At 63.6% G+C, this 114150-nt stretch carries 108 protein-coding genes and 3 tRNA genes (1 of these 111 only partly in view); 52 read left to right on the top strand and 59 right to left on the bottom strand.

Features of this window, described 5'->3' with window-relative positions; all coding sequences use genetic code 11:
• From AB0O52_RS14810 to rpsF, 6 genes are all read right to left on the bottom strand, one after another.
• Positions 1-289 carry the 5' end (the start) of an FMN reductase gene (locus AB0O52_RS14810; RefSeq protein ID WP_364538779.1) on the bottom strand. It extends 338 nt beyond the left edge of the window, so only the first 289 of its 627 coding nucleotides appear in the window; its start codon is at positions 287-289; its stop codon lies beyond the left edge, outside the window.
• A 100-nt stretch (positions 290-389) separates the two neighbouring features.
• On the bottom strand, positions 390-1226 hold the full coding sequence (locus AB0O52_RS14805; RefSeq protein ID WP_364538867.1) for a PhzF family phenazine biosynthesis protein: 837 nt from the start codon (positions 1224-1226) through the stop codon (positions 390-392).
• 107 nt (positions 1227-1333) lie between these two features.
• A complete protein-coding gene (gene rplI, locus AB0O52_RS14800) occupies positions 1334-1786 on the bottom strand; it encodes a 50S ribosomal protein L9 (protein ID WP_059388834.1) in 453 nt (150 codons plus the stop codon).
• Between the two features lie 17 nt (positions 1787-1803).
• Positions 1804-2043, bottom strand: a complete 240-nt coding sequence (rpsR, locus tag AB0O52_RS14795) for a 30S ribosomal protein S18 (protein ID WP_003800144.1) — start codon at positions 2041-2043, stop codon at positions 1804-1806.
• A gap of 125 nt (positions 2044-2168) precedes the next feature.
• Positions 2169-2741, bottom strand: a complete 573-nt coding sequence (locus tag AB0O52_RS14790; protein WP_364538777.1) for a single-stranded DNA-binding protein — start codon at positions 2739-2741, stop codon at positions 2169-2171.
• A 55-nt stretch (positions 2742-2796) separates the two neighbouring features.
• A complete protein-coding gene (gene rpsF, locus AB0O52_RS14785) occupies positions 2797-3102 on the bottom strand; it encodes a 30S ribosomal protein S6 (RefSeq protein WP_028267876.1) in 306 nt (101 codons plus the stop codon).
• A 228-nt stretch (positions 3103-3330) separates the two neighbouring features.
• On the opposite strand from rpsF, the gene AB0O52_RS14780 reads away from it, so the two are divergent.
• Positions 3331-3669 (top strand): YnfA family protein, encoded by a 339-nt coding sequence (locus AB0O52_RS14780; protein WP_364538775.1) that lies wholly within the window; start codon positions 3331-3333, stop codon positions 3667-3669.
• A 155-nt stretch (positions 3670-3824) separates the two neighbouring features.
• On the top strand, positions 3825-4496 hold the full coding sequence (locus tag AB0O52_RS14775) for a DUF1345 domain-containing protein (protein ID WP_364538773.1): 672 nt from the start codon (positions 3825-3827) through the stop codon (positions 4494-4496).
• A gap of 17 nt (positions 4497-4513) precedes the next feature.
• Here AB0O52_RS14775 and AB0O52_RS14770 read toward each other — a convergent pair whose 3' ends face one another.
• The 6 genes from AB0O52_RS14770 to AB0O52_RS14745 all read right to left on the bottom strand — a co-directional run bounded on the left by AB0O52_RS14770 (position 4514) and on the right by AB0O52_RS14745 (position 11455).
• The gene (locus AB0O52_RS14770) at positions 4514-5815 is read right to left on the bottom strand and encodes a M18 family aminopeptidase (RefSeq protein ID WP_364538771.1); all 1302 of its coding nucleotides are present in this window, start codon (positions 5813-5815) and stop codon (positions 4514-4516) included.
• Between the two features lie 51 nt (positions 5816-5866).
• The gene (locus AB0O52_RS14765; RefSeq protein WP_364538769.1) at positions 5867-6562 is read right to left on the bottom strand and encodes a response regulator transcription factor; all 696 of its coding nucleotides are present in this window, start codon (positions 6560-6562) and stop codon (positions 5867-5869) included.
• The gene (locus AB0O52_RS14760; protein WP_364538767.1) at positions 6559-7845 is read right to left on the bottom strand and encodes a sensor histidine kinase; all 1287 of its coding nucleotides are present in this window, start codon (positions 7843-7845) and stop codon (positions 6559-6561) included. The genes AB0O52_RS14765 and AB0O52_RS14760 overlap by 4 nt, the downstream gene beginning before the upstream one ends.
• A gap of 64 nt (positions 7846-7909) precedes the next feature.
• Complete coding sequence (locus tag AB0O52_RS14755) at positions 7910-8797, bottom strand: ABC transporter permease (RefSeq protein ID WP_364538765.1); 888 nt, start codon at positions 8795-8797, stop codon at positions 7910-7912.
• Positions 8794-9792 (bottom strand): ABC transporter ATP-binding protein, encoded by a 999-nt coding sequence (locus AB0O52_RS14750; RefSeq protein WP_364538763.1) that lies wholly within the window; start codon positions 9790-9792, stop codon positions 8794-8796. Before AB0O52_RS14750 ends, AB0O52_RS14755 begins: the two co-directional genes overlap by 4 nt.
• A gap of 166 nt (positions 9793-9958) precedes the next feature.
• Positions 9959-11455, bottom strand: a complete 1497-nt coding sequence (locus tag AB0O52_RS14745; RefSeq protein ID WP_364538761.1) for a phosphatase PAP2 family protein — start codon at positions 11453-11455, stop codon at positions 9959-9961.
• 156 nt (positions 11456-11611) lie between these two features.
• Between AB0O52_RS14745 and AB0O52_RS14740 the strand changes: the two genes are divergently transcribed.
• Genes AB0O52_RS14740 through AB0O52_RS14725 form a run of 4 tightly spaced genes read left to right on the top strand, consistent with a single transcriptional unit; the run spans position 11612 to position 15590 of the window.
• Positions 11612-13141 carry an HlyD family efflux transporter periplasmic adaptor subunit gene (locus tag AB0O52_RS14740; protein ID WP_364538759.1) on the top strand — a complete coding sequence of 510 codons (1530 nt, stop codon included), beginning with the start codon at positions 11612-11614 and terminating at the stop codon, positions 13139-13141.
• Positions 13142-13147: 6 nt separating this feature from the next.
• Positions 13148-13876 carry an ABC transporter ATP-binding protein gene (locus tag AB0O52_RS14735; RefSeq protein ID WP_364538757.1) on the top strand — a complete coding sequence of 243 codons (729 nt, stop codon included), beginning with the start codon at positions 13148-13150 and terminating at the stop codon, positions 13874-13876.
• A complete protein-coding gene (locus AB0O52_RS14730; RefSeq protein WP_364538755.1) occupies positions 13873-15120 on the top strand; it encodes an ABC transporter permease in 1248 nt (415 codons plus the stop codon). The genes AB0O52_RS14735 and AB0O52_RS14730 overlap by 4 nt, the downstream gene beginning before the upstream one ends.
• 56 nt (positions 15121-15176) lie before the next feature.
• The gene (locus AB0O52_RS14725; RefSeq protein ID WP_364538753.1) at positions 15177-15590 is read left to right on the top strand and encodes a hypothetical protein; all 414 of its coding nucleotides are present in this window, start codon (positions 15177-15179) and stop codon (positions 15588-15590) included.
• A gap of 145 nt (positions 15591-15735) precedes the next feature.
• Here the strand turns inward: AB0O52_RS14725 and AB0O52_RS14720 are convergent, their stop codons facing one another.
• From AB0O52_RS14720 to AB0O52_RS14690, 7 genes are all read right to left on the bottom strand, one after another.
• Positions 15736-16929, bottom strand: a complete 1194-nt coding sequence (locus AB0O52_RS14720) for an MFS transporter (protein WP_364538751.1) — start codon at positions 16927-16929, stop codon at positions 15736-15738.
• Positions 16926-17141 (bottom strand): hypothetical protein, encoded by a 216-nt coding sequence (locus AB0O52_RS14715; RefSeq protein ID WP_364538749.1) that lies wholly within the window; start codon positions 17139-17141, stop codon positions 16926-16928. The genes AB0O52_RS14720 and AB0O52_RS14715 overlap by 4 nt, the downstream gene beginning before the upstream one ends.
• 226 nt (positions 17142-17367) lie before the next feature.
• On the bottom strand, positions 17368-19050 hold the full coding sequence (locus tag AB0O52_RS14710; RefSeq protein WP_364538747.1) for an ATP-binding cassette domain-containing protein: 1683 nt from the start codon (positions 19048-19050) through the stop codon (positions 17368-17370).
• A gap of 122 nt (positions 19051-19172) precedes the next feature.
• Positions 19173-20453 (bottom strand): FAD-dependent oxidoreductase, encoded by a 1281-nt coding sequence (locus AB0O52_RS14705; protein WP_364538745.1) that lies wholly within the window; start codon positions 20451-20453, stop codon positions 19173-19175.
• A 163-nt stretch (positions 20454-20616) separates the two neighbouring features.
• Positions 20617-22605, bottom strand: coding sequence for a penicillin-binding transpeptidase domain-containing protein (locus tag AB0O52_RS14700; protein ID WP_364538743.1), 1989 nt, complete (start codon positions 22603-22605; stop codon positions 20617-20619).
• A gap of 94 nt (positions 22606-22699) precedes the next feature.
• Positions 22700-23359, bottom strand: a complete 660-nt coding sequence (locus AB0O52_RS14695) for a response regulator transcription factor (RefSeq protein ID WP_364538741.1) — start codon at positions 23357-23359, stop codon at positions 22700-22702.
• Positions 23356-24699, bottom strand: a complete 1344-nt coding sequence (locus AB0O52_RS14690; protein WP_364538739.1) for a sensor histidine kinase — start codon at positions 24697-24699, stop codon at positions 23356-23358. Before AB0O52_RS14690 ends, AB0O52_RS14695 begins: the two co-directional genes overlap by 4 nt.
• A 194-nt stretch (positions 24700-24893) precedes the next feature.
• Between AB0O52_RS14690 and AB0O52_RS14685 the strand changes: the two genes are divergently transcribed.
• The gene (locus tag AB0O52_RS14685) at positions 24894-25985 is read left to right on the top strand and encodes an FtsX-like permease family protein (protein WP_364538737.1); all 1092 of its coding nucleotides are present in this window, start codon (positions 24894-24896) and stop codon (positions 25983-25985) included.
• A 40-nt stretch (positions 25986-26025) separates the two neighbouring features.
• Positions 26026-26739 carry an ABC transporter ATP-binding protein gene (locus tag AB0O52_RS14680; RefSeq protein ID WP_364538735.1) on the top strand — a complete coding sequence of 238 codons (714 nt, stop codon included), beginning with the start codon at positions 26026-26028 and terminating at the stop codon, positions 26737-26739.
• Here the strand turns inward: AB0O52_RS14680 and AB0O52_RS14675 are convergent.
• Positions 26726-27118, bottom strand: a complete 393-nt coding sequence (locus AB0O52_RS14675; protein WP_364538733.1) for a helix-turn-helix domain-containing protein — start codon at positions 27116-27118, stop codon at positions 26726-26728. The genes AB0O52_RS14680 and AB0O52_RS14675 overlap by 14 nt on opposite strands.
• An 82-nt stretch (positions 27119-27200) precedes the next feature.
• On the opposite strand from AB0O52_RS14675, the gene AB0O52_RS14670 reads away from it, so the two are divergent.
• On the top strand, positions 27201-27806 hold the full coding sequence (locus AB0O52_RS14670; RefSeq protein ID WP_364538731.1) for an NAD(P)H-binding protein: 606 nt from the start codon (positions 27201-27203) through the stop codon (positions 27804-27806).
• A 150-nt stretch (positions 27807-27956) separates the two neighbouring features.
• Here AB0O52_RS14670 and AB0O52_RS14665 read toward each other — a convergent pair whose 3' ends face one another.
• From AB0O52_RS14665 to AB0O52_RS14645, 5 genes are all read right to left on the bottom strand, one after another.
• Entirely contained in the window at positions 27957-29402 is a 1446-nt protein-coding gene (locus tag AB0O52_RS14665; RefSeq protein WP_364538729.1) for an NAD(P)/FAD-dependent oxidoreductase, read from the bottom strand.
• Positions 29395-30966 carry a glycosyltransferase 87 family protein gene (locus AB0O52_RS14660; RefSeq protein WP_364538727.1) on the bottom strand — a complete coding sequence of 524 codons (1572 nt, stop codon included), beginning with the start codon at positions 30964-30966 and terminating at the stop codon, positions 29395-29397. Before AB0O52_RS14660 ends, AB0O52_RS14665 begins: the two co-directional genes overlap by 8 nt.
• 138 nt (positions 30967-31104) lie before the next feature.
• On the bottom strand, positions 31105-31245 hold the full coding sequence (locus AB0O52_RS14655; protein ID WP_234752948.1) for a hypothetical protein: 141 nt from the start codon (positions 31243-31245) through the stop codon (positions 31105-31107).
• A gap of 597 nt (positions 31246-31842) precedes the next feature.
• The gene (locus AB0O52_RS14650; RefSeq protein WP_364538725.1) at positions 31843-32427 is read right to left on the bottom strand and encodes a histidine phosphatase family protein; all 585 of its coding nucleotides are present in this window, start codon (positions 32425-32427) and stop codon (positions 31843-31845) included.
• The gene (locus AB0O52_RS14645) at positions 32428-33924 is read right to left on the bottom strand and encodes a CCA tRNA nucleotidyltransferase (RefSeq protein WP_364538723.1); all 1497 of its coding nucleotides are present in this window, start codon (positions 33922-33924) and stop codon (positions 32428-32430) included.
• Between the two features lie 217 nt (positions 33925-34141).
• Between AB0O52_RS14645 and AB0O52_RS14640 the strand changes: the two genes are divergently transcribed.
• The 5 genes from AB0O52_RS14640 (at position 34142) to trxA (ending at position 40097) form a co-directional block, all read left to right on the top strand.
• Positions 34142-34642, top strand: coding sequence for an NUDIX hydrolase (locus AB0O52_RS14640; RefSeq protein ID WP_284751099.1), 501 nt, complete (start codon positions 34142-34144; stop codon positions 34640-34642).
• A gap of 60 nt (positions 34643-34702) precedes the next feature.
• Positions 34703-36784, top strand: coding sequence for a murein biosynthesis integral membrane protein MurJ (gene murJ / locus AB0O52_RS14635; protein ID WP_364538865.1), 2082 nt, complete (start codon positions 34703-34705; stop codon positions 36782-36784).
• Between the two features lie 143 nt (positions 36785-36927).
• The gene (locus AB0O52_RS14630; RefSeq protein ID WP_364538721.1) at positions 36928-38592 is read left to right on the top strand and encodes an ABC transporter substrate-binding protein; all 1665 of its coding nucleotides are present in this window, start codon (positions 36928-36930) and stop codon (positions 38590-38592) included.
• Positions 38593-38777: 185 nt separating this feature from the next.
• A complete protein-coding gene (trxB, locus tag AB0O52_RS14625) occupies positions 38778-39734 on the top strand; it encodes a thioredoxin-disulfide reductase (protein WP_364538719.1) in 957 nt (318 codons plus the stop codon).
• 36 nt (positions 39735-39770) lie between these two features.
• Entirely contained in the window at positions 39771-40097 is a 327-nt protein-coding gene (gene trxA, locus AB0O52_RS14620; RefSeq protein ID WP_133203770.1) for a thioredoxin, read from the top strand.
• A gap of 5589 nt (positions 40098-45686) precedes the next feature.
• Here trxA and AB0O52_RS14615 read toward each other — a convergent pair.
• The 8 genes from AB0O52_RS14615 to rpmH all read right to left on the bottom strand — a co-directional run bounded on the left by AB0O52_RS14615 (position 45687) and on the right by rpmH (position 51281).
• On the bottom strand, positions 45687-46874 hold the full coding sequence (locus tag AB0O52_RS14615; RefSeq protein ID WP_364538717.1) for a ParB/RepB/Spo0J family partition protein: 1188 nt from the start codon (positions 46872-46874) through the stop codon (positions 45687-45689).
• Between the two features lie 67 nt (positions 46875-46941).
• A complete protein-coding gene (locus AB0O52_RS14610) occupies positions 46942-47997 on the bottom strand; it encodes a ParA family protein (RefSeq protein ID WP_364538715.1) in 1056 nt (351 codons plus the stop codon).
• Positions 47998-48083: 86 nt separating this feature from the next.
• On the bottom strand, positions 48084-48734 hold the full coding sequence (gene rsmG, locus AB0O52_RS14605) for a 16S rRNA (guanine(527)-N(7))-methyltransferase RsmG (RefSeq protein ID WP_364538713.1): 651 nt from the start codon (positions 48732-48734) through the stop codon (positions 48084-48086).
• Between the two features lie 6 nt (positions 48735-48740).
• Positions 48741-49316 (bottom strand): R3H domain-containing nucleic acid-binding protein, encoded by a 576-nt coding sequence (locus tag AB0O52_RS14600; RefSeq protein ID WP_364538711.1) that lies wholly within the window; start codon positions 49314-49316, stop codon positions 48741-48743.
• Positions 49316-50287 carry a membrane protein insertase YidC gene (gene yidC / locus AB0O52_RS14595; RefSeq protein WP_364538709.1) on the bottom strand — a complete coding sequence of 324 codons (972 nt, stop codon included), beginning with the start codon at positions 50285-50287 and terminating at the stop codon, positions 49316-49318. Before yidC ends, AB0O52_RS14600 begins: the two co-directional genes overlap by 1 nt.
• A 17-nt stretch (positions 50288-50304) precedes the next feature.
• A complete protein-coding gene (gene yidD / locus AB0O52_RS14590; RefSeq protein ID WP_364538863.1) occupies positions 50305-50694 on the bottom strand; it encodes a membrane protein insertion efficiency factor YidD in 390 nt (129 codons plus the stop codon).
• Position 50695: 1 nt separating this feature from the next.
• Positions 50696-51103: a ribonuclease P protein component gene (rnpA, locus tag AB0O52_RS14585; RefSeq protein WP_078107069.1), complete on the bottom strand. Its 408-nt coding sequence runs from the start codon at positions 51101-51103 to the stop codon at positions 50696-50698.
• A gap of 40 nt (positions 51104-51143) precedes the next feature.
• Positions 51144-51281 (bottom strand): 50S ribosomal protein L34, encoded by a 138-nt coding sequence (rpmH, locus tag AB0O52_RS14580; RefSeq protein ID WP_011776797.1) that lies wholly within the window; start codon positions 51279-51281, stop codon positions 51144-51146.
• A gap of 466 nt (positions 51282-51747) precedes the next feature.
• Between rpmH and dnaA the strand changes: the two genes are divergently transcribed.
• The 12 genes from dnaA (at position 51748) to AB0O52_RS14520 (ending at position 65013) form a co-directional block, all read left to right on the top strand.
• Positions 51748-53169, top strand: a complete 1422-nt coding sequence (dnaA, locus tag AB0O52_RS14575) for a chromosomal replication initiator protein DnaA (protein ID WP_364538706.1) — start codon at positions 51748-51750, stop codon at positions 53167-53169.
• A 533-nt stretch (positions 53170-53702) separates the two neighbouring features.
• On the top strand, positions 53703-54827 hold the full coding sequence (dnaN, locus tag AB0O52_RS14570) for a DNA polymerase III subunit beta (protein WP_364538704.1): 1125 nt from the start codon (positions 53703-53705) through the stop codon (positions 54825-54827).
• A 59-nt stretch (positions 54828-54886) separates the two neighbouring features.
• A complete protein-coding gene (gene gnd / locus AB0O52_RS14565) occupies positions 54887-55807 on the top strand; it encodes a phosphogluconate dehydrogenase (NAD(+)-dependent, decarboxylating) (protein ID WP_364538861.1) in 921 nt (306 codons plus the stop codon).
• Positions 55808-55830: 23 nt separating this feature from the next.
• Positions 55831-57024 (top strand): DNA replication/repair protein RecF, encoded by a 1194-nt coding sequence (recF, locus tag AB0O52_RS14560; protein ID WP_364538702.1) that lies wholly within the window; start codon positions 55831-55833, stop codon positions 57022-57024.
• The gene (locus tag AB0O52_RS14555; protein WP_364538700.1) at positions 57011-57565 is read left to right on the top strand and encodes a DciA family protein; all 555 of its coding nucleotides are present in this window, start codon (positions 57011-57013) and stop codon (positions 57563-57565) included. Before recF ends, AB0O52_RS14555 begins: the two co-directional genes overlap by 14 nt.
• Before the next feature lie 397 nt (positions 57566-57962).
• Positions 57963-60038: a DNA topoisomerase (ATP-hydrolyzing) subunit B gene (gyrB, locus tag AB0O52_RS14550; RefSeq protein WP_364538698.1), complete on the top strand. Its 2076-nt coding sequence runs from the start codon at positions 57963-57965 to the stop codon at positions 60036-60038.
• A 62-nt stretch (positions 60039-60100) separates the two neighbouring features.
• Positions 60101-62836, top strand: coding sequence for a DNA gyrase subunit A (gene gyrA, locus AB0O52_RS14545; RefSeq protein ID WP_364538696.1), 2736 nt, complete (start codon positions 60101-60103; stop codon positions 62834-62836).
• Positions 62833-63528: a DUF3566 domain-containing protein gene (locus AB0O52_RS14540; protein ID WP_364538694.1), complete on the top strand. Its 696-nt coding sequence runs from the start codon at positions 62833-62835 to the stop codon at positions 63526-63528. Before gyrA ends, AB0O52_RS14540 begins: the two co-directional genes overlap by 4 nt.
• A 113-nt stretch (positions 63529-63641) precedes the next feature.
• A tRNA-Ile gene (locus AB0O52_RS14535) sits at positions 63642-63715 on the top strand.
• Positions 63716-63772: 57 nt separating this feature from the next.
• Positions 63773-63889, top strand: a complete 117-nt coding sequence (locus AB0O52_RS14530; RefSeq protein WP_364538692.1) for a DLW-39 family protein — start codon at positions 63773-63775, stop codon at positions 63887-63889.
• 72 nt (positions 63890-63961) lie between these two features.
• Positions 63962-64037: transfer RNA gene (locus tag AB0O52_RS14525), tRNA-Ala, on the top strand.
• Between the two features lie 67 nt (positions 64038-64104).
• Complete coding sequence (locus AB0O52_RS14520) at positions 64105-65013, top strand: DMT family transporter (protein ID WP_364538690.1); 909 nt, start codon at positions 64105-64107, stop codon at positions 65011-65013.
• A 15-nt stretch (positions 65014-65028) separates the two neighbouring features.
• Here the strand turns inward: AB0O52_RS14520 and AB0O52_RS14515 are convergent, their stop codons facing one another.
• Complete coding sequence (locus AB0O52_RS14515) at positions 65029-65913, bottom strand: glycosyltransferase family 2 protein (RefSeq protein ID WP_364538688.1); 885 nt, start codon at positions 65911-65913, stop codon at positions 65029-65031.
• A gap of 125 nt (positions 65914-66038) precedes the next feature.
• Positions 66039-67049 (bottom strand): hypothetical protein, encoded by a 1011-nt coding sequence (locus AB0O52_RS14510; protein ID WP_364538686.1) that lies wholly within the window; start codon positions 67047-67049, stop codon positions 66039-66041.
• A gap of 153 nt (positions 67050-67202) precedes the next feature.
• Here AB0O52_RS14510 and AB0O52_RS14505 point away from each other — a divergent pair, with 153 nt between their 5' ends.
• Together AB0O52_RS14505 and AB0O52_RS14500 are read left to right on the top strand one after the other, a co-directional pair.
• Positions 67203-67745, top strand: coding sequence for a peptidylprolyl isomerase (locus AB0O52_RS14505; protein WP_364538684.1), 543 nt, complete (start codon positions 67203-67205; stop codon positions 67743-67745).
• A gap of 21 nt (positions 67746-67766) precedes the next feature.
• Positions 67767-68636, top strand: coding sequence for a rhomboid family intramembrane serine protease (locus AB0O52_RS14500; RefSeq protein WP_364538683.1), 870 nt, complete (start codon positions 67767-67769; stop codon positions 68634-68636).
• Positions 68637-68678: 42 nt separating this feature from the next.
• Here the strand turns inward: AB0O52_RS14500 and AB0O52_RS14495 are convergent, their stop codons facing one another.
• The 9 genes from AB0O52_RS14495 to AB0O52_RS14455 form a co-directional block, all read right to left on the bottom strand.
• Positions 68679-69149 (bottom strand): SRPBCC family protein, encoded by a 471-nt coding sequence (locus AB0O52_RS14495; protein WP_364538681.1) that lies wholly within the window; start codon positions 69147-69149, stop codon positions 68679-68681.
• The gene (locus tag AB0O52_RS14490) at positions 69124-69528 is read right to left on the bottom strand and encodes a metalloregulator ArsR/SmtB family transcription factor (protein ID WP_364538679.1); all 405 of its coding nucleotides are present in this window, start codon (positions 69526-69528) and stop codon (positions 69124-69126) included. The genes AB0O52_RS14495 and AB0O52_RS14490 overlap by 26 nt, the downstream gene beginning before the upstream one ends.
• A 622-nt stretch (positions 69529-70150) precedes the next feature.
• Positions 70151-71506: an FtsW/RodA/SpoVE family cell cycle protein gene (locus tag AB0O52_RS14485; protein ID WP_364538677.1), complete on the bottom strand. Its 1356-nt coding sequence runs from the start codon at positions 71504-71506 to the stop codon at positions 70151-70153.
• A gap of 152 nt (positions 71507-71658) precedes the next feature.
• Positions 71659-72720, bottom strand: coding sequence for a cation diffusion facilitator family transporter (locus tag AB0O52_RS14480; RefSeq protein WP_364538675.1), 1062 nt, complete (start codon positions 72718-72720; stop codon positions 71659-71661).
• Positions 72717-73079: a metalloregulator ArsR/SmtB family transcription factor gene (locus tag AB0O52_RS14475; protein WP_364538673.1), complete on the bottom strand. Its 363-nt coding sequence runs from the start codon at positions 73077-73079 to the stop codon at positions 72717-72719. Before AB0O52_RS14475 ends, AB0O52_RS14480 begins: the two co-directional genes overlap by 4 nt.
• 307 nt (positions 73080-73386) lie before the next feature.
• Entirely contained in the window at positions 73387-73989 is a 603-nt protein-coding gene (locus AB0O52_RS14470) for a DNA-3-methyladenine glycosylase I (RefSeq protein WP_364538671.1), read from the bottom strand.
• 56 nt (positions 73990-74045) lie between these two features.
• Positions 74046-74741, bottom strand: coding sequence for an alpha-ketoglutarate-dependent dioxygenase AlkB (locus tag AB0O52_RS14465; protein ID WP_364538669.1), 696 nt, complete (start codon positions 74739-74741; stop codon positions 74046-74048).
• Positions 74742-74752: 11 nt separating this feature from the next.
• The gene (locus AB0O52_RS14460) at positions 74753-75262 is read right to left on the bottom strand and encodes a methylated-DNA--[protein]-cysteine S-methyltransferase (RefSeq protein ID WP_364538667.1); all 510 of its coding nucleotides are present in this window, start codon (positions 75260-75262) and stop codon (positions 74753-74755) included.
• Positions 75263-75304: 42 nt separating this feature from the next.
• Complete coding sequence (locus AB0O52_RS14455) at positions 75305-75556, bottom strand: cell division protein CrgA (RefSeq protein ID WP_364538665.1); 252 nt, start codon at positions 75554-75556, stop codon at positions 75305-75307.
• 298 nt (positions 75557-75854) lie between these two features.
• On the opposite strand from AB0O52_RS14455, the gene AB0O52_RS14450 reads away from it, so the two are divergent.
• From AB0O52_RS14450 to AB0O52_RS14440, 3 genes are read left to right on the top strand one after another with little or no spacing between them, the layout of a single operon-like run.
• Positions 75855-76583: a class E sortase gene (locus AB0O52_RS14450; protein ID WP_364538859.1), complete on the top strand. Its 729-nt coding sequence runs from the start codon at positions 75855-75857 to the stop codon at positions 76581-76583.
• Positions 76584-76586: 3 nt separating this feature from the next.
• The gene (locus AB0O52_RS14445; RefSeq protein WP_284982801.1) at positions 76587-76757 is read left to right on the top strand and encodes a hypothetical protein; all 171 of its coding nucleotides are present in this window, start codon (positions 76587-76589) and stop codon (positions 76755-76757) included.
• Positions 76754-77395 carry an aminodeoxychorismate/anthranilate synthase component II gene (locus tag AB0O52_RS14440; RefSeq protein WP_364538663.1) on the top strand — a complete coding sequence of 214 codons (642 nt, stop codon included), beginning with the start codon at positions 76754-76756 and terminating at the stop codon, positions 77393-77395. Before AB0O52_RS14445 ends, AB0O52_RS14440 begins: the two co-directional genes overlap by 4 nt.
• Here AB0O52_RS14440 and pknB read toward each other — a convergent pair.
• Genes pknB through AB0O52_RS14405 form a run of 7 tightly spaced genes read right to left on the bottom strand, consistent with a single transcriptional unit; the run spans position 77392 to position 86951 of the window.
• Complete coding sequence (gene pknB, locus AB0O52_RS14435; protein WP_364538661.1) at positions 77392-79326, bottom strand: Stk1 family PASTA domain-containing Ser/Thr kinase; 1935 nt, start codon at positions 79324-79326, stop codon at positions 77392-77394. The genes AB0O52_RS14440 and pknB overlap by 4 nt on opposite strands.
• Before the next feature lie 54 nt (positions 79327-79380).
• Positions 79381-81186 carry a protein kinase gene (locus tag AB0O52_RS14430; protein WP_364538659.1) on the bottom strand — a complete coding sequence of 602 codons (1806 nt, stop codon included), beginning with the start codon at positions 81184-81186 and terminating at the stop codon, positions 79381-79383.
• Entirely contained in the window at positions 81183-82640 is a 1458-nt protein-coding gene (locus AB0O52_RS14425; protein ID WP_364538657.1) for a penicillin-binding protein 2, read from the bottom strand. Before AB0O52_RS14425 ends, AB0O52_RS14430 begins: the two co-directional genes overlap by 4 nt.
• Positions 82637-84004, bottom strand: a complete 1368-nt coding sequence (locus tag AB0O52_RS14420; protein ID WP_364538655.1) for an FtsW/RodA/SpoVE family cell cycle protein — start codon at positions 84002-84004, stop codon at positions 82637-82639. The genes AB0O52_RS14425 and AB0O52_RS14420 overlap by 4 nt, the downstream gene beginning before the upstream one ends.
• The gene (locus AB0O52_RS14415) at positions 84001-85725 is read right to left on the bottom strand and encodes a protein phosphatase 2C domain-containing protein (protein ID WP_364538653.1); all 1725 of its coding nucleotides are present in this window, start codon (positions 85723-85725) and stop codon (positions 84001-84003) included. The genes AB0O52_RS14420 and AB0O52_RS14415 overlap by 4 nt, the downstream gene beginning before the upstream one ends.
• Positions 85726-85728: 3 nt before the next feature.
• Positions 85729-86211, bottom strand: coding sequence for an FHA domain-containing protein (locus tag AB0O52_RS14410; RefSeq protein WP_364538857.1), 483 nt, complete (start codon positions 86209-86211; stop codon positions 85729-85731).
• 5 nt (positions 86212-86216) lie between these two features.
• Entirely contained in the window at positions 86217-86951 is a 735-nt protein-coding gene (locus AB0O52_RS14405) for a DUF3662 and FHA domain-containing protein (RefSeq protein WP_364538651.1), read from the bottom strand.
• Between the two features lie 363 nt (positions 86952-87314).
• Between AB0O52_RS14405 and AB0O52_RS14400 the strand changes: the two genes are divergently transcribed.
• Positions 87315-87397, top strand: a tRNA-Leu gene (locus AB0O52_RS14400).
• Positions 87398-87559: 162 nt separating this feature from the next.
• On the opposite strand, the gene AB0O52_RS14395 is transcribed toward AB0O52_RS14400, so the two are convergent.
• Positions 87560-88243 (bottom strand): TetR/AcrR family transcriptional regulator, encoded by a 684-nt coding sequence (locus AB0O52_RS14395; protein WP_364538649.1) that lies wholly within the window; start codon positions 88241-88243, stop codon positions 87560-87562.
• Between the two features lie 139 nt (positions 88244-88382).
• On the opposite strand from AB0O52_RS14395, the gene AB0O52_RS14390 reads away from it, so the two are divergent.
• The 5 genes from AB0O52_RS14390 to AB0O52_RS14370 all read left to right on the top strand — a co-directional run bounded on the left by AB0O52_RS14390 (position 88383) and on the right by AB0O52_RS14370 (position 94774).
• A complete protein-coding gene (locus tag AB0O52_RS14390) occupies positions 88383-89774 on the top strand; it encodes an NAD(P)/FAD-dependent oxidoreductase (RefSeq protein WP_364538647.1) in 1392 nt (463 codons plus the stop codon).
• 162 nt (positions 89775-89936) lie between these two features.
• On the top strand, positions 89937-90695 hold the full coding sequence (locus tag AB0O52_RS14385; protein WP_364538645.1) for a 5-oxoprolinase subunit PxpA: 759 nt from the start codon (positions 89937-89939) through the stop codon (positions 90693-90695).
• The gene (locus AB0O52_RS14380; protein WP_364538643.1) at positions 90692-92329 is read left to right on the top strand and encodes a 5-oxoprolinase/urea amidolyase family protein; all 1638 of its coding nucleotides are present in this window, start codon (positions 90692-90694) and stop codon (positions 92327-92329) included. The genes AB0O52_RS14385 and AB0O52_RS14380 overlap by 4 nt, the downstream gene beginning before the upstream one ends.
• Complete coding sequence (locus tag AB0O52_RS14375; protein ID WP_364538641.1) at positions 92326-94059, top strand: biotin carboxylase N-terminal domain-containing protein; 1734 nt, start codon at positions 92326-92328, stop codon at positions 94057-94059. The genes AB0O52_RS14380 and AB0O52_RS14375 overlap by 4 nt, the downstream gene beginning before the upstream one ends.
• Before the next feature lie 28 nt (positions 94060-94087).
• Positions 94088-94774, top strand: coding sequence for a GntR family transcriptional regulator (locus AB0O52_RS14370; protein WP_364538639.1), 687 nt, complete (start codon positions 94088-94090; stop codon positions 94772-94774).
• A 32-nt stretch (positions 94775-94806) separates the two neighbouring features.
• On the opposite strand, the gene AB0O52_RS14365 is transcribed toward AB0O52_RS14370, so the two are convergent.
• Positions 94807-95424 (bottom strand): hypothetical protein, encoded by a 618-nt coding sequence (locus tag AB0O52_RS14365; RefSeq protein WP_364538637.1) that lies wholly within the window; start codon positions 95422-95424, stop codon positions 94807-94809.
• A gap of 152 nt (positions 95425-95576) precedes the next feature.
• Complete coding sequence (locus tag AB0O52_RS14360) at positions 95577-96026, bottom strand: DUF5997 family protein (RefSeq protein ID WP_364538635.1); 450 nt, start codon at positions 96024-96026, stop codon at positions 95577-95579.
• A gap of 133 nt (positions 96027-96159) precedes the next feature.
• Here AB0O52_RS14360 and AB0O52_RS14355 point away from each other — a divergent pair, with 133 nt between their 5' ends.
• The 4 genes from AB0O52_RS14355 to AB0O52_RS14340 are packed head-to-tail and all read left to right on the top strand — an operon-like array spanning position 96160 to position 99452.
• Positions 96160-96963 (top strand): ABC transporter permease, encoded by an 804-nt coding sequence (locus AB0O52_RS14355; RefSeq protein ID WP_364538633.1) that lies wholly within the window; start codon positions 96160-96162, stop codon positions 96961-96963.
• On the top strand, positions 96960-98024 hold the full coding sequence (locus tag AB0O52_RS14350; protein ID WP_364538631.1) for an ABC transporter ATP-binding protein: 1065 nt from the start codon (positions 96960-96962) through the stop codon (positions 98022-98024). Before AB0O52_RS14355 ends, AB0O52_RS14350 begins: the two co-directional genes overlap by 4 nt.
• A 48-nt stretch (positions 98025-98072) precedes the next feature.
• Entirely contained in the window at positions 98073-98828 is a 756-nt protein-coding gene (locus AB0O52_RS14345; RefSeq protein ID WP_364538629.1) for a LysR family transcriptional regulator substrate-binding protein, read from the top strand.
• A gap of 3 nt (positions 98829-98831) precedes the next feature.
• Positions 98832-99452 carry a LacI family DNA-binding transcriptional regulator gene (locus tag AB0O52_RS14340; protein ID WP_364538627.1) on the top strand — a complete coding sequence of 207 codons (621 nt, stop codon included), beginning with the start codon at positions 98832-98834 and terminating at the stop codon, positions 99450-99452.
• Between the two features lie 139 nt (positions 99453-99591).
• On the opposite strand, the gene AB0O52_RS14335 is transcribed toward AB0O52_RS14340, so the two are convergent.
• Positions 99592-100695 carry a RelA/SpoT domain-containing protein gene (locus tag AB0O52_RS14335; RefSeq protein ID WP_364538625.1) on the bottom strand — a complete coding sequence of 368 codons (1104 nt, stop codon included), beginning with the start codon at positions 100693-100695 and terminating at the stop codon, positions 99592-99594.
• A gap of 152 nt (positions 100696-100847) precedes the next feature.
• On the opposite strand from AB0O52_RS14335, the gene AB0O52_RS14330 reads away from it, so the two are divergent.
• The 4 genes from AB0O52_RS14330 to AB0O52_RS14315 all read left to right on the top strand — a co-directional run bounded on the left by AB0O52_RS14330 (position 100848) and on the right by AB0O52_RS14315 (position 104075).
• Positions 100848-101657, top strand: coding sequence for an alpha/beta hydrolase (locus AB0O52_RS14330; protein WP_364538855.1), 810 nt, complete (start codon positions 100848-100850; stop codon positions 101655-101657).
• A 69-nt stretch (positions 101658-101726) separates the two neighbouring features.
• Positions 101727-102695: a carbohydrate kinase gene (locus tag AB0O52_RS14325; protein ID WP_364538623.1), complete on the top strand. Its 969-nt coding sequence runs from the start codon at positions 101727-101729 to the stop codon at positions 102693-102695.
• Positions 102692-103216, top strand: coding sequence for a YbhB/YbcL family Raf kinase inhibitor-like protein (locus AB0O52_RS14320; protein ID WP_364538621.1), 525 nt, complete (start codon positions 102692-102694; stop codon positions 103214-103216). Before AB0O52_RS14325 ends, AB0O52_RS14320 begins: the two co-directional genes overlap by 4 nt.
• A 46-nt stretch (positions 103217-103262) precedes the next feature.
• Positions 103263-104075 (top strand): HAD family hydrolase, encoded by an 813-nt coding sequence (locus AB0O52_RS14315; RefSeq protein ID WP_364538619.1) that lies wholly within the window; start codon positions 103263-103265, stop codon positions 104073-104075.
• 36 nt (positions 104076-104111) lie between these two features.
• On the opposite strand, the gene AB0O52_RS14310 is transcribed toward AB0O52_RS14315, so the two are convergent.
• Positions 104112-105386: a LuxR C-terminal-related transcriptional regulator gene (locus AB0O52_RS14310; RefSeq protein ID WP_364538617.1), complete on the bottom strand. Its 1275-nt coding sequence runs from the start codon at positions 105384-105386 to the stop codon at positions 104112-104114.
• A 139-nt stretch (positions 105387-105525) separates the two neighbouring features.
• Between AB0O52_RS14310 and hxlB the strand changes: the two genes are divergently transcribed.
• From hxlB to AB0O52_RS14290, 4 genes are all read left to right on the top strand, one after another.
• Positions 105526-106146 carry a 6-phospho-3-hexuloisomerase gene (gene hxlB, locus AB0O52_RS14305; protein WP_364538616.1) on the top strand — a complete coding sequence of 207 codons (621 nt, stop codon included), beginning with the start codon at positions 105526-105528 and terminating at the stop codon, positions 106144-106146.
• A 52-nt stretch (positions 106147-106198) separates the two neighbouring features.
• Positions 106199-106822, top strand: coding sequence for a 3-hexulose-6-phosphate synthase (gene hxlA / locus AB0O52_RS14300; protein ID WP_364538615.1), 624 nt, complete (start codon positions 106199-106201; stop codon positions 106820-106822).
• A 179-nt stretch (positions 106823-107001) separates the two neighbouring features.
• Positions 107002-107250 (top strand): hypothetical protein, encoded by a 249-nt coding sequence (locus tag AB0O52_RS14295; protein ID WP_364538614.1) that lies wholly within the window; start codon positions 107002-107004, stop codon positions 107248-107250.
• A gap of 38 nt (positions 107251-107288) precedes the next feature.
• Positions 107289-108074, top strand: coding sequence for a glycerophosphodiester phosphodiesterase family protein (locus AB0O52_RS14290; protein ID WP_364538613.1), 786 nt, complete (start codon positions 107289-107291; stop codon positions 108072-108074).
• Here the strand turns inward: AB0O52_RS14290 and AB0O52_RS14285 are convergent.
• Both AB0O52_RS14285 and AB0O52_RS14280 read right to left on the bottom strand, forming a co-directional pair.
• A complete protein-coding gene (locus tag AB0O52_RS14285; RefSeq protein ID WP_364538612.1) occupies positions 108016-109305 on the bottom strand; it encodes an RNA polymerase sigma factor in 1290 nt (429 codons plus the stop codon). The genes AB0O52_RS14290 and AB0O52_RS14285 overlap by 59 nt on opposite strands.
• Positions 109306-109312: 7 nt before the next feature.
• Entirely contained in the window at positions 109313-109663 is a 351-nt protein-coding gene (locus AB0O52_RS14280) for a YciI family protein (RefSeq protein WP_364538611.1), read from the bottom strand.
• Positions 109664-109795: 132 nt separating this feature from the next.
• On the opposite strand from AB0O52_RS14280, the gene AB0O52_RS14275 reads away from it, so the two are divergent.
• Positions 109796-110938, top strand: a complete 1143-nt coding sequence (locus AB0O52_RS14275; RefSeq protein ID WP_364538610.1) for a glycerate kinase — start codon at positions 109796-109798, stop codon at positions 110936-110938.
• A gap of 263 nt (positions 110939-111201) precedes the next feature.
• Positions 111202-111666, top strand: coding sequence for a GatB/YqeY domain-containing protein (locus AB0O52_RS14270; RefSeq protein WP_364538608.1), 465 nt, complete (start codon positions 111202-111204; stop codon positions 111664-111666).
• Positions 111667-111745: 79 nt separating this feature from the next.
• Here AB0O52_RS14270 and AB0O52_RS14265 read toward each other — a convergent pair whose 3' ends face one another.
• Positions 111746-113098, bottom strand: a complete 1353-nt coding sequence (locus AB0O52_RS14265) for a solute carrier family 23 protein (RefSeq protein ID WP_364538606.1) — start codon at positions 113096-113098, stop codon at positions 111746-111748.
• A 188-nt stretch (positions 113099-113286) separates the two neighbouring features.
• Here AB0O52_RS14265 and AB0O52_RS14260 point away from each other — a divergent pair, with 188 nt between their 5' ends.
• Entirely contained in the window at positions 113287-113892 is a 606-nt protein-coding gene (locus AB0O52_RS14260; protein WP_364538604.1) for a malonic semialdehyde reductase, read from the top strand.
• The last annotated feature ends 258 nt before the right edge of the window (positions 113893-114150 follow it).

Raw genomic sequence — 114150 nt, 5'->3', positions numbered from 1 at the left:
TGAAAAGCCCGCTGTAGGAGGCGCTGAAAACGGGCGTGACGGCGATGATGCCATCGGAATCCTCGACGCCGGCGATCACCTCCGCAAGGCGCGGCGCTGCATAGCCGGTGACGAAATTGTTGGCGATATCCACGGCCAGGTCCCGGAGTTCGACAACGTCCACCCGTACCTCGTACCCGGCATCGCCCAGCTGGCGCCTGGCCGATGCGGCGAGCTGGTCTGCAAGAAGCCTGCTCGACGACGGTACGCCAAGTCCGGCGGAAAGGACGGTTATGCGGCGGGTCTCCATGGCGATCTCCTGTTGCTGGTCGGTTTGATGGCTTCAAACCAGAGTACATGCGTTTGCATCTATACTCCCAAACTGTGCCCCCTCCCCTTTTATTCCCCCGCTACAGCCGCACTGTTCCCTGGATGCACATCACCGAGTTCCCGCCCACCCAGATGTCGCCGTCTTCCGCTTTGACGTGGATGCGTCCTGCCCGGCCCAGCACCGTACCCTGCGCGGCGACGTATTGCTCAGGCGCCCGGCCGCTGCCGATCAGCCACTGGGCCGCTCCCGCGTTAAAGCTTCCGGTCACTGGGTCCTCCACCATGGCATCTCCGGGAATGAACGTCCGGACCTCGAAATCGACGCCGGCACCCGGTTCATGGGCACCGATCACTCCAACCTTCAGATCCCCCAACGCCGCAAGGTCGGGTTCAAGGCCGAGGACCTGTTCGGCCGATTCGAGCAGGACACCGATCCATTGCGGGCCGTTGACAAGCCACGAGGCATCCAAGAGCGCAGTTCGGGGCAGTCGGAGTCCGGCAACCAACTGTTCCGTGGCTGCCTCGCCGACCGGCCCGAAACGGGTCAGCGGCGGTGCAGCGAAGGCAAGGCGGCCGTCGTCGTGCTTTACCTTGACCAAGCCTGCGCCGCATTCCTGGACCAGCGTCCCTTCCTGCTTCGGGACACCGCCGGCCGCCAGCCACGCGTGCGCCGAGCCGAGAGTCGGATGGCCCGCGAACGGAAATTCCTCGCTGCCAGTGAAGATCCGCACGCGGTAATCGGCCGCAGGATCACTCGGTGGCAGCAGGAAGGTGGTCTCAGACAAGTTGGTCCAGTTGGCAAAGTGCTGCATCTGCTCCGTGCCGAGCCCCTCGGCGTCGACGACCACGGCAAGCGGATTACCGAAATACGGCACGTCGGTGAAGACATCCACTTGCGAGAAGGGCCTGGTGCGCATCGTTTCAAGGTTCACCGCTGCAGGCTATCACCGGCGGTGCGAGCGCAAAGCAAAGGACCCCCGCTTCCGGGAACCGGAGACGGGGGTCCTTCTTGCTACGTCAAGGATTACTTCCCTGCAACGACCTCAAGGTCGATGACAGCGGAAACGTCCTCGTGCAGGCGGACGTTGGCCTGGTACGAACCAAGGGACTTGATGTGGTTCGGCAGTTCAACGTTGCGCTTGTCGATGGAGCCGAGGCCAGCGGCCTCAACTGCAGCAGCGACATCAGCCGGCTTGACGGTGCCGAAGAGACGACCGGACTCGCCGGCCTTCACTACGAGCTTGACCTTCTTGGAAGAAAGCGCAGAAGCCTGGGCCTGTGCAGCTTCAACCGAAGCGTGGGCACGAGCAGCGCGGGCAGCCTTGATGGACTCAACCTGCTTCTCGCCACCCTTGGTCCAGGTCAGGGCGAAGCCGCGGGGCAGCAGGAAGTTACGTGCGTAACCGTCCTTGACCTCGACAACATCGCCAGCAGCACCGAGACCGGTTACTTCGTGGGTCAGAATGAGCTTTGCCATGTTAGTTAATCCCTTCCTTAGCCGCGGCCAGCGCCGGAGTAAGGCAGCAGAGCAACTTCGCGGGCGTTCTTGATTGCCTGGGCGATTTTGCGCTGTTCCTGCACCGTGACGCCAGTGACGCGACGGGCGCGGATCTTTCCGCGGTCGGAGATGAACTTGCGCAGCAATGCTACGTCCTTGTAGTCGATGACAGTGATGTCAGCGGCCTTCAAGGGGTTGGACTTTGGTTTGGGCTTACGGAGTTCAGCCTTAGCCATCGTGGAGCTCCTTTTCTATGGAGCCCGTGGAATGGATCCACGGGATGGTGGTGCTCGACGGCGGTCGCCACCCGGGTGCCTCGCGGCACGTCCGGCGGGTTCCGGCGTCGAACTTTAATGAGTGTTTAGAAGGGAGGTTCGGAATCCGGGCCGTTGCCCCATCCACCCGCATTGCTGACACCCGGGGTAGCCCAGGGGTCTTCCTGCGGTGCGGATTGGCCGCCGCCCCACGTTCCGCCGGAGTTGCCGCCCTGGTTTGCACCAGCGCCGCCTCCGAAGCCACCGCTGTTGTTGCCGCCGCCGAAGCCGCCCTGGCCACCCTGACCGCCGGAGCGCTGGGTGCGGTTGACCTTGGCGTTGGCGTAACGCAGGCTCGGGCCGATTTCATCGACTTCGAGCTCGATAACGGTGCGCTTCTCGCCTTCCTTGGTTTCGTAGGAACGGCTCTTCAGGCGGCCGGAAACGATCACGCGCATACCCTTGGTGAGGGATTCGGCGACGTTTTCGGCTGCTTCGCGCCATACCGATGCGCGGAGGAACAGGGTTTCCCCGTCCTTCCATTCATTGGACTGGCGGTCGAAGGTCCGGGGAGTAGAAGCGATGGTGAAGTTCGCTACCGCCGAGCCTGACGGTGTGAACCGCAGTTCGGGGTCATTGGTGAGATTACCGATGACCGTAATAGTGGTTTCGCCTGCCATCTACTGCCTCCTTGTTCGTTCCTGCGGGGTAAAGAATGAAAGCCTGGAGCTGAAATTACTCAGCAACGACCTTCTGCTCTTCGGGGCGGGTGATCTTGGTGCGCATGATGGTCTCGTTGAGACTCAGCTGGCGATCAAGTTCCTTGGCGGTTTCCGGCTTGGCGGTGAAGTTCACCACAGCGTAGATACCTTCGGACTTCTTCTTGATGTCGTAAGCGAGGCGACGGCGGCCCCAGATGTCAACCTTTTCGATGGTTCCACCATCGGTGGTGATGACATTGAGGAACTTCTGAAGCGACGGCTCTACGGTACGCTCTTCGACCTCGGGGTCGATGATTACCATCAATTCGTAAGGACGCATATGTGAACCCACCTCCTTTGGGCTAAGCGGTTACGGCATTTCCGTAACAGGAGGTTCATTTGCGATGAACAGTGCTGCTGACCGCTTCCAGAAGCGGAAGCAGGGCGCAGCACAGACTTCAATATCTTAGTCCATTTCCCGCCCCTAAGCCTATTCGGCGTGTCGGCTGCGCGGAACGGCTTGCCTCGCCTATGTGGATAACTTTGGCGGCTCAGGCAGACTGAACCCATGACCGTCCTCAAATCCGTCGCACTCTTCATCCTCGCGGCAGTCGCCGAGATCGGCGGGGCCTGGCTCGTGTGGCAATCAGTCAGGGAGGCCAAACCGTGGTGGTGGGCGGGCCTCGGTATCGCAGCCTTGGGTATCTACGGTTTCGTCGCAGCGTTCCAGCCTGACGCACACTTCGGCCGTGTCCTCGCAGCATACGGAGGAGTGTTCATCGCCGGATCATTGGCTTGGGGAATGCTCATGGACGGATTCCGCCCGGACCGTTGGGACGTCATCGGCGCCATGATCTGCATCCTGGGCGTCGCCGTCATCATGTTCGCGCCCCGGTCTGGCAGTTGAGCCGTCGAAGGCAGCTAAGCCGTCACGCTGCGCAGCTTTCTGGACGGTCCGACGTCGGGATCCCCCGGATTTCCGGGTCGCAGCTCGACGCCGGACGCTAAAAGTCTGCGTGGCGTGACGCCGGGGCGTGCCGGCCCCCGTGCCATGATCTGACTATGAACGCCCCAGCAAAGAACCACCGCCCGAAGTCTGCCCGAGCCAAACGTTCGCAATTGCGGTTTTGGCTCATGATCGTCACAGGCGTCATTGCGGCCGTAGCGACCGGAATATGGGGTCAGTGGACCTACGCGCCTGCCGCGGGCTGGGCGGTGGCCGCTGCGGTGTATAACGTTTTCGTCTGGGCCGTCATCACCCCCATGAAAGCCGAACAAACGAGAAGCCATGCCACGCAAGAAGATCCACGGCGCTCCACCGCCGACCTCCTCATCCTGTGTGCCGCCGTCGGTTCGCTCGCCGCCGTCGTGCTGGTGATGATCGGCGCCAAGGACGCGCACGGATTCGACAAATTCATGCTCGCCCTGCTTGCCCTCGTTGGTGCAGCGGCGTCTTGGCTCCTGGTGCACACCCTCTTCACGTTGCGCTATGCCGAGGTGTACTACACGTCCGATCCACCCCAAGGCATCGAATTCAACCAGAAAGAACCGCCGCAATACACGGATTTCGCGTATATGGCATTCAGCCTGGGGATGACCTACCAAGTCTCGGACACGTCGATCACCACCAGGGCAATGCGGTCCGCCGCTTTGCGGCACAGCCTGCTCGCCTACGTTTTCGGCGTCGGGATCCTGGCAACCACCATCAACCTCGTAGTGAGCCTCGCTTCCTGAGCAGGGCCGACGCCAGGCTAAATCGCCGTCCGGAAGAACAACTCCGCCACCGTGGCCAGGTGGCGGGGGTCCTCAACGCCGCACAGCTCGCGTGCCGAGTGCATCGACAGAAGGGGCACCCCGACGTCGACCGTCCGGATTCCCAGGCGGGTAGCCGTGAGGGGACCGATGGTAGAGCCGCACGGGACGTCATTGTTGGAGACGAACTCTTGGTAAGGGACTCCCGCCTCGCCGCAGAGCCGGGCCCAGAATGCCGCGCCGGTGGCATCCGTGGCATAGCGCTGGTTGGCGTTGATCTTGAGAAGCGGTCCGCCGTTGAGGATGGGCCGGTTGGCGGGATCGTGCCGCTCGGGGTAGTTGGGGTGGACGGCGTGGCCGGCATCCGCGGAAACACAGAACGACGCCGACAACGCCTGGCGCCGTTCGCTCACCGTCGCGCCGAATCCGTCGGAGATCCGGGTGAGGATGTCTTCAAGGATGGGTCCGCAGGCACCGGAGCGCGAGGCGGAGCCGACTTCTTCGTGGTCGAAGGCGGCCAGGACCGCGATGGGCCCCCCGGCTGGCGCACCCGCGGCTGCGTGCGCGATGAGTGCCGCAAGCCCGGCGTGGGTCGAGGAGAGGTTGTCGAGACGTCCTGACGCGAAGAACTCGCCCTTGGCGCCGAACTGCTCAGGCGCCTGGGTGTCCGCGACGACGATGTCATAGCCGCCGATCTGCGCGGGATCCACGGAAGCCCCGGCCACGGAGTCCGCCAGGATTGCCAGGACGTCCGCGGAATCGGGATCGCCGAGGCCGAACACCGGGTTCATGTGCTGTTGCTTGTCGAGCGTGAGGCCGTCATTGACGGCCCGGTCCAGGTGGATGGCCAACTGCGGAAAGCGCAGGAGCGGTCCGGTAGCTGTGAGGTGCTGGGTGCCGTCCAGCATCACGAGCCGCCCCGCGAGCCGAAGCTCACGGTCCAGCCAGGAGTTCAACAAAGGGCCGCCGTAGACCTCGACGCCGGCCTGGAGCCAGCCGAACTTTCCCGTCGTCGGCTTGGGCTTGAGCTTGAAGGATGGAGAATCCGTGTGGGCGCCAAGGATGTTGAATGCAGTGGTCGGAGTTGCGCCTTCGGGCGTCACCCAAGCGATGAGGGCTCCGTCCCGGATCACGTAGAAACTGCCGGCTCCGCCTTCCCATGGCTGAAGTTCATCAAGGGCCGCGAAACCGGCCGCATCGAGCCGGCGCGCGGCCTCGTTGACGGCGTGGAAGCTCGACGGCGATGCGCCCACATACGCGCCAAGGTCCTGGATGTGTTCTGCAGCGGAGTTCGAAGGCATGGCTCCGAGTCTAGCCTCGGCGACGGACGACGCGGCCTCGAACCGGCAGTCCTAGTAGTCCGGGTTGCTCGGGATCACGAGTCCTGTTTCGTACGCGTAGACCACCACTTGGACCCTGTCGCGCAAGTGCAGTTTGGTGAGGATCCGCCGCACGTGGGTTTTGACCGTGGCCTCGGACAGAAAGTACTTGTGGGCGATTTCCGCGTTGGACAGCCCTCCCGCGATAGCTTCCAGCATCTCGGTTTCGCGGGGCGTCAATTCGTCGAGCAGCGGATCACGGGGCTGGGCTATGGCCTGGCCGGGCATACGACCCCCGCGGACGTAGGTTTCCAGGAGCCGCTGGGTGACCCTCGGAGCCACCACGGCGTCGCCGCTGGCCACAAGCCGGACGCCCTGGACCAACTCGGCAGGTGCAACATCCTTGAGCAGGAATGCGGAAGCCCCTGCCTGCAGGCCGGAGAAGGCATATTCATCGAGGTCGAAAGTTGTCAGGATGATGATCCTGGCGTTGGATGCCGAGGCCGTGATCCGCCGTGTGGCTTCGATTCCATCCACGGCAGGCATCCGGACGTCCATGAGCACCACGTCCGGTTCCAATTCCTCGACCCTCCGCACTGCTTCGGCGCCGTCGGAGGCTTCGCCCACTACCTCAAGGTCGTCTTCGCCTTCCAGGATGAGCCGAAACCCCATGCGCAGCAGGGGCTGGTCGTCCACCAGCAGAACCCTGATCGGAGCATTGTCAGTCATGATTTCCCCTTGTCGCCATTCCAGTTCAGCTCCGCATGGACGCGCCACCCGCCGTGTATTCCAGGACCGGCATCCACGGTTCCAGCATAAATTCCCGCACGTTCACGCATCCCCGCGATGCCCTGGCCCGTTCCCAAAGCCGCCTCTTCGGTGCCCGGATCCCGGGAGCCCCGGCCGTCGTCGAGCACTTCAATGGTGACCGAGTCGCCCTCACGCACGATCCTCACATCCACGTGGCTTGAGGAACGCCCGTACCTGAGCACATTGGTCAGGGACTCCTGCACGATCCGGTAGACGGTGAGCTGGAACGCCGGGTCTTCAGGAAGGGCCGGGCCCGTGTGTGAATAGTGCAACGGCAGCCCTGCCGTCCGGAATCCATCGAGCAGCTTGCTCAGGTCGTGCCCGGAAACCAACGGCTCCAAAGGCGCCGGGCGGGCTGAGTCGTCGCGCAGCACGCCGAGCACGCGGCGCATGTCGGCCAGCGCGGCCCTGCCGGTGCGGGACAGTTCGCCAAGCACCTCTCCCGCGCGCTCAGGATCCTTCTTGACCACGACGGCGGCGCCGTCCGAGAGGCTGATCATGACAGTGAGGGAGTGGGCCACGACGTCGTGCATCTCCCGGGCGATCCGGTTGCGTTCGGTGACGGAACCCAAGCGGGCCGTGCGTGCTGCCCAGGCCCTGATTTCGCTCTCGTGCTCACGCCGCTGCCGCACCGAAATGCCGATGCCGGTGGCGATCAGGTTGGACAACAAAATGCTGACCGCGGCGGCGATGTTGCTGATGAGGTGGAAATTCTCCGGAACCGCCTCTCCGTTGGATGGGGTCGCCGGACTGATCCACATGAACAGGTACACGAGGGTCAGCGGCAGGCTCGCCGCGCCAAACACCGTCAACGCGTATCTCCGGGTCCTCGCCACGGCCACGGCGTACAGCGCGAACCACAATCCCGCGGAGACATTCGAACCCCAGGGATTCAACAGCGTCACGGCCACTTCGAGGACCGCAACGGCCGCCGTGACACTCAGCGGATTGCGGCGTCGAAGGAACAGGATGGCTGCAATTGCAACGAGCAAAAATGCGGCGAACCACTTGCCATCCACAATGGAGTTGATGAATGTGGGCAGTGCCAGCAGCGAATAGCAAAGCACCACCACCGCGTCCGTGACCCGCGGGTGCTCAAAGAGATAGCGGCGGATCCTGCCACGGCGGCGCAGCGTGATTTCAGCAAAGGACGCGTCGGCCACGTGGGCCGACGCGTCCTGTGCTGGCAACTCTTCACTCATGGCTTGAGCCTAGTGGCCTTGCCTGGAGTGGGCGTCCCCGGCTTGCCAATCAGACGATCGCGAATCAGACGTCGCGCTTCTTGAGCACAATGAGGGCCGGAACCATGAACAAGATGACGTAGCCAAGGAACACGAGGCCGCCCGCCCATGGGTCAAGGATGCCGTCCGCGTGGCCGATCGACAAGAAGCGGCCCCCGGCGTCACTGGGCAGGTACTGCGGGACGTACTTCCAAAAGTCTCCCGGTGCCAAGCTGAGGAACTGCCCGGCGAACGGGAGGACGAACATGATGCCCACCAGGACGGTAATGCCGCCCGCAGAGTTCTTCAGCAGTGTTCCGAGCGAGAGGCCGATCAGCGCAACGCCGGCGACGTACAAGCCACCGGTGAAGACGCTGTAGAGGACACCATCCGTGCTCCAGCCAAGGTCAAGGCCGAAGTTGGCGAACATGGGCGACGCCAGGAGGAAGGTCACGATGCCGGCCACAACCGAAAGGACATAGGACACCACAACCAGGACCACGGCTTTGGCACCGAAGGTGGAGAGCCGGCCCGGCGCGGCGTTCATGGTTGAGCGGATCATGCCGGTGGCGTACTCGGAAGCAACGAAGAGTACGGCCAGGGAACCTAGGACGAGGATGCCGATGTTGAGTCCGGCGTTCGGCAGGTTGTAAAGATCGAACCCCGATCCGGGCGGGAAGGAGGCAACGGCTTGCTGCACCGTTTCCTTGTGACCCTGCCGGCCGACTTCGACCATCTGGTTGATGAAGTTCCAGCGGACCAGGGCGGACAACAGGCCGATGCCGACGATGGCCACGAAGGTCAGGACCAACAGGAGCTTGGTGCTCAGGAGGGTCCTGAACTTGATGGATTCGGAGTTCAGTATCCGGAGGAAGGTGACGCCACCGGTCCCGGCTGACGGGTCCGCAGGTTTCTTGTTGATGGTGGTGCTCATGACTGGATCCCTTCCATGGTGGCAGCGGATGTGGCGCCGACGCCGGCGGGGCTTCCGTCCAGGGGCCCGACTGGTGCTGCCGGTCCGCCGGTGATGTGCGAGTGGTATTCCACCTCGTCCTTGGTCAGCTGGAAGTAGGCCTCTTCCAGCGACGACGTGAGCGGAGTGAGCTCGTAAACCAGTACCCGGTTGTCGAGGGCCAGTTCGGCGATGCGGAGCGGCTCGACTCCGTACACTTCCAGGGTTTCACGTTCGTTCTGCTCCACCCGGACGCCGTCGCGGGCCAGCAGCTCGGACAATCGCGTTGTCTCCGAGGTCCGGACCAAAGTGCGCTTGCGGGACTGGCTCTCAATCAGCGCATCCACCGTGGTGTCTGCGATGATCCTGCCGCGACCGATCACAATGAGGTGATCCGCGGTCTGGGCCATCTCGGACATGAGGTGGCTGGAAATGAAGATGGTCTTGCCCTGGCTTGCCAGGTAGCGTGCAAGGTTCCTGACCCATTGGACGCCCTCGGGGTCCAGTCCGTTGACCGGTTCGTCGAGGATGAGCGTCTGGGGATCACCGAGCAGCGCGTTGGCGATGCCAAGCCGCTGGCCCATGCCGAGGGAGAACCCTCCGGCCTTCTTCTTGGCAACCGCGGTGAGGCCTGTCATCTCAATGACTTCCTCAACGCGCGAGTTCGGAATCCCATGGGTGGCGGCCATGGCGCGCAGGTGGTTGTACGCGCTGCGGCTGGTGTGCACCGCCTTGGCATCGAGCAGAGCGCCCACCTCGTGGAGCGGGGCTTTGTGCTGGGAGTAATGCTTGCCGTTGACAACGACGTCTCCCGACGTCGGGCGGTCGAGACCCATGATCATGCGCATGGTGGTGGACTTGCCGGCGCCGTTCGGGCCAAGGAAGCCCGTGACTTTCCCGGGCTGTACGGTGAAGCTGATTCCGTCCACGGCTGTCTTTGCGCCGTAGACCTTCCTCAACCCTGTTGCCTCAATCATGGAAGCGTTCCCTCCGCTTGCTGCAGCTGTGTGGTGACTGTAGGTACAACGCTAGCCACCGGCACGGCGGAATTCGCCGGTCTCAGGGATGATTCAGGGGCCGGTCAGGGTAGTCCCTATGGATGATGCCCGCTGCGGCCAGGCCTTCCCGGGGACTGGGAAAGCACTAGGAAAGCGGCGAATACACCCGTAGGGCCCGCCGCTTCACGGTGAACTCCGCGGTCCACACACCGGGCAACGGCTCGCCGTCGACCGCAATCACGAGTGGCTCACCGATCGCTTCAATACTGCACTCCGCGGCTTCGCTGAGGTGGGTCACTTTGGATGTACTCACGGTTCCGGTGAGGACCGCCCACAGGAGGCGCAGCCGTGCAAAAGGCTCATCGGCCGTGACCATGCGGATGTCCAGGACGCCATCGTCAAGGACGGGACGCGTCAATGGCGCGAGGTCCCGCGGGTAGTAGCGGCCGCGGCCCAAGTAGAGGATCCATAACTTGTGGGGGACACCGTTGATCCGGAGGGTGGTCGGCGTTGCTGCACCGAAGGTGCGCAGGCCTGCGACAAGTCCCGCGAGGGGCTTCCCCAAGGCGGGCTGCAGCCGTTCGCGTCGCCGCACCAAGTTGGGGTAAACGCCGACGCTTGCCGTATTGAGCATGATGAGCTCAGTGGTCTCGTCCTTGCCATCGACGCCGCGGCCCGCGCTCACATGGCCCAGGTCCGTCCATGCTGCTGCTCCCGTTTTGGCGGCTTTGAGGGCCCCTTCGAGGGACCGGGCGTCAACGTCACGTGCGAAATGGTTGAGTGTTCCGCCGGGCAGCACCAGCAAGGGCAGCGAGTGCTCGACGGCGGCCGCCGCTGCGGTACCGACGGTTCCGTCGCCGCCCCACACGCCCAAAGCCTTCGTCCCGGGCCGGCCTGCCGCGGCCTGGATTTCGGCAGCCACGTCATCGCCATCGGAAATGATGCTTATATACGCCTTGGGGAATATCTCCCGAAGCTCGGTTTCGGTCTCAGGCGAGTAGGAACCGCCAAGGGCGTTGACCGCAATGCTCAGCCCCTCGCCGTCGCCGACAGCGGGCGCGTCGGCCGGTGAACGCTCCGTGGCAGGAACGGGAGGCCGGGACGGCCACCATTTTCGGGTCAGGAGGGCCGCTCCGGCGCCGATCGCCGAGCCGAGAACCACATCGGAGGGCCAGTGGGCGCCTGTATGAACCCGGGAATATGCCACACCCGCCGCAACAGGGGCCAGAACTGCACCAAGGCGGGGATTCACCAGCGCGACGCCAAGCGTGAATGCCACGGCAGAGGCCGAATGGCCGGAAGGCATCGAGGAGCTTGTGGGCTGCGGGTTGACAAAACGGAAGACCGGAAGATGCTCGGGCAGCGGCCGCGCCCGCGGAAGCAGCGTCTTGAAACCGAGGTTGGTGACGGCCGACGCAACACCAAGGGCCAGTAGGCCGTGAATCGCTGCGTTGCGGGGCTTGCCCGGAAATGCCGCGCAGACGCCAGCGACGGCAAACCAGAGCTTGCCCTTGGTAGCGGCCTCCGAGAGGTTCTTCAAAACGGTGTCGTGCTGGCCCTCAGGCCACCGCGAGACCGCCCGGACCGCTGCCCGATCGAGTCGCGCTATCCGTCCTGGTCCCCATCGCAGCATGCTTCGCATCCCACCAGCCTATCGGCGGGCTCGTTAGGATGTGGGATGGCAAGGGTCGCTCTTCCCCGCAAGCGTCGCAAGCGGCACGGAAAGCAGAATGTCACATAGGGTAAACCATCAGGTAGCACTCGGCATGCTCCAAGACAGCGACCATAGTCTTCGGGCATGCTCTCAAAGCCTCAACTCATCAACAGCGGCATCGGGGTGGCCGTCATCGGCATTGCCGCCGGCGCCTTCTTCGTACTGAACGGTGTGCCGCAAACGGCAGCCGACACCACCGCCCGCACCGTCGCGGTCAGCGCTGTGGACCTTTCCGCCGTCTCCACGGCGAGCGGAAACGTCTCGCCCGCAAGCACCACGGTCATCAACGCCCAGAACTGCACCGGGCCGATCGCCACGGTCTCCGCCGTGACCGGTCAGCAGGTCACGGCCGGGCAGGTGCTGGTCACCATTGATCCGACGAACGCCCAGAACGCCCTGGCGGTTGCCCAGGCCCAGCTGGATTCTGCCGCGGCGCAGGCAAACCAACAGCAGGCTTCAGCCAACAACCAGGTAGCTTCGGCGAGCCAGAGCCTGGCCAACGCCCAGCAAACGGCCAACCTGGACGCGAGCCAGCAAGCCAGCGCCGTGGCCGCCGCCCAGACAGCCGTGAACAATGACAATGCGACTGTCGCTGCGGCCCAGACCGCTGCCAGTGCCCAGCCCAACAGCCAGCCCGCGCAGAACGCGCTCAGCGCGGCACAGGCCCAGCTGGCGAAGGACAACCAAGCACTGACCCAGGCAGCCAACCAACAAGCCAGCTCGGCCCTCAAGGACAAAGAGCAGATCGCCTCGGCCGCGACGGCCCTCAATTCCGCCCAGAGCGGCGGAGGCGCCACGTCCAACACCACGTCTGCCCAGATAGCAGTCGACACCGCAACCAAGAACCTCGCGTCCTGCTCACTCGCGGCTCCGGTTTCAGGAACTGTCACCGCCGTGAACGCTGTGGTCGGAGGCAACGCCGGAAGCAGTTCCGGGTCTTCCGGGTCCGGCTCTTCCGGAGCTTCCGGTTCCTCGAGCAGCACTTCCGCAAGCGCCGCGAGCACATCGTCCTCAGGGCTGATCACCATCAGCGACACCGCGCACCTGCAGGTCATCGCCAACTTCGCCGAATCCGATATTGCCGCCATGAAGACCGGCGACTCGGCCACCTTCACCTTCCCGGCACTCAAGACCGACCCCTCCGCGGCACCGGTCACCGGTACCATCACGGCAATCGCCCAGAACGCCACAACCACCAACAACGTGGTCAGCTACCCCGTGACGATCTCCATCAAGAACCCCCCGGCTAACCTCCGGCTCGGCCAGAGCGCAAACATCTCCGTGACCACGGCGACTGCCAAGAACGCCTTGGCGGTGCCATCGCTGGCCATCACCACCACCGGAACCAAGCAGACAGTCAACGTGATGAAGAACGGGACCACGACGGCGGTGACCGTCACCACCGGGATCACGGACAACGGCCGCACCCAGGTGCTCACCGGACTCAGCGCCGGGGATCAGGTTGAACTCCCGGCCATCTCCTCCACCCTGGACACCACCGGCACTACCGGTCGAACCGGGGCGGGCGGATTAGGCGGAACGGGTGGATTCGGTGGCACAGGCGGCGCCGGAGTTACCGGCGGCAACGGTGGCACACGTGGAAACGGCGGGTAAGCAGCCGTGAACGACGCTGTCATCCAACTGGACTCCGTGAGCAAAATCTATGGCAAAGGGGAGGCCGAAGTACGGGCACTTGATTCCGTCAGCATCTCCATTGACCGAGGCGACTTCGTAGCCATCATCGGCGCGTCGGGCTCCGGAAAGTCCACCATGATGAACATCATCGGTTGCCTCGACGGCGCCACCCAGGGGACCTATCACCTGGACGGCATCGATACCGGGACCCTGGACGAATTCCAGCTCGCGCAGATCCGCAACCGGAAAATCGGCTTCGTCTTCCAGAACTTCAACCTCATACCGCGCACGCGGGCCGTGGACAACGTCTCCATGCCGCTCGCCTACGCGAAAGTGCACCGCAAGGAACGGCGCGAGCGGGCCTTGGAAGTGCTCGGTTCGGTGGGGTTGGCGGAACGGGCCGACCACAAGCCTTCACAGCTCTCCGGTGGACAGCAACAGCGTGTTGCCATCGCCCGGGCGCTCGTGACCAACCCGGTGCTGCTGTTGGCCGACGAGCCTACGGGAGCCTTGGACACCAAGTCTTCGCACGAAATCCTGGATCTCTTTGAGTCCTTGCACGCCAACGGCCGGACCATCGTGATGATCACCCACGAGGCGGACGTCGCGGCGCGGGCCAACCGTGTTGTGCGGTTCCAGGACGGGCACATCATCGAGGACCACAGGATCCGCGCCGTTAATGCGCATCCTGTAGCGACGGCGGTGCCGGCATGATGATCGCCGAATCCGTCCGCTTCGCCCTGACCGGGGTGATGGCCAACAAGATGCGCTCCATCCTCACCACCCTGGGCATCTTGATCGGCATCGCCTCCGTCATCGTCCTGCTGGCCGTGGGCGCCGGAACCTCGAACGCCATCAAAGCCCAGATCGGCAAGCTGGGAACCAACGTGCTGACCGTGAGCCGCCAGACGACGGCGGGCGGCCGCGCAGCAGGCGGCGGACAAGCCGTCACCGGTCCGCGGTCCCGTGGCACCAACCTCTCGCTCCAGGACATGGCCGCGCTGACGGATCCCGTCATGGCACCCGACGTCGCCGCGACGGCGCCGGTGGTCACGGCACAGAACGTCACGGGTACCTACCAGGACGCAACCCACGCGATCGCAACGTTCGTGGGGACCACGCCGTCGTACTTTTCCATTTCGAACGACACGCTCGCGGCAGGGTCCTACTTCAGCGACGGTGACGCCAGCAACGGCACCGCAGTGGCCGTGATCGGCAATACCGTTGCGCAGGACCTGGTGGGCAGCTCGGTGGCCTCGGCCGTGGGGCAGACGATCGCCCTCAACGGCCAGAACTTCGTGGTCTCCGGTGTCCTCGCCCAAAAGGGGTCCTCGGGCCTCAACGATCCTGACGACATTGTGGTGATCCCCTACAGTGCGGCCCAGGACAAGTTCACCGGATACTCGCCCTCGCTCGCCTCCATCACTGTCCAGGCGAAGTCAGCGGACGTGATGAACCAGGCCCAGAACGAGGTTCAGATGATCCTCGATGCCAGGCACAACGTCACCTCCGCCAACCGCGATTATCAAGTGCGCAACCAGGCGCAGATCCTCACGACAGCCACCACCACCACGGCCACGCTGACCATCCTCTTGGGTGCCGTGGCCGGCATTTCGCTTCTGGTGGGCGGAATCGGCGTCATGAACATCATGCTCGTCACCGTCACCGAACGTACCCGCGAAATCGGCATCCGCAAGGCAATCGGAGCCTCGCGGGGCAGCATCGTGAGCCAGTTCCTGATCGAATCGCTCATCATTTCGCTGATCGGCGGGGTGCTGGGAATTGCCGCGGGCTACATCGGCAGCGCCTTCCCCCTGCTGGGAACGCAACCCGAAGTCCAGTGGTGGACCGTGTGGCTGTCGTTCATGGTGTCCGCGGCGATCGGCCTGGTTTTCGGAATCTATCCGGCCAACAAGGCGGCGAAGCTACGGCCGATCGACGCCCTGCGGTACGAATAACCGCCCACAGTTCCACCTCCAGCAACTAAAAGAAACAGCCAACAGGAGATCCAAAAATGTCCTATTCAGCACCGGAGCCCGGTCCCGTAAACCCGCCGGAGCCCCAGCAGCCATACACCCAACAGCCCCACGCCGGACAGCCGACCGCGGTCCTGCAGGCCACCGGACAGGAACCCACTGGACAGGGTTGGGGCCAACCCCAGACGCCGGAGCCGTTCGTGCCCAAGAAGCGCTTCAAGATGGGTCGCCTGACGCAGATCCTCCTTGCCGTGCTGCTGGTTGCCGTCGGGTTCTTTGCCGGCGTCGGCGTCACCAAGGCAATGGATGCGGGCCAGGCACGTCCCGGCCGCGGCCAGTTCCAGAACTTCAACGGCCAGGGCGGCCAAGGCCGCAACCGGCAGAGCGGCGCTCCCACCAACGGGGCATCGCCGAGCGCTGTCCCTTCAGCACCCGCCACCTCAGCGCCGTAACCACCCAAGCGCTCCGCAGCGACGTAACCGCCCAACTGACTCGCAGTTGTTGTCGTTTTGACGCCTCATAACGACAACAACTGCAGGGGCCCACGCCGCCCAGGGTTCCCTGGCCGAGCTTGCGAGGCGAGGGTGGCGGTGGGGATCAGTTGCTTTTCGCCAAAGGTTTCGCGGCACCTGCCAGCCACAGGGCAATCAGGATCGGCGCCCCGATGGCAAGCAGGGCCATGCGGATGCCGGTGTGGTCGCCCAGGTATCCCAGAAGCGGCGGCCCGGCCAGAAACGCCACATAACCGATTGTCGAGACCACCGAAACGCGTGCGGCTGCGTGTCTTGGATCGTCGGCAGCAGCGGACATGCCCATGGGGAAGGCCAAGGCTGCGCCGATACCCCAAAGGGCCGTGCCCACCCCGGCGAGGATGAGGTCGGCGGCGAAAACGAAGAGAGCCAAGCCCACTGCTGCGGCGGCCATGCTGACCCGGAGCACGCCTACACGTCCGAACCTGTCGATCGCGCGGCCGCCAAGGAAACGCATCAGGGTCATCGCGGCCACGAAGAGCGCAAACAATAGAGCACCCGTCGATTCGGATGTATTCAGGCCATCCACCGAGGCCTTGGCGATCCAGTCGTTCCCGGCGCCTTCCGTGAGGGTCGCTCCGAGCACCACCACGCCGATCAAGAGGGTGCGGGAGTCCCGCCAGGCCGACGGACCCTTGGCAGGGGGCGCGCCGCGGTCGGGCATTGTTCCCGTGGTTTCGTGGGGCATGAAGTAACGCGGCGCGGTCAGGGTCAGAACTACGACGACGGCGGCGATCACCAAAAGGTGCTCCGGAAGTCCAACCCCGATCTCGGAAAGCCACGCACCAATCAGCGCACCCGCAAAGGCGCCCCCGCTGAAAGCGGCGTGGAACTGCGGCATGATGGTTCGCCCGAGCCGGTGTTCGACGTCGGCCCCCTCAATGTTCTGGGACACGTCCCACAAGCCGATCCCGACGCCGAAGAAAAACAGGGCCACTGCGGTCGCCGCCACCGAACCGGCGATCAAGGAGAACGCGACAGCGGCTCCGGCTGAGGCGGCCAGCAGTCCGGCTGCGCGGACGGTATTGGCCGTTCCGATCCTGCCGACAACCCATCCCGCGGAGGGCAGCGCCACAAGGGACCCGACGGCGGTGCACAGCAGGAGGGTGCCCATCTGTCCGGACCTCAGGTGCAGGGTCTGGGTGACGGCGGGTATGCGGGCCGCCCAGCTGGCAAAGACCAGCCCGTTCATGCCGAAGACCAGGAAAGTGGCGATTGCTGCGGCTTTGACGTTTGGAGCGGTTCGGGTGCTGGTGGTCATACGGTCACAACTTCCACGGAGAGATTTTCAAGTAGGGTGCGTTCTTCAGTGCTTGGCTTCCGGTCCGTCACAATGACATCTACCGCGTCCATGGCTGCAACCAAAGCCACGGCCTGTGCATTCCATTTACTTCCCGTGCAGGCCACGATCACCCGGCCGGCCGATTCCAGCCCTGCCCGCTTAATCGCGGCGTCCTCGAGGTCGTGTGCCAATCATCCTTTGTGATCATATGGGAGCTTGGCGCGGGAACTTATGCGCAGAAATCGCCCTGTGTGCCGAACGGCTCAAACGCTCGCTCACTTTTGAGGCGTTTCAGGCGGACGCTCGCTCACTAGAGGTGAGCGAGCGTTCCGAAGAAGGGCACCAAAGGTGAGCGAGCGTTCCGAAAAAGGCGTCCAAAAGTGAGCGAGCGTCGGGGCTTGGAACCGGGGTCCGGGGCTAGCGCGCCCGCTCTACCCGGGATTCGTCCCAAACCGGCTCGGCGGACTCGTAGACTTTGCCGTCGGATCCGAAGACGAGGAAACGGTCGAAGGATTTCGCGAACCAGCGATCGTGCGTGACAGCCAGGACCGTACCTTCGAACGCGTCGATGGCACGCTCCAAGGCTTCGCCCGAGTGCAGGTCCAGGTTGTCCGTGGGTTCGTCCAGGAGCAGGAGCGTGGCGCCGGACAGCTGGAGGAGCAGGATCTGGAAGCGCGCCTGCTGCCCTCCGGAAAGCGACTCGTACTTCTGCTCTGCCGAGCCCACCAGCCCGTAGGAGTCGAGCGCGCCGGAGGCGGCTTCGCGGCCCAACCCGGAACGGTGTTCGTCGCCCCTGTGCAGGATGTCCAGGAGTGTCCGGCCCAGGAGGTCCGGACGGGAATGGGTCTGCGCGAAGAATCCCGGACGGATCCTCGCACCCAGCTTGACGGTGCCTTCGTGCGGAACTTCGGCGATCTCGACGTCGGAAACGGGCAAGTGCTCCCGCTCCGGGTCGGTGCCGCCGGCGGCTAGGAGCCGCAGGAAGTGGCTCTTGCCTGAGCCGTTGGAGCCGAGCACGCCCACGCGGTCGCCGAACCAGATTTCGGTGGAGAACGGCTTCATGAGGCCCGTGAGTTCAAGCTTTTCAGCCACCACGGCGCGTTTGGCCGTGCGGCCTCCCTTGAGGCGCATGTGCACGTTCTGCTCCAGCGGCAGGGCTTCGGGCGGTCCGGCTTCCAGGAACTTGGCAAGCCGCGTCTGGGCGGCCTGGTACTTGTTGGCCATGTCCGAACGGAATGCGGCCTTGGTCTTGTACATGATGACGAGTTCCTTGAGCTTCAGGTGCTCCTCGTCCCAGCGCTTGCGGAGTTCCTCGAAGCGCGCGTTGCGGTCGATACGCGCGTCCACATAGGTGCCGAAACCGCCACCGTGCACCCAGGCGCCGGCGCCGTTGATGCCGGGTTCAAGCGTCACAATGCGGCCGGCGGCGTTGTTGAGCAGCTCGCGGTCGTGGCTGATGAAGAAGACCGTCTTCTTGGATTCGTTGAGCTTGCTTTCGAGCCAACGCTTGCCCGGAACATCGAGGTAGTTGTCCGGTTCGTCGAGGAGCAGCAGCTGGTCCGGTCCCGAAAACAGCGCCTCCAGCACCAGCCGCTTCTGCTCGCCGCCTGAAAGGCTCGACGCCGGGCGGTGCTGTGCGCGGTCAAAGGGGATGCCGAGAGCGGCCATGCAGACCTCGTCCCAGACGGTCTCGACGTCGTACCCTCCGGCGTCTCCCCAGTCCACGATCGCTTGGGCGTACCGCATCTGGGTGGGCTCGTCGTCGTGCTCCATCATGGCGAGCTCGGCGTCCTCGACCGCCTTCGCGGCCGCGGCGAGGGCCGGCGGCGCAGCGGAAACGAGCAGGTCGCGCACGGTGGATTCATCGCGGACCTGCCCGACGAACTGCCGCATGATGCCCATGGTGCCCGAACGGCCCACCACTCCTTCGTCAGGCGTGAGATCGCCGGCGATGATCTTGAACAGGGTGGTCTTTCCCGTTCCGTTGGGCCCGATCAGGGCTGTTTTGCTGCCGTCCGGGACCTTGAAGGTCACGCCGTTGAGCAGTTGGGTGCCGTCGGAGAGGAAGTAGTCGATGCCTGAAACGTCAATATGGGCCACTGCCCAATCTTCCCACGGACCGCGGGGGACTCCTTAGTCGCCGCCCTTCCGGTAGGGCTGTTCGCTGGCGGCACGGAGAACCGCGTCCCGGCTGCTTACTTGTCCCGGGCGGCGACCCCTGCTCACACCGGTTTCCGGTTCATTGCGGGCTTCCGGCGCGCAAAGTCCGGGGCGTGCTCCGGCCGCGGCCCGAAGGCGATCATGAGGGCTGGAAGTTTTCCGAACCAGGGAGCGTGGCGGAGGACAAAGACCACGGGAGCCGGCGGGCCCACCAACTGCCCTTTCACTGCCGGGCCGAAGACCGCCTTCTGGATGAGGAGCTGCACATTCTGGATCACCACGGTGGGGAACCAGCGCCTCTTCTGCACCGAAGCGAGATCCGCCTCGCCAAGGGTGCCCTGAAGCAACGGACGGGCGATGCGCTGGGCCGCGGCCACGGCGTCCTGGATGGCCAGGTTGATTCCGACACCGCCTGCGGGAGACATGGCGTGGGCGGCATCTCCGATGAGGAGGAGGCCCGGTTTGTGCCATGGCTTGATCCGGTTGAGCTTCACATCGAGCAAATGGAGATCGTCCATGGATCTGATTTCATCCACGCGGTCCGCCAGATCCGGGCGGATGCGGGCCACGCGGGCACGGAAGCTCTCGACCCCCTCGGAACGCATCTGCGGGTCCTTGCCCTTCTCCGCGATGTAGCCGATCTGGTAGAAGTCCTTGCGGGTCAGGCTGAGGAGCACATCGGTGCCGGAGAAGCGGGGCATGATCGAGGCCAATTGTCCCTGTTCGTCCGCGCCCCGGGAGAGCCTGAACCACCACGTGTCAAAGGGCACGGGGAACTCGCGGGGGACCAGTCCTGCCTTCTGCCGGAGCACCGAACTACGGCCGTCGCATGCCACCGTCAACATCGCTCGAAGCTCCCCGGTCCCGGTTTCCTCTCCCGACGCCGCGTCCCGGGTGCGGTACGCCACCCCGGCGACCTTCCCGCCGTCGTCGTACAACAAGCCTGTGGCCTCCGTGTTCATCCGGAGCGTGAACTGCGGCTCTTGCTGTGCGGCGTCCACCAGGAAGTTCAAAAGGTCCCACTGCGGCACCATGGCTACGTAATCGTAGGGTGGCTTGAGGCGATCGAAGTCCACCAGGGTCACTTCCTTGCCCCGCGCGGGGAGTTTGAAATTGCCGAGCTTGCTTTGCGGCAAGGCCCGGAATCCCTCGCCCAGCCCGAGTTCATCCAGGAGTCGGATGGTGGAGGCATGGACGGTGTCGCCGCGGAAGTCGCGCAGGAAGTCGGCATGCTTTTCGAGGACGGTGACCTCGACGCCGGCCCTGGCCAGCAGCAGTCCGAGCATCACCCCGGCCGGACCCCCGCCCACGATGACGCATGTGGTGGTATCAGGCTGGTCCATGGCCGCTCCCGCGAGATGCAACTAATTCAACAAGCGATGAATTAAGTGTGCCCCCGTCGGGAAATGGTGTCCAGAGGGCGCCCATCCCCCTGCGACGCTCGCTCACATATATCGCCCTTTCCGGCGACGCTCGCTCACATATCGTGCCGAAATACTGCGGGCGTCAGCCGGCCGCGGTCAGGAACGACTTGAGCAGGGGACCGCTGGTTGTCGCGCCGAGCCCGCCGTCTTCCACGAACACTGCCACGGCCAGGTCTCCGTGCACTGCAACGATCCAGGCGTGCGTCTTGGGCGGGTTGTCGTTTCCGAATTCGGCCGTCCCGGTCTTGGCGCCAACGGGCGGCCCCGGCACCGACGCGAGGAAACCGGCGTGACCGGAGGTCACCACGGCCCTCATCATGTCGCCCAGCGCGGCTGCCTCCGCCGGGGTAACCGGCTTGTCGGACGCTGGGGCCGCGGGAGACGCTGGCGCGGCTGAGGAGGACGACGACGGCGCGCCGGACGCCGTCGGGGTGGCACCCGCGGAGGGTGGGACTACGCCGGGGTTCAGAACGAGTTGGGGCGACACGGGCGCGCCGTGGGCTACCGAGGCAGCCATGATGGCCGCGGCGAGCGGGGAAAGCAGCACCTTGCCTTGGCCGATCATCGAAGCTGCATGCTCGGTGCCGTCAGCGTTTCCCGGTACCGAGCCCAGGAAGGCGTCGGCCCCCAGCTTCGGGGCTTGGACTGCCAACCCCAATGAAGTTGCCGCAGATTCGAGCTGGGCCTGGCTGACCTTGTCCCGGGAACTGATGAAGGCAGTGTTACACGAATGCGCAAAAGCGTCCCGCAATGCAACAGAGCCGAGCGAGGACTCCGGATAACCTTCCGCGTTCTTGAAGGTGCGGCCGTCCACCGTAATGGTCGGCGTGCATTCAACCTTGGAATCCGGCGTCATTCCATTGCGGATCAAGGCGAGGGAATCAACGATCTTGAACGTGGAACCCGGCGCGTACTGGCCCAGCATTGCCGTGTTGTAGCCGTTGCTTCCAGGGCCGGAGGCCGCCGCGAGGACGGCGCCGGTGGAGGGGCGGAGCGCCACAATGGCCGAAGCCGGCCCAACGCCCGCCAAGGTGTCTTCGGCGAGCTGCTGCAGACGCGGATCCAAGGTGGTCTTCAACGGATCGCCGGGCTTCGTACCGACCGAAAAAAGGACCCGGCGGGGGTCCGGTTTGGCTGCCTTGATCTGGTCGTCGGTCATGCCTGGCGGCCGGACCTTGATGGAGACACCATCCTGGCCGCGCAGCTGGCTGTCGTATTGTTCCTCTAGGCCGCCGGTCCCGACGACGTCTCCGGCCTTAAGGGAACCCCCGGCCTTTTGGATCTGTTCGGCGCTTGCCTCGGCGACAGTACCCAACACAGCACGGGCGAAGGTGCGTGTCGGTGCCAAAGGCAGGGAATCGGGAATGCCGCGGGCGCCCGGAATCGCAGCAATCTGCTGGTCCGTGATCGTCCGCCCGTCCTGACGCAAGGTGATGGCGCTGACGAAAGCCTGTGGTCCGGACGCCTGGACCTGTTTCACATACGCGGCTTCGTCCACGCCGACCAGTTGCGCGAGCTTCGCCGCCGAAGCTGCAGGATCCGCGGATCCGATCATGGTCTTGTCGATGCCGACGTAAACCACGGGACGGTAACTGATCAATTTAGCGTCCCCAGCACCAAGGATTTCTGCCCTGGCCGGAGGAGTGACCGTTTTGTCCAGGACTTCGCCGTCCTTCAGGTCCGGCTCCAGGAGCGCCGGACTCCATTGGACGGCCCATTTGTCGCCGGATTTCTTCAGTGCGGCCTGGGAGGTGTATTTCCACTCCGCAGTTCCGATCCTCCACGTGAAGTTGAGCGGGACCGACGCTTTGTCGCCGTCGAGCTTCACCGCGCCGCTTTCAACGGAAGGCTTGGCAGGATCGAGGGCCGCAAATACCGACTTGAGTTGCTCATTTGCCGCCGCGGCATCCTTGCCGTCAACGGCGAGCGATCCGACGTCGAGTGCTGCGAGGGATGAGGCGAGCTGCTTGGCAGCGCCCTCCGCTCCCGAGCGGCCGTCATCACAAGCCGACAGCGAGCCGGCAATCAGCAGGGCGGCAAGCCCCAGGACAAGATTCTTGGTTCTCCCCATTTGCGCCATTATGCCTTCTTGGGCCGACATGGATGATACAAATCACAGCACGTTGCGCTTTTGTGATGGTTCCGGCGTTCAGTGACGCGCGAACTTATTGGCTCCGGATGATCCTGCGCTGGGTGGCCACCGCGATGGCCGCCGTCCGGTTATCGACACCTAGCTTGCCGTAAATGTGCACCAAATGGGTCTTGACCGTGGCCTCGGAAATGAAGAGTTGCTTCGCCATCGCACGGTTGCTCATCCCGGTGGCGAGGAGCTCTACGAGTTGGACTTCACGCGCACTCAGGGCGTGCACCGGATTCCGGATCCGTCCCATGAGCCGCGCGGCGACCTCGGGTGCAAGGGCCGTCTGACCCGCTGCGGCAGATACGACGGCCTGCCGGATTTGTTCCGGTGGCGCGTCTTTGAGCATGTATCCGCTGGCACCGGCTTCTACCGCGGCGAGGATGTCGGCGTCGTTGTCGTACGTCGTCAGTACCAGGACCGGCGGCGGGGGAGTTCCGGCTTCACCGGCTTTGATCTTGCCGGTGGCGGTGACGCCGTCCATCCCCGGACCCATTTGCAAGTCCATGAGGACCACGTCCACGGGTTCGCCGAGGGTGTGGAGCTTCGACAGTTCGGCCAATGCGGCGCCGCCGTCGGCCGCTTCCGCCACGACTTGGACTCCTTCGAAGTCGGCAAGCATGGCCCGGAGTCCCGCACGGACCACGGGATGGTCATCAACGAGCAAGACCCTGATGTTGTTGTTCATGGCGACGCCACCGAAGCCGGGCTGCCAGTACCCAGCGGCAGCCGGATTGCCACCACTGTCCCCTCTCCGGGAGCCGACTCGACGTCGAGCGTTCCATTCAGGGCAGCGAGCCGCTCGCGCAGGCTTTTGAGCCCGACGCCGGTTCCGTCACCGCGTGTTGCCGCAGCAGCGGCCGCTGCGGGATCGAAGCCCGCACCGTCGTCGAACACGTCCATGGTCACTTCGGCGTCCAGGAAGGACAGGGTGACGACGGCGGTGCTCGCCTGGGCGTGCGCCCACACGTTCGCCAGGGAAGACTGAGCCGCGCGCAACAACGTGGTCTGGTAAGGGCTGGGAAGCGCCACCGGCGCCCCCTGGAGCTCGAAGCGGCAACGCAACGTGGCCCCGCGTGCGGCGGCCTCGGCCTCGGTCTTGGTGCACAGGCGCCGGAGTGTGTCTGCCAGCCCGGACTCGGCCAGCTCCGGTGACCCGAGTCCGCGGACAAAATTGCGGGCCTCCGCCAGGTTGCCGGCTGCGGTCTCCCGGACTGTCCGGAGGCGGTCGCGGGCCGCGGCGTTGTCACCGGCGTCGAGGGCCTTCTCCGCCGAGCGCCCCATCAGGACGATGCTTGAGAATCCCTGCGCCAGGGTGTCGTGGATTTCGCGGGCGAGTCTTTCGCGCTCGGCCAGCACACCGGCTTCGTGCTGGCTGCGCGACAACTCGGCCCGGGTGCGGCGCAATTCCTCAGCGGCGAGTCGTTGGTTCTCCGCCTCGACGTACAGCGCCCGATACGCCAGGCCGGTGACAACCGCGAAGGCGGCGCCGAAAACAGGCCCGAGGACCATGGCAAGTTGCAAGGCATCCGCCCCGGCACCACGGTTATGGAACCACATGGCCGCGACCAGGAGTGCGGTGCTGGCCGCTATGGCGGGCAGGGCGAAACGTCGCGGGAGGATATGCAGTTGCAGGAAGAACAACGGGAAAGCTATCCAAGCGAAGTCCGGACTGATGAGCATGAGCAACAGCCACAGGATACCGACGACGGCGAGCCACCAGCGCGCGTAAGGCCGCGGATCGAAGCGCTCAGGATTGCCGGCGTGCCTTTTTTCGAGAACCGTCCCCGCGAGATAGACACCAGCCAGTAGCAGCGCAAGACCGAGGCCGGCCCCGGTGGCGAACGGGGAAAGTCCCGCGACCGCAAGCCTGATGACCGCCACCAACAGAAGCACCGCAAAACCGACGTGCAAGCTGACGCGCAAGACGCGCAAAATCACGGCGGAGCCACTGGGCTGCGCGGTCTCTTTGGGCTGCGCAGTGGCTTTGGGCTGCGCAGTGGCTTGCCGTGAATCGTCTCCTTGCATGCCCTCCAGCGTAGCCTCGCCCGCCGACACTTTTGCCCCGATTCCGCGCCATCCGGGCCCAATCAACCAAACGGTTGATCCGCGGGTCAACCAAGGCGATCGGATGAGTCCATCCAGTTCCCGATGCTTCACGCGCCGACTACCCGGACAGTTGAAACAGGACCAGAAGACCGCCTCCGAACCAAAGGAATTCCATGTTTCTCGCCCTGCGCGACATCCGCTTCGCCAAAGGCCGCTTCGCCCTCATGGGAAGCGTCGTCGCCCTCATCACACTCCTCCTCGTCATGCTCTCCGGGCTTACCGCGGGCCTCGGCAATCAGTCGACGTCGGCCATCGCGAGCCTCCCGGCGCAGCAAATCGCCTTCGGCGCGCCCGCTGGGGGCCAGGCCAAGGCGTCTTATACGGAATCGGAAGTCTCCAAGCAACAGCTCGAGGCTTGGCGGAACCGGCCGGGTGTTGCTTCTGCCGAAGCCATGGGTATCAGCCAGACGCGGTTCCAGTCCTTGGATTCCTCCAATAATGCTTCGGGCACTGCAAACGTCGCGGTCTTCGGGGCCGACGGCGGCATCTCGCCTGTGGCGGTCAAGGAAGGCGGGGTGGTGGTCGGAGAGTCCTTGGCGAAGGAACTCTCGCTGCGTACCGGGAGCCGGGTGACCGTGGGCGGTACCGTCCTGACGATTTCCGCCGTCACTCAGGATGAGTGGTACTCCCACACAGGAGTCGTCTGGACCTCCCTGGCTACATGGCAGAAACTCGCACATATTCCTGCCGGGGCATCCATCGGAACGGTTCTCACGATCACGTACGAAGCCGGCGCCTCAGTGGACCCCGACGCCGCAAATGCGGCGGCCGGCACTGTCAGCGCCACCCCGAGTGGCTCGTTCCAGGCCCTCGGCTCCTACAAGAGCGAAAACGGCTCCCTCATGATGATGCAGGCTTTCCTCTACGGCATCTCGGCCCTTGTCATCGTGGCCTTCCTGACCGTCTGGACCGTTCAGCGCACGCGCGACATTGCAGTGCTCAAGGCCATGGGTGCCTCGTCCGGTTACGTCGTGCGGGACGCGCTGGTCCAAGCGGGAATCGTCTTGCTCGCCGGGGCGGGGCTGGGTGGCGGCCTTGGCGTGCTGGGCGGCTTCTTCGCTTCCAAGGCTGCCCCGTTCCTAGTAACTCCGCTGACTACGCTCGTCCCGATTGCCGGCATCGTGATCCTCGGGATTGGCGGTGCAGCGGTTGCCGTACGCAGCATCACCCGAGTGGATCCGCTGATCGCCCTCGGCGGCAACTAGGTCATCTCCGCACACTTAATATTCCACGAAAGGAATATCAATGAATCCCGTACTCAACCTGGTCAACGTCACCCTGGAGTACCCGGACGGTGACTCCACCCTCAAGGCCCTGGACGCCGTGGATCTCCGCGTGGACGCCGGCGAATTCTTTTCGCTCGTGGGGCCGTCCGGCTCAGGGAAGTCCTCGCTCCTGGCCGTGGCGGCAACATTGGTCCGGCCGAGTTCCGGGCTCGTCATCATCGACGGCATGGATGCCGCCGGACTCAAGGACACCGAACTGACTTCCCTGCGCCGGGAAAAAGTGGGCATCATCTTCCAGCAACCCAATCTCCTGCCGTCACTGACGGCCGTCGAGCAGTTGATCATCGGCGATCACTTCCGGGGGAAGCCCGCAGCCAAGGCGCGCAAGCGCGCCACGGAACTACTCGACGTCGTTGGGCTCGGGCCTTCGCTCAACAAGCGGCCGCACCAGCTCTCCGGGGGCCAGCGGCAGCGCGTGAACATCGCGAGGGCGCTCATGGGACAGCCCCGGGTGCTGCTCGTCGACGAGCCGACGGCAGCTTTGGATCACGAGCGCAGCGAATCGATCGTGCGGTTGCTGCGACGGGTCACGGACGAATTCGCGACAGCGACAGTCATGGTCACGCACGACACCGAGTTCCTGCCGCTCACAGACTCCGTCGCCAACATGCGGGACGGCCGCCTCGGGGTGGGCGTGCAACAGCCCAACTCCGGAAGGATCAGCCCCCTATGACCGCCTCGTCCTGGGCATCGTCATAGGCATCGCGGGCCTTGAGGATGCTGGGCACGTGGTCCTCCGCCCAGAGACGCAAAAGGGTCAGCGGCTCGAGCAAGGAAGCTCCAAGCTCGGTCAGTTCATAGTCGACGCGCGGGGGCACCTGCGCGTGGACAGTCCGGGTGATGAGACCGTCGCGCTCCAGGGTGCGAAGAGTCTGCGTGAGCACCTTTGGCGTCACCACGTGGACCATCTTGCGAAGCTCCGAGAATCGGATGGGGCCGTCTGCGAGGACCTGGACCACCAACGAGGCCCACTTGTCACCGATTCGCTGAAAGATGACCCTCGACGGGCAATCCGGGTCGAGGATGTTCGCTGGCAGCTGCTTGGTATCCATGCGGTAACTAAGTTCCTTTGAAGCTATCAGTATCAATTAGATACCGTTTTGGTATTGCAAGGATAGCAACCCAAGGAGAGTCATGAAAATCGCAGTGTACGGCGCAACTGGCATGGTCGGAAGCCAGATCGTCAACGAATCCCTCGCCCGCGGCCACGAAGTCACCGCCATCTCCCGCAAGGGTTCAGAGGTTGCCGGAGCGAAGGCCCTCGCCGCCGATCAAGCGGATGGCCAGAGTTTCGCGGCGATCGCCAAAGCGCACGACGCCGTCATTCTCGCCACCGGCCCGAGCCGCACCGGCGGCGACCACGGAGAATGGCTTGCGGCAATGGACACCGCCTACACCAACGCCGAAGGCACGCGCCTCATGATCGTCGGCGGCGCAGGTACGCTGGAGATCGACGGCGTCCGCCTCCTCGATTCGCCCGACTTCCCTGAGGTCTACAGGGCCGAGGCAACCACGGCGGCCGCGGCTTTCGCCGCCGTCAAAGAAGCTCCCGAGAACCTGGACTGGACCGTACTCGCACCCGCGCCCGTCATCCAGCCCGGTGAGCGCACGGGAATCTACTCCATTGCCAACGATTCTCCAGCGGGCGACACCATCTCCACCCAGGACTACGCCGTCGCCATGCTGGACGAAATCGAAAGCCCGGCCCATCGCCGCGCCCGCTTCACGGCAGCCAACTAGGCCGACGCCCGCTCACATATGACGGCCCATTTGCCGACGCCCGAGCGATCCGTCGGTTCGGCACATACGTGAGCGAGCGTCGGCGGAAAGCGGCACATAGGTGAGCGAGCGTCGGGGAAAACCGGCACATACGTGAGCGAGCGTCGGGGGTTAGGTGTCCAGGCCGAGCCCGGGTAACCGCAGTCCGAAGATGTCCTTCAAGGCATATTTGGCAGCGTGGTACGCGGGCATTCCTGTCACTCCTGGCCCTGGGGGCGTGGACGATGAGCACAGGTATACGCCCGGAAGCGGCGTCCGCCACGGTACGGGCGATAGCACGGGACGCTGCAGCAGCCCTCGAACGTCCATGATCCCCGCGCTGAAATCGCCGCCCTGATAGTTGGCGTTATAGTCGGCCAGGCCTGCCGCCGTCGTCGTTTTCCAGCCCACCACCACGTCGCGGAATCCCGGCGCGAATTCCTCGATCCTGGAGATGACCGCTCCGGCCATGTCCACGGTCGATCCTTTGGGAACGTGGCAATAGGACCAGAGAATGTGCCGCCCCGCGGGAGCGCGCCCGGGATCCACAATGGATGGCTGGGCCACCAGGACGTAGGGCTTCTCGGGATGCCTGCCTGCAGCTACCAGGTTTTCGGCCTCGGCCATGACGGCACGCGTGCCGCCCACGTGCACGGTCCCGGCGCCGGCCAGTCCCGGAGCTGCCCAGGGCACCGGCCCGGACAGGATGAAATCCACTTTGCACGCTGCATTCCCGAAACGGAATGTTTCCAGCGACCGCCTATAGCGATCGGGAAGCGCCGTACCCGCCATACGCAGCAGTCCAGGCGGTGCAACGTCCAGCAGGATCGCCTTCGCGGGACGCAGCTCCTCCAGGGAATCGATCTGCACGCCGGTCTCAATCACCCCGCCGTGGGCTTCGATATCCCGGACCATGGCATCCGCTAAGGCCGCAGAGCCCCCAACCGGAATGGGCCACCCGCCGGCATGCGCCAACGCACCCAGGAGGAGTCCAGCCCCCGCCGCAGCGAGCGAAGGCAGGGGAGCCACAGCGTGTGCCGCGACCCCCGTCAGGAGCGCGGGAGCCGCATCCCCGGTGAACCGCCGGTTCCACCACGGCGAACCCTGCTCCAGGGTCGCCAACCCCAGTCGTAACGCCGTCACCGGATCCGCCGGCATCCGCATGAGCTGGTTCTGCGTCACGTCCAGCACTCCGCCGATCCGCTCCACCAGCGGTCCCATCAAGCGGACAAACGCAGCTCCGTCAGTCCCCAGTTCAGAAGCGGTCCGCTCCAGCGAGCGATACGCCAGGGCCGCCCTGCCGCCGTCGAGCGGAGTTCCGTATTGGACGTCCGGCAAACGCAGCTCCACGCGCCGCTCGAGCTCGAAATCCCGGAAGAAACGCGAAGCCAAGGCCATCGGATGGACCGCGGAACACACGTCGTAGGCGTGCCCGGGTTCCAGCAGTTCAGCTGTCCGAGTTCCCCCACCGACCGTCTCGGCGGCCTCGTACACCCGCACAGCCAGGCCCGCGCGGGCCATGACTACTGCGGCGGCCAAGCCGTTCGGTCCGGAGCCGACGACGGCGACCTCAGCCATCGCGTTCGGCCTCGCCGTGCCTGGAGGGCACTGAGTCCTGGGAAGGATTGGGGGTGGCGAGCCTGGATTGAGCGTCGAGGCCGGACTGTTCCTCCACGGAGTTCGAGGCAACGCGCCGCCAGGGCAGCACTGATGCCGCCGGACTCTTGAGGTCTATCCGGAACCAATCCTTGGCCCCGTTGAACACACCACCGTGAGGGTCGTCCGCACCCTGGACCCGAAGGGGATCCAGCCGGGGCTCCCAGATGTCCCACGCAACCCGCAACATCAAATATGCCGTTGCAGCCATATGTAGCATTACCGCCATGACGTAGTACGGCATATCGATGTTGTTCTGTGCGGCCCCGCCGCTGGTCGTCTGGCCCAGATACATCCACGTAGCGGTCCAATGCAATGCCTCTGCGGCCTGCCAGAGCAGGAAGTCGCGCCAGCGGGGCCTGGCCAAAGCGAGCAACGGTACTAGCCAGAGCACATATTGGGGGGAATAGACCTTATTGCTCAGGATGAAGGCCGCCACAATCAGGAACGTCAATTGTGCCAGCCGCGGGCGCCGTGGCGCCGTCAATGCCAATCCAGCAATCAAAACGCAGGCAACGAGGAACATGTCCATCGCCAAGGCATTGATGGCTTCGGGGCCCAGCTGGACAAGTTGAAGCCGTTCCGCAACGAGGTTGTAGGCGAACCACGGCGAGCTGTATCCAGCGGGGCGATCACGGGTGTAGTCGAAAAAGTAGCGCCAACCTGACGGGTTGACGGCTGCGACCGGGATATTGACCGCCAGCCAGGCTGCCGTGGCGGACAGGGTGGTCACAAAGAGGACCCGCAGCCGGCCGCTGCGTAGCGCGAGTAGAAAGACTGCGCCCAGTATGAGCAGCGGGTAGAGCTTGGTGGCCGTCCCCAAACCGATGAACAGGCCGGCCAGGGCGGGACGTTCCTTTGCGAAAAAGTACATCCCCACCGCGAGCAGGGCCACGGCCCACATGTCCCAATTGATGACTCCCGCCAGCACAATTCCAGGCGCCAGCGCAACCATGGCAGCGTCCCAAGGCCGGCGCCGATCGATGCGCGCTGTGGCCAGAACCACCACGATCCACATGGCCGCAATCAGGGTGGCATTTACATCGAAATAGCCAAGGATCCGTTCGGGGCTGGCGCCGTGCCCTGGTACGAGCCATGCAGTGACACCCACTATGAGCCCCGTGATCACGGGATATTCGAAGAGGGTTTTCTGGTCGAAGAGCGGAAACACTCCATCCGCAAGGCCGCGGCTGCTGAAAAGTTCAGGGAAGTCCGAATAGCACGTGGCGTAGAACTGCTGGGGGGTGTGCCAGCCGTTGACGCGGCAATAGCCCTTGATCATGATCGACAGGAGTGCCGCAACGATCGTGAGGATGATCAGGACCCGTTCAACCGTGAAGAACCCCGGAGAGACGACCCCGGGGGAGGACCGCCGCCCGAGGGGTCCTCCGATCAATTCGGTGAAGTTCCTGAGCAAGGAATCACTACGGCTGGGAACCACAAAGCGGGCACGCTTTTCCTCGCTGTGCGGCTTCGTCTCCTGCATGGAATCGAGCTTACCTTCAGGCGCGGCGGACAGGTTCCAGGAGAAAAGGCGGAAGCCCACGCATTGCCGCGTGGGCTTCCGGGGCGAACGGTCCGATGTGTGCCATCAGTCCCTCCTGAAGTGCAGTGGCGGGGACACTCAGCGGATGATGCCCATTTGGTGCAGGACGACGTAGACGTCTTCCCGGCGTTGGTCCAGCAGTTGTCCGTTGAAGAGGGTCTTGTCTTTGACGACCGGCTTGCTGTTGAAGACCATCAGGTCCTTGAGGCGCTTGGCCAAGGGTTCACCTCCTTTCATCATTGAAGAGAATTGCCGGAATTCGGGCATGACAATTAAGCCCCCTGAATTCGAAAAAAGCAGGGGCGGAATTAGGCGCGTGAATGCCGGGCAATGAAGGGTGGATTAAGCGGATTTTCCGAACACCGTGTGAGTACCGGAGCATCGAGTTCCAGTACGTGGTATCCAGGGGCAGGCGTCCCCAACAAGAAGCTGTTCCGAACTATGAGGAGACTGCGCACCACGTCGATCGCGTGATGCCGCTCAATGGCAGGCCCGACTCGGAGCCTGATTGCACCGTGAACCGCCCCAAATAATCAGGGGAGGAAGTACATCAGGGGGAGTTAAGCCCGAAAACGGCGTCGAGCAGCGAAGGCCGGGGTGCCAGCAACGGTCATCTTCCATCCGCTAGTCAAAGTAATCATTTTCCCAACCTCCTTTTCTGTTTGGCGACACAGCCTGCTTTGGCACTACCGCAGCTGACTGACTGGGTAGCGCACGCCTCAATCCCGGCGGATCGCTCTGGGATCAAAAATAAAGTTACACCATGAATCGCGCGATTGACCAGCCAATTACAAAGATTTTATAAACTAATTCTTCTTACAGTCCCCAGCGAAGAATCGCAGGCGTTCGCTTGTCCCATCCCAAGGTACAAACTTTGGCTGTCCCCAGGACAAAGTGGCGACCTTCCCGGGCATCCAATTCAAGCCAGCGGGCCGTGAGGATGCGGGAAAAATGCCCGTGCGCCACAATCAGGACGTTGTCCATTCCAGACTCGAGGACGCGTGCAATGATCTTGTCGGCACGGGCTGCCACGGAGTCGAGAGTCTCGCCGTTGGGAACCCCGTCGAACCAGATGAGGTAGTCCGGGTTGTCTTTGCGGATGAGGTCCGAACTGATGCCTTCGTAGTCGCCGTAGTTCCACTCCACAGCGAGCGGCTCATGAACGGCGTCGGGGAAGCCCGCCAACTCCGCGGTACGCCGGGCTCGGCGCAGCGGCGATGTCAGGACCAGGTCGAAGTCGATGCCTTCCAGGATCTTGCGAGCTTCCACGGCCTGCTGCTCGCCTTCCACCGTCAAGGGGAGGTCCGTCAAACCGGTGTATTGGCCACTCTTGGACCATTCCGTCTCGCCGTGACGCATGATCCAGAGCTGTGGCCGGGAGGGCCTGGCTGCAGGGTTCACTTAGGACTCCTCTAGTTCGGCGGTGCCTGTTATGGCATCGACGGCTGGTTCCGATGAAAGTTCGACGGCGGACTCGGGTTGCTCGGTCCACCACGCCAGGAGCTTGGACTCGGCTTCCTCCTGGGACAGCGGACCGTTTTCCATGCGTTCCTCCAGGAGGAACTTGTAGGCGCGGCCAACGACAGGTCCGGGCTTGAGTCCCAGCAAAGCCATGATCTGCGCTCCGTCCAGGTCCGGCCGTATGGAGTTGAGCGATTCCTGCTCGGCCAGGACCTCAATCCGTTGCTCAAGGTCATCGTAGGCAAAGGAGAGCCGCTCCGCCTTGCGCTGGTTACGTGTGGTGACGTCGGACCGGGTCAATCGGTGCAGGCGCTCCAGCAAGGGGCCCGCGTCTGCCACGTAGCGGCGGACGGCGGAATCGGTCCAGCCCGCGTCTCCGTAGCCGTAAAAACGCATGTGGAGCTCCACAAGCCGCGCCACGGCCTTGATGGTGTCGTTGTCGAAGCGCAGGGCCTTCATGCGTTTTGCCGTCAGCTTGGAGCCCACCATGTCGTGGTGGCGGAAGCTCACTGCGCCGCCCGGTTCGAAACGGCGCGTCGCCGGCTTCCCGACGTCGTGCATTAGCGCGGCGAAGCGCAACACAAAATCCGGGCCCGGCACAGGGCCGTCCGGGCCCGTCTCGAGCGACGCGGCCTGCTCCAGGACCTGCAGGGAGTGCTGGTAGACGTCCTTGTGCCGGTGGTGCTCGTCGGCTTCAAGGCGCAGCGCGGAGACCTCGGGCAGGACGAATTCGGCCAGTCCTGTCTCCACGAGGAGGTCGATGCCCGCGCGCGGGTGCGCACCATTAATAAGCTTGACAAGCTCCTCGCGCACGCGCTCGGCGGAAATGATCTTGATTCGCTCGGCCATCCCGGACATGGCGAGGCGCACGTCGTCGTGCACTGCAACGCCAAGCTGCGCCGCGAAGCGGGCGGCGCGCATCATGCGGAGGGGATCGTCGGAGAACGACGATTCGGGTGATCCCGGCGTGGCGAGGACCGAGGCATGGAGGTCGCGGACACCGCCGAACGGGTCCACGAGTTCCAGGGAAGGCAGCCGGAGCGCCATGGCGTTGATGGTGAAGTCGCGGCGTAGGAGGTCCTCCAGCAGCGAGGAGCCGAAGGCCACCGCGGGCTTGCGGGAATCGGCGTCGTACGCCTCGGCGCGATACGTCGTGATCTCAATCTGGAAGCCGGATTTCTTCATTCCGATCGTTCCGTAGTCGCGGCCGATCTCCCAGAAATTGTCGGCCCACCTCTTGATGATGGAAAGGGTCTGGTCCGGAGTGGCGTCAGTGGTGAAATCCAGGTCCGGCGAGACACGGCCCAGGAAGAGGTCCCGCACCGGCCCGCCCACCAGCGACAGTTCGAATCCAGCGTCCACAAACCGCTGTCCGAGGTCCAGGACCACTGGATCCATCTGGAAATTAACTGAGGAACTGTCCAATACTCGCGCCATAGTTCCTTAAGCTTGTCAGATTTCCCAGCGCCATCCCACCGGATCCTTTGTCATTGCGCTGCGATTGCGTGGCGACGGCACCGGGATCACCGCCGAACGCCATCCGCACGTCACCCTCAGTCCATGTCCCGGTCATCACCAACGGGCAAGAGTCGTTAGAGTGGACTTCATGGCCAACCCGATCCCGAGTGCTCCTGGCAGGAGGACGAACGCACCATTGCCGTCGGCAATTGGTGCCCACGTCGCGCCCGCTCCGCACCCGGCACAGGCTGCCCTTCCGACGGTGGAAGAAGTCTCCGCCGGCGGCGTCGTCGTAGACACGTCCGACGGCGAACTGAGGGTTGCGATCATTGCCCGCCTTAATAGGGGTGGCCGGCTCGAGTGGTGCCTTCCGAAGGGGCATCCGGAGGGCAAGGAAAACAACGAGGAAGCAGCCGTCCGCGAGATTGCCGAAGAGACCGGAATCGAAGGCAACGTCCTTGCTCCCCTGGGCAGCATCGACTACTGGTTCACCGTGAGCGGGCACCGCGTCCACAAAACCGTGCACCATTTCCTCCTGCGCGCCACGGGCGGGGAGTTGACCATCGAGAACGATCCCGACCAAGAGGCCATCGATGCAGCTTGGGTTCCCCTCCAGGATTTGGCCCGCAAGTTGTCCTTTCCCAATGAGCGGCGCATCGCCGATCTTGCCCGGGAAGTCCTCCCCGAACACCTCTAATGCGGCCGTTTATCCAGTCTTGACGCAACAGGCAGCCCGGCTCGTGGGACGATAATGACAATGTCTGCCGCCAAACCAACCCAGTCAGTCCAGTCCGGAGAAACACGTTCCAGCGCCGTCATGGCCGCCGGGACGCTCGTTTCACGGTTCCTCGGCTTCGCCAAAACCTGGATGCTTGGCGCCGCACTGGGGCTGGGATCGACGGTCAATGACACGTTCATCAACGCCAACAACCTGCCCAACCTGATCTTCCTCCTGGTGGCAGGCGGTGTGTTCAACGCCGTACTTGTCCCGCAAATCATCAAGGCCAGCAAGGGCCCGGACCGCGGCGCGGACTACATCAGCCGGCTCCTGACCTTGGCCGTGCTGGTTCTCTTGACGCTGACGGCGCTGGTCACGCTGGCCGCGCCCATGGTCATCGACCTCACGACCCAGGGCTATTCACCACAGCAGAAATCCCTGGCCGTAACGTTCGCGTTCTATTGCCTGCCGCAGATCTTCTTCTACGGTTTGTACGCTCTGCTGACCCAGATCCTCAACGCCAACGGCGCCTTCGGGCCCGCCATGTGGGCGCCGATCCTGAACAATGTCGTGGCCATCGCCGGACTGGGCATGTTCATCTGGATCCTTGGTGCCAACAACACCAACCCCCACACCTTGGATAATTGGGGACCGTTCCAGACCTTCCTGATCGCCGGCTTCTCCACTATCGGCGTGCTCGCGCAGACGGCCATACTCCTCGTCCCGGTGATCCGCCTGCGGCTCGGGCTCCGGCCCCGCTTCGGGTGGCGGGGCGTGGGACTGGGCCAAGCAGCAAAACTGAGCGTCTGGACGCTCCTGACCGCCGCCGTCGGGCAGCTCGCTTTCCTTTACGTCATGAGGATCGCCACGATTCCTGGCTCCGAGCGGCTTCGCCTGGAGCACGCGCAGGACCCTGCGGCCGCAACCCTCCCCGGTAACGCGGTCCTGGAAGTAGCCAGCCAGCTGTACCTGTTGCCGCACTCGATCATTGCGTTGTCGCTCGCCACGGTACTCTTCAACCGGATGGCCCACGCGTCACAGGCTGGCAACAAAGCCCAGCTGCGCGAAGCACTTTCGCACGGACTGCGGACGATGGCCGTCGCCACTGTCTTCGGCGCACTGGCCCTGTTCGCCCTCGCCGGACCGCTGGGCATGTTCTTCTCCGGCGGGAAGCCACAGGACGGCGTCATGCTCGCCCAGACGCTGACAATCCTCGCGCTCAGCACGCCGTTCATGAGCGCCAACTTCATGATGTCCCGCGTCTTCTACGCCAACGAAGACGCCCGGACCCCGTTCTACATTCAGCTCATGCTTGCCCTGCTCAACATTGTGGGCGCGTTCATCATCCAGTTCCTGCCGGTGGGCCAGATCATCTTCGCGATCGCCGTCCTGTACACGCTGGGCAACATCCTGTCCGTGGTCATCAGCGTCTGGTTCCTGCGACGCCTCCTCGGCCATGTGGACGGCCCCCGGATCGCGAACTCGTACATCCGCATGGGCTATGCCGCCTTGGGCTCGGCGATCGCCGGCGCCTTGGCTTTGTGGCTCCTGGGCAGCTACCACGCTGACGGGTTCGCCTGGAGCAGCAGGCCTGCCGCCCTGGTGACGGTGGTCGTCGTCGGGCCCGTCATGCTGCTTGCATACCTGTTCCTGCTGCGCGTCTTCCACGTCAGCGAGCTCCGCGATCTGCTCCGGCCCGTCCTCGGCCGGCTCGGCCGGGGCGTTCCGGTTGCCAAGACGGCGTCCGCGAGCGGAAAGCAGAGCCCGACGGCGGTCCGCGCCACGGTGTCCGACGACACCGGGCTCATTCCGCGCATCTCGGGCGAGTTCGACGCAGCATCCTTCCGCGCCGGTCCAGCATTGCAAACAATCCCCTCCAAGGACGGATGGGATGGCGGCCACGATCCTGACCACCTTGCCGATGGGGGCATTGCGGAAGGGAAGGAAAAAGCGGACGCGTGGTCCGACGTCGAGAAGTCATATCTGCCGGATGAGCACCTCCCCAGCACCGCGCAAGGGGCCGCAGGCCGCCCGGGCATCCCGTTGCCTGGTCGCCGCACCTATCAGGGGACGCTGGGAAACAACCCATATTTCCGTGGTCGACCCCGCCGCAAAAGGTGACGCATCCTCGCAAACCGGGAGCCGGAAGGGCCCAATCAGCTAGGATCAGAAGCTAATACAGGTAGTTGCAGACCACGGGTCACCCGGCTGGCCGGATCCCGTATTCAGGACCCGCAGCTTCCGGACAGTCATAGGAGGAACCCGTGTCCCACCCGATCGATGTCGGATCAGTGCTTGGCGGCCGCTACAAAGTCACAGCCACCGTGTTGACTTCGCACGACCAGGACCTGGTGCTCGACGGCGTGGACCAGGTCCTCAACAGGCCTGTCAGTATCCTCGTGGCTGGCCCCGGAAACGCCGAACAGGTTGCCAAAAGCGCCCGCGAGGTAGCCACTGGGGAACGGCCCGGGCATGTCCAGATCCTCGATCTCGGCGTCAGCGACAGCACCACGTACCTCATCACCAACCACAGCAGCGCTCCTGACCTGCTGGATCTCGTCGTGGCCACCAACCCGCCCTACGTCGAACCGTTCTTCACGGACACCCTCGGCAGCGAGATCTTCGGCCAGGCCAGATCCCACGAGCCCGAGACCTACGACGGACTGTACGACGACGAAGAGCACGACGCCGAGTACATCAGTTACGCCGAAATCGAGCCCACCCCCGCAGGCGAACCACAGCCGTCTGCCCCAGCACCTGCTGACCCCCGCCGCCCGGTGGTTCCTCCCATGCCCGCCGGCCGGCCGGCGTCGGCCTCTGGGGGCATCGGTTCCCGCATCGCTGCTGCGGCAGCGGGTGCAGGGGCGGCTGCAGCAGCGGCCGCGGCCGCCGTGAAGGGTACCGGAAGGGCAAACAGCGACGACGGCGAAGCCGCGCCTTCGGAGAGGACTGGATCCCCTTCGGCCAGCGAGTCCACCCGGACGGGTGAGTCGAGCCGGACCGCTCCGCAGCAAATCCAAGAGGCGCCCGCCACGCAGGCTGTTCCGGCGTCCACCCCCCAGGCGCCCACCTCCGCGAACCCCTCCCAGGAATCCAAAGTATCTCTGTGGTCCGAAGACGACTACGGCTTTGTCAATGAGGGCGCCGGCTCCCGGGGGGCGGGAGCTTCGCGGGATGCGGCAGCCGCTACCGGCGGATACAGCCGAGGAGCATCAAGCTTCCCGGCGACTGCGCGTGAGCAGGCAGAACCCCTTGACGAAGACGAATACTACGACGAGGAACCAGTCCGCGAGCCCCGTTCCTTCCGTTGGCTCGTGGGTGGAGTCCTTGCCGCCGTCTTGATCGTGGGTTTGATTCTGGCTGTCACCAACCTCGGCAACCTCATCCCCGGAGGGTCGCCCGCGGCCAAGCCCTCCTCCACAGCGTCCCAACCAGTAAGTGGACAGCCGAGCAGCAGTGCATCTGCACCTCCGGTCGCAGCGCCTCCGGCCATCGACGGAGTCACTCGCATGGGCGATTTCGAGTTCGCCGCGACCTACGACAAAGACCTGGTCAAAGCCTACGACGGCAATGCCGCGAGTTACTGGTCGGACATGGAATTCGCCACTGCGGACTGGGGTGGACTCGCTCCTGATGGAGTTTCGCTGCTCGTAAAGCTCAAGGCCCCCTCGCAAGTGACATCCGTCACATTGAGCCAGTTGGGCGCGTCCGGTGGAAACATCAACGTTTACACGAACGACCGTCCGGCCATGGACGGCGCCAAATTGGTGGGCACCAACAGCTTCACGTCACCGGAGCTCACCATGCCGCTCAGTTCCCCTGTAACGGCACAGTACGTAATCATCTCCATCAAATCCCTGCCCAAGCTGACCGCGCCCAAGACACGCTACGGGTTCGGCCTCCGCCTTGCGGAGATCAAGGTCCAGTAGCCGACGGCGGGAGGCGCCTTCGGGCGCAGGCGCTTCCATGCCCCGCGTCGCCGGAAGGTACCCTGAATGGTGGCGGATATTAGGGTCCCCGGGAACATCGGAATATTCCGCGCCGACAGAGGGTTGTGCCATGTGGCCGGCCGCAAGGATCCGGTGCATCGACTAAGGAAGAGGTTCACCCACCAGTGAGCAACGCAGAAAACACCGCGTCCAACGTACGTGATGTCATCATCGTAGGCTCAGGGCCTGCCGGTTACACGGCGGCCGTCTACACGGCCCGCGCCAACATGAACCCGCTGCTCATCGCCGGTTCCGTGACTGCCGGTGGCGAACTGATGAACACAACAGACGTCGAGAACTACCCCGGTTTCCCCGAAGGCGTCATGGGACCTGATCTCATGGAGAACTTCGAAAAGCAGGCGGCACGCTTCGGGACTGAAATTCTGTTTGAGGATGTCACCGAACTGGACCTCGACGGCGACATCAAGTCCGTGACCATCGCCACGGGGGAGACCTTCAAGGCGCGCGCGATCATTCTGTCGACCGGTTCCGCATACCGTGAGCTCGGCTTGGAGAATGAAAAGCGCCTTTCCGGCCACGGCGTGAGCTGGTGTGCAACCTGTGACGGTTTCTTCTTCAAGGACCAAGACATCGCAGTGATCGGCGGCGGCGACTCTGCCATGGAGGAAGCACTCTTCCTGACCAAGTTCGCCAAGTCCGTCACAGTGGTACACCGCCGCGACACCCTCAAGGCTTCCAAGATCATGGGTGATCGTGCCCAGGCCCACGAGAAGATCAACTTCGTGTGGAACACCGCCGTCGAAGACGTCATCGGGGAGGCCAAGGTGACCGGCCTGAAGCTGAAGAACCTCGTTGACGGCACGGAGTCCGAACTCGCCGTCACCGGCGTTTTCGTGGCCATCGGCAACGATCCCCGCACGGAACTCGTAAAGGGAAAACTGGAGCTGGCCCCTGAAGGCACCATCGCCGTCGACGGCCGCAGCTCCAAGACCAGCATCAAGGGCGTCTTCGCCGCCGGCGACGTCGTGGACCCCACCTACCGCCAGGCCATCACGGCTGCCGGTTCCGGTTGTGTCGCGGCCTTGGACGTCGAGCACTATCTTGCAGACCTGCACGCCTAATCGGCACGGCAGCCATCCATTCGAAGGGAAAGAATTATGAGCAACGCTAAAGACGTTACCGACGCCAGCTTCAGCACCGACGTCCTGGCCGCTGAAAAGCCGGTCATCGTGGACTTCTGGGCAGAATGGTGCGGCCCGTGCCGTAAGTTGGGTCCCATCCTCGACGAGATCTCGGTTGAATACGGAGACAAGGTTGACGTCGTCAAGCTGAATGTCGACGACAACCCGGCTATCGCCGCTGAATACGGCATCACGTCGATTCCTGCGGTTTACCTCTTCAGTGGGGGAGAAGTGAAGAGCACGGTTATCGGCGCCAAGCCGAAGCAGTTCTTCGAAAAGGAATTTGAATCCGTACTGTCCTAGGTCGCACGGCGCCCGCATAGCGGTCGCTTCTGATTCGGCCGGTGGTCCTCGCTGTCGAGCGAGGACCACCGGCCTTTTCGTGCCTTCGAGTACGCTGTCCCGGGGGTCTTCTGCACCCTGCTAGTGGTGATAGTGGTGATTGCCGGAGGTATTGGTAGGCAGATGGAAGGCCTACTGTAGGCTTCGCCTGGACCACTTTGTTTGTGAACCTTTTTCATATTCAAAGTGAGCGATTCTTCTTGGTAACGACTTGGACAGGCTGGAGAAATCAGGCGGACCGGAACCCGGCTGGGATCAGCCCAATTGCAGGCAGGCGTGGCCTGGAACACGGTCCAAGACGCACCCGCGCACGTGCGCTTCTTGTCAGTCGCGGTTGATTCCGAGGAGCTTCCGCTGTTGCACGTGAAACAGTGCTGGCCGATCGTAGAGCTCCGAGTGGATCGCGTTTCTGAAATCTGTTCCAGATGAGTTCCTGTGCGCGCTCAGCAAGCGCATCGTTTCACGTGAAACATGGCCACCTGCTTGATTGGTTTCGAACTACACACTCGTGTTTGCATCCATTGGACCCGAAAAGCGTCGATGCAGGCAGCGGGCTTTCACATGAAACCTCGGCAATCCTGCGCCCTTGCACGAATCGCGGGCACATGCCGAATTGCCAGTCGGCACTGAGGCGACGCTGAGCTCCGCCTGGGTTCGGATCCATTGACTCCGGCGAGCGGTGCATCTTGCCGGCTGCCTTCGAGTCGCCTCCGGTTAGCGAAGGTGGCCGGTCTTGACCAACCCTCTCTGTCTAGCAGGGGAGTGTCCGCAGACACTTCTCCGTGCCTCACGTTTCACGTGAAACCCCGTGCGGGCCTTCATACTCACGTGCTCATCGGGATTCGGGCTCTCGAGCAACATTCCTGGAGATAGCAGCTGAACGAAGCACCCGCCGATGTTCTTGCTTCCGAGAATTGGTCGTTAGAAGTCTGTCGAGGCTACGACGACCGTGAGGCATAGCTGCTTCGTCGCGTCAAACTTACACGTTGTATTCCAGAAAGGGACCGCTTTCAATTAATTTCAGTTGTTTCAGAATTTGCGATTGAGGTTCCGCGCTATGAATTCCGCACCATCATCCATGCGGGGACATCGAGGGCTTTCGGACGTAGTGATTCTTCGTATTGGAGACGGGCAGGGAAAGGCCCAAAACGACTGGATACTGATCGGGATGAGCCACCGTTGCGACACGATTCGATACGCGTGCCGAGATCTGTCCCTGGCCGCCTGGCTCTGCGGCCCGACGCTGCGTCGACACATCTGTCTCAGTAGCCCTGGAAGAACGGCGATTGACGCCCCCGGCGTCCACACGACGTAGATTGTGAGCTGGTCAGGTTGACGGCCCCAGGCGCGTTCGGGGGCCAGGTCGGAATGTGGGTCCGCCCAAGCGCCGCCCAGGGGGTAGAGTTTGGCGCCATGAAATCAACCTCCAAGCATCAGAACCGACAACCAACCGTGGCAGGGCGCGAGGGCGCCAGTACTGCATTCTGCACAGGAGTGCTCGGGAGGCTGGCCGGCCCCCATCACCACCAACTTCCCTTACGGCGTCCATCGGGCGATTGAACCGGAACTGATGGGGGATAGGGTCCGATCGTGGCGGTCAGGTTCTCAAATGCAGCGCCCGATAGCCACGTCGGGGGCGTCGACGAGCAGTGGTCCGGGTCCAATTGGACCTAGGATGCGCCTCGTTGACCCAGTCAACGGAGCCTAAAGCCACAGCTCCCATGTTGGAAGCTTGTCGGAACAGGGTTCGAAACGACACTGGCGCCCCTGCACCGATGAGCGTGGCCACGGTGTCTCGTCCTGAATCACGGCGCCACGGCCGGCGCCCAGCTCGCTCGCATTGAGCTACTGCCCCGGACTTCGGCAGACCCAGTTCCTACCTCACACCTACTGACGTGGTGTTACGAAGCCAGTCAACCATCAACGCGGGCCCCCGGAACGATCATCCAGACGCGAAAGGACTATGGGCGCCGAATCGAATCCGAACATGCAGCCCCCAAACCACCTTCGCGAGTCTGGACCCTTCCTCACTCAAACGTGCAGGCATTGGAGGATTGGAATATTGGAAAGGCTGGCGCGTGCGGTGCTGATCGCGCCTCCCGGCTTGCTCCAAAGCGAAAGCGAGTCCACACGCACCGAGGAAGAGTTCGTAACCCCAGGGAGTGAGTCCTGAAGGATACGGACTGCTGAACGTCCGGCGACGCTTCCCCTTGTCGAGTGTTTGCCCAGCCGGTGGGCCCCGACTTGCGGGGCTCCGGCTGGCCAACAGCTCTATATGCCTTGATGTAGTGACTCAAGTTCCGCGGGGCGCAGAAGGCCGCTACTTCAGAATCAATTGAAAGTCGCGAGCCAGTACACACGTGATTTGCGGATCGGCGCCGCGATCGCCGGCATACCCTCGCCATGAATGAACCATTCCCAAGGCAGGAGAGTGTGCGGTCCGCTGGATGTCAGGACTAAAGCCTCGTAGTCTAAACGGCTGCTTCTCCCTCGGGCGGCTTGGTGTGCGTCTGCCGAAAGGCAGCCTGCGCCTGCCCTCCCTTTCAGGCCCGAGAGAGCCCCGCTATTGGTAGCGCGAGACGGTCACAGTTTCACGTGAAACATGACAAGAGCTTGGGCCGAAACACGCTCACGTTAGGCTCAGGAATAGTCGTGAGCATAGAGTTTGCTGATCGGATAAGGACACTTGTGTACAACATGGCACCGACCTTCGACAGCAGCCGCATCGAGACTGCTAAGGATATCCACCGACCGCTCCAAAGTTATGCACATAGTTATCCACAGGGATATCCACCGGGGAAAAGAGTCCGTCTGTGCAGCTCCCCGAACGTGGTGCGGACCACCATTAGTTAGAACCAAGGTGCCGCTCAGCCTGACACTCGAAATCAGACTCGATCTGGGTCTGAAACTCCTCGAAAGGCCCGAAAATCGGCGAAAATCCGGCCAAATCCAGGTGAAATCGGGCAATTTGAACACGATGATCTTGTTTCACGTGAAACAGAGCCATTGAAGAGCGCAAACACCACGCCCGTCACAGCAGCAGCCGGATAATCAGCCGGGGAGCCGGGACTCACGACGGCTCAGCCCGGTCGACTTATCAACAAAGTTATCCACAACGATATCCACTGCTGCCCTCAGACTTTTCAACAGCGGTCCGTAGGTGTCGAGGGGGTGGGAGCATCGCGCAAGGGCCATGCTTGGTCTCCCGCTTACGGAGCGACTCCCGGACCGAGCCGCGCTTTTGTACGCCCGTTGACGTCCAGGACCGTCGATAGTGCCAACCGTTCTGTTGAAGTGCCGGACTGCCGCAGTCTCAATGTTCCGACGCTGACCAGCCGAGAGACCCATCCGAATGTCTCCACACCTCTACAATTCGAACGCCGATGTGAACGAGCAATGGTTCGCGCGCTCAACGTGCGCCGAGAATGCCGATCCGCCTCCGAGATTCACGGTGCACGCGACACGAGAGCATGCGAATCCAGATCCGGCGGGCCGCCGTGCGGATCTCTCCCTTTCAACGAGTGGCGCGCTATCCAGCTTGGCTCGGAGCAATCTCATCGCACGGGCACGCACGAACCAAAGATCACTCACACCCGAACCACAGCCGCGCCGGGAAGGGGAGGCCCGGTCAAAGCGCCGAAGATGAACGTGGCGCGACGACCGTGGTGGATATTCCTCTGCTCACAGCTTCATTCCAAACGAGCACCGCGGCCGATGCCACGTCTACAAGTCAACCGTCCGGTTACCGGGGCGGGCGCGGGTCAGCTCCCACCCCACGCCTTGGGACGCTCGCTCACGATCCTGGGCGAGCCCCTGCATCGAAGACGCAACAATCCCGGCGGCCGGCTGGGACTCGACCCAGGCTCATCAGTGCCGCCGGGGTCCACGATGATCACGGAGCGCTCCAATAGGTACCAACCCAACCTTCAAGCCAACAGGGGAGCAGTACCGGAGGTCGGGGCCTTGACCTCATGTCGCAGATGCCAGCATAAGAGTTCACATCGCTTGGGTCCGAGATCTGCGGTCGCAATCCCTCGCAGTCCCCGAGACGAGACGGCAACCAGGTCGAGCAATCGGCAAGCCCTCCACCTAACGCTGCACAGTCGCGGATAGCTCCCCGCCCTTGGCGGTTCCCACCGCGCCGACACCAGCTCCTCCCAATTCCGCGTTCCAGACGCCCAAAACACCACCTAACGCACGCCGCACTCAGTCGCACGGATCCGCGAGCGTAGTGATCTTGAGCAACCGCCAGCACGCGTCGGGGTAGTCGATACTTGTTTCTCCTAACGCGACTCTGCACAACTGGACTGCCGGGAGGGGTCAGGTGGAAGATGGCAAGTTCGACGCTTCGGAGCGAATGATGGCACGGCATGGCCGGAGCCAATCGCCACTGAGCCAATCCCAACTAGAGACAACTTTCCTTCAGTATCTCCAACCTTAGCCGCGTCCCGTGGTGAACCGATGGGCGTATCCGAATGCAGGAAATCCCCTTCTGAACGCTGAGTGGACAGATGCAGCCCAAGCAAGCGGCGGCTTCGGAGGCGTCACGCTGAGCCGGTTTGCCAACTTCGGTTGCGTACTGCGAGTCAACTCTCAAATACCAAAGCGCAAGCCTTGAAGCGCTCTTGGCCCAGCCTGCGGTCCTACGTTTCACGTGAAACCGACTGCGCGGGCTGCCTACTCTGCGTGCCGCCTGACGGACTGACCTGTTCAGGCGAAGGCGATATCAGGTCTCCCCGGGGCGCACGCGTCTGCGCCGGCTGTTTCACGTGAAACATCTTCACCTCAGCGAGGCGCAGAGAACCTGGCCAACTTGACTCAACATGCGCGGACCAGCACGCCCCGACTATGTGGGCATTACCGACTGCAATTCAGCCCAAGGTCTGGCGCAGTGCAGGCGCAGAGTCTAGGTTGAAGGTTCTTCAGATGCTGCCCCAGCGCGGCACCTTGTCGCCAAACACGAGGGAAGGGCAGCAACGAAGCATCGAGCGAAGCTCGAAGCTCAACAGTCGGAGACCAAGCTCAGCCATAGGAGATCCAGCCGACGGTCGGGAGAGGGAGAACGAGCCCTGTTGTCCACGTGAATCGCGAAGATATGTACTCGCAAAGGGAACCGGCAACCCCGAACCGGCGCGCAATTGGCCTCGACATTCTTGTCACGAAGGCATGTTCCAGCGAATTCAAGCGGAAGCGCTTCAACGGAGCACTTAAATGTTCGTCTGCCGAAGCGACCCAAATCGGCTCAGTGCAGCGGGCAAAGGACGAGACCGCCTCCTACCCGCTTATGCGCCAGCCCGACGCGTTTCACGTGAAACACAAGTGACAACACGGAGCGGAGCGGCTGGTCGCGACGGACACTCCAGGGGAAAGCGTGCAGTACTGCCGCGCCCACAGCGGAAATCCCTCAACCCGGCCGCATGAGTACAGCGCTCCAACTACGATCAAGATCGCCACCGAATCCACCGATGTCCGCACACCCACGAGCACCACCAAATGAAAATGGGGCCTGCCTCCTCAGAAGCAAACCCCAGTTCCGGAGAACTCGAGCGGCTAGCCTTCATCCCCGGGCGCCAAAACATCCATGATGCGGTTCAGATCCTCGACGCTTGCAAACTCAATGCTGACTCGTCCCTTTCGTGCCCCGAGGGTGATCTTGACGTTGGTATCCAGCCGATCGGAAAGAGAAGACGCGAGGTAGTCGAGGCGCTCATGGCGCGCATTCGGGCGCGGGATGCTGTTCTTAGGCGGCACAGTAGGATCCTGGTACAACGCCACTGCTTCCTCTGTTGCCCGTACGGACATTCCTTCAGACACAATCTTCTGCGCGAGACGCTCCATCGCGGCTGCGTCGGGAAGAGCGAGCAATGCGCGAGCATGGCCGGCCGAGAGTACGCTGGCGGCAACGCGTCGCTGCACGAGGGGAGGAAGTTTGAGGAGGCGAAGGGTGTTGGATACCTGCGGGCGGGACCGTCCGATCCGATCGGCCAGCTGCTCGTGAGTGGTACCGAAGTCCTCCAGCAGTTGCTGGTAGGCAGCTGCTTCTTCCAGAGGGTTCAGCTGGCTGCGGTGCAGGTTCTCCAGCAAAGCATCGCGCAGGAGGTCATCATCATTGGTGTCGCGAACGATCGCGGGAATGGTTTCGAGCCCGGCGGCCTGTACAGCCCTCCACCGCCGTTCACCCATCACTAGTTCGTACGGTTCTCCACCCTTTTCGGTTGAAGTACGCACAACAATTGGCTGGAGGACGCCTATTTCCTTGACGGAGTGAACCAGCTCCGCCATGTCGTCCTCATCGAAGACGCTACGCGGCTGCTTGCGGTTGGGATGAATGTCCCCGACCGGGATTTCGGCGAAGCGCGCCCCCGGAACCTCGACCAGTTCGACCCCGGACGATTCCGCGGGAACCGACTCGGAAAAAGCGTCATCGGCAGTAGCCTCGGCAGGCTCGGACGCGGCCTGCTCTTCACCGGCGGTGACCTTCGCAGCGGGCGACTTCGCAGCAGGAGCCTTTGCCGCCGTCGTGCTCCTGGACGAAGAGCCTCGCGAAGGCGAGCTCTTCGCTACCTCAGTCTCAAGCACTTCAGGAGCATCCACCGCCTCCGGGGTCTTGCGTGCGTCAGGGAAGAAGAGGTCCACAGGGCGGGACGTCGGAACGCCATTGCCCGATGCACCGGCCGAAGCGGAGCTGGGAATGAGAGCCCCAAGACCCCTACCCAGGCCTCGTCGCTTTTCGCTCATTAGTATGTCCCTCCGGTGGAATGGCAAGAATAGAGCCCGCCAAGGATATTGCAGTGATTAAGGAAGTCTAGCGCTCGGCGATTTCGGCGGCGGCTTCCATGTAGGACAACGCGCCGCTGGATGACGGATCGTAGGTCATCACCGTCTGTTGGTAGCTCGGAGCTTCCGAGATGCGCACGGAGCGAGGAACCACGGCGCCGAGAACTTGGTCCGGGAAATGCTGCCGGACTTCGGAAGCCACCTGTGCGGCCAGGTTCGTGCGGCCGTCGTACATGGTGAGGAGGATGGTGGAAACGACCAGATCAGCATTGAGGTGCTTCTGGATCATTTCGATGTTCTTAAGGAGCTGGCTCAGGCCTTCCAGTGCGTAGTACTCGCACTGGATCGGGATGAGTACCTCACTGGCGGCGCAGAAGGCGTTGACCGTGAGCAGGCCCAGGCTGGGCGGGCAGTCGATGAAGATGTAGTCCAGGCGACCTTCACCGTTCTTTGCGCGTTCCTTCGAATACACATCGATTGCGCGTCTAAGGCGCTGCTCGCGTGCCACGAGGGAAACCAATTCAATTTCGGCGCCCGCGAGGTGAATGGTTGCCGGGGCGCAGATGAGATTGGGAATATCAGGGCAAGGAGCCACAACGTCACGCAGCGGGAGATCGTTGATGAGCACATCATAGATACTGTCGACGTCGGCGTGATGCTCAATGCCGAGAGCGGTGGATGCATTTCCTTGGGGATCGATGTCGATCACCAGGACATTGAGTCCAGCAGAAGCCAAAGCGGCCGCAATATTGACGGTGGTGGTGGTCTTACCGACGCCGCCCTTTTGATTGGACACGGTAAATATCCGTGTCTTCTCCGGCTTGGGGAGCTCGCGCCCCAGCAGCCGTTCGCGGCGTCGGGTCTCGTTGGCGAGCTGGCGCGCAATAGGGCTGGAGTCGTCGATGGAGTCCATGACGTTGTCGTGTCCGGCAATCAGGGTTTCACGTGAAACAGCGGCGTTCGCAACCGAATTCGTGCGCATCAGTGCCGATTCAAAGGACGCCGAGGGTGCAGCCATGGCCCGAGCCGACCCCAAGGAAATAAATGGCGGGATCCGCTGGGTGGAGGTTTCGCTACTGCCCACTGTCACACTCTCACTCTCATTCGGCTCTAGCTGCCGTTCTCTAGCTTAACCGCTCAGTCGGGGACACGCGGGACACAGCGCCGAAGCTAAGCGATCTTCCCCTGTTTGTTAACGACAATCCGCACCACTGTGGTGGGTTCTTCCAGCAGCTCCTGCCCACAAACCACGACAGACGTTTCCACGCCGCCGAGCCTGCGGATCACTTTTGCTGCTTGCTCGATCTCCTCAGCAGCACTGCGGCCCTTGATCGCAACCACTTCACCCTTGCCGTTGAGCAAGGGAATGGTCAAGCCAGCGAGCTTGGACAGCGCAGAGACAGCCCGCGCCGTGACAACGTCCGCGTCGACCATTCCCACTGCGAGTTCGGCCCGGGTGCGCATAACGGTGACATTGCCCAGCCCGAGGTCGTCCACTACTTCCTGAAGCCAGATGACCCGTCTCTCCAGGGGTTCGATCAGGGTGAGTTCAAGATCGGGGCGTGCAATCGCCAGGCACAAGCCCGGAAGCCCCGCGCCGGAACCAACATCTGCAACGTGGCTTCCGTGGGCAATCACCGACTCGATGACCGCGCAATTGAGAACGTGCCGGCTCCACAGGCGGGGAACCTCGCGCGGGCCAATCAGCCCGCGCTCGGTTCCCGACGTCGCCAGATGTTCTACGTACCGCCGGGCGAGACCAAGACGGTCACCGAATATCTTCTCTGCCGCCTGGAGTTCGGCTGCCGTAATTTCAACCATGATCCGTTAGTCGGCCGAAACCACAATGTGGCGGCCGGCGCCCTCGCCTTCGGACTCGGATACAAAGCCGAGGTCCGCGACAGCGTCGTGCACAATCTTGCGTTCGTAGGCGCTCATTGGTTCAAGTGCGACAGAGGAGCCGGTCTCCTTGACCTTCGCGACGGCGTCTTCGGCAATCTGCTGCAGATCGCCGGCACGTTCCTTGCGGTAGCCGTTGATGTCGAGCACCAGGCGGGACCGGTTTTCAGTCGCCGACAGCACGGACAGGCGAGCGAGTTCCTGAAGGGCTTCGAGCACTTCGCCGTCGCGGCCTACCAGGCTCTCAAGCCCCTCGGAGTCGTCTTCAGCCGCGATGGAGATGTAGGTGCGTCCGTTGCGGATCTCAATGTCGATGTCGCCGTCGATGTCGGCAATGTCGAGGAGTTCCTCAAGGTAGTCTGCGGCGACGTCCCCCTCTTCCTCGAGGCGGCTCACGGAAGTGCCTTTGCCGGCAGGAGTGCCTTCTTCGGAAGTTTCTTCTGTGGCTTCTGCCGGTTCCTGGGCGGCAGCGGCCGTTGCCTCTTCGGTGCTTTCAACAGACATTACTTCTTCTTCCTGTTCTTACGTTGTGGCTGGATGCGCTGCTGTGCCTTGACCTCGACGGCGGCCACTTCGGCAGCGACGTCTGCGTCCTTCTTACCGCCCAGGAGGGGGTGGGAAGGCAAGCCCTTGGCTGCGCGACGTTCAGCAAGCGCCTTCGCCGCGGGGGAACCCGGAGTCGGCATGCGGCGGATGACAAAGAACTGCTGGCCCATGGTCCACAAGTTGGTGGTGGTCCAGTAGATAAGCACACCAATCGGGAAGTTGATGCCACCCACACCGAAGACGAGCGGCAGGATGTAGAGCATCATCTTCTGCTGGCGCATGAACGGGCTGGCCATTGCCTCTTCGGACATGTTCTTGGCCATGATCTGCTTCTGCGTGATGAACTGCGACGCCGTCATAGCCAGGATCATCACGATGGAGAGGACCCACACGACCGTCTGGTCGCCGCCACCGCCGCCGTGAAGCAGCGAAGCGGAGAGCGGGGCGCCGAAGATGCTGGATGCATCGAACTGCACAACCTGCTCATGGCTCAAAGCACCGATGCCCTGGCCGCTTTCCTTCGCAGCACTGATACCGGAAAGCACCTGGAACAGCGCGAAGAAGAACGGCATCTGGATCAGCATGGGCAAACAAGCCGAGAACGGGTTGGTGCCGTGCTTCTTGTACAGCGCCATCTGTTCCTGCGCCATCGCCTGGCGGGAGAGCTGGTCGGTCTTGCCCTTGTACTTCGCCTGCATCTTCTTCAGATCAGGCTGAAGCAGCTGCATGCCTCGCTGGGCCTTGATTTGCTTGACGAAGACAGGGATCAGGGCGGCACGGATCACCAGCACCAAGCCGATGATGGACAGCGTCCAGGTCCAGCCGTTCTCCGGCGGCAGGCCGATGAAACTCAGCCCGTCGTGGAACCCCAGCATGATTGCGGACACTAGCCACTTGAACGGGGCCAGAATTGTTCCAAAGATGTCCATACGTTTTCCCTATTTCCTCAGGCCGCTGTGCGGCGACCGTCTTCATCAGACCACACAGCCAGGAACTGGTCCGGGTTGTTCAGTACAACAATTGTGGGCGTCCGGCCTTCGGGCCAGTGACGATGTCCGGCGGGGACGTGGTCCACACCGCCGGCGTTCCAGGGGTGGCAACGCGCAAGGCGCCGCACTGCGAGCCAGCTTCCCTTGACGGCACCATGTACCGTCACCGCTTCGAGGGCATACGCCGAGCAGGAAGGGAAGAACCGGCACACCTGGCCGTACAAGGGAGAAATGATCCTGCGATACGTCTTCAGCAAGATGATGAGGACGTTGCGCGGCAGCTCCCACAAAAATGTTCCGAGGATCCTCGGAGCGACTCTAAAGAAGCGGACGACGGCGGAGCTCAGCTCATGCACGCGGTGTCCCTTCCGTTGTGGTGCCCTGGGTGGGCGAAACAACCCGCGGAGAGGATCCGCCGAGCCGTTTCGTGGTTGCCGCCAAGGCGGCGTTGTAATCCGTCAGCAGCTGGTCCCAGCTCGCCGTCGCAGCCGCGGGCAAAGCCCGGACCACAACAGCAAGACCCGTGCCATGCCTATTCAAAGACAATGCACCTGCTTCTCTCAGTCTCCTCTTAACGAGGTTCCTGGTCACAGCGTTCCCGACAGCTTTGGAAACGATGAAGCCGATGCGGCTCGGTTCTCCGGCACCGATAGGTGCCGTATATAACACTAAGTTCCGGCGTCCATTGCGGACGCCGGAACGTACAGTTGTTGAAAAGTCGGTAGAAGTCCGCAGACGGTTACGGGTGGCTAGCACCTATTGACTCGCTTGGAAGGCTGACCGACGAGTCAGTTATTTAGGCCGACAGTTCGACGCGGCCCTTGCCACGACGGGCGGCCAGGATGGCACGGCCGGCACGGGTGCGCATACGAAGGCGGAAGCCATGCTTCTTGGCCCGACGGCGGTTATTCGGCTGAAAAGTCCGCTTGCTCACGTTAGTTACTCCAGTGGATCAAAGGTGCGCCCACCCGATCAAAAAGGGAAGAACTGGCCGACGCTAAGTTTATTGAGTATCCGCCGCCGCCCAACGCCCGGATTTACCGGAGGTGCGGGTGGTCAAAAAGCGGACACATAGGACTTCACAACGTTAGGGCAAAAAGACCCCCCAGGTCAAACCGGAAGCCGCGGAGCCCGCTATCCCCAGCTGTGGCTAAGTACCCCCGCCAGCCTGTGGATGAAGTGGCTCACAGACCCCGTTTCAGAACCACAACAGTGTAATTATCCACAAGCTTCTTCCCAGCTATCTTCTGGAGTTTCCATCCCCTAGAGTGTCTCAGTAGCCGATTATCCACGGACTGTGCATAACCCTGTGGATTCGGTTCGGAATCCACGCCCTTTGATCGGCCACGGACCTTCGGCTGCCGCAATCCAGGCAAGCAAGCACTCGAGGGAACCAATTGATGACGGTAGACGAAGCCAACCACGCCAACACGGTCGGAAGTTCCTGGCGGCGGGTGCTGAGCCTGCTGGAACAAGACGATCGCGTCACACCCCGGCAGCGCGGTTTCGTTATCCTTGCCCAGGCGCAGGGCCTGATCGGCTCCACCCTCTTGGTCGCGGTACCCAACGAGCTGACCCGCGAGGTTCTCCAGACGCAGGTCAAGGACGCCCTCGATGACGCCCTCCGCAGCGTCTTTTCCGACGACATCCGGTGTGCAATCGATGTCGACACGGATCTGGTTCCCATCCACGAAGAGCCGGCCCCCGCCGTCGAACTCTCTTCTGAGAACGACCTGGCCGTGGAGCTGAAGCCGCAGCCCACCCCGCCGAGTACTTCGCACGAATTCGGCCGGCTCAACCCTAAGTACGTCTTTGACACCTTCGTGATCGGTTCTTCCAACCGCTTCGCGCATGCCGCCGCCGTCGCGGTCGCGGAAGCACCGGCCAAGGCCTACAACCCGCTGTTCATCTACGGTGACTCCGGGCTCGGCAAGACGCACTTGTTGCACGCGATCGGCCACTATGCCCGCCGGCTCTACAGCGGGATCCGGGTCCGCTACGTGAATTCCGAAGAGTTCACCAACGACTTCATCAACTCCATTCGCGATGACGAAGGCGCCAGCTTCAAGACCACGTACCGCAACGTCGACGTGCTCCTGATTGACGACATCCAGTTCCTGGCGGGCAAGGACCGGACGCTCGAGGAGTTCTTCCACACCTTCAACGCCCTGCACAACAACAACAAGCAGGTGGTCATCACCTCGGACCTCCCGCCGAAGCAGCTTGCCGGGTTCGAAGACCGCATGAAGTCCCGGTTCGAGTGGGGCCTGCTGACCGATATCCAGCCGCCGGAACTCGAAACCCGCATTGCGATCCTCCGCAAGAAGGCCCAGAGCGAGGGATTGTCCGCCCCCGACGACGCCTTGGAGTACATCGCTTCCAAGATCTCCAGCAACATCCGCGAGCTCGAAGGCGCCCTGATCCGTGTCACGGCGTTCGCCAGCCTCAACCGCCAGCCCGTCGACGTGGCCCTCGCCGAAATGGTGCTGAAGGACCTGATCACCGACGACGGCGCCCAGGAGATCACGGCCGACCAGATCCTGAAGCAGACGGCCGAGTACTTCAAGCTCAGCATGGAAGAGCTTTGCAGCAAGTCCCGCACGCGCACCTTGGTGACCGCGCGGCAGATCGCCATGTACTTGTGCCGCGAGCTCACGGACATGTCCCTGCCGAAGATCGGTCAGGAGCTTGGCGGCCGCGACCACACCACGGTGATCCACGCGGACCGCAAGATCCGCGAACTGATGGCCGAGCGGCGTGTGATCTACAACCAGGTGACTGAGCTGACCAACCGCATCAAGCAGCAACAACGCGATTCCTGACTCACTCCTCGAGGTACTACATACCTTATTAACAGGCACATGTGGATAAGCCTGTGGATACTTAAGGGGACAAGCACGGTTAATGGGCTTAAAACCCTTAAGCCGTCTGTGGATCGTTAAAAACGGCCCTGGGGGTTATCCACGTCCACACCCTGTTTAAAACCCCTGTCACCCACATATCGTGAACAGGGCTTAACCGCGGAACTGCGGGTCCAGAGGCGGTTATCCACAGTTTCCACAGGGGTTATTAACACTACTAATCCCAAAAAAATGAATTCCCTCAAATAACAATCTCCTTCCGCCCGCCCATCGACGCAGCCCGTGGCTGCCTCGAACCACAAGCCGGCAGGCCGGGGATGGGTTAATGCCCGAAGTTCCGGCTAAGCTGTCTGCATCGCGTCCATCCTTGGCGCTGCTTTGTAGTTCGCTCACCGCGGACCCGGCAGCTTCGGGTTCCGGGCGCCGGATTTCGGGGCTCCTGGGGGAGTTTCCGGTGGAACACTGGCAGCAGCAATGAAAGGCGGCACCCTTCCGTGAAGTTCAGAGTCGAGCGGGATGTCCTGGCAGAAGCCGTCACATGGACAGCCCGGTCCTTGTCTCCGCGGCCGCCCGTCCCGGTACTCTCAGGTCTCCTGCTCAAGGCAGAAGCCGGAACAGTGAGTCTCTCGAGCTTTGACTACGAGACCTCCGCCCGTCTCGAGATTCCAGCTGACATCACCGCCGAGGGAACCATCCTGGTTTCCGGGCGCCTTTTGGCCGACATCTGCCGCAGCCTCCCCTCGGCTCCCGTCGAAATCGAAACCGATGGCAGCAAGGTCACCCTCACGTGCCGTCGAAGCAGCTTCCATCTCGCCACGATGCCGGAATCCGAATACCCCCCGCTTCCGGCGCTTCCCGCCATCAGCGGAACCTTGCCCGGCGACGCCTTCGCCCAGGCCGTTTCACAGGTCATCATCGCGGCCAGCAGGGACGACACCTTGCCGATCCTCACCGGTGTCCGGATGGAGATCGAGGATGACATGATCACCCTCCTCGCCACGGACCGATACCGCCTCGCCATGCGCGAAGTGCCGTGGAAGCCCGTCACCCCGGGAATTTCCACGAGTGCCCTGGTGAAATCGAAGACTCTCAACGAAGTAGCCAAAACCCTCGGTGGCAGCGGCGACATCCATCTCGCCCTCGCCGATGACGACAGCCGGCTGATTGGCTTCGAAAGCGGCGGGCGTACCACCACTTCCTTGCTCGTCGACGGCGACTACCCCAAGATCCGGTCCTTGTTCCCGGATTCCACGCCGATCCACGCAACGGTCCAAACGCAGGAACTCGTGGAAGCCGTTCGCCGCGTGTCCTTGGTCGCCGAACGAAACACGCCGGTTCGCCTGGCGTTCACCCAAGGCCAGCTGAACCTCGACGCCGGTACCGGCGAAGACGCTCAGGCATCCGAGGAACTCGAAGCCCAGCTCAGCGGTGAAGACATCACGGTGGCCTTCAACCCGCACTACCTCGTGGAAGGCTTGAGCGTGATCGAGACCAAGTTCGTGCGCTTCTCCTTCACCACGGCGCCCAAGCCGGCGATGATCACCGCCCAGGTTGACGCCGACGGCGATGACAAGGGCGACTACCGCTACCTCGTGATGCCCGTCCGCCTCCCCAACTAGCTAGCAATAGTTGTCGTTCTGGGCCCCGAAACGACAACAAGTGCGAGCCAGTCGGGTCAATACCAAAAACACCAACGCAGAAAAGAGTTCACACTGTGCACATCGGACTGATCGGCCTTGGAAAAATGGGTTTCAACATGCGCGAACGCATGCGCAAGGGCGGAATCGAAGTCACTGGCTTCGACCGCAATCAGGACATCGCCGACGTCGCATCCGTTGACGAACTGATCGCTGCCCTTCCGACGCCGCGCCTCGTCTGGGTCATGGTTCCTTCCGGCGACATCACCGATGCCGTGATCGGCGAACTCGGCGAGAAGCTTTCCGCCGGGGACATGGTCATCGACGGCGGCAACTCACGCTTCACCGAAGACCAGAAACACGCGGCTTTCCTGGCGTCCAAGGACATCCGCTTCGCCGATTGCGGTGTTTCGGGCGGCGTCTGGGGCCTGCAGAACGGCTACGGACTCATGGCAGGCGGCGCGGATGAGGACATCGAACTGGCCATGCCGGTATTCGACGCGCTCCGCCCTGAAGGCGATCGTGCCGACAGTTTCGTCCACGTGGGCGGCGTCGGAGCGGGCCACTACGCCAAGATGGTCCACAACGGCATCGAATACGGTCTGATGCAGGCATACGCCGAGGGGTACGAGCTGCTTGCGGCCAAGGACATCATCAAGGACCTGCCCGGCACCTTCCGTGCCTGGCAAAAAGGCACGGTTGTCCGTTCCTGGCTCCTGGACCTCATGGTCAAAGCCTTGGACGAAGATCCGGGCCTGGCATCCATCGGGGACTACGTCGAGGACTCCGGCGAGGGCCGATGGACCGTTGAAGAAGCGATTGCCAACGCGATCCCCGCTCCGGCAATCACCGCCGCGCTCTTCGCCCGCTTCTCCTCCCGCGAAGACAACTCGCCGGCCATGAAGATGGTGTCCGCGCTGCGCAACCAGTTCGGCGGCCACGCCACCCGTCCGGCCAAATAGGCCCCGGTCGCCCAGCAGCACGCGTGTACCTCGAACATCTTTCGCTGACCGATTTCCGCAGCTACGCGCAGGTTGACCTCAAGCTCGGCCCCGGTGTCACCGTCCTGGTGGGGTCCAATGGCATCGGCAAGACGAACCTCATGGAAGCCATCGGATACCTGGCCACCCTGAGTTCGCACCGCGTGAGCACGGATGCGCCGCTCCTGCGTTTCGGCACGGACCGCGCGTTGATCCGGGCGAAACTCGTCCGCGGGGAACAATCGACGGTGGTCGAGCTCGAAATCAATGCCGGCCGTGCCAACCGAGGCCGGATCAACCGCGGAAATCCTGTACGTGCCCGCGACATCCTGGGCATTTGCCAGACCGTGCTTTTCGCACCCGAGGACCTTGCCTTGGTCAAAGGCGATCCGTCCAATCGCCGTCGATTCCTCGACGAACTGCTGGTCAGCCTCATGCCGGTGCACGCGGCGACCCGCAGCGACTACGACCGCGTGCTCAAACAGCGCAACGCCCTCTTGAAATCGGCCCGCACCGGAAAATTCACCACCGGGCACGAGGCGACGCTCGATGTTTGGGACCAGCACATGGCGCGGGCCGGTGCGGAACTCCTGCACGCCCGGCTCGAACTCGTGGAACGGCTCCGACCTCATCTCAAGAGCGCTTACGCGCAACTGACGGATGGATCCAAAGAGGCCGGCGCGGTCTACCGCTCCACCATTCAAGGCGTCTTGGACGACGACGGCGGTCCCGCCGAGCGGCCGGCTGAAGGTTCGGAAGGGGTGGAGGACCTCCGCTTGCTGTCCGTGGATCAACTCACTGAGCGCTACGTCCAGGCCTTCGCTGCCTCGCGCCGCAAGGAGTTGGAACGCGGGATTTCCCTGGTCGGACCCCACCGGGACGAACTGGAACTGGTTCTGGGCCAAGCTCCGGCCAAGGGCTATGCCTCCCATGGTGAGACTTGGTCCATGTGCCTCTCCCTGCGCTTGGCCTCGTACTACGTCATGCTCGATGACACCCGCACCGGCGGTTCCGCTCCGATCCTCATCCTCGACGATGTGTTTGCCGAACTGGATGTGCAGCGCAGGCGTAAACTGGCTGCAATAGTGGCCGGCGCCGAGCAGGTATTGGTGACGGCCGCCGTCGACGCCGACATTCCCGAGGAACTGGCGGGGCGACGCGTAAAGGTTGTGCCCGGAGGCATTGATGGAGAAGGATAGCCCCGGCGGACGCCAGCCGGGCAGGGACCCTGACGAGATTGACGCTGCCCAATCAGCTTTGAACCGGATGCGCGAAGCGGCCGCCGCGCGGGGCGAAATCCGCCGCGCCGCCCCGCGGACGGGCGCCGCTCCTAAACGCAGAGGGGTCCGCGACACCCGCGGATTCAGTCAATTCCACGGCACCGGCCGGGATCCGCTTGGCCTGGGGAAAGTCGTCGGGAGGCTCGTGGCCGAACGGGGCTGGACAACTCCAGTGGCCGTCGGCTCCGTGATGGCAGAGTGGGATGCCTTGGTGGGGCCGGAGATTTCCGCGCATTGCACTCCGGAGAGCTTCACGGACACCACGCTCCATGTCCGCTGCGATTCCACTGCATGGGCAACGCAGCTCAGGCTCCTGAGCACCAGCCTCCTGGACATGTTCCGAAGGGAACTCGGAGACGGAGTGGTGACGTCCATTCAAGTACTCGCGCCCACCGCGCCGAGCTGGCGCAAGGGCGGCCGAAGCGTCAATGGGCGGGGTCCCCGGGATACCTACGGGTAACTTCATCGGCACCCGGGTCAGCGGATTTGCGTGAACGGCGCACAGGGGCGAGAAACCTCCCCGGACTGTACAGCTCCCTAGAGGGTGCCGTTTTGGCGGCTTGCAGATGGGGCCAGCGGCCTCCCAGAGCTAGTTTCCTGAGCATAAGGGCCGGGTTTTGCAAGGAAGAGCGCTCAGTCACGATAGAATCGGGATAGACAACTGGGCGCCGGTGAACGTTGATTGGCTCCGCTGAACAGCACTTGCAACAGCGGATCCGCCAATCACGAAGTAGCCGGCGTTAGCAGTGACGTCCCTGTTGGCGGCTGCCGTATCCCTGTGGTGTGTCCTGACGGACGTGCTTCCTTGGTGCGGTGACGGCCGGCGACCATCGAACACGGAGGAGTCGAAAGCGCCTGTGGCTAACGACAATGCAGAGACCTTGGCAGTAGATCCCGCGAAGGAGAACGCCCACAAGCCTGACACACCCTCGGGGTCCAAGGAGTACGGTGCGAGCGACATCACCGTCCTTGAAGGTCTCGAAGCGGTGCGCAAGCGCCCGGGCATGTACATCGGATCCACCGGCCCGCGCGGCCTCCACCACTTGGTGTATGAAGTGGTGGACAACTCGGTGGACGAGGCTCTTGCCGGGTACTGCAGCCACATTGAAGTGACCCTCCAGGCCGACGGCGGCGTGAAAGTCGTGGATGACGGCCGCGGCATTCCGGTGGACATGCACCCCACGGAAAAGAAGCCGACCGTCGAAGTTGTCATGACCATTCTGCACGCGGGCGGCAAGTTCGGCGGCAGCGGCTATGCGGTGTCCGGTGGCCTCCACGGCGTCGGTATTTCCGTCGTCAACGCGCTGTCGCGCAGGGTCGACACCGAGGTGCGTCGCCAGGGCCACGTTTGGCGGATGAGTTTCGCCGACGGCGGCAAGCCGCAAGGCGGACTCGTCCAGGGCGAAGAAACGGACCAGACTGGAACGTCCCAGACGTTTTACCCGGACGGCACCATCTTCGAGAGCACCGAATTCGATTTTGAAACCCTCCGCGCCCGGTTCCAGCAGATGGCGTTCCTCAACAAGGGGCTGCGCATCACCCTCACGGACGAGCGTCCTGTCGCAGGAGCAGGCGACGACGACCTTGATCTCGACGCCGTTGCCACCGAGGGCGAAGTGGCGGCAGAACACCGCACGGTAGTTTACCAGTACAACGACGGTCTCCTCGACTACGTGAAGCACTTGAACTCGAACAAGAAGGTGGACGTCGTCCACGAGGACGTCATCGCCTTCGAAACCGAAGACACGGAGCGGCACATCGCCGTCGAGGTCGCAATGCAGTGGACCACGGCCTATTCCGAGAGCGTCCACACGTACGCCAACACCATCAACACGCACGAGGGCGGAACCCACGAAGAAGGCTTCCGCTCCGCGATGACGTCGCTCATCAACCGCTACGCGCGCGAGAAGACGATCATCAAGGAAAAGGATGACAACCTCACCGGTGACGATATCCGGGAGGGTCTCACCGCCGTTATCTCGGTGAAGTTGTCCGAACCCCAGTTCGAGGGCCAGACCAAGACCAAACTGGGCAACTCCGAGGTCAAAGGCTTCGTCCAGCGGGTGGTCACCGACCAGCTCGGCGACTGGCTGGAACGGAACCCCGGCCCGGCCCGTGACGTCATCCGCAAGGCTGTCCAGGCGGCCCAGGCCCGCATGGCCGCCCGGAAGGCACGCGACAACGCGCGACGCAAGAGCCCCCTGGAATCCTTCGGCATGCCGGGCAAGCTGTCGGACTGCTCCTCGAAGGACCCTTCGCGCTGCGAGGTGTACCTCGTCGAGGGTGACTCCGCAGGCGGTTCGGCCAAGCGTGGCCGGAACCCCGAAACCCAGGCCATCCTGCCGTTGCGCGGCAAGATCCTGAACGTGGAGCGCGCACGCCTGGACAAGGCCCTCGGCAACAATGAAGTCCAGTCCATGATCACGGCTTTCGGAACCGGGATCGGCGAGGACTTCGACATCTCCAAGCTGCGGTACCACAAGATCGTCCTGATGGCCGATGCCGACGTGGACGGCCAGCACATCACCACGCTGCTGATGACGCTGCTGTTCCGTTACATGCGTCCGCTGATTGAGAACGGCTACGTCTACCTGGCCCAGCCGCCGCTGTACCGGATCAAGTGGTCGAACGCCCCTCACGACTACGTCTACAGCGACCGTGAACGTGACGCCAAGCTGGTCTCCGGCCAGGCCGCCGGCCGCCGGATCCCCAAGGACAACGGCATCCAGCGCTACAAGGGCCTCGGCGAAATGGACTACACAGAACTCTGGGACACCACCATGGACCCGGACCACCGCACGCTCCTGCAAGTCACCATGGACGATGCCCTGGCGGCAGACCAGACCTTCTCCGTACTCATGGGTGAGGATGTTGAATCGCGCCGGAACTTCATTCAGCAGAACGCCAAGGACGTCAGGTTCCTGGATATCTAGGGACTTCCAAGCCCTAGGAATATTCCAATACTGACATATACCTGAAACGGAAATCATAAAATATGAGCGACGAAACCCCCGAGATTCCCGCCGAGTCGGCCGGCATTCCGGAACCCGTACTTGAGGGCGATGTGCTGACCGACCGCGTAGACCAGGTGGACCTGCAGACGGAAATGCAGCGTTCGTACCTGGACTATGCGATGGCGGTTATCGTTGGCCGCGCGCTTCCGGACGTCCGCGACGGCCTGAAGCCCGTCCACCGCCGAGTGCTCTACGCGATGTTCGACGGCGGCTACCGCCCGGACCGCTCCTTCAACAAATGCGCCCGCGTCGTGGGCGAGGTCATGGGCCAGTACCACCCGCACGGTGACACCGCGATCTACGATGCCCTGGTCCGCCTCATCCAGGACTGGACCATGCGCTATCCGCTGGCGCTGGGCCAGGGTAACTTCGGTTCCCCGGGCAACGACGGTGCTGCGGCTCCGCGATACACCGAAACCAAGATGGCCCCGCTGGCCATGGAAATGGTCCGCGACATCGACGAGGAAACCGTCGACTTCCAGGACAACTACGACGGCAAGAACCAGGAACCCACCATCCTGCCGGCGCGTTTCCCCAACCTGCTGGTCAACGGTTCCTCCGGAATCGCCGTCGGCATGGCCACCAACATCCCGCCGCACAACCTCCGCGAAGTGGCCGATGGCGTGCAATGGTATCTGGCCAACCCCACGGCCAGCCGCGAAGAGCTGCTTGAGGCGTTGCTCGTCCGCATCAAGGGTCCGGACTTCCCGACCGGTGCAACCATCCTTGGCCACAAGGGCATCGAGGACGCGTACCGGACGGGCCGCGGCTCCATCACCATGCGCGCCATAGTCAACGTCGAGGAGCTCCAGGGCCGCACATGCCTGGTGGTCACCGAGCTTCCGTACCAGGCAAACCCGGACAACCTGGCCATTAAGATCGCCGAACTGGTCAAGGACGGCAAGATCCATGGCATCGCGGACCTCCGCGACGAGACGTCCGGCCGTACCGGACAGCGGCTGGTGATCGTGCTCAAGCGAGACGCCGTGGCCAAGGTGGTGCTCAACAACCTCTACAAGCACACCCAGCTGCAGGACAATTTCGGCGCCAACATGCTGGCGATCGTCGACGGCGTGCCCCGCACCCTGAGCCTGGACGCCTTCATCCGGCACTGGGTTGCCCACCAGATGAGCGTCATTGTCCGGCGGACCCGCTACCGGCTGCGCAAGGCCGAGGAAGAGGCGCACATCCTGCGCGCACTTCTCAAGGCCCTGGACATGCTGGACGAGGTTATCGCGCTCATTCGGGCCTCCAACACCACCGAGGCCGCCCGCGATGGCCTGATGGGGCTGCTGGACATCGACGAGCTCCAGGCCCGCGCCATCCTGGACATGCAGCTGCGCCGGCTTGCCGCGTTGGAACGGCAGAGGATCCAGGACAGGCACTCCGAGCTTGAGGCCATGATTACGGAGTTCAACTCGATCCTGGCCTCCGAGCAGCGCCAGCGCGACATCATCAGCCAGGAACTGGCCGAGATCGTGGCCAAGCATGGCGATGACCGCCGGACCCACATCCTCATGGGCTTCGACGGTGACATGTCGATGGAAGACCTCATCCCCGAGGAAGAAGTGGTGGTCACCATCACCCGCGGCGGCTACGTCAAGCGGACCCGAAGCGACAACTATCGTTCGCAGCAGCGAGGCGGCAAGGGCGTCAAGGGTGCCCAGCTTCGCGGCGACGATGTCGTGGAGCACTTCTTCGTCACCACAACGCACCACTGGTTGCTCTTCTTCACCAACCTGGGCCGCGTGTACCGGGCCAAGGCGTACGAGCTTGCCGAGGCCGGCCGTGACGCCAAGGGACAACACGTTGCAAACCTGCTGGCCTTCCAGCCGGACGAACACATCGCCCAGGTTCTGGACTTGCGCGACTATGAGCAGGCCCCGTACTTGGTGCTCGCCACCAAGAACGGCCTTGTGAAGAAGACGCGCCTGGAAGACTACGACACCAACCGCACGGCTGGCGTGATCGCCATCAACCTTCGGGATGGGGACGAGCTTGTCTCGGCGCAGCTAGTGTCCGAAACCGACGATCTCCTCCTGGTTTCCCGCAAGGGCCAGTCGATCCGCTTCACGGCGACCGACGAGGCACTGCGTCCCATGGGGCGCGCCACCTCGGGCGTGACCGGCATGAAGTTCCGCGAAGACGACGAACTCCTCGCGGCCGACGTCGTCCAGGATGGCTCGTTCGTGTTCGTGGTGACCGAAGGCGGGTACGCCAAGCGCACCGCCGTCGAGGAGTACCGGCTCCAGGGCCGTGGCGGCCTGGGCATCAAAGTGGCCAAGCTCCAGGAAGAGCGAGGCGACCTCGTCGGTGCGTTGATCGTCAACGAAGAAGACGAAGTCCTGGTGGTCATGGAGGGTGGCAAGATTGTCCGCTCCGCCGTGGCCGGCGTTCCTGCCAAGGGCCGTGACACCATGGGCGTCATCTTCGCGAAGCCTGACAAGAACGACCGCATCATCGAGGTGGCCCGCAACAGCGAACGCGGCCTCGAGGAGTCCGACGACGATCAGGGCGAGGGCACAGACGACGCTTCAAGCCCCAATAATGTCGAAAATCCTCTCGGAGGAACGTCCGGGACGGACGATGACGTAACGTTGGCTGCAAACGGCGGCGCCGATCAGGCGACCGCAACGGCCGAATCGGGATCGGCCGCAGGATCCGGCAATGGGTCCGGCGTCGAGCTGAACGAAGACAACACCGGAGGTAACGAGTGAGCAATTCGGACTCATATCCCAAGCCGAGTACGGGTGTCCCTGGAGGATTGCGGCAGCCGTCGGCTACTCCGCGGGTAGACGCACCGGCCCGTCCCCAGCAGCGCCCTGTGGCATCCGCTTCGGGTGCGGCAGGAACCGGCGCGGAAAGGGTCCCCGGTCAGCGCCCGGCCGTTCCCGGTCAGCGCCCGGCGGTTCCAGGCCAGCGTCCCGCAGGAACGCAGCGCCCGGCGGGCCAGCGTCCCCCTGCGCCCGGCCAGAGGCCCGTGCAGGGCCAGCAGCGGCCGGCCACCGGGGCTCCAGGGCTTGTGAAGCCGGCACCTAAGGCGAAGGTTCGCCGCGCCCGTCTGCTGGTCAGCAAGGTAGATCCGTGGTCTGTCCTGAAGATGGCATTCCTGTTGTCCGTTGCCTTGGGCATCGTGACTGTGATTGCCGCTATCGTGCTGTGGACCGTTCTGGACCTCACCGGCATTTTCAACCAAGTGGACAGCCTTCTGGGCACCCTGGCAGGTTCGGAAAGCGGTGGCTTCGAACTCAAGAAGGTCGCATCGCTCGGACAGGTGGCCTCCTTCGCCACCATCATTGCCGTGGTGAACGTTGTGCTCCTGACTGCCCTGTCCATGCTGAGCGCAGTGCTTTATAACATTGCCGCAACACTCGTGGGCGGCATTGGCGTGACCCTCACCGACGACTAACCCAAATGGTCCGAATTTGGGGGAAACTGCTGGAAAACAGTGGTGAAAATACCTCGATTTGAGATCGGGCCGGGATGTGCTGTAAAGTCATGTCTCGGCCCGAAGAGGTATCGGGGCGTATAGCTCAGGCGGTTAGAGCGCTTCGCTGATAACGAAGAGGTCCCAGGTTCAAGTCCTGGTACGCCCACGGAGCCTGCACAGGTTTTGCTAAAGGTTCGGGAAACTGAACCGGAACGGGGTGCATGTGAAGAAGTTGCTAGTAGTTGCAGCTGCGGTCGCAGGCGTCTTGCTCTACAGGAAAGTGCAGGAATCCGAAGCCCGGAAAACAGTCTGGAGCAAGGCAACCGACACGGTTGACTAGCAAACGCGCCCGGTCTGGAGATGGTGCAAACCATCGAAGGAACTAGGGTAGTATGGACGGGTTGCTTCTTATGGGGGCATGGCGCAATTGGTAGCGCACCTGCTTTGCAAGCAGGGGGTTCGGGGTTCGAGTCCCCGTGCCTCCACCATAAGAAAGAGTCCCGGTCAGAAATGACCGGGACTCTTTGCTTTAAGCCGCCCCACTAAGGTTGGAATGTGAACGTCATTGTTGCTGCTTTGGGTGTGCTCGGCGTCGCATCATCCGGACCCCTCATCGCCGGAACGCTTGGAGCTACCTCCGTCACGGCACTGGCTATCGCCTTCTGGCGCAACGCAATAGCCGCCGTCGTCATGGCCTCGCCGATCTTGGTCCGTGAGCCGCGCCGGTTCCGCAAGATCACCCGCAACGAATTCACTTGGTCCGCTGTCGCAGCAGTGGCACTGGCCTTCCACTTCGCTTGTTTCATCACGGCGCTCCAGCTCACGTCAGTGGCGGCTGCTACCGCCCTTGTGTGCCTGCAGTCTGCGTGGATCGCCGTCTTCCAGCTCCTGCGCGGCACCAGGCACCGCTGGCCGGTCCTGGTGGGCCTGAGTATCGCGCTGGGCGGCGTCGCGGCCATCACGGGCTTCGATATGGGCAACTCGCCGAAAGCCCTCCTTGGTGACATCCTGGCCCTCGCCGGAGGCGCCCTGGCAGGCCTGTACACCTTGGCCGGAGGCAAAGCCCGCCAGAGCATGGGCATCGGAACGTACACGAGCCTTTGCTATGGGATCTGCGCGGCCATCGTCGCTGTCCTGGCCCTCACGGGCGGCCAGCCGCTCGTAGGGTTCGACGCCGGCGGCTGGCTGGGGATCGTGGCCATCACCGTATGCGCGCAACTGGTGGGCCACACCGCCTTCAACCATCTCCTGGCGACCATGAGCCCGCTCCTGGTGTCCATGATCATCCTGCTGGAGATTCCGGGCGCAGCTCTTCTCGCCGCTGTCTTCCTGCACGAGTCCCTGCCGGCCGGTACCTACGCGGGACTCGCCCTGATCCTGGTTGGACTCGCCGTCGTCGTCGCCGGTCAGCGGCAGGGCAAGGGCGATGCGGAGGGCAAGATTGCCGGGCTTGGTACCGACTGAGTTCGGTTCGCGCGGCTACAGGCCGCCGCGGCGGACGCCTTGGCCTGCATTGGCCGTGTGGATGGCCCGGAGAAGCTTGGCCGGGAAGTAGACGGAGAAGAACACCACCATGGGGGCCTTCAGGGCCATTTTCTTGACGTTGTGGGCCTTGTAGGTGCGGTCGAAGCGGGTCACGTAATAGCGGTAGTCGCGCGGTGAATCCTCAAGCCGGCGTGCAGACATCCCCGAGACCATCTGAGGCCAGTACTGCACCCTGAGATCGTGGTCGGCAAGGTGCAGGGAAAGATCGATGTCCTCATGCATCTCGTCCTTTTCATCCAGGCAGGTTTCGTCGCGGATGGTTTCCCAGGCGGAACGGCGAAGGGCCATGTTGGATCCAAAAAGGAAGTGGTACTGGTGCTTCGCAAGCCGAAGCATGAGTTGGCGCATTTTGTCGTCGGCTTTGAGTCCGAATCGACGCATGGGCATGTCGTAGTAGACCACGGGACCTGTGGCCGCCTGCACCGAGGGATCAGCGAAGGCCTTTTGGACTTGCTCAACCCAGTCAGGCTCCACGACGGAGTCGGCATCGATCCGGCCGAGGATGTCAGACGTGGCGCTATTGAGGCCAAAGTTGCGGGTGGGGATGAGTCCTTGGGCCTCGTCCTGGCTCAGCAGGATGATGGGGCTCTCCGGGTATTCCTGCTGCATTTGCTGGACGATCTGCGCAGTGCGGTCCGTGGATCTGTTGTCCACGACGATGATCTCGTCCGCAGGCACTGACTGGTAGATGGCCGCGATCAGGCATTGCCGCACGACGCTTTCCTCGTTGTAGGCCGGGATGATGATTGAAACGCTCGGCTTCACGGGTGCGACGGCTGCGTTGGTTGCTGCATCTACGAAAGATCTATCGGCTGGCATCACCATAAATCTAACATCAGGGCGGTGCTCCTCAGGGAAGCCTCCGGGTGACAAGTGGCCAAACAATTGAAGGGATCCCGGCGAACCGGAATCCCTTCAATGCGGAGCTAATCTACGTCGTTCGGCTAGGCCTCGTGTTTGCCGGCTTCGTCCTTGGCTGCTTCGTCCTTGGCTGCCTCGTCCTTGGCCGCTTCGTCCTTGGCCGCTTCGTCCTTGTGGAGGCTGGCTGCGATGTTCTTTACGGCTGTCTTGGCATCGCTTGCCACCTGGGCTGCGGTGTCCGTTGCGTCCTCGACGGCGTGCTTTGCCTTCTCGGCCACAGCTTCGGTCTTGTCCGCTACGTTGAGCCTCACCTCGTCGACCTTGTCAGCTACCTTGGCGGCGGCTTCGTTGGCCTTGTCAGCGGCTTTTTCGGCTGCCGCTGCGGCAGGCACGGGCGATGGTGTCACCGGGGCGGGGGTCTTCCACGGGTCCTCCACCGGGCGGCTGGCCCTCCACGCTGCGACCCCGGCCGCGGCAGCTGCTGCAATAACCGTGAAGATCAAGAGCCCGCGCTTCTTCGGCTTCTTGGTCTTGGCGAGTTCCTTCGAGACGGCCTTGGACGCTTCCTCCGCAGCGGCTTTCAGCTGGGCCCCGGTGGCTTGCGCTTGCTCCTGCAGATTGTGGACCACTCCCGAGTCCACCAGCTTCTGGGCGACGGCGTCCACCTGCGCGGGTGCATTCTCAAGGGCTTGGTGGACAACCACGGAGGCCTGCCCGAGCTGCTCTGAGAGCTTGGGCAGGTATTCCTCAACAACTTTGTCCCGGGCGTGGCCCAGCGCCGGGGTGGCTTTGTTGAGGGCTTCCTGGATCTTGGGTGAGGCGTCCTCGACGACGTCGTGGATTTTCGGTGCGAGGTTCGCCAGGCCTTCCTGGAGCTTCGGCGTGACGATTGCAACGCCGTCGGCGAGGTTGTGTGCAGCTGACTTCAGGCCTTCCTGAAGCTTCGGCGAAGCGGTGTCGATTCCGTGCTGGATACGGGGAACCGCCCAGTTCACGGCTGCTTCGACGCGCGGCGTCGCCCAGTCCTTTGCATTTTCGACACCATTCGCAACGGTGTGTTCAAGTTCGCGGGCAATCCGGTCCGATTTCTTCACAACTACCTCCCGATCAACATGCTCGTTTGTTGTTAGCCTACGTCGCTTGTTCGGCACCGGCTATTCATCCACCGGATTCATGGAAGATTTCACCTAGCGCGGAACCGCCTTCCTGGCCGACTCTGCGTTGACCCCGCGTGAAACAATGGCCGTATGACCATCGCAACCGCAAAAGCAACTTTCCACACGAGCCTCGGTGACATCGTGGTTGACCTCTTCGGCAACCACGCGCCCAAGACGGTCGCCAACTTCGTTGGCCTGGCCACAGGCGAAAAGTCCTGGACGCACCCGGAGACCGGTGAAGACAAGACCGGTACCCCGCTGTACAACGGCACCATCTTCCACCGCATCATCAAGGACTTCATGATCCAGGGCGGCGATCCCCTTGGTCGCGGCATCGGCGGACCGGGCTACAAGTTCGACGACGAGATCCACCCGGAACTCAACTTCAACACCCCGTACAAGCTGGCCATGGCCAACGCCGGCGTCCAGATGGGCAAGGGCACCAACGGTTCCCAGTTCTTCATCACCACGGTCAACACCGATTGGCTTTTCGGCAAGCACTCCATCTTCGGTGAGGTTGCTGACGAAGAGTCCAAGAAGGTAGTCGACGCCATCGAGGCTGTCCGCACCGGCATGGGCGACCGCCCCGTTGAAGACGTCGTCATCAATAGCATTGACATCGTCCAGCTCTGATCCACGGAGCCTGAACAGCGTATGAGTTACGGAATCCCGGCGGCAGAGCCGTCCGCTGACATTCCGGTGTGCCCCAGGCACCCGGACAGGCCCTCCTACGTGCGGTGCCAGCGTTGCGGGCGTCCTGCGTGCCCCGAATGCCAGCGGGCGGCCGCCGTCGGGTTCCAATGCATTGACTGCGTCAATGAAATGAAGCGTTCGACGCCGGCAGTGCGTTCCGCCTATGGCGGCGCTGTCGCGACCGGACGTCCTTTGGCGACGTACCTGCTTATCGGGCTGTGCGCCCTGGTGTACGTGCTGCAATGGCTGATTCCCGCCGATGCAGTTTTCCAGCAGCTTGCTTTCGCGTCCGTTTACGCCACTCCGCAGTACGGGGCATTCGAGCCATGGCGGATGCTGACGAGCGCTTTTGTCCATTCACAGGGCTTTGTCCTGCACATCGTGCTCAACATGTACATGCTCTGGATTTTTGGCCAGGTACTTGAGCCCGTCCTAGGCCGCGTCCGCTTCCTCGCCGTTTATCTGTTGTCCGCCATTGGCGGCTCAGTTGGTTTCATGCTCCTGACGCCGGCGTTGCCTGCAATCCCGGTCGTAGGCGCGTCAGGTGCGATATTCGGCCTGTTCGGCGCACTGCTGGTGATCCAAAGCCGGCGCGGCGGAGATACCCGGCAATTGTGGATCCTTATCGTCATCAACGGCGTGATTGGCTTTGTTGTCCCGGGAATCGCCTGGCAGGCCCACTTGGGCGGACTCATCACGGGCGGACTGTGTGCCGGCGTGATCGCTTTTGCTCCGCGTGGACCGCGCCAGGCGTTGTTGCAGACTGCCGGCATGGCCCTGGTGGCCGGAGTCCTGGTCCTGGCCACCGTCCTTCGGGCCGCTGCGGGCTAGCCGCTCCGTTTTACCGTCGGAGTTCCTTACCGTCGGAGTTCCTTACCGTAGGAGTTCCTCCAAGCGGTCCATCGACTCTTTGATGCCCGCATCCATGCCGCTGGCTACTGCCATGTCCCGGGCCTGCACGGAGGGGAACACGGAGTGCTGCACCACCCGTGTGCGGCCTCCGAGGTCCTCAAACCTGGTGGTATCCAAGGTGACTTGCCCAGGGGCGCCGTCGAATTCGAAGGTCTGGATGATCCGCAACGGCTCCTGGACCTCGTGGAAGACGCCACGGAAGCCGAACTCGTTGCCCTGGCCGTCCAAATGCGCGTAGCGGTAGCTGCCCCCCGTGCGCGCGTCGTAGGACTCGAGGCGCATTTCCAGTCGACGGGGACCCAACCATTTGACGACGAGTTCGGGATCCGTGAAAGCCTGGAACACCCGCTCCGGCGCCGCATCGAAGTCGCGGCTCGTGTCGATGAACGGCGTGCCCGCTGCGACATCAATGGTTGTTGTGTTGGTGCTCATTGTCCTTCTCCTTTTCCGGATTGTCCTTGTGGGCTGTGCTGGCCAATAGTTCGTCCAACCGGGCGAAACGTTCCTCGGCCTGAAGCCGGTAATTCTCGATCCACTCGGCCAAGGGACCCAGCGCCGTGGTGTTCAAGTGGCAGGGACGGCGCTGCGCTTCCCGGCTCCTCGTGATGAGCCCTGCACCCTCGAGCACTTGAAGGTGCTTGGAGATGGCTTGGAGGGTGACGGTGAAGGGCTGGGCGATCTCATTGACGGTGGCATCGCCCAAGGCCAGCCGCGCCAGTATCTTGCGGCGGACAGGATCAGCGAGGGCCATGAACGCCCTATTGAGCTGGCCTTCCTGATCCAGCACCCCCATACCAATCGTGTCCGGCATGCTTCTCCCCTGCCCTGCTCCAGACTCGAGGGTTGCGGATTTTCCGAATCCACCGCAGTACTCAAGTAATTGGTTTATCAACTAGTTCATTGAATAAGCTCAGCCTAGAGCTGGGCGTCGGGTCCGTCAACACCCCTGGATATGTTTTCCACAGGGGTTATCCACAATGTGTGTAACTTACAAGGGTGTAGTTCGATGGCGAATGGACTCTCAGGGGCGGGATGGCAGGGGCTGCGCTTTGCCCTGGGGATTAACGTCCACATCTGTGGAAAACTTTTACCCACTGGCCTGTGGGTATGTGGATAAGAAGTGCGTTATTCCGGGCTTTGTGGACAACGTCAAGGGTGGCAGCCGTGAGACCGCGGTATCAAGAGAGTTATCAACATTGTTAATAACTCACATTGCTGTAGTTCGGTGTCATTCCCTGCCGCTGAGGGCCGCCGTTCCGGGAGTTTTCCACTTTGCGGGGACAGCTTTTCCCCAACTGTGGATAACTTGTGGGTAGTTGCCTGTTGTTAAGTGTGTAACTACCGCGTCGACGGCCAGGAGGGCCTCGCTACGTGGGTATCAACAGATTGCGATAGTCCGGTTGGCCGCTCGCCCAGCCGGAAGAAGTGGCATCTCAGACGGGGGCGTGCTCGGTGTGGGGAGCAACTGTCTGGGGTCTGCGTGCTGCGTCGCTGATCCGAAGCAGGAGGGCGACGATGATCCAGTTGGCAAGGAGGGAGGATCCGCCCGCGGAGAGGAACGGCGTCGTCAGTCCAGTGAGGGGAATGAGTCGCGTGACGCCGCCGATAATGATGAAGCACTGGAGGGCCATGGAGAAGGCCAGCCCGCAGGCAAGGAGCTTCCCGAAGGCATCCCGGATGCCCAGGGCGGCGCGGAATCCCCTCGTGAAAAGCAGCAAGTAGAGAAGAACGATCGCGAATAGCCCGATCAGGCCGAGTTCTTCACCAAGGGAAGCGATGATCATGTCGCTGTTCGCGAAAGGCACAAGGTCCGGGCTTCCGAGCCCGAGGCCCTTGCCGATCAGGCCGCCGTCGGCCATTCCGAAGAGACCCTGGACGATCTGGGCGCTACCTCCGGGGAAGCGGGTGAAGACCTGGGGGTCGAAGGCATTGATCCAGGCGTCAATGCGCAAGCCGACATGGGAAAAGATCTTTGCTGCCGAGTATCCGCCCAGAAGCATGAGCACGACGCCGAGGACGAGCCAGCTGGCCCGGCTCGTCGCAACATAGATCATCACGATGAAAAGGCCGAACAGCAGTATGGACATGCCGAGATCGTGCTGGAAGACCAGTACGCCGACGCTCGCGGCCCAAGCGGTGATCATCGGTCCGGTGTCCTTGATCCTGGGGAACTGCAGGCGCCCGAATTTCCTGCCGGCCAGCAGGATCAAGTCCCGGTTGGAGGACAAGTAGCCCGCGAAGAAGACGGCGAGAGTAATCTTCACGATCTCGCCAGGCTGGAACTGCAGGGAACCGAGGCGTATCCAGACATTCGCGCCGTTGATGTCTCCGGCGGAAATACCCGGAACGAGGGGAAGGATGAGGAGGGCGGCGCTGACCGCGAGTGCAATGAAGGTGTACCGGCGCAGGAGCCGGTGGTCCTTCAAAAGCCAAAGCACGGCGGCTGCGACCAGGACCGAGACGATTGTCCATGTGAGCTGGTTAGTCCCGGCAGTAGTGCCGTTTGACGCATCCAGGCGTCGGATCATGGCGATGCCGAGGCCGTTCAAAGCCACCACAATGGGGAGGATCACCGGATCCGCATACCTTGCCTTGAACCGCAGGACAACGTGGAAGATCCCGGCCAGCGCCGTCAAGGTGCCCGCTTGAAGCCAGAATCCCACGTCAAGGGCTTCCTTCTTGTCCACGCTGGTCATTGCAAGGGCACCAATGCCCACGCCAAGTGCCAGCACCAACAGCACCATCTCCACGTTTCGGCGAGGCTTCGCCAGAATCGCTTGCTGGCTCATGGGCATCTTCTTTCGTGGATCTCGGGCAGCTGCGCGGGTCCGGTTAAGTGGCTCAAGATCGGGTCAGTGGCTCAACGTAAGGTTCAGTGGGCCATCATAGCCGCAGCGGCTGGGCAGCGGCTGGGCAGCGGTTGGGAACAGGATCCGGTTGCTCAGCGCCCGGCGTCCGTAACGGTTTGTATCACCATGTCATCGAGTTTGGGGAGCGCATGCTCAAGCCGATGCCTGGCCTCGCCGACAGTTTCTTCCACTGCTGACAGCGGCGCGTTGGCGACGACAATCGTCGCTGCGCCGTGGAGGCGATGTCCGACCCAACGCAGTTGCAGCTTCGGCGCGGAGAGTACGCCGGGTGTCATTTCCAACGCGGCCTGGGCGCTGTCCAGCAGTTCCGGTTCTATACCGTCCATCAAGCGCCGACCGATGCTGCGCACCGTCCCCCAGAGCAGGACAATGATGGCCGCCGAAATCAGCAGGCCGACAATCGGGTCCGCCAAAGGGAAACCGAGCAGCACACCGCCGGCGCCAAGCACCACTGCGAGCGAGGTGAATCCGTCAATGCGCGCATGCACGCCGTCGGCGACGAGCGCAGCGGACCCGATCTGCCGGCCGACCCTGATCCTGTACACGGCCACAATTTCATTGCCCGCAAAGCCGATGAGTCCGGCCGCAAGGACCCACCACAGATTGTGCACGGGTTGCGGATGGAACAGGCGATCGATGGATTGCCACGCGGCCACTACTGCCGAAAGCGCGACGACGCCGACAATGAACAGACCCGCAAGGTCCTCCGCCCGTCCGTATCCATAGTTGTAGCGTGGAGTCGCCGTGCGACGTCCCAGAATAAACGCAATCCACAATGGCACTGCGGTGAGAGCGTCCGAAAAGTTGTGGATGGTGTCGGCCAGCAATGCGACCGAGCCGCTGATGAGGACCACGAGGAACTGCAGGACGGTGGTGCCCAGGAGTATGAAAAGACTGATCTTAAGTGCCCGGACGCCCTGTGTACTGGACTCAAGGGCATTGTCGATCGAATCGGCGGCATCGTGGGAGTGCGGGACGAAAAGCTCGTACAGCCACCCCTTGAGACCCTTGTGATGCTCGTGCGAGTGTCCGTCGTGGTCGTGGTCGTGGTCGTGGTCGTGGTCGTGGTCGTGGTCGTGGACGTGGACGTGGACGTGGTGCTCGTGGTGACCAACTTGCTGGTGACTGCTCATGCCGGTTCCTGTTCCGCGCGGTGGTGTGCCGGGGTGCCGCCCAGGGCATGCTCTGCTTGGAATATTGCATCCGCGACCAACTGGCGGGCATGCTCGTTCTCAAGCCGGTACATGACCCTGGTTCCGTCCTGCCGCGTGGAAACCATTCTCGCCAAGCGCATTTTGGCAAGGTGCTGCGATACAGCCGCCGGGGACTTCCCTACGAGTTCCGCCAATGCACCGACGGCCATTTCGCCGTTCCGGAGCGCGAGGACGATCCGGACCCTCGTGGCATCGGCCAGCATCGCGAACACTTCCACAGCCAATTCAACGTATTGGCTGTCGACTCCGAGCGAGCAACCCCTACTATCTGCATTCATACGCAGATTCTTTCATACACCGCGGGCAAACCACATCGAGGACCCGGGATAGCGAAGACGAAGTAGATCGGGCGCCACGATCAGTGGGGCCCGAATGAAGTTCTCAATGCTTCGGGAGTGAACTCTCAGTGAACCCGCGGACACTATCCACAACCTTGTGCACACTGGGTAAAACCATCGGTCCATGGCGCGGGGACCTGGTTGTCACCTGAATGTCGGGGATCCAGGCTTCATGTACGTGGATGTCCACATGAATTGTCCACAGCTGTGGATAAAGTTACGCACTTCTGTGGAAAGAGGGTGGATATCAGAGCCAAACTCCGGAGCTGCCCCGACGGTGGCTGTCGAGCAGATGCGTATCGATCATGCCGATCGCCTCCATCAGCGCATACATGGTTGTGGGGCCAACGAAAGCGAAGCCCTTCTTACGCAGGGCCTTGGAAAGCGCGATCGACTCCTGCGACTGGGTGGCGACGTCGGCATAGGTACGCGGTTCCGGCGTCGTCTCCGGTTGGAACGACCACACGAAGTCCACCAGCCCGCCCTCGCTCCGCAATGCGATCGTGGCTTTGGCGTTGGTGATGGCCGCACGGATCTTGAGGCGGTTGCGCACAATGCCCGAATCCTGCATCAGCCGTTCGACGTCCGCCTCCGTGAAAGCCGCAACGCTATCAGGATGGAAGTCCAGGAAAGCGGACCGGAACGCGTCGCGCTTGCGCAAGATGGTGGCCCAGGACAAGCCGGCTTGGAATCCCTCAAGGCTGATGCGCTCATACAGGCCCCGTTCGTCCCGTACAGGCATGCCCCACTCGTGGTCGTAGTACTCGCGCATGAGCGGGTCAACGGATGCCCAGGGCGGGCGGGCAAGGCCGTCGTCGCCAATGATGGTGCCGTTCTGGGGCGGGTTCATGGGTATTCCTCCACGGGGAGCCGGGCAGAAGCTGTTGTTGACATTGTCCCCCGGTCCTACGACATTCCAGTGACGCGCATCGTGATGTTGATCCGGCCTCTCAGCAGCCCGCAGCCTTCAGGAGCCGTTCCGGTGAGCACTTTGGTGATGCCGTGGTACGCAAAACGGGATGCGCCTCCGAAGACGAACAGGTCGCCTGAAGACAGCTCGACGTCGGTGTACGGCTTCGTGCGCGTCTCTGTGTTTCCGAAGCGGAAGACGCAACTGTCTCCGATGCTGAGCGACACCACGGGGGCCCGGGACTTTTCGTCCTTGTCCTGGTGCATCCCCATCTTGGCCGCCTCGTCGTAGAAATTCACCAGCGCGGTGTCCGGCGTGTAGCCGGCGGCTTCGGCGGCGTCTCCGTAGGCCTCGAACAGTGCTTTGCGGCCCAGGCGAACCATCCAGTCAGGAAAGTCGAGCACCCGCCGCCCGTTGACGTCAAAGGCCTCGCGTGTGTACCTATAGGGCTGCCAATGCCAGCCGAGGCAGACCGTCCGGACGGACATGGGGTGCCCGCCCGGAAGGACGGCGGCGCGCAAAGGGACGGGACCCCGCGTCCACTCTTCGAAACGGGCCGCGATCCACCGCTGCTGCTCAAGGCCCAGCCAGCCGGGAACGTGTACGGCGCCGGGCGCGATCTCCCGTGGACCGGCGTCGGACACGTCCGGCAACTCAAGCGGAAACAGCGGTTCCGTCCATCCTGAGCTCATGCTGGGCTCCATTAGAAGAGCTTGCTTTCCTTCGCCGCGGCTGGTTCTTCGAGTTCCAGGAGGAACCGTTTGTTGTCGAGCCCGCCGGCGTAACCGGTGAGCTTCCCGTCGCGCCCCACAACCCGATGGCACGGAATGATGATGCTCAGTGGATTGCGGCCAACCGCCGAGCCGACGGCCTGGGAAAGGTTGCGATCGCCCAGTTCGGTGGCCAGTTCTCCGTAGCTGACGGTTTCCCCGTACGGAATTTCTTCGAGTCGGGCCCAGACCCGCTGCTGGAATGGATTCCCTGAAGCCTTGAACGGTACGTCGAACACGGTTCGCTCGCCAGCCAGGTATTCGCCAAGTTCAGCGGCGGTTTGCCGGAACAAGGGATCCCCGGCGGGGACGGCTGCACCGAAGAATTCCGAAGGCGGCATATGCCAATGACCCTCGAAGAAGATGCCGGTGAGCAGCTCGTCCCGGGCAGTGAGCGTGAGCCGGCCCAGCGGCGAATCAATGATTGTGTGCCCGGTGGTCATGTCTGGTAGACGCTGCAGGCGGTCGAAGTGTGAGGCCGCCGTTCAGGAGCGCCAGCGGGTGGTCATCAGGAAGCCGATAATCGCGATGCCGAAGCCTGCCACGATGTTCCAGGACGCCCACGCCGGCACGGGAAGCTGGCCGCTCGTGATGTAGAACGTGATGATCCAAAGCAGGCCGATGATCATGAGACCGAACATGACTGGCTTGTACCAGATGGGGTTCGGCTTGTACTGCTGTGCGGTGGCCGCTTCGGTGGGGCGGGCGGCCTTCTTACGGGGCTTGGACTCGGGCACGGATCCTCCTTGGCCGGCTGAATGAAAGGCCGCGCGCCAGCTTGATATCCTGCAGGAAGGAAAATTCCAGCGGTCAACGCGCACGCGGCAGTTCCGGGGTTCGTTCTAGCAGACAAGTCTAGCTGGATTCCGGAGACTGCTCGTCGTCGGGCATCCGCGCCTGTAAAGAGGAGATCCAGTGGCGCAGCAGCAGACGCAGCAAGCCGCTGCCGTGCCGGACGACGGCACAGGAACCGGCGCGGAGGGTCCCCGCCCCGGGGGTCGCAAGCCGCGCAAGGCGCGGCCCAGCAGGGGCGACATAGTGCGCCGGATCGTCCAGATCGTGGGTGAGCTGCTCCTTACCGCGGGACTCATCCTGTTGCTCTTTGTGGCCTGGGAGCTGTGGTGGACCAACGTTGAAGCCGACGCCAAGCAAAGCCAGGCAGTCCAGGGTTTCGCGAAGAGTTTTGCGGGACCTGTGGCACCGGTTGCCCCTGCCAACCCTGCTGCACCGCCCGACTACGGGAAACCCGTGGTTGCCGAAGCTCCCGGGCACGGCGGCATGATCGGCATCATGTACATTCCCCGGTTCGGCCCGGATTATTCGCGGCCCATCATCGAGGGAACCGGTTCCGACATTCTGGACACGCTGGGCCTTGGCCACTACGGAACCACCAGCATGCCCGGAGCCCCGGGCAACTTCGCCGTCGCGGGACACCGCCAGACCCATGGCGCAGTGCTGGACAACATCCATCTCCTGGTACCGGGCGACAAGATATATGTGCAGACCAAAGACGGTTACTACACCTACGTTTTCCGGAACAACCAGATCGTGCTGCCGTCGCGGACGGACGTCCTTCTTCCGGTCCCCACACAGCCCGGCGCGACGCCTACCGAAAGCTACCTGACCATGACCAGCTGCAATCCGCGCTTCGGCGCGGAAGAACGCATCATCGCGTACTCCTTGCTGGAAAGCTGGCAACCCGCCTCCGCCGGCCCGCCGCAGGAGATCGCCAAGCAAGTCGCCCAGACGCGCGGAAAGGGCTAAGCCATGTACGGATGGATCTTCCGCCACCTTCCGGGGCCCCTGTGGGTGCGTATCCTGACATCAGCGGCCCTCGTGGCGTGCGCGCTTGTCCTGATGGTCCAGTTCCTCTTCCCCTGGATGTCACAGTTCACCACCTTCACCGACTCAACGATTGGTTCAGCACAGCAGCCATGAGCACAACAAAAATCCTCGTCGTGGACAACTACGACAGCTTCGTCTACACCCTTGTCGGCTACTTGCAGGAACTCGGCGCGGAAACCACCGTGGTCCGGAACGACGACGTCACCCTCGCCGAGGCGATTGAACTGGCGGAGGCGCGCGACGGCGTGCTGATCTCCCCCGGCCCGGGCACCCCTGCCGAAGCCGGCGTCTGCATTGAGCTGATCAAGTGGTGCGGAGACAACAACAAGCCGATGTTCGGGGTCTGCCTCGGGCACCAGGCGCTGGCCGAAGCCTATGGCGGGACTGTCACGCACGCGCCGGAGCTGATGCACGGCAAGACATCACCTGTCCAGCATGACGGCAAGAGCGTTTTCGCCGGTCTGCCCTCGCCGGTGACGGCCACCCGCTACCACTCCCTGGCGGCTGTCCGGGAAAGCATTCCCGACGTCCTGGAAATCACGGCCGAAACCGCCAGCGGGGTTGTCATGGGCCTGCAGCACCGTTCGGCGCCGCTGTGCGGTGTGCAGTTCCACCCGGAATCGGTGCTGACCGAAGGTGGCTACCTGATGCTCGGCAACTGGCTCGAGTCGCTCGGGATGTCCGGAGCAGCCGCCCGTGCGGCTACCCTGAGCCCCCTGATCCAGCGCTAACCGCCGCCTAACAACCCGCCTGAGTCTCCGCGGCCGCCGCCCCTGGTGTCGCTGGGCGACGGCGTAGGCGTCGGAGTGGGACTCGGGTGCGGGGCGGGAGCCTTGGCGACAATCACGCTGATGGTCTTGCCCTGCTCCACCAGGGAATTGAAGGCATCGCCCTGGCTCGTTACCTTTCCCGGGGTTACTTGCGAATTCTCCTGTTCGGTGACCGCGATGGCCAGGCCGTTCGCTTTGAGCAGCGCTTCGGCATCGGCCTCGCTCAACCCAACGAGTTGAGGCACGGATACCTTGCCCGTGGACACCACCAAGTCAACGGTGCTGCCCACTCCAACCACAGCCCCTGAAGCCGGCTTGGTGCTGATCACGGAGCCTGCTGGAACCGTTGGGCTATTGGCCAGGGTACTTGAACCGCCCACGAGGCCGGCCTGACGCAGGAGGTCGCGGGCCGCGGCTTCGGTGAGGCCGCTCAAGCCCGCCGGGACAGTCGCCGAGACCGGCCCGTCTGAAACGTTGAGCATGACTTGCGATTTCGGCGCCACTTGGGACCCCACGCCGGGGTCGCTGCTGATCACGGTCCCTTTGGGAACCTTGTCATCCGGGACATGGTGCGACTCCGGGCTGAGATTGGCGCCGTACAGCGTCTGCAATGCCGTGGCCTCGCTCATTCCGGCGACCTGCGGTACCGCGATCAACGCGGGCGGTGCCGGCTTCTGGTTCACCGTGCTGTACACCCAGAATGCGCCCCCCGCCAAGACCAGCAGGACCAAAATAACCACCACGGTGGTCCACGCCCGACGGCGGGACTTCTGCCGGGCGGTCCGCTCGCGTTCAGGGACGAAACCAAGCGGCATGGCGCCGTCGTGGTCTGCTTCAGGTTCCGGCTCGCCGGCCTGGAAGGCCAGTATGTCCTGGTCGCCGGGGGCCTGGCCGTTGCCCGACCCCCCGATCAGGGTGCTGTCCAGGAATTCGGCGCCCGCCAGGCCGCTCACCAAGCCACCTTCCGGAATCTGCTGTGTCGACGGAACCGCGTCCTGGACGTCCGTGGGTGTTCCGGCGGCAAGGGCCGGGACCGCCACGCCGTTCTTGGCCGCACGCAAGGCACGCCGGAATGCGGCAGCATCCTGGAAACGATCGGCCCGATTCTTCTGCAGGCCCTTGGCCAGGACGCTGTCCAGTGCCTCCGACACGGCCGGATTGAAGGTGCTGGCAGGCTCCGGGATCTCGCGGACGTGCTGGTAGGCCACAGAGACAGGGCTGTCGCCCGTGAACGGAGGGCGGGACGTCAGCATCTCAAACAGGAGGCAGGCCGCGGAGTACAGATCGCTGCGGGCATCCACGGTCTCGCCAAGGGCCTGCTCCGGCGACAGGTACTGGGCAGTACCGACGACGGCTTGCGTCTGGGTCATGGTTGCCGCGGAATCGGCCATCGCCCGGGCGATTCCGAAGTCCATGACCTTCACATCGTTTGACTCCCCGGTCACCATGACGTTGGCAGGCTTGATGTCGCGATGCACGATCCCGGCCTTGTGGCTGTACTCCAGCGCGGCAAGGACGCCAAGGATGAACTCGATGGCTTGATCGATGTCCACTTCCTTGGCACGGATCAGATCGCGCAGAGTCCGGCCGGACACGTATTCCATGACGATGTAAGGGACGCGGACGTCCTCGCCCGGTCCACCGGACACCGTGTACTCTCCGGTGTCATAGATGGCGACGATCGAGGAGTGGTTCAAGGCCGCCACCGCTTGTGCCTCGCGCTTGAAGCGGGCATGGAACTGCGGATCGCGGGCAAGATCGGCACGGAGCAGCTTCACCGCCACGGTTCGTCCAAGCACCGTGTCGACGCCCTTGTAGACATCGGCCATGCCACCACGGCCGAGCAATTCACCGAGTTCGTACCGCCCGTTGAGGACGCGCTGGGATGTCATTGGAGTGCTGTCCTCTCTGTGGGCAGGGGTGGAGCGTCCGGTTGGCATGGTGTCTTATTGGCTGGCTGAAGGAGAAGGGGATGCGGCCGGCTTGGACAGGTGATAGGTGACGACGGACCCGGCGGGTACTTTCTGTCCGGCGGCAGGATCGGAACTGACGAATGTTCCCGGCGCCTGGCCCGTTGATCCGTTGACGGGGTTTCCGGTGACCCAGCGCAGGCCCGCGCCTTCGATGGCAGCCTGCACTTGTGATTCGGTGGCTCCCTTGCCGATGGTCGGCACCGTGACCATCTGCGGTCCCTTGGAGTAACTGACGGTGATGGTCGATCCCTTGGCTACGGGGCCGGCAGGATTGATGTCGATGACAGTGCCGGGCGTGGACGGATCGAAGACCTGGACACCGCTGACCACGAGGCCGAGTGCATTGAGGTCCGAGCGCACCTTGTCGTACGGCTGTCCCTTGTACTGCTCGGGGATCAGGTTGATGGTCTCGGGGGTGGAGGTCGTAGGCGTCGGGGTGGCCGAGGTCTCCGTGGGGCTTGGACTTGCCGAAGTTGGAGGTGCGCTTGAGACCTGGGCCGGAGGGGTGGTGCTTGCGGGTGCTGGACTGCTGGGCGAGAACAGCCCGGACTGGGTCAGGAGGGCCCCCACCACGGCGAGCAGCACGAGCACGATCAGGGCGACGAGCGGCCACGTCCACGGGCTGCGCTTCTTCCGCTGCGGCTGCTCCTGGTACTCCTCCTCTTCATGGAAGTACTGGTTGTCCTCGTCGGCCTGATCCAAACTGCGTTCGGCTGCCAGGGCATTGGCACGGGCCAGCGGATTTCCACCTTCGGCTGCGGCCGCCCCCACTGCAGCGGCTCCCGCAGCGGCGGCGCCGACCACCGGGAGCGCCGACGTCGACGTCGACCGGGCTTCCCTGCCGTACGGCGAGGTGACGATGCCTGTGGGCGCGGTGGCGATGTCCGTGGGCGCAGTGATGGGGCCCGTGGCGGATTCGAACAGTAGCATCCCCGGCACGGCCGCGTGTGCCGCCGCGATATCGCCGGCGCGGATCGCTTCTGCGGCTTCAGCCAGTTTGATGGCATCTGCAGGACGGTTCTTCGGATCCTTGGCGAGCATGGACATCAGCAGGGCGCGTATCGGGGTGGGCAGGCTTTCGGGCAGCGGCGGCGGGGCGTCGTTGACCTGTGCCAGCGCAATGGCGATCTGGGATTCGCCGGAGAACGGACGATGCCCTGTAAGGCACTCGTAGCCGATAATCCCGAGGGAATATATGTCCGAGGCCCCCGTGGCCGTTTGCCCCGTGGCCTGCTCCGGAGCCAGGTACTGGGCCGTACCCATGACCTGGCCGGTCTGCGTGAGCGGAACCTGGTCTGCCAGGCGGGCGATGCCGAAGTCGGTGATCTTGACACGGAAGTCCGGTGTGATCAGGAGGTTCCCCGGTTTGATGTCCCGGTGCACCAGGCCCTGGGCATGCGCAGGCGCCAGCGCCCGGGCGGTCTGGGAAATGATGGACAGGGTACGGTCCGGGGAAAGCACCTGCTCGTGTTCCAGGATGCTGCTCAGCGGCTGACCAGGCACCAATTCCATGACCAGGTAGGCGGAGCCGTCTTCCTCTCCGTAGTCGAAGACGTTGGCGATCCCGACGTGATTAAGCAGCGCGGTGTGGCGGGCCTCGGCTCGGAACCGCTGGAGGAACCCGGGGTCACCCGTGTATTCCTCCTTGAGTACCTTGATGGCGACGATCCGGCCAAGGATCTGGTCCTTGGCCCTCCAGACCTCTCCCATGCCGCCAATCGCAATACGACTGGTCAGCTGGAACCTGCCGCCGAGGGTGATTCCTGACGTAGGCCTCACTTGTTCAACACCGCCTCAAAAATCTTCTTCGCGTTCGGACTGGTTAGCTTTGCGCCGGTAGACACATCAACGCCTTCCATGACAATCGTGACGGCTACCTGCGGGTCGTTGGCCGGGGCGAACCCGGTAAACCATGAGTTGTTCAAACCTGAATTGCCAAGTTGCGCCGTACCGGTCTTGCCGGCCACCGGGACTCCCGGTACCGCGGCGCCGCTCGCAATGCCCTTGGACACGACGTCGGTCATCCACTGTGTGATCTGGCTGGCGATGTCAGGCGTGGTGGAAGTACGCAGCGCCTCGGCCTTGGGCTCGCTGATGACACGCAGGTCCGGTGCCCGCACAGTCTTGATGAGGTTCGGCTTCATCTGGATGCCCTTATTGGCAATAGCCGCGGTCATCATGGCGATTTGCAGCGGAGTGGCCCTGACGTCACGCTGTCCGACGGCGGACTGGGCCAACGCTGCCTGGTCCAGATTCTTGGGGAAGACACTGACCGCGGACTGAAGCTTGAGCTGGTCCCCGAAATCCTGTCCGAAGCCAAACTTGCTGGCCTGGTCCGCGATGGCCTGCTGTCCCAGGTCCAGAGCGATGCTGGCGAAGGGCGTGTTGCACGATTGTTCCAAGGCGAAAGGGAAATCGGCCGTGCTTCTGGTTGAACAGTTGCCGCCGGCATAGTTGGGCAGCGAGGCGCTCGAACCGGGCAAGGGAAGGCTGTCCGGGTTCGGCAAGACACTATCCTTGTTGTACTTCCCGGAGTTCAAGGCAGCCGCGGTATCTACAAGCTTAAACACCGAACCGGGCGCCAGGAGCTCGCCGGTGGGTCCGCTCACGGACTGGTTGAGATTGATGCCGGGGACCTGGTTGATTTGGTCGTAGCCGGCCTTTTCCTTGGCGGGATCGTGCGTGGCGATCAGGTTGGGATCATAGGACGGCTTGGAGACCATCGCGATGATGGCTCCCGTCTTCGGGTTGGTGACGACAATCGAGCCGCGCTGGCCGTCAGGAATGAGGTCGTAGGCGAGCTTCTGGATCACCGGATCGAGGGTCAATTCCACAGAGGCGCCCTTCGGCTGGCTGCCGAGGAAGATCTGGCTCACCCGGTCCAGGAAGAGCTGGTCGGAGCTGCCGCCCAGTTCATCACGAAGCTGCTGCTCAAGCCCGGTGGACCCGTAGGTCCTCGAGAAGTAGCCGGTGATCCCCGCATAGAGCTCCGGCTGGGTATATCTGCGTTGGTACTTGCAGGTTTCGTCTCCGGCAACGGATTCGGCGATTGGCTTGCCGCCCACGATGATGGCCCCGCGGTCGTTGCAGTAGTTCGCCAGGACGGCGCGCTGGTTCCACGGATTGTCGTTGAGGTCGCCGGCGCCGATGACCTGGACATAGCTGATCGCGCCAAAGAGGAGGGCGAACATGGCAACTGCTGCCATCCACGCGTTGCGTATGGAATGGTTCATGAGGTCTGCACCGCCTCTGTGGGGGCATGGGTAATGGGCGTAGTGTCCACCGGACCGCGCGCGGTGTTCGAGATCATAAGCAGCAAGCCCACGATGATCCAGTTGGCAAGCAAAGAGGAACCGCCTGCCGCAAGGAAGGGAGTGGTGAGCCCCGTCAGCGGGATCAGCCGCGTTACCCCGCCGATCACCACGAAGCACTGCAACGCGATGGCAAAGGACAGGCCACAAGCCAAGAGCTTGCCGAACGCGTCCCGCGCTCCAAGAGCCGCGCGGAACCCTCGGGTGAAGAGCAGCATGTAGAGCATCACGACCGCAAAGAGACCGATCAGTCCCAGTTCCTCACCGATGAGGGCTACGATCATGTCGCTGTTGGCGAACGGCACCAGATCCGGCCTGCCTTGTCCGAGACCCGTGCCTGCGAGACCGCCGTCGGCCATGCCGAAGAGGCCTTGGACGATCTGTCCGCTGCCGCCCGGAGACCGGTCGAAGACTTCGGGGGTGAACGCGTTCCACCAGCTGTCCAGGCGGAAGGCGACGTGCGAGAAGAACCTTGACGCCAGGAATCCGCCACCAAGGATCAGCGCGACGCCGATGACCACCCAGCTGATCCGGCTCGTTGCGACGTAAATGATCACGATGAACAGGCCGAAGAAAAGGATCGAGGTGCCTAGGTCCCGCTGGAACACCAGGATGCCGATGCTCACGAGCCAAGCGGTGATCATGGGGCCAAGATCCTTGAAACGCGGCAATTGCATGGGGCCGATTTTGCGGCCGGCAAGCAGGATGAGGTCTCTGTTGGAGGAAAGATAACCTGCGAAGAATATAGCCAGGGTGATCTTGGCAATTTCGCCCGGCTGGAAAGTCATGGGACCGATCCGGATCCAGACGCTGGCGCCCAGCACTTCGCCGGCGGAAATACCGGGAACGAGCGGCAGTACAAGGAGAACTGCGCTGGCCGCCAGCGAGATAAAGGTGAAGCGGCGAAGGAGGCGGTGGTCCTTGAGGAACCAGATCACGACGATTGACACGGCCATGGCCAGGAGGGTCCAGCGCAACTGGTTGTTCCCCGTGTCCTCGCCTGGCAGGTCCATGCGATGGATGAGGGCCAGTCCCAAGCCGTTGAGGGCAACCACGATCGGAAGGATGATCGGATCGGCATATTTTGCGCGGAACCTGAGGATCATGTGGAAAGCGAATGCCGCCACGACCAAGAGACCCGACTGGAACCAGAAATCGCTGTTGAAAGCGGCCGGACTATTGAGCCCGACCATGGCGCTGGCGCCGATTCCCACGGCAAGGGCAAGGACCAGCAGGACGAGCTCGACGTTGCGGCGCGGCTTGGGTGTAGTGATGGCCGGAGTCATGGGGACACCGCGCATGTAGGGACCGCAGTGGACGAGGGTGACGATGTTGGCCGGTTCGAAGGACTCGGGCTTGGCGGCGTGGGGGTTGCCGTGGCGGTCGGACTTGCCGTCGGCCTGGCTGTGCCCGTGGGGCAATTGACGGGCAGCCCCGTGGTGCCCTTTTCCTGTAGGTTCTTCACAATCTGCTGGGCATCGGAGAGATCCCGCGCCGGAACCGTCTGGCGAACAACTTGTTGCGTGTATTCAGGCAAAGAGTCCATGCGGATGTTCGTCGTGGCTTCTACTTTCGAGAGCTGGAAAGGGCCAAGGCTCTGGGAAATGCCGTTGAAAATTGCGACGTGCTGGTTGAATTCACCGACGTAGTAGCGCGTCTGGGTCCACGCATAGCCAAGCCACAATCCGGCCACCACGAATATGGCAAGGACCGCGGCAATGGCCGGCGTCAACCAGCGCCGCTTCTGCGCGACGAGGGGTTGTGGTTCCTGGCGGTCCTGTTCGGCCTTGTGGGTCAGCACGGTGGCAGCCCGGCGTGCAACGCTGCGTCCGGCTACGGTCGGGATCGAACCCGTGGCGGCGGCGGTTGCGGCAGCACCGACCAGTTCGTGCGGACGGCTAGCGAGCTCTTCGCGGAGGATCTCCGCCGACAGGTGCTCGCCAAGGTGGGGGTCTGTCGCCGTTGGAGGCTCAGTAGTCGCGGCGGGTTTTCCAGGATCCTCCGCAGCGGGCTCGGTCGCGGCGGTGGGTTTCGCCGCCGTGGCGGAAGGCCCGGCGTCGGACGTTGTTTCCGGCGGCGTGACCTGGCCGGCCGCGGGGCTGTTGGCTCCGGTCTCTTTGGCCCGGGCTGCCGTTTTGCCCGCGCTGTCCTTGTCCGGCGCGGACTTTCCGGGATCCGCATTCGGTAGCGCTGGCGCTTGCGGGACGACGTCGACGGCGGCGGTGCTCAGGTTGTCGCCGGTTTCTTCCACGATTTCCAACAGCACCACGGTGACGTTATCCGGAGCGCCGTTGGCGAGCGTGAGCTCAACGAGGAGCTCGGCGCATTCGGCGAGGTCCTTGGTTTCGCGGACTACTTGCTCCACGACTGCGCCTTGGACATAGTTCAGGCCATCGGAGCAGAGGAGCCAGCGTTCGCCCGGTTCGACGTCGAGCTCGTCAAGGTCCAGTTCGGGGCTGGCGTCCACGTCGCCCAGAACGCGCATGAGGACGTTCTTGTGCGGGTGGGTTTCGGCTTCTTCCGGACGGAGCCGGCCTTCATCGATCAGCCTCTGGACGAAAGTGTGGTCCACGCTGATCTGCTCGAATTTGCCGTTGCGCAGGCGGTAGGCGCGGGAATCGCCGATGTGCGCGAAGTGCAGCCGCCTGCCTTCGAGCAGCAGGGCGGTGACCGTGGTGCCCATGCCTGCGAGCTTCGGGTCCACGTGGACGAGCTCGGAGAGGAGGGAATTGGCGGTCTGGATTTCGTCTGCCAGGACTGTTTCCGCGCCGTCCGGGTAGGAATCGTGATCGAGGTGGATCATGTCCAGCACGGTGGATGCTGAGGCGACATCCCCGCCCGCGTGCCCGCCCATGCCGTCCGCGACGACGGCAAGATGCCGGCCGGCATACGCGGAGTCGTCGTTCTTCGAGCGGACACGCCCGACGTCGGACCGCGCCGCGTAACGCATGATGAGGCGGGTTTCCGGAGGCGGCGACTTGCCTTCGGATGCCTGGGGGGAAGCCATGGGCTACGCCCTCAATTCGATGACCGTCTTGCCGATCCTCACGGGGACGCCAAGCTCCACCGGCAGGGCGCGGGTCAATTGCTGATCGGCGAGGTAGGTGCCGTTGGTGGAACCAAGATCTTCGATGAACCATCGGCTGCCCTGGGGGAACAAGCGCGCGTGCCTGCCCGACGCGTAGTCATCCTCGAGGACCAACGTGGCCTCTTGTGCGCGGCCCAGCAGAATGGGGCTCGCCGCCAAAGGAACCGTGGTCCCCTTGAGCGGTCCCTCGACGACGACGAGTTGGTGCGCCTGCTGCTTCACGGGCTGGGGCGGTGCGGGGGCGAGCTCCGGGTGCTTGCGTACTTCGCGCGCCGTCGGAGTTCCCATGGCTGCTTTACGGCCGATTACGAGATCGCGACGCATGGTCGAGACGATGCTGAAGATCAATATCCACAGCAACAGCAGGAAGCCGAAGCGGAGCGCGGTGATGGTCAGTTCGCTGATGTCGCTCACGGGCGCCCACCAGAGGGCTGGGGGAGAAGTCTGAAGATGATCTTGGTCCGTCCCATGGTGATGGTGGATCCGTCAGTAAGTTCCACACTGCCGTCCACTCTGTGGCCGTTGACGTAGCTTCCGTTGGTGGAACCGAGGTCGACGGCGCGGATGACTCCGTCCGCCGTCTGGATTTCCAAGTGCTTGCGCGAGACGCCGGTATCTTCCACCAGGATGTCGGCCTCGGATGACCTGCCGAGGACAATGGAAGGCGCGTTGAGGGAATAGCGTTGCCCGCCGATATCCAGGACCGGCTGGAGTCGCGTGGGCTCCCGGTTCGGCGCGGCGGGGACTACCGGCCGAGGCACCGCAGCCCCGTCGGATTTCTCCGTGCGGGACGTGATTTCGAAATGGCCTTCGCGCTGGGCATCGTCGTGACGGAAGGAGATCCGTACCGGACCCTGCAGGATGTAACCTTGGCTGCGCACGTGCTGGATGACGACATCGCACAATTCTTCGGCCAGGGGAGTACCCCATTCCTGGGCGCGCGCGAAGTCTGCATCGCTCAAGAGGACATCGAAGACGTTGGGAGCCAAGGTACGGCCGGCCGAAATAGTGATGGACTTGTTGTCCAGTTCGCGGCGAAGCTTGCTGGCTATCTCCACGGGCACCACCCGTGCCCGCGACCCGGTAGAGAAGACGCCGCGGACGGCCTTTTCGATGCCACGCTCAACCCTGTCAAGCAAGCCCATGGTCCTTCTCCTTCCGTTTCGTTGACCCTGCAGTATCAGTAGCCAGGACGAATCCCTGCAGTGGCCGGAGCGCACGCAAGAAGCCTGTCTTCAACCCCGATACTACTGGGCAAGACTGTGAATGGCCTTATTCCACAACGGCTGGAACGCCGGAAAAGTTCGCCGGCCCGCATCATTCCGGGACGCTTCCTGCGTGATTTCTGCATCATGCGGGGGACCGGCAATCCGTGGCGCTCCGGGGTTTTACGGCCCCGTCCTTGGTCGATTGGCGTTTTCAAGAGGTTGTCCGTTATGCTTGATCTCGCTGCTTTCGCAGGGGTAACGCCGGGGAAACCTGGTTCGGCCTGGGGCGAAAGAAGTTGCGCGCGAGTGGCGGAACGGCAGACGCGCTGGCTTCAGGTGCCAGTATCCGAAAGGGTGTGGGGGTTCAAATCCCCCCTCGCGCACGCAATTCAAGGAACCCCGGTCTCTGACCGGGGTTCCCTTGTTTAACACCCAACCTGTCCCCACCGCCACCCTCGCCTCGCAAGCTCGGCCAGGGAACCCTGGCGGCGTGGGCCCACGCATTTGTTGTCGCTATGACGGCGCATAACGACAACAAATGCGAGCTAGTTGGGCTGGGTCCGGAGCGCCCCGAGCCCGGTGATCAGTGCGTCCAGGCCCATGCTGAACGCGAGATCGGACGGGTAGTTGTTCCGTTCGGGACCAAGGCTGCGGACCGCCGAAGTGAAGTGCGGCGTGGAGTCGGCCAAGCGGCCGGAATCGAAAATGTCCGCCGGCGCGTTCGCGTCGAAAGCGGCACCGAAAATGTAGGCCTCGAGGGCCACGATGCTCGGGATGATCTGCTTCTCAGGGAAACCCGCGCGGAGGAAGCCCTCGGTGACGGCTTCGTACATGGCGAGCGTCTGTGGGGCGTCTGTTACGGGAAGGACCGCGATCACTGAGATCAGCGGGGTGTGCCTTGCGAAGATACCGCGATAGGAATACGCCCATTGTCGGACGGCCTCTTCCCAGGGGAGCGTGCTGAAACCTCCGAAGTCGACCTTGGACATCAGATCCTCTTCCACGAGCTTGAGGACTTCATCCTTGGAGGACACATGGTTGTAAAGGGCCGACGGCGCCACGCCCAGGGAGCGCGCGAGTGCGGCCATCGTGAGGCCGTCGTAGCCCTTCTTGCTGATCAGTTCCAGCGCCGCCGCCGTGATGCCGTCCTGGTCCAGGACCGCCGCCATTGGCCGGCCTGCCCTGCGACGCGCTTTGGTCTCGCCGGGAGCGGGGGTGGGTTCAGGCATTGCTGACCTTTCTGGAGGCTGTGTCAAAGCATTATTCCATTTGGGTCTTCACAGCCGCGGCCAGGCCAGCTACAGTGGAGATAAATGAACGTCATTCATTTATTGGTCAGCCAACGGGGACGGCCACAGAAAGGACATCATGTTGAATCTTGATCGCGACGTCGTAATTGTCGGTGCCGGTCCGTCGGGGTTGACGGCCGCCCGCGAGTTGAAAAAGGCCGGACTCAGTGTTGCCGTACTCGAAGCACGCGACCGCGTCGGTGGCCGCACGTGGACCGACACCATTGACGGGGCCATGCTGGAAATCGGCGGACAATGGGTGTCCCCGGACCAGACCGCCCTCATGGGGCTCCTCGACGACCTCGGCCTGAAGATGTACTCCCGCTACCGCGACGGCGAATCCGTCTACCTCGCGCCGGACGGCAAGCGTACCCGCTACACCGGGGCTTCCTTCCCGGTGGGCGAAACCACTGCAGCCGAGATGGACAAGCTCACCGCCATCCTGGACGGCCTCGCCGCGGAGATCGGCGCGGAGGAGCCTTGGGCGCACCCCAAGGCCCGTGAGCTGGACACCATCTCCTTCCACCACTGGCTGCGCCAGAACTCCACGGACGAGGAGGCCTGCAACAATATCGGCCTCTTCATCGCAGGCGGCATGCTCACCAAGCCGGCCCATGCTTTCTCCGCGCTGCAAGCGGTACTGATGGCAGCTTCGGCAGGTTCCTTCTCCAACCTGACGGACGAAGACTTCATCCTGGACAAGCGGGTTATCGGCGGCATGCAGCAGGTTTCCCTGTTGATCGCCGCGGAACTGGGTGACGACGTCGTACTTAACAGCCCGGTCCGCACCATCAATTGGGAGCCGGCCGGCGAAGGCCATCGCGTCACCGTTGAATCCGAGCGTGCAACCGTCAATGCGCGATTCGTGATCATGGCTGTCCCGCCGAACCTGTACTCCCGGGTCTCCTTCAATCCGCCGCTGCCGCGCCGCCAGCACCAGATGCACCAGCACCAGTCCCTTGGCCTGGTCATCAAGGTCCACGCTGTCTACAGCACGCCGTTCTGGCGCGAAGACGGACTGTCCGGTACGGGCTTCGGCGCCGACGCCCTGGTCCAGGAGGTTTACGACAACACCAACCACGGAGACACGCGCGGGACCCTGGTGGGCTTCATCTCGGACGAAAAGGCGGACGCCGTCTTCGAACTCAGCGCCGAGGACCGCAAGAAGAAGGTCCTCGAGTCCATCGCGAGCTTCCTGGGCGAAAAGGCCCTGGATGCCGAGGTGTACTACGAATCCGACTGGGGTTCCGAGGAGTGGACCCGGGGAGCCTACGCGTCCAGTTACGACCTGGGCGGCCTGCACCGCTACGGCAAGGACCAGCACGCCAATGTAGGACCCATCTACTGGTCCTCCTCCGATCTGGCCGCGGAGGGCTACCAGCACGTGGACGGAGCAGTCCGGATGGGCCAGGCAACGGCCGCCCGGATCGTCACCGCGAACAACCGCTTCGCTGCTGTACCGGTGGCCTAGGAAGACACAAATCCACACGTGAGGTCTCGGCTCTTTCGCTCGTCGAAAGGGACGAGACCTCACTTTTGGAATCCGGGGAGCTGGTCCATGCGTCAAGATTGTTGAACAATCTTGACGTTTCAGGCATGATGGTGAGGTATTCAACCTGAGACGGGGATCACAATGCCTTATATCGACCTCAACAGCGACGTCGGAGAATCCTTCGGCAACTGGACCATGGGCGACGACGCTGCAGTCTTCCGCCACGTGTCGAGTGCCAATGTGGCCTGCGGATTCCACGCCGGAGATCCCACCACGATCGCCAGGACCTGCCGCGAGGCCGTCGCCGCAGGAGTGACCATTGGTGCCCACGTGGGTTACCGGGACCTCGCGGGTTTCGGCCGACGCTTCCTCGATTGCTCCGCAACCGAACTGGCCGACGACGTTCTCTATCAACTCGGCGCGCTCCAAGCCCTGGCCCATGCTGCCGGCTCCGGGATCAAGTACGTCAAGCCGCACGGTGCCCTCTACAACACAATCGTCCACCATGAGGTCCATGCCCAGGCTGTGGCCGACGCCGTCCATGCCTTCAGTCCCGGACTCCCGATCCTCCTCCTGCCGGGTTCCGTCGCACTCGCCAAAGCCGAAGCGAAGGGGCTCCGGGGAGTGGCCGAGGCGTTCGCCGACCGGGCCTACAACGCGGACGGCACCCTCGTATCGCGGCGCGAAGAAGGTGCCGTCCTGCACGACCACGCCGCCATTACCGAGAACATGGTCCGCCTGGCAAAGGAGGGCAAAATCGTGTCCCGCGACGGTTCCGTCCTGAATGTCCACGCAGAAAGCATCTGCGTCCATGGAGACACTCCCGGCGCCGTGGCCATGGCAGCAGCCGTCCGCGCGGGACTCGAAGCCGCTGGAGTCACCGTACGGAGCTTCGCGTGAGCCTCACCGGAATACGCTGGGCGGGCCCGCGGGCCCTGCTGGTGGAACTTTGCGATCTCCCTTCCGTGCTGGCGTTTCATTCCCGGCTGCTCGCCGAGCCCCTGCCCGGCCAGCTTGACGTGGTCGCCGCGACAGCCACCGTACTCGTTAAGTTCGGCACGCACGCCGAGGCACTCGCGGCGCGAACCGCCGTCGGGCATGTTGACCTGGGCGCGGTGCCACGCGACAGTTCCCGCGACGTCACCATCGAAGTGGTCTACGACGGCGAGGACCTCGCCGAGGTGGGCATGCTCACCGGTCTGGGCAGCGACGGCGTCGTGGCCGCCCACACTGGGCAGCTCTGGACCGCGGCGTTCGGCGGCTTCGCACCGGGCTTCACGTACTTGCTCGGCGAGAACCACAGCCTCGACGTTCCGCGCCGCAACTCGCCGCGCACCGCCGTTCCCGCCGGTTCCGTGGCGCTCGGCGGAACGTTCTCCGCCGTCTACCCCCGGCAATCCCCGGGCGGCTGGCAGCTGATCGGACGCACGACGGCGGTCCTGTGGGATCTCGAGCGGGAGTCGGCGGCGCTGGTTCGTCCGGGAGACAGGGTCCGGTATGTGGCCGTCCGCGAGGCCGTTGCCCTGACTCCCGTACCGCCTGCGGCGCCGCCCGCTGTCCGCGAGGACACCGGCCCCGCCCTGGTGGTGGACTCACCCGGACTGCAATCGCTCGTCCAGGACCTCGGCCGCCCCGGGCTGGGGGACCTGGGCGTGTCGGCTGCGGGCGCCGTGGACCAGCAAGCGACCCGACAGGCCAACCGCTTGGTGGGCAACGAGGCCGGGGCCGCAGTGATTGAAAACGTGCTGGGCGGACTTTCAGTCCGGGCCGTCGGCGACCAGGTCCTCGCTCTAGCCGGAGCGGCGGTGCCCTTGGAAATCCGCGATGCATCGGGGGCTCCGGCCCGCTGCGCCGCCATGCGCGCGCCCTTCGTCCTCCTGGACGGGGAATCCCTCAGCCTAGGGGAGCCAACGCTCGGAGCCCGAAGCTACCTTGCCGTCCGCGGCGGGATTGCTGTGCCTCCGGTGCTCGGCAGCCGCTCAAGCGACTCGATGTCCGGAATCGGTCCCGCACCGTTGTCTGCCGGTACCCGCCTGCCCGTCGGAAGAGCGCCGCTGTTCCAGATGGTCGGTGCCCCGGAGGAATCGACGCTGCGGCTGGGAGAGGCGTCCGCGGAACTCCGCGTCACCTTGGGCCCGCGGGACGACTGGTTCGATTCCCGCGCCGTGGAGACGCTCACGGAGCAGGACTGGATCACCAGCGAGCAGTCCAACAGAATCGGTGTCCGGCTCAAGCCTGCCGGCAACCGTGCGCTCGAACGAAACGCCGACCGCGGCGCCGGCGAGCTCCCCAGCGAAGGGACAGTTGCCGGCGCACTCCAGGTCCCGCCCAGCGGACATCCCGTCCTCTTCCTCGCCGACCACCCGGTGACGGGCGGGTATCCGGTGATTGCCGTCGTCGTACCCGAAGACCTGCCGACGGCGGCGCAATTGCCGCCAGGCCACAGGGTGCGGTTCACGATCGTGGACCCTGCAACCCTTGAACCCCTTGAACCTGCCGCTACCGGCGCTATCTCCGAAGGAACCCAGCCATGAAAAAGGTCCTGATCGCCAACCGCGGCGAGATCGCCGTGCGGATTGCCCGCGCCTGCTCCGATGAGGGCTTGGAGTCTGTTGCCGTGTACTCGGACCCCGACGCCGATTCCCTCCACGTCCGGTTTGCCGACGAGGCCTACGCGCTGGGCGGTTCCACCGGCGCCGAGACGTACCTGGACATCGCCAGGCTGATCGACGTCGCCCGCCGTGCCGGGGCCGACGCCGTGCACCCCGGATATGGCTTCCTGTCCGAGAACGCCGACTTCGCGCAGGCCGTGATCGACGCAGGGCTTACGTGGATCGGCCCGGCTCCGCAGTCGATCCGGGAGTTAGGCAATAAAGTGACGGCCCGGGAGATCGCCGTCCGTGCCGGGGCTCCGCTTGTCCCTGGCAGCGATGGGCCCGTGGCCGATGCGGCTGAAGTGCTTGCGTTCGCCTTGGAATACGGCATGCCAGTGGCCATCAAGGCTGCTTTTGGCGGGGGAGGCCGCGGGCTCAAGATTGCGCGGCGCCTTGAGGATATCGAGGACGCATTCGAATCGGCCGTGCGTGAATCCAAGGCAGCTTTCGGACGGGACGAATGCTTCGTGGAGCGCTTCCTGGACCAGCCGCGGCACGTCGAGGCCCAGATCCTGGCGGATATGCATGGCAACGTCGTGGTCCTCGGAACCCGCGACTGTTCGCTGCAACGCCGAAACCAGAAGCTCGTGGAGGAGGCTCCGGCACCCTTCCTGAGCCCTGAACAACGCACGCTCATCCACGAATCGGCCAAGGCCATTTGCCGCGAGGCCGGATACTACGGTGCCGGAACCGTCGAATACCTCGTGGCGGTGGATGGCACCATCTCGTTCCTGGAGGTCAACACGCGCCTGCAGGTGGAGCACCCTGTCACCGAGGAAACCTCCGGTGTGGACCTGGTCCGCGAACAATTCCGGATCGCTGCAGGCGGCATCCTCTCCCTGACGGAAGACCCCGAGCCCAAAGGACACGCCTTCGAGTTCCGCCTCAACGCCGAGGATCCCGCGCGCGGCTTCCTCCCGGGCCCCGGCACGGTGGACGTGTTCGAGGCCCCCACCGGACCGGGCATCCGAGTGGATTCGGGCGTTCGATCCGGCTCGGCGGTTCCCGGAGAATACGATTCCCTCCTGGCCAAGCTGATTGTCCGTGGCGAAAACCGGCAGCAGGCCCTGCGCCGCGCCCGGGCTGCCCTGGACGAGATGCAGATCAAGGGTTTGCCCACCGTTCTTCCCTTCCACCGTGCCGTGGTCCGCCACCAAGCCTTCACCTCGGAGGACAAGCTCGGCGTGTACACCACGTGGATCGAGACCGAGTTCGCCGAGGAGCTTGCCGCGTCTTCGGAGATCGCCCGCGCGGCCCCCGGCTCGGAACGCAGGACGTTCACCGTGGAATTGGACGGAAAGGCGGTCCAGCTTGGGCTCCCCCTTCGCTTGTTCGAGGCGCTGATGAGTGGTGGTGGCGGATCCGAAGCTGCTGTTTCGGCCCCTGTAGTGGCCGACGATGCCGGGCTGGCCTCGCCGATGTCCGGCTCGCTGGTGAAGTGGCTCGTTGAGGACGGTGCGACCGTGGAAGTAGGACAGCCCGTGGCTGTGTTGGAGGCCATGAAGATGGAAACCACCGTCCCTGCGCACCGTTCCGGCACCGTGGCGCGTGGACCGCACGGGCCGGGCACCGCCGTCGGGCGCGGAGAGGTGCTTGCCAGCATCGGCTGACGGGTTCGCCGTTCGGTAGATTTGGGGCATGCCCATGAACGCTGCGCTTCAAGGAATCGCCGACGCCGGCCACGCCACGCACGCCCACACTGGAGCGTGGGTTGCCGCCCAGCTTCGCCAGCGCATCTCCCAGGGCCTGTTGCCGCCCGGCACGAAGCTCTCCGAACAGGCCTTGTCCGAGGCGCTCGGCGTTTCCCGGAACACGCTGCGGGAGGCCTTCACTGTGCTGGCGGGTGAATCCGTGGTCCAGCGCATCCCCAACCGTGGCGTGTTCGTAGCCGCCCCCGGTGCCGAGGACGTCCGCGAAATCTACCGGGTGCGGCGCCTGATCGAACCGGCGGCCGTGTTGTGGGGCGATGTCCCGGCGGGAGCCCTCGACACTATGGACGCCATCGTCGACAAAGCCCGGACTGCCCTTGCGGAGGGATCGGTGGCCGGCATGGCCGACGCCAACCAGGAGCTGCACAGGGCCCTGGTGTCGTTGTCCGGAAGCGCTTCGCTGGACGCATTGATGGAGAAAGTGCTGGCCGAGATGCGATTGGTCTTCCACGCGATGGCCACCACCCCCGACTTCCACGGGCATTACGTGGAACGCAACGCCGCCTTGGTCGCCCAGATCCGTAACGGAGAGCGCGAAGAGGCCGCAGCCGAGTTGCGCCGCTACCTCGACGGTGCCGAACACGAACTCCTAGTGCACATCGGGGCAATTCCGTAGGCACCTGCGCGACCACGAAGGGCGCGAGTCGGCTACGGGGCAGAAACGCCCGCCGCTGCTTCGGCTTGGGCCATCGCAACTTCCAATTGCTCCACGGCGCGGGCATAGTCCGCCCCCGCTGTCAGCCGGCAGCGTTGGGCTTCCTGCAGCGCGCGGACCAAGGCGGCGGTTTGCGGAACGTTGACGTCGCTCATTCCGGGGAAGTCGATGCCCTTGGCGGGATCCAGTTCATACCTTTGCCAGCGAGCCAGGATGGCGTCGTGACGGGCTGCAGCTTCCGTGAAACCGCTGCGGTCTTGGCGCCTCTGCTCCAGGTTCCGGCCGACGGCAAAGGCGGCAACAGCAGCAGTTATGCCGAGGAAGAGCATCAAGAGCCCGACGGCGGGCGAGGCCAAGGCGGGGATGACGACTGCGGGGACAACCACCACGAGCCCGGCGAAGATGTTCCAGAAGATGGCGTCCGGCTCTTTGAGCAGGTCCCGATCACGATGTCCGAGGGGCCCTTGCAAGGCGAGGCGGCCGCCGTCGGAGGCTCCGTGGATGACCCCTTTGCGGACGGCGTTGACTGTAAAGGCCACCGCGCACATGAGCAAAACCGCCCACAGCCCGATCTCCCAGGCAGTCAGCTGGATTCCAGTTGTGGCGGGCAATCGGACCACCTCCACGCGAATGCGCATCGCTTTGAATTCAGTATGCGCCGAGGAAGACCTGGAGGCGAGAGCCCGATTTGGGCGTAAAAACAGGAAGGCAGGACACCCCCGGTCCGGGGTGTCCTGCCTTCCCGCGGAAGTCCGGTTGGAGCTTAAGCGTGGTCCCGCTTGGATGCCTTGGGCGCATCCCGCTTGGTAGGGGCGTTGGTCTTGGCTTCCTTCGTAGCTTCCTTCTTGGCGGCTTCTTCCTTGATGCGCTTTGCCTCGGAGCGTACGGCTGCGTGCGTGGCGCGCTCGACGACGAGCCACTGCGGGGGAGCTGCCAGCAGTTCGGTGATTTCCGCCGTCGTCAGGGGCTCGGTGATTCCGCCGCGGGCCAGCCCGCTGATGGAGATATTCAGCTTCTGTGCCACCACGGGACGCGGGTGCGGACCCGTCCGGCGGAGCTCGGCGAGCCACTCCGGGGCGTTGGCCTGGAGCTCGGCGAACTCGGCGCGGGTGATTTCCGAATCCTGGAACTCCTGGGGTGTTGCAGGCAGGTAGATGCCAAGTTTCTTGGCAACGGTGGCCGGCTTCATGGACTGGGAGTTTGCAGAGGTCATGGTTCAAGGGTATCCGCCACCGCAGGGAAGTGGCACAGCGGCTGTTCTAGGATGAAGCCATGCCGCACACAAGAGTCGCCGGGGCCGCCCGGGAAGTCCCGGTGACGCAAGCCTCGGCGTACCGTAGGCGTTGATGAACTTCAGCGGGATTCCACGGTGGGTCTATGGCCTTGCGGTAGTGGGCGGTTTGTTCGTCCTGTTGCCGCTGGCCGCCATGGTCGCGAAGGTCAATTGGGCACAGTTCATCCCGCTGGTGACCTCAGATTCCTCGCTGACGGCGTTGGGGCTTAGCCTCCGCACCTCTGCCGCGAGCACCGCCCTCTGCGTTGTCCTGGGCATTCCCTTGGCCCTTGTCCTTGCGCGCCGGCCCTTCCGCGGGCAGCGGCTCCTGCGTGCCTTCGTCCTCCTGCCCTTGGTGTTGCCGCCGGTGGTGGGCGGTATCGCGCTGCTCTACACGTTCGGGCGGCAGGGTCTTCTGGGCAAGAGCCTTGAGCTCGCAGGCATCCAGATCGCCTTTTCGACGACGGCGGTGGTCCTGGCCCAGACCTTCGTCGCCCTGCCGTTCCTGGTAGTCAGCCTCGAAGGCGCCTTGCGGACGGCCGGCAACCGCTACGAAGCTGTTGCCGCGACGCTCGGCGCCCGCCCCACCACCATCCTGCGGCGCGTGACCGTACCTATGGTCCTCCCCGGGCTCGCGTCCGGGGCGGTGCTGTCCTTTGCCCGAAGCCTGGGCGAGTTCGGGGCCACGCTGACTTTCGCCGGGAGCCTGCAAGGTGTCACCCGGACCTTGCCTTTGGAAATCTACCTGCAGCGCGAGAGCGACGCGGACGCCGCCGTCGCGCTTTCTCTCGTGCTCGTCGCCGTGGCCGTGATCGTCGTCGGTCTGTCGTACCGGCGTCCGCACCGCGCGGACATTCCGGCGGAGGCGGCTGCATGAGCTTCCACATCGACGCCACGGTCCGGGCCCGCAACCTGGATGTGTCATTGAGCCTCGGACAGGCGGAAACCGTGGCGATCCTCGGACCCAACGGCGCCGGAAAGTCGACGCTGCTTTCCGTCGCGGCGGGCCTCGTGCGGCCGGACGCCGGCTCTGCCCGGCTAGGGGGTCAGGTTCTCTTCGACCTCGACGGCGGCAGCCGGGTATGGACACCTCCGCACCTTCGCGGCACTGCACTGCTGGCCCAGGAACCGTTGCTGTTCCCACACCTGAGCGTCCTGGACAACGTGGCTTTCGGCCCGCGCAGCGCAGGCGCTTCCCGGGCGGAATCACACGAAACTGCGCGGCACTGGCTCGCCGAAGTCGACGCAACGGAGTTCGCCCGGCGGAAGCCCGGGCAGTTGTCCGGGGGGCAGGCCCAGCGTGTCGCGGTGGCCCGCGCGCTGGCGGCCCGTCCCGAATTGCTGCTCCTCGACGAGCCGATGTCCGCGCTGGACATCCACGCCGCCCCGCACTTGCGCCGGCTCCTCAAGCGCGTCCTGTCCGGGCGCCGAGCCCTGATCATTACCCACGACGTCCTGGACGCGCTCATGCTCGCGGACCGCGTGATCATCATGGAAAAGGGCAGGATCGTCGAGGAAGGCGCCACCCGTGAGGTATTCCGGCGCCCGCGAAGCCAGTTCGCCGCAGGCCTGGCCGGGGTGAACCTCATGGCGGGCACCGTCACGACGGACGGACTCAGGACCTTCGCCACCGCGGAAGTTCCCGGCCTGCATGTCGCGGGACACCTCGATGACGAAGCGGAACCGGGCCGGCCCGGCGTCGCCGCCTTCCCGCCGTCGGCCGTTTCCATCTTCCTGGATGCCGCCCACGGCAGCCCGCGCAACTCTTTTCCCGTTGCCATCACGGATCTTGAACCGCATGGGGACCACATCAGGGTCAGGGCCGGCGATTTGGCAGCGGACATCACGCCCTCAGCCTCCGCCGAGCTGGGACTGGAACCCGGCTCCCGCGTCTACTTCGTGGTCAAGGCCACTGCGGTCCAGGTGTACGCGGCGTAGCTTGGGCAGGCGCTGGGTCGGCTACCGCCCGCGCGGTACTGTGAACTGGTGCCTTCCGATCAAGAATCCCTGCCCGACGTCGGCGTTCCCGACGCCTCCGACGCTGAAACCAGCGGTCCCCGGGGGCTCACTTTCGCCTACGTCGCCGGCGTGACGCCCGGGAAATGGATCCGTCGCTGGGAAGAGCGCATGCCCGATGTTCCCCTGCACTCGTTCATGTCCGACGACGGCGCGCAGCTGGAGGTTCTGCGCGACGGTTCGGCGGATCTCAGCTTTGTGCGCTTGCCGGTGGATCGCGAGGGACTCCACGTCATTCCACTCTACGAAGAGCAACCTGTGGTCGTGGCCCCGAAGGGTCACGAAATCTCGGTTTTCGAAGAGGTGGCGCTGGAGGATCTCGCAGAGGAGAACTTCCTGGATGTCGCCGGAATGGGCGGGCCGGAGATGGCCATGCAGGTGGTGGCCTCGGGTGCCGGTCTGGTGGTCCTGCCGATGTCCGTGGCCCGGCATTTCAACGTCAGGGACACCGTTGCGCGGCGCCTGACAGGGGCCGAAGGCACACAGATCGCCCTTGCCTGGCCGAGCGACTCCACCAGCGAGGTCATCGAGGAATTCATTGGCATTGTCCGGGGCCGGACCGCGCAGAGCTCGCGGCAGCCTTCGGCGCAGCAGGAGAAGCCCAAGAAGGCACCCAAGCCGGACCGGCGCGGCACGGGCGCGAAAAAGCCGGCGGTGGCTCAGCGCTATGCGCCGAACCCCGACAAAGGCCGGGGCAGGGGCTCCCGTAAGAAAGGAAAGCGCTAGGCAATGGGACTTGGAGCGAAACCGACCATCCGGGACGTCGCCAAGAGCGCCGGCGTTTCCCTCACCACCGTGTCCTATGTCTTGTCCGGACGCCTCGGTGGAACCACCCGCATCAGCGAAGCAACACAAGAACGCGTCCAGGCCGCGGCCAAGGAACTGGGTTACGTACCGAATCAGGCGGCCCGCGGAATGCGCCGCGGCAAGACCGACCTCGTGGCGATTGCCATTGGCGACCTGGAATGGCCGTGGGACCGGGCCTTGGCAACGGCCGCCGCACGCATCTTGCCCCAGCACGGCTACCAGCCCGTGATCCTCATCGGCGACGGATGGCGGCGGTTCATGCTCTCCGGCGGTGCCGACGGCGCCATCATCGGTGCCCTTCCGCCCGGGACCGTCCTTGACCTCACGGTGGGCGAACTGGCCAGGCGCGGAGTAGCCCAAGTCATCATTTCGGACACCATGCAGCCTGCCGGCTTCGATGTCCTGGCACCTGGATCCGCGGGCGGAACCCCGGAACCGGAAGCCCTCGAAGGAGCCATCACCCTGCTCCTGGACCGGCTGGCCGGCCGCACCATTGGGGCGGGAACCACCAAGGCCGCGCCTTGGGAGTTCAAGTCGCCGTAGCCACCCAACTGACTCGCATTAGTTGTCGTTTTGGCGGCTCATAACGACAACTAATGCGAGCTAGTTGGGGCCACCGCTCGCGCGTCCGTACGCTCGCCGCGTTGAGGCCCATCAGCTCCACCTCCCGGTGTCACGGGTCCTAGCCTTTGGTCAGGCGGTACCGCTCAATCTGCTTGAGACGCCGCTGGAGGCTGTCCCGCCGGGGGTGGGGGACGACGTCGGGCGCCTCAGCAGTGAGGTCGATGTGTTCAGTGCCGTACTGCCACAGCAGGAGGTCATCCAGGAGGCGGTCCGGTCCAGGGGAGTAACGGTGGTCCAGGGCTTTGCGGACCTCGGTGATCCGGTTGGCGCTGAGGAGACCAGCGAGTTCCACGGTCTTGTTCAGTCCGTGGGCCGCAAGCAGCTCTGCAGCCCAACCCCAGTCGTCATCAACTTTACGGTCAACGTGCGGAAGAAGCGTCCGCCATACGTCACGCACACGATTGGGGGTGAGGGGCATGGAACCTTCACCATCGAGATCCCAGTAGCCGCGGACTTGCTCGTAGCGTTCGTGGAGGTCGGCGAAGGCGCTCTCCACGGTTTCCAGCATTGCCGCCGTCGCCGTGAATTGGCGGTCGAAATGCGGCGTCCAGGCGCGCGGATCCTCGGCTTTGAATCGGATGTCGTGTTCGATCTCGCTCCAGGCGTGCGCAAACACCGTACGGATCTGGCATTCGAAGAAGTAGCTGCCATTCGGCGGAATGTCCGGATTGAAGACCTGTTGGTACGCCTTCACGGACTCGTTCTGGATGGTGCGGAGGATAAGGTGGCGGCTCGAGTATCCATAGGTGCCGGACTCGATGGAGCCGATGTCCTTCTCGAGGTCGCCGCGGCAATCGAAAAGCTGGCGCTGGCGCTTGATCAGGTTGGCGACCGCGGCGTTCTCCGCCGGAAGCTTGGTGATGACGCGCAGCCCCACCATGTCGTTCAGGGTCCGGAACGGGTCCGGGAACTTCAGGACCCGCGGACCCCCCTCCAAGGGCACCTCGGTGCGGGAAATCTTTTCCCGGAAAGATTCGACCGTTTTGGTGCGTCCCGTGACGAAGAGGGGCACGGACTCGCTGTTCTTGAGCATGTCCCGCAGGGTCAAGAGGACGTCGCGGGTGACGAGTTTCAGGGCAGGACGTACGCGCTCGTAAAGCTCCACGTTCGCCTGTACTGATTCGCGCAGCTGAGGATCCAAGCTGTCCCAATTGCTAGCCATGCCTCCAGCTTACGGGGATGGCTGACAGTGAAGCGGAGCCGGACCCGGCCACGCGCAGCACCGCGCTCCATTGCCTGTGTCCGCGCGGAAATGGCAACGGCTCCCGCTCCGCGGCGCTCCTGCGCGATAGGCTCGGCACAAAGGAGGACACGATGAAGCGGCACAAGTACTACTACGGCCAGCACTCCAGCCAATGGGGCGAGCTGTTCGTACCAGATTCGCTGCAGCCACACCGCACTCGACCCGACGGTGTGGTGGTGGTGATCCACGGGGGCTATTGGCGCTCCCAGTACGGCGCGGAACTTGGTGAGCCGATTGCCAGGGACCTCGCTGCGCACGGAATAGCTGCCTGGAACCTTGAGTATCGGAGGGCGGGAAACGGTGGCGGATGGCCGCATACGTTCGAAGACGTCCTCGACGGGATCGACCATCTGGGCGAGATTGCCGGCAAGCATGAACTCAATCTGAACAAAGTCGTTGCGTTGGGACACTCCGCAGGCGGCCATCTGGCGGTCTGGGCAGCGGGGCGGGATAAGCTCTCCAAAATCGGTGCCCCCGACGCCGACCGGCAGCTCCATCGGCATGACAACGGCGCGGCAGTGCGGCTGACCGGCGTCGTGAGCCAATCCGGACTGCTGAACCTGGCGGACGCCGAGCGGCTCAACCTGAGCAACGGCGCCGTTGACAACCTCATGGGTGGGGACTCGGTAAGATACCCCAAACGGCATATCTATGCCGACCCCATGAGGTCGCTCCCCATCCCCGTTCCGGTCTTCGCAGTCCATGCCGCATCGGACGAGGATGTCCCGTGCAGCCAGTCCGAGGCTTATGTTGCCGCAGCCACCGCTTCCGGGGGAGCGGCCCAGTTCGTCAAGGTACCCGGCGACCATTTCGACCTGATCGACCCCAGGGCCGTTGCGTACAAGAAGTGCCGGGAGTTGGTGCAGCGGCTGCTGGTGTGAGGGATTGCCGACAAAGTCACTGACTGTCATCGCGAGACGCACGCCACATCCGCGTGGCAGAGTTGTCCCATGCTGACAGTCATAGGTGAAGCGCTGGTTGATGTCGTCCAGCGTTCTTCGGGAGTCGACGCACACGTGGGCGGAAGTCCGCTCAACGTTGCCGTGGGTCTGGCCAGGTTGGACCACGCGGTCCAGTTCATTGGCCGCTTCGGCAAGGACGCCTACGGGGAATCGATCGCGGCGCATCTGCGCTCCAGTTCCGTCATGGTTCCGCTGCCGCCGGACGAGCGTCCCACCAGCGTGGCCACCGCCCTGATCGACGACGACGGCGCTGCCAGCTACACCTTCGACCTCGCCTGGGAGCTTCCCGGCCTCGCTGCGCGCCTCCCCTTGATGCTTCAGGGGACGTCACTCCTGCACACGGGCTCGATTGCCACCATGTTGGAGCCGGGTGCGTCGGAAGTCCTTTCCGCCGTCGAGCATGCCCATCCGAACGCAACCGTTAGCTTCGATCCCAACTGCCGGCCCAGCATCATCGGGGATCGCGACTATGCGCGCACCCAAGTGGAGCGTTTCGTGGCACTTGCGGACGTGGTCAAGGCATCGGACGAGGACCTTGAGTGGCTCTACCCCGGCGTCGACGTCTTGGAATCGGCCCGGCGCTGGCTGGCCCTGGGCGGCAGTGGGGGACCCGCCGTCGTGGTCGTCACGCGAGGCGCAGATGGCCCCTGGGGCGTCACGGCCGAGGGCGAGGTCCAAGTGGACGCCCCGAAGGTAGAGGTGGCGGATACGGTGGGTGCCGGCGATTCCTTCATGGCCGCGCTGCTCTCCGGGATCGTTGACCGCGGACTGGCAGGGGCCCAAAACCGGGAAGAGCTGCACGCCTTGCCTGCCGAAATGCTTGAAGGGATCCTCAACCATGCGGCGCGTGCCGCGGCAATCACAGTTTCCCGGCCGGGCGCGAATCCGCCCACACGGGCCGAACTCAACGCCTTGGGCGTCCCGGAGTCCGGGGCAGGCGTCGAAAGGCAGCCATGAGCTACACCGACCTTCCACAAGTCCCATCGTTCGATGTCACCAGCAAGTCGTTCAAAGATGGTGACGTACTCAGCAGCGCGCAGACCAGCAAGCGCTTCGGCGTGGCGGGCGGCAAGGACGAATCCCCGGAATTGAGCTGGAATGGAGCCCCGGCGGGGACCAAGGGCTACGTCGTCACCGTCTTCGACCCCGATGCACCCAAGGCCGGCGGCTATTGGCACTGGGCCGTGGTCAACATACCCGCGGGTACGAACTCCTTGCCGGCCGGCGCCGGCGTTCAGGGCGGCTCGCACTTGCCCGCGGGCGCGTTTCAACTAAAGAACGACGGCGGGTTCCCCGGATATCTGGGTGCCGCACCTCCGCCTGGGCACGGCCCGCACCGGTACATCGTGGCCGTGCACGCCGTCGACGTCGAAGAGCTGGGTCTCGACGCCGGTGCCTCGACGGAAGCGCTCGTCCGCAAGCTGGCAGCCCACACGCTGGCCCGGGCCGTCATCACAGGCCACTTCGAGCGGCGCTAGCTTTGGGGCGAAGTCGACGGCGGCTGCCCCCACGTAGACTGACATAATGCGGCTCGTAGCAAGTGACATTGACGGCACCATCCTCGGCCATGACGGCAAGATCAGCAGCCGCACCGTCCGCGCTTTCCATGCCTGCCGTGACGCGGGCATCGAGGTGGTGTTCGTGACAGGGCGGCCGCCGCGCTGGCTCTACCCCCTCCGCGAGCAGATCGGCCACAGCGGCATCGTGATTTGCTCAAATGGGGCAGTCGTGTGGGATCTTGAAGCCGACAAGCTGATTTCGGCAAATGCCTTGAGCATCGGGTCCGTGCTGGAGGCCCGGCGGATCATCAAGCAGCTCCGGCCGGACGCTTTGTTCGCGGCCGAAACCCTGACCGGATTCCATCTCGAACCCGGGTTCATTGAGAACGAAACCAGTGAGCTTCTGGCCGAGTTTACCCCTGCTTGGCTGGACGAAACTCTGACCGGGGACGACGCCGTCGTGAAGTTCCTTGCCGTGACGCGCAGCGGCACCCCGGATGATTTCCTGGCGAAGGTGCAGCCCGCCGTCGCGCACCTCGTGGAAACCACCCACTCGGCGCCGCGGACCGCGCTCCTGGAGATGTCGGCGCCCGGTATCAACAAAGCCGTCACGCTCGCTGAATACGCGTCGTCCCGGGGCATCGACGCCGCTGAGGTAGTCGCTTTCGGCGACATGCCCAACGACGTCGAGATGCTGCGCTGGGCGGGCGACGGTTATGCAATGGCCAGCGGCCATCCGGAGGCGATCAGCGCAGCCGGCCAGCAAGCCCCCCATTTCGACGACGACGGCGTGGCCCAGATCCTCGAGGCAAAGCTCGCTTCCCTGCGGGTTTCGTAGGCACTGGCCGCCGCACTGGGCCGCCGCGCTGGTCCGCTAGTTCGGCGCCCGCAGCCCGTGGCTGTGCGCCAAGGCAATGGCTTCTGTTCGTGAACCTACGCCGAGTTTCCTGAAGACATTCCTGACATGGAATTTAACGGTGTTTTCGCTGATATGCAGCTTGGCGGAGATGGCTCGGTTGCGCTGTCCGGCCGCCAGCAGTTGAAGAACTTCCATTTCGCGCTCGGCCAGGCCCCATCCACCGATATCGCCCACGGGCGCTGATGGCGGGTCCAGCGGCATGACCACCTGCACGTCCGCTCCCCAGCCGGCCATGACCTCGATGTTCATTCGGCCGTCCAGCGCTGCCACTCTGCTGTTGAGCCGGGCAATGTTGGGCGAATCCGCGGTCAGTTCACCCAGGCCGTCGTCTCGCACATTGATGAGCAGGTTCACGCCGTCGCAGTCCCACTGCACGCGCACGCGCCTCACCGCGGGCTGCTCCACGATGGCCAGTACCAGACCCCGCACGATCGCCCGTGCAGCGTGCGCGACTTCGCCGGGCAAGGCGCGGCCGTTGACGGGCGGTTCGATGAACTGGACGTCGAGTCCGCTGAAGTGCATGAGTGGGCGCAGGTCCTCCCGCAGCCTTTCGAACGCGGTGGCCACAGGCTCTTCCACGAGATCCGAAGTGCGGTCGCTCAACGTCCGCAGATTGACGAGCGAGGTCGCGGCAAGGTCCGTGACGGCCTTGCGGGCCGCGGCGTCCTCGAGCGAGCTCGATCGTAGGGCCGCCAGCATCGTCTCGAGCGTGGTGGAATGCTTGTCCACGAGTTCGGCAGTGACGCGGAGCCGCTCGGCGGACGCCGCCCGGGATTCCAGGAGGTACGACGGCGGCGCGTCCGCCACCTTCTCCTGGATGCGCCGTGCCGTGAGTTGCCACAGGTAGTCAAGCATCCGCAGTGCCGACTCCCGCTCCAGCGGTTCCTCGGGCAGGTCCGGCTCCGTCAGGGTCAGCAGTGCATTGGTCCCGGACGTCAAGGCAAGAACGGGCCGCTCCCGTCCGGCGATGGTCGCTTCTCCCTGCCAGGCCTGGCCTTCGGCAACTTGGGAGCGCAACTGGTCAAGTTCAGGAATGGAGACGCGGCTGATGATGGCTTCCGCCCCGGCCTTCTTCTGGGGCCGGCCAGTGCAGTCCTCGGTGAAAATGACCAGCGCGCTGCTGCCCACGTAGGGCAATGCTGCTTCGCGAAGCTGCTCGGCGATACTCATCAACGGGGCGTTCGCTAGTGCCGCAATTGCTTCGAGGAGCGTCCATGTGCTGGGAGTCATCCCGCCACTCTAGCGGCTCGCGTCTTGCGCATACTACCCAAACGGGTAGCCAACACTGCCCATGCTCAGCGTTACACCTATCCGTTCAATCCAGAACGATTGATTCAAACGGAGGATTCACCTGAGCAGGAGGTAACGCATGACCACCACCGCAGAGACGTTCCAGGCCGCCTCGGATGCCGAGCCAAGCGTGGATGTCGAGCTAAGCCTGGCCCTCGTGGGCAGCGAGATCGCAGAAACGGCCGCTGAAGTGGACCTGGGGCAGCTGACCCGCCTGGCCACGGAAGTCCAGACCGCCGGGAACTCGGCCACCGGAAGGATCTTCGTTGCAGGAGCCGGCCGCAGCGGCCTTGTCCTGCGAATGGCCGCGATGCGGCTGATGCACCTCGGATTCGACGTGCACATCGCGGGGGACACCACGACGCCGGCCATCCGTTCGGGCGATCTCCTGCTGCTTGCCTCGGGCTCCGGGACGACCTCCGGCGTCGTGCGGGCTGCCGAGACGGCCTCCAAAGCCGGCGCCAGGATCGCCGTGTACACCACGAACGCAACCTCCCCGCTCGCGGAACTGGCCGACGTCGTCGTTATCATTCCTGCGGCGCAAAAGACGGACCACGGATCCACACTGTCCCGCCAGTACTCCGGCAGCCTGTTCGAGCAGGTCCTCTTCCTCGCTGCCGAAGCCGTCTTCCAGACCCTGTGGGACAACGACGCAACCCCGGCCGAGGAACTCTGGCTCCGCCACGCCAACCTCGAATGACCCCTGATTTCCACCGCAACAACACCACAACAAACGACCGAAAGAGAACCCCATGAAGCTGCAAGTCGCCATCGACGTCCTCACCACCGAAGCTGCCCTCGAGATAGCCGGCAAAGTGGCCGAATACGTTGACATCATCGAACTCGGCACCCCGCTCGTGAAAAGCGAAGGTCTTACGGCCGTAACCGCCATCAAGGAAGCCCACCCGGACAAGATCGTGTTCGCCGACCTCAAGACCATGGACGCCGGCGAACTCGAAGCAGGCATCGCTTTCAAGGCCGGCGCAGACCTCGTCTCAGTGCTCGGCGGCGCGGACGACTCCACCATTGCCGGTGCAGTCAAGGCGGCCAAGGCACACAACAAGGGCATCGTGGTGGACCTGATCGGAGTTGCGGACAAGGTGACCCGCGCCAAGGAAGCCCGCGCCCTCGGTGCCAAGTTCATCGAGTTCCACGCCGGGCTCGACGAGCAGGCAAAGCCGGGCTACAACCTGGACGTCCTGCTGAGCGCCGGCGAGGAAGCCCGCGTGCCGTTCTCCGTCGCCGGCGGCGTGAACCTGTCCACCATCGGAGCCGTCCAGCGCGCCGGAGCGGACGTCGCCGTCGTCGGTGGTTCCATCTACGGCGCAGACGATCCCGCCCTAGCCGCGAAGCAACTCCGCGCCGCCATCATCTAGCAGCAACTTCAGCCGGGTGGGCCCAACTGACTCGCAGTTAACGTCGTTTTCAGGCCTCAAAACGACAACAATTGCGGGTCAGTTGGGCACGCTCACCTATTACACAGCTTCAGTCCAACTGCCGTTCAACTACTCCCCGTAGGCTCTTGCCGTATTCGATGCCGATCACAGGGGACATGATGGCCAAGAGAAAGACGACGGGGTGGCCCGAGGCCCCCGTTCGCCGCGCAGTGCCGGCCGAACATTGGAAGCAGTTGCGCCGCGGAGACCGGGTGCGAGTCAAGCTTGCGCCCGGGTTTGAGAACCCCGGCCAGGTGGACGCCGTTTCGAGCGACCACAGCGTGGTCTGGGTAAACCTCGACGGCGGTCGCGGCCGCACGCTGGTGCACTGCGGCGACGGCGTGGAGATCGTCCCGCAGGAATCCTGACGGGGTCGCGGGCGGCACGGCCGGGTTACGCTACCCGTGTGAGCTCGCATTTGCCCTTCTTCAGTCGCCCGGACGGACAATCCGCTCCGCTTGCCTTCGCGCACCGCGGGTTTTCGCCCGATGGGCTTGAGAATTCGGCCGCGGCGTTCAGGGCCGCGCTTGAGCTTGGCTTCACGCATCTTGAAACCGATGCCCGCACCACTGCCGACGGCGTGGTGCTCCTTTTTCACGACGACACCCTCGACCGTGTCACAGATGCCCACGGCCCCATCTCCAGCCTCAGCGCTGCCGAGATCGCCAAAGTCCGCATCAGGGGCCGCGAAGCAATTCCCCGCTTGGCAGAGGTCCTTACGGCATTCCCCGAGGCTCGGCTGAACGTCGATGTCAAGGATTGGCATACGGTCAAGCCACTCGCTGGAGTCATCGAACAACTCGATGCCCATGACCGGGTGCTGATCGCGAGCTTTTCCGACCGCAGGCGCCGTGCGGTCCTGCGGCTGCTCCGCCGTCGAACAGCATCGTCAGCGGGAATCGTCTGCAACGCTGCCTTTACTCTCTTGGGACCGATTCTTCCGGAGCGCTGGCTGCGGAAGATCCTGCACGACGTCGATGCCCTCCAGGTCCCGGTCCGGTACGGCCCCCTGACGGTAGTGACGCCCGGTTTCCTGCGGCGCGCGCATCGGCTTGGGCTCCAGGTTCACGTCTGGACGGTCAACGATTCCGCCGAGATGGCCAGACTGCTGGACATGGGCGTGGACGGCCTGGTCACGGACCGCGCGGATCGTCTGAAGTCGGTGCTGCAAGGCCGGGGCCAGTGGTGGTGAGCGCCCGGGCGCGCGCCGCCAGGAAGTCTCGCTCGGCGTCGTTGTCCGTGCGCTCCTGCGCGGCCCGGTAGGCGGCGACAGCTTCTGTATTGCGGCCCAGGCGCCGGAGCAGATCGGCCCGCACTGCGTGGAAAAGATAGTAGTGGCCCAGCTCAAGGACGTCGACGGCGGCAAGCCCCGCGGCGGGTCCTTCCACCTCCGCGAGGGCCACGGCCCGGTTCAAGGCGACCACCGGCGTCGGCTCCATTGCCAGAAGTTGCCCGTACAACGCCAGGATTTGGCGCCAATCCGTGTCCCCGGGCTTTGCGGCATCGCTGTGCACCGCGTTGATGGCAGCTTGCAATTGGTACGGTCCGGGCTGGTTCCTCTTCAGGCATTGCCGCACCAAGGACTGCCCTTCCGCTATTTGGTCCCGGTCCCAGAGGCTGCGGTCCTGGTCCGCGAGGAGCACCAGGCCGCCGTCGGAAGTTGTCCGTGCTGCGCGGCGGGCATTTAGCAGAAGCATGAGGGCCAGGAGCCCTTTGGCTTCGGGCTCGTCAGGCATGAGTTCCATGATGAGCCGGCCCAGGCGCAAGGCCTCGCGGCAGAGGTCTTCGCGCACCAGTCCGGCTCCCGAGCTTGCCGCGTAGCCCTCGTTGAAGACCAAGTAGATGACGGCCAGCACCGACTTCAAGCGCTCGGGCAGCTCGGCCCCGCTCGGCACACGGTAGGGGATGTGGGCGTCGCGGATCTTTGCTTTCGCCCGCACGAGGCGCTGCGCCATGGTTGGCTCAGGCACGAGGAAAGCGTGGGCGATTTCGGCGGTGCCGAGCCCGCCCAGGAGCTTGAGTGTAAGGGCCACTTGCGCGGCCCGGTTGATGGCGGGGTGGCAGCACGTAAAGATCAGCCGGAGCCGGTCGTCTTCCACGGTGTCCCCCTCGATTCCTTCGGGTCCATCCCCGAGTCCATCGCCGTGTTCATCGCCCTGAAGGAGAGCGGCCTGGGCGAGCTTGTCCCTCCCGGTAGCCTCGCGGCGGAGCCGGTCGATGGCGCGGTTGCGGGCAGTGGTGATGATCCAGCCGGCGGGGCTTGGCGGCAGCCCGGCGTCGGGCCAACGGGCCACGGCCTCCGTGAAGGCGTCCTGGACCGCGTCTTCGGCGGCATCGATGCTGCCCAAAACGCGGACCAGGACCGCTACGGAGCGTCCATACTCTTCGCGGAATATTTGCCCGATCTCCGAAATATGGACCATGGAGAAACTATTCCCGGTAGCCCGCAAACGGCCGCACCTCGATAGGCAGCGTCGTGGCTTGGGCGGCTTTGCGTCCCCAGCCGAGCGCAGCGTCCAGGTCCGGGGCTTCGATGACCCACAGGCCTCCCACATGTTCCTTGGCCTCGGTGAAGGGCCCATCCGTGGTGAGCACTTCGCCGTCGTTCACACGCACCACTGTGGAGGTGCTGGCCGGGTGCAGGCCGCCCGTGAAAACCCAGGCGCCGGCGTCGCGCATTTCCTGGTTCAGGGCGTCAAGATCGGCCATGATTTTGTTGAGGACTTCAGGTTCCGGGGCGGGGCCGTCGGGCTGGTAGATGCTGAGCAGATAGCGTGACATGACTGTTCCTCCTTGGGATGTGGCGCCGGCACCTTGCCTGCGTCTCACCCCCTATACGAACGGCGTGAGCTGTTTTCGACATCTCCACGTACGAATCTGCGAAAAGCTTAGCCCCGCTGGCAGGATGGGAGCATGCGTATCCTGATTGCCCCGGACAAGTTCAAAGGTTCCCTCACCGCCGCAGAAGCAGCGTCGGCGATGGCCGAAGGGGTATTGCGCGTCTATCCGGATGCCGTGGTGACGCAGTTTCCCATCGCCGACGGTGGCGAAGGAACGCTGGAAGCAGCCGTGGCGGCAGGCTACGAAGAACGGATCAATGCCGTCGTAGGCCCCATTCTCAAGCCGGTGGGCGCCGCATGGGCCATCCGGCAAAATGCTTTCGGCGGAGCCACCGCGGTGATCGAAACAGCACAAGCGTCCGGACTGGCGCACATGGAGCCGACGCCGGAAAACGCCTTGCGCGCCCACAGTTACGGTTGCGGCCAGCTCATCGCCGCGGCCCTCGACGCCGGAGCAACCGAGATTGTGCTCGGTCTGGGCGGATCCGCGATGTCCGACGGCGGCAGCGGGGCCCTGCGTGCGCTCGGATTGAAGCCCCTCGACGCGGCAGGAAACGTGGTTCCGCTCGGCGGTGGCTCGCTCGCCGACGTCGTGTCCCTCGACGTTTCCGGGCTTGATCCGCGCCTGACCGCAGCGAGGTTCCGGATCGCCGTCGACGTCCAGAACCCCCTCTTTGGCAGCGACGGCGCTGCGCATGTGTTCGGCCCGCAGAAGGGTGCGGACGAAGACGCGGTGGAACTGCTCGACGCCGGCCTGCGCAACTGGGCATCCCTGCTGCGGGAAGCGGGAGGACAGGATGTCAACGTTCCCGGCGCAGGGGCGGCCGGCGGATTCCCGGCGTCGTTCCTGGCCTTCACCCAGGCGACGCTGGAAGGCGGGTTCGCCCTCGTGGCGGGACTGACAGGGCTTCCCGAACAGCTCGGCGGCGCGGATCTGGTGATCACGGGCGAAGGATCCATGGACTCGCAGTCGCTGACCGGCAAGGCACCCATCGCTCTGGCGGATTCGGCATACGGGCAAGGCATTCCGGTGATTGTCGTAGCCGGCAGGATCCTGGTGACCCCCGAGGAACTGGCCGGCCACGGCGTGGTGGCCGCGGCGCAGCTCCTCGACGTCGCACAGCGTCGCGATGGAGTGCCCGATGCAGCTGATGCCCTAGCGAACGCGGCCAAATACCTTGCATGGGCTACGAGCCAGGTCCTGGAAGGGGTCTGAGCTCGGGTCCAAGGGGGACATGCCCCCCGGTGGGTGCGAGGAATGGACATAGTGTGAATATGCCCATTCCTGAGTACCAGGAGGGGGCATGCTCGTGTTGGATTCTGGGTTACTCGGCCTCACCGGGCAGATAATTAACGTACAAAGCATGGCTCTGACTTCTGCCATGCACTCACGATGCGACGACCCCCGCCCGGGACGCCGTCACCGCCTGCCGGGCTGGCAGCCGGCCAGCACGGCACCATCGAATCGAGGAGCACACCATGTCCACCTTGAAAGAGCGGCTGCACGCAGACGTCGTCAGCCACATGAAGGATGGCAACCGCATCGCCCTGAACGCCACACGCAACGTCCTCAGCGAGATTGACACCCGTGAGAAAGCCGGCCAGACGCCGATCCAGCTGGACGACGCCCAGATCACGACCATGTTGCGGAAGGAGGCTTCCGAATATCACGAGGTCGCCAGGCTTTACGAGGAGGCCGGAGAGTCCGAGCGTGCCGCCACGGAGATCGCAGATGCCGAGGTAATCGAGGCCTATCTGCCGGAACCACTGACCGCCGAGGAAGTTGAATCCATCGTTGACGAGGTCATCGCCTCGCTCAAGGCCGACGGCGTGGAGCTGTCCCTTATGCACATGGGTTATGTCATGAAGCCGGTCACCGAGAAGATCGGCGGCCGCTTCGAGGGCAAGGCGGTCAGCGAGATTGTTCGCCGGCGCCTGTCTTAACTAGGTCTGTTCGGCTAGGTGTGTTCGGCGGGGAGGGCTGACCTCCTTGCCGAACACATGAATTCCCCGGGGAGGGACGCTACCGCTTCTTCCCGCTCCTCTTAGCCGCCGCATTCATCGCTGCCTTTGCCGCCGGCGGCAGCCCTGCCGTCTCCATCTCGGGCTCGGCAACCGTCCCGCGCCAACGGGCCAGGCCCTTCATGCCGTGGTAGACCGCCAAGGCAGCGGCCGAGCCCAGTGCGATACCCGTGAACTTCAGTTCGCCGATGGTCCACGTGTAGTCGGCGATCCCGATAATCAAGGCGACGGCTGCCGTGGTCAGGTTGATGGGGTTGGAGAAATTGACCTTGTTCTGCACCCAGATCTTTACGCCCAGGACGCCGATCATCCCGTAGAGCATGGTTGCGGCACCGCCCAGCACGCCGGCGGGAACTGTAGCAATCAGTTCGCCGAACTTGGGCGAGAAACTCAGCAGAATGGCGAAGGTCCCGGCAACCCAGTAGGCCGCCGTCGAGTAGACCTTCGTGGCTGCCATGACGCCGATATTCTCGGCGTAGGTGGTGGTCCCGGAACCGCCGCCGAATCCGGCGAGGACCGTCGCGACGCCGTCGGCCATCAACGCGCGGCCGGAAACGTCGTCGAGGTTCCGTCCGGTCATCGCAGCCACGGACTTCACGTGCCCCACGTTTTCGGCCACGAGCACCAGGACAACCGGCACGAACAAGCCCACGACGCCGAGGTGGAACTCGGGAGTCTGGAAGTGCGGCAGCCCGATCCATGAGGCCGAGTCCATCTTGGAGTAGTCCACTTCGCCGCGCGTCATGGCGGTGAAGTAGCCAACCACCACGCCCACGAGGATGCTCAGGCGGCCAAGAATGCCACGGAAGAGGACGCTCACCAGGATGATCGTCACCAGCGTCACGAGGGCGGTGACCGGGGCCTTGTCGAAGTTCGCCTTTGCTGCCGGAGCCAAGTTCAGGCCGATCAGGGCGACGATCGCGCCCGTGACGATAGGCGGCATGGTCCGGTTGATCCACTCAGCGCCGAACTTCTGCACCACCGCGCCGATAAGGGCAAGTACGACGCCGGCAAGCACCACTCCGCCGAGCGCGCCGGGAACGCCGAACTGCTGCTGGGACGCCAGGATGGGGGCGATGAAGGCAAAGCTCGAACCAAGGTAGCTGGGTACGCGGCCTTTGGTGATGACCAGGAACAACAGGGTGCCGATGCCGGAAAAGAGCAGTGTGGTGGCCGGCGGCATGCCCGTGATGATGGGCACCAGGAAGGTAGCTCCGAACATCGCGACGACGTGTTGCATGCCGACGCCGATGGTCAACGGCCACGCGAGCCGCTCCTCGGGTGCCACCACGTGTCCGGGCCGGATCGTCTTGCCGTTGCCGTGCAGCTTCCATTTGGTTCCGAGCATGCTCATCTACGGGAGCCTTCCCTGAAAGTTGTGATTGTCCGGGTGCAACCTTACCGCCCGGACGGCCTGCTGATTCCGCTGTGTGGAACGTCACGTGGCTTCACGGGAAGAGGCGCGGCGAAGTTGAAGTTGCAAGCATGGAAAGCATAAGCGCCCGGCCGTCCATGGCTGCGGGCACAGCGAAAGGTACGCGAATGACGATCGCCCACGAAGAAGCAGTGATTGACGCCGCAGCAGTCGACGCCATCTTTGCCGAAGCCCGCACTGCCAACTCGTTTGCCGGCGAGGTCTCCGAGGAGCAGGCCCAGGCCATCTACGAACTGACCAAGTACGGCCCGACGGCGTTCAACTCCCAGCCGTTGCGCGTCACCTATGTCCGTTCGGACGAGGCCCGCGCCAAGCTCGTCGAGACCCTCTCCCCAGGCAACAAGGCCAAGACCGCCTCTGCTCCATTGGTCGCAGTGCTTTCCTACGACACCGCCTGGCACGAGCAGTGGGACAAGTTCCTCCCGGTCTACTCCGCCCCGAAGGCCATGTACGACGCCAATCCCGAGTTCACCGCAACCACGGGCAACAACAACGCCCACCTGCAGGCCGGCTACTTCATCCTCGCCGTCCGCTCCCTCGGCTTCGCTGCCGGCCCCATGACCGGTGCCGACTTTGCTGCGATCGACGCTGAATTCTTCCCTGCCGGTGACCAGAAGAGCTTCCTCGTGGTCAACATCGGCCAGCCAGGTCCGGACGCTTTCGGCGATGCCAAGCCGAAGTTCGCCTACGAAGACGTCGTCCGCACCGTCTAACCCCCGCTCACTTTGACGTCCACTTCGCGTACGCCCGCTCACTCTGGTGAGCGGGCGTTTGCGCTTGAGGGGGTATATGTGAGCGGGCGTTTGCGCTTGAGGGGGTATATGTGAGCGGGCCCCTCTTCGTCAAGCTGGTTGTGAGTCATTCATTACCTGTTGAGAAGGAGCCGGCGATGGCCGTTGATACCAAGGGTTTTACGCGGGAAGAGATCCGTGAGTTCATGCATGAGTATTATTTGCAGCCGCACGGGACGA

Origin of the sequence: Arthrobacter sp. NPDC080073 (assembly GCF_040686575.1) — a bacterium.
Taxonomy (GTDB): domain Bacteria; phylum Actinomycetota; class Actinomycetes; order Actinomycetales; family Micrococcaceae; genus Arthrobacter.
Note: the sequence above shows the minus strand (reverse complement) of the source record. Positions and strands in the feature narration are given on the sequence as shown.

Bases quoted from the DNA above. Each gene is read 5' to 3' on its own strand.
- hxlA (WP_364538615.1), top strand. From the start codon at position 106,199: ATGAAGCTGCAAGTCGCCATCGACGTCCTCACCACCGAAGCTGCCCTC.
- AB0O52_RS14490 (WP_364538679.1), bottom strand. From the start codon at position 69,528: ATGCCGGACACGATTGGTATGGGGGTGCTGGATCAGGAAGGCCAGCTC.
- yidC (WP_364538709.1), bottom strand. From the start codon at position 50,287: ATGGACATCTTTGGAACAATTCTGGCCCCGTTCAAGTGGCTAGTGTCC.
- gyrA (WP_364538696.1), top strand. From the start codon at position 60,101: ATGAGCGACGAAACCCCCGAGATTCCCGCCGAGTCGGCCGGCATTCCG.
- AB0O52_RS14350 (WP_364538631.1), top strand. From the start codon at position 96,960: ATGAGCTTCCACATCGACGCCACGGTCCGGGCCCGCAACCTGGATGTG.
- murJ (WP_364538865.1), top strand. From the start codon at position 34,703: ATGTCTGCCGCCAAACCAACCCAGTCAGTCCAGTCCGGAGAAACACGT.
- AB0O52_RS14475 (WP_364538673.1), bottom strand. From the start codon at position 73,079: ATGAATGCAGATAGTAGGGGTTGCTCGCTCGGAGTCGACAGCCAATAC.
- AB0O52_RS14375 (WP_364538641.1), top strand. From the start codon at position 92,326: ATGAAAAAGGTCCTGATCGCCAACCGCGGCGAGATCGCCGTGCGGATT.
- AB0O52_RS14355 (WP_364538633.1), top strand. From the start codon at position 96,160: ATGAACTTCAGCGGGATTCCACGGTGGGTCTATGGCCTTGCGGTAGTG.
- AB0O52_RS14500 (WP_364538683.1), top strand. From the start codon at position 67,767: ATGAGTTACGGAATCCCGGCGGCAGAGCCGTCCGCTGACATTCCGGTG.
- AB0O52_RS14680 (WP_364538735.1), top strand. From the start codon at position 26,026: ATGAATCCCGTACTCAACCTGGTCAACGTCACCCTGGAGTACCCGGAC.
- AB0O52_RS14760 (WP_364538767.1), bottom strand. From the start codon at position 7,845: ATGAGTGAAGAGTTGCCAGCACAGGACGCGTCGGCCCACGTGGCCGAC.
- AB0O52_RS14480 (WP_364538675.1), bottom strand. From the start codon at position 72,720: ATGAGCAGTCACCAGCAAGTTGGTCACCACGAGCACCACGTCCACGTC.
- AB0O52_RS14460 (WP_364538667.1), bottom strand. From the start codon at position 75,262: ATGACCACCGGGCACACAATCATTGATTCGCCGCTGGGCCGGCTCACG.
- AB0O52_RS14270 (WP_364538608.1), top strand. From the start codon at position 111,202: ATGTCCACCTTGAAAGAGCGGCTGCACGCAGACGTCGTCAGCCACATG.
- AB0O52_RS14285 (WP_364538612.1), bottom strand. From the start codon at position 109,305: ATGGTCCATATTTCGGAGATCGGGCAAATATTCCGCGAAGAGTATGGA.
- AB0O52_RS14705 (WP_364538745.1), bottom strand. From the start codon at position 20,453: ATGGACCAGCCTGATACCACCACATGCGTCATCGTGGGCGGGGGTCCG.
- rpsF (WP_028267876.1), bottom strand. From the start codon at position 3,102: ATGCGTCCTTACGAATTGATGGTAATCATCGACCCCGAGGTCGAAGAG.
- AB0O52_RS14360 (WP_364538635.1), bottom strand. From the start codon at position 96,026: ATGACCTCTGCAAACTCCCAGTCCATGAAGCCGGCCACCGTTGCCAAG.
- AB0O52_RS14370 (WP_364538639.1), top strand. From the start codon at position 94,088: ATGCCCATGAACGCTGCGCTTCAAGGAATCGCCGACGCCGGCCACGCC.
- AB0O52_RS14770 (WP_364538771.1), bottom strand. From the start codon at position 5,815: ATGCCTTCGAACTCCGCTGCAGAACACATCCAGGACCTTGGCGCGTAT.
- hxlB (WP_364538616.1), top strand. From the start codon at position 105,526: ATGACCACCACCGCAGAGACGTTCCAGGCCGCCTCGGATGCCGAGCCA.
- AB0O52_RS14390 (WP_364538647.1), top strand. From the start codon at position 88,383: ATGTTGAATCTTGATCGCGACGTCGTAATTGTCGGTGCCGGTCCGTCG.
- AB0O52_RS14805 (WP_364538867.1), bottom strand. From the start codon at position 1,226: ATGCGCACCAGGCCCTTCTCGCAAGTGGATGTCTTCACCGACGTGCCG.
- AB0O52_RS14310 (WP_364538617.1), bottom strand. From the start codon at position 105,386: ATGACTCCCAGCACATGGACGCTCCTCGAAGCAATTGCGGCACTAGCG.
- AB0O52_RS14395 (WP_364538649.1), bottom strand. From the start codon at position 88,243: ATGCCTGAACCCACCCCCGCTCCCGGCGAGACCAAAGCGCGTCGCAGG.
- AB0O52_RS14790 (WP_364538777.1), bottom strand. From the start codon at position 2,741: ATGGCAGGCGAAACCACTATTACGGTCATCGGTAATCTCACCAATGAC.
- AB0O52_RS14405 (WP_364538651.1), bottom strand. From the start codon at position 86,951: ATGGGCTTGCTTGACAGGGTTGAGCGTGGCATCGAAAAGGCCGTCCGC.
- AB0O52_RS14750 (WP_364538763.1), bottom strand. From the start codon at position 9,792: ATGATTGAGGCAACAGGGTTGAGGAAGGTCTACGGCGCAAAGACAGCC.
- AB0O52_RS14695 (WP_364538741.1), bottom strand. From the start codon at position 23,359: ATGAACAACAACATCAGGGTCTTGCTCGTTGATGACCATCCCGTGGTC.
- AB0O52_RS14765 (WP_364538769.1), bottom strand. From the start codon at position 6,562: ATGACTGACAATGCTCCGATCAGGGTTCTGCTGGTGGACGACCAGCCC.
- rsmG (WP_364538713.1), bottom strand. From the start codon at position 48,734: ATGGTTGAAATTACGGCAGCCGAACTCCAGGCGGCAGAGAAGATATTC.
- AB0O52_RS14260 (WP_364538604.1), top strand. From the start codon at position 113,287: ATGACGATCGCCCACGAAGAAGCAGTGATTGACGCCGCAGCAGTCGAC.
- AB0O52_RS14665 (WP_364538729.1), bottom strand. From the start codon at position 29,402: ATGGCTGAGGTCGCCGTCGTCGGCTCCGGACCGAACGGCTTGGCCGCC.
- AB0O52_RS14730 (WP_364538755.1), top strand. From the start codon at position 13,873: ATGATGATCGCCGAATCCGTCCGCTTCGCCCTGACCGGGGTGATGGCC.
- AB0O52_RS14505 (WP_364538684.1), top strand. From the start codon at position 67,203: ATGACCATCGCAACCGCAAAAGCAACTTTCCACACGAGCCTCGGTGAC.
- AB0O52_RS14670 (WP_364538731.1), top strand. From the start codon at position 27,201: ATGAAAATCGCAGTGTACGGCGCAACTGGCATGGTCGGAAGCCAGATC.
- AB0O52_RS14675 (WP_364538733.1), bottom strand. From the start codon at position 27,118: ATGGATACCAAGCAGCTGCCAGCGAACATCCTCGACCCGGATTGCCCG.
- AB0O52_RS14295 (WP_364538614.1), top strand. From the start codon at position 107,002: ATGGCCAAGAGAAAGACGACGGGGTGGCCCGAGGCCCCCGTTCGCCGC.
- AB0O52_RS14615 (WP_364538717.1), bottom strand. From the start codon at position 46,874: ATGAGCGAAAAGCGACGAGGCCTGGGTAGGGGTCTTGGGGCTCTCATT.
- AB0O52_RS14440 (WP_364538663.1), top strand. From the start codon at position 76,754: ATGAGCACAACAAAAATCCTCGTCGTGGACAACTACGACAGCTTCGTC.
- AB0O52_RS14325 (WP_364538623.1), top strand. From the start codon at position 101,727: ATGCTGACAGTCATAGGTGAAGCGCTGGTTGATGTCGTCCAGCGTTCT.
- AB0O52_RS14340 (WP_364538627.1), top strand. From the start codon at position 98,832: ATGGGACTTGGAGCGAAACCGACCATCCGGGACGTCGCCAAGAGCGCC.
- AB0O52_RS14415 (WP_364538653.1), bottom strand. From the start codon at position 85,725: ATGGCTTCCCCCCAGGCATCCGAAGGCAAGTCGCCGCCTCCGGAAACC.
- AB0O52_RS14720 (WP_364538751.1), bottom strand. From the start codon at position 16,929: ATGACCACCAGCACCCGAACCGCTCCAAACGTCAAAGCCGCAGCAATC.
- AB0O52_RS14265 (WP_364538606.1), bottom strand. From the start codon at position 113,098: ATGAGCATGCTCGGAACCAAATGGAAGCTGCACGGCAACGGCAAGACG.
- AB0O52_RS14755 (WP_364538765.1), bottom strand. From the start codon at position 8,797: ATGAGCACCACCATCAACAAGAAACCTGCGGACCCGTCAGCCGGGACC.
- AB0O52_RS14470 (WP_364538671.1), bottom strand. From the start codon at position 73,989: ATGAACCCGCCCCAGAACGGCACCATCATTGGCGACGACGGCCTTGCC.
- AB0O52_RS14420 (WP_364538655.1), bottom strand. From the start codon at position 84,004: ATGACTCCGGCCATCACTACACCCAAGCCGCGCCGCAACGTCGAGCTC.
- AB0O52_RS14775 (WP_364538773.1), top strand. From the start codon at position 3,825: ATGAACGCCCCAGCAAAGAACCACCGCCCGAAGTCTGCCCGAGCCAAA.
- AB0O52_RS14645 (WP_364538723.1), bottom strand. From the start codon at position 33,924: ATGGCGCGAGTATTGGACAGTTCCTCAGTTAATTTCCAGATGGATCCA.
- AB0O52_RS14600 (WP_364538711.1), bottom strand. From the start codon at position 49,316: ATGTCTGTTGAAAGCACCGAAGAGGCAACGGCCGCTGCCGCCCAGGAA.
- AB0O52_RS14515 (WP_364538688.1), bottom strand. From the start codon at position 65,913: ATGCCAGCCGATAGATCTTTCGTAGATGCAGCAACCAACGCAGCCGTC.
- AB0O52_RS14660 (WP_364538727.1), bottom strand. From the start codon at position 30,966: ATGCAGGAGACGAAGCCGCACAGCGAGGAAAAGCGTGCCCGCTTTGTG.
- rplI (WP_059388834.1), bottom strand. From the start codon at position 1,786: ATGGCAAAGCTCATTCTGACCCACGAAGTAACCGGTCTCGGTGCTGCT.
- AB0O52_RS14690 (WP_364538739.1), bottom strand. From the start codon at position 24,699: ATGCAAGGAGACGATTCACGGCAAGCCACTGCGCAGCCCAAAGCCACT.
- AB0O52_RS14700 (WP_364538743.1), bottom strand. From the start codon at position 22,605: ATGGGGAGAACCAAGAATCTTGTCCTGGGGCTTGCCGCCCTGCTGATT.
- AB0O52_RS14425 (WP_364538657.1), bottom strand. From the start codon at position 82,640: ATGAACCATTCCATACGCAACGCGTGGATGGCAGCAGTTGCCATGTTC.
- AB0O52_RS14555 (WP_364538700.1), top strand. From the start codon at position 57,011: ATGGAGAAGGATAGCCCCGGCGGACGCCAGCCGGGCAGGGACCCTGAC.
- AB0O52_RS14385 (WP_364538645.1), top strand. From the start codon at position 89,937: ATGCCTTATATCGACCTCAACAGCGACGTCGGAGAATCCTTCGGCAAC.
- dnaA (WP_364538706.1), top strand. From the start codon at position 51,748: ATGACGGTAGACGAAGCCAACCACGCCAACACGGTCGGAAGTTCCTGG.
- AB0O52_RS14745 (WP_364538761.1), bottom strand. From the start codon at position 11,455: ATGCGAAGCATGCTGCGATGGGGACCAGGACGGATAGCGCGACTCGAT.
- AB0O52_RS14315 (WP_364538619.1), top strand. From the start codon at position 103,263: ATGCGGCTCGTAGCAAGTGACATTGACGGCACCATCCTCGGCCATGAC.
- AB0O52_RS14280 (WP_364538611.1), bottom strand. From the start codon at position 109,663: ATGTCACGCTATCTGCTCAGCATCTACCAGCCCGACGGCCCCGCCCCG.
- pknB (WP_364538661.1), bottom strand. From the start codon at position 79,326: ATGACATCCCAGCGCGTCCTCAACGGGCGGTACGAACTCGGTGAATTG.
- AB0O52_RS14725 (WP_364538753.1), top strand. From the start codon at position 15,177: ATGTCCTATTCAGCACCGGAGCCCGGTCCCGTAAACCCGCCGGAGCCC.
- rpsR (WP_003800144.1), bottom strand. From the start codon at position 2,043: ATGGCTAAGGCTGAACTCCGTAAGCCCAAACCAAAGTCCAACCCCTTG.
- AB0O52_RS14465 (WP_364538669.1), bottom strand. From the start codon at position 74,741: ATGAGCTCAGGATGGACGGAACCGCTGTTTCCGCTTGAGTTGCCGGAC.
- AB0O52_RS14320 (WP_364538621.1), top strand. From the start codon at position 102,692: ATGAGCTACACCGACCTTCCACAAGTCCCATCGTTCGATGTCACCAGC.
- AB0O52_RS14445 (WP_284982801.1), top strand. From the start codon at position 76,587: ATGTACGGATGGATCTTCCGCCACCTTCCGGGGCCCCTGTGGGTGCGT.
- AB0O52_RS14335 (WP_364538625.1), bottom strand. From the start codon at position 100,695: ATGGCTAGCAATTGGGACAGCTTGGATCCTCAGCTGCGCGAATCAGTA.
- AB0O52_RS14275 (WP_364538610.1), top strand. From the start codon at position 109,796: ATGCGTATCCTGATTGCCCCGGACAAGTTCAAAGGTTCCCTCACCGCC.
- AB0O52_RS14495 (WP_364538681.1), bottom strand. From the start codon at position 69,149: ATGAGCACCAACACAACAACCATTGATGTCGCAGCGGGCACGCCGTTC.
- AB0O52_RS14740 (WP_364538759.1), top strand. From the start codon at position 11,612: ATGCTCTCAAAGCCTCAACTCATCAACAGCGGCATCGGGGTGGCCGTC.
- trxA (WP_133203770.1), top strand. From the start codon at position 39,771: ATGAGCAACGCTAAAGACGTTACCGACGCCAGCTTCAGCACCGACGTC.
- AB0O52_RS14685 (WP_364538737.1), top strand. From the start codon at position 24,894: ATGTTTCTCGCCCTGCGCGACATCCGCTTCGCCAAAGGCCGCTTCGCC.
- AB0O52_RS14485 (WP_364538677.1), bottom strand. From the start codon at position 71,506: ATGAGCCAGCAAGCGATTCTGGCGAAGCCTCGCCGAAACGTGGAGATG.
- AB0O52_RS14780 (WP_364538775.1), top strand. From the start codon at position 3,331: ATGACCGTCCTCAAATCCGTCGCACTCTTCATCCTCGCGGCAGTCGCC.
- AB0O52_RS14330 (WP_364538855.1), top strand. From the start codon at position 100,848: ATGAAGCGGCACAAGTACTACTACGGCCAGCACTCCAGCCAATGGGGC.